Origin of the sequence: Pseudothauera rhizosphaerae (genome assembly GCF_004801305.1) — a bacterium.
In the GTDB taxonomy this organism is placed as follows: Bacteria; Pseudomonadota; Gammaproteobacteria; order Burkholderiales; family Rhodocyclaceae; genus Pseudothauera; species Pseudothauera rhizosphaerae.
In genome coordinates this window covers 56,754-147,459 of sequence record NZ_SSOD01000012.1, presented here as the reverse complement: position 1 = coordinate 147,459, position 90,706 = coordinate 56,754, and the positions used below count along the sequence as shown (strand labels likewise).

At 69.6% G+C, this 90,706-nt stretch carries 74 protein-coding genes (1 of these 74 running past the window's edge); 50 read left to right on the top strand and 24 right to left on the bottom strand.

The genetic code is table 11. The annotated features are described in order from the left end of the window. The coding region (locus tag E6O51_RS15120; protein WP_136385832.1) for an asparaginase at positions 1 to 662 on the bottom strand (662 nt) is incomplete at its 3' end. A gap of 11 nt (positions 663 to 673) precedes the next feature. Beyond that, positions 674 to 2,077, bottom strand: a complete 1,404-nt coding sequence (aspA, locus tag E6O51_RS15115) for an aspartate ammonia-lyase (RefSeq protein ID WP_136385831.1) — start codon at positions 2,075 to 2,077, stop codon at positions 674 to 676. 172 nt (positions 2,078 to 2,249) lie between these two features. On the opposite strand from aspA, the gene E6O51_RS15110 reads away from it, so the two are divergent. Next, on the top strand, positions 2,250 to 4,367 hold the full coding sequence (locus E6O51_RS15110) for a sensor domain-containing diguanylate cyclase (protein ID WP_168735291.1): 2,118 nt from the start codon (positions 2,250 to 2,252) through the stop codon (positions 4,365 to 4,367). On the opposite strand, the gene E6O51_RS15105 is transcribed toward E6O51_RS15110, so the two are convergent. From E6O51_RS15105 to E6O51_RS15095, 3 genes are read right to left on the bottom strand one after another with little or no spacing between them, the layout of a single operon-like run. After that, positions 4,364 to 6,178 (bottom strand): ABCB family ABC transporter ATP-binding protein/permease, encoded by a 1,815-nt coding sequence (locus E6O51_RS15105; RefSeq protein ID WP_136385829.1) that lies wholly within the window; start codon positions 6,176 to 6,178, stop codon positions 4,364 to 4,366. The genes E6O51_RS15110 and E6O51_RS15105 overlap by 4 nt on opposite strands. Positions 6,179 to 6,215: 37 nt before the next feature. After that, positions 6,216 to 7,136 carry an HDOD domain-containing protein gene (locus tag E6O51_RS15100; RefSeq protein ID WP_136385828.1) on the bottom strand — a complete coding sequence of 307 codons (921 nt, stop codon included), beginning with the start codon at positions 7,134 to 7,136 and terminating at the stop codon, positions 6,216 to 6,218. Then, on the bottom strand, positions 7,133 to 9,202 hold the full coding sequence (locus E6O51_RS15095) for a DUF1631 family protein (RefSeq protein ID WP_168735290.1): 2,070 nt from the start codon (positions 9,200 to 9,202) through the stop codon (positions 7,133 to 7,135). Before E6O51_RS15095 ends, E6O51_RS15100 begins: the two co-directional genes overlap by 4 nt. A gap of 424 nt (positions 9,203 to 9,626) precedes the next feature. On the opposite strand from E6O51_RS15095, the gene E6O51_RS15090 reads away from it, so the two are divergent. The 10 genes from E6O51_RS15090 (at position 9,627) to E6O51_RS15045 (ending at position 23,138) form a co-directional block, all read left to right on the top strand. Beyond that, complete coding sequence (locus E6O51_RS15090; RefSeq protein ID WP_136385826.1) at positions 9,627 to 10,325, top strand: TetR/AcrR family transcriptional regulator; 699 nt, start codon at positions 9,627 to 9,629, stop codon at positions 10,323 to 10,325. 79 nt (positions 10,326 to 10,404) lie between these two features. Next, a complete protein-coding gene (locus E6O51_RS15085) occupies positions 10,405 to 12,906 on the top strand; it encodes an acyl-CoA dehydrogenase (protein ID WP_136385825.1) in 2,502 nt (833 codons plus the stop codon). Further along, complete coding sequence (locus E6O51_RS15080) at positions 12,903 to 14,201, top strand: acetyl-CoA C-acetyltransferase (protein WP_136385824.1); 1,299 nt, start codon at positions 12,903 to 12,905, stop codon at positions 14,199 to 14,201. The genes E6O51_RS15085 and E6O51_RS15080 overlap by 4 nt, the downstream gene beginning before the upstream one ends. Then, a complete protein-coding gene (locus tag E6O51_RS15075; protein WP_136385823.1) occupies positions 14,198 to 16,171 on the top strand; it encodes a 3-hydroxyacyl-CoA dehydrogenase NAD-binding domain-containing protein in 1,974 nt (657 codons plus the stop codon). Before E6O51_RS15080 ends, E6O51_RS15075 begins: the two co-directional genes overlap by 4 nt. A gap of 19 nt (positions 16,172 to 16,190) precedes the next feature. Beyond that, the gene (locus tag E6O51_RS15070; RefSeq protein ID WP_136385822.1) at positions 16,191 to 16,607 is read left to right on the top strand and encodes an acyl-CoA thioesterase; all 417 of its coding nucleotides are present in this window, start codon (positions 16,191 to 16,193) and stop codon (positions 16,605 to 16,607) included. A 71-nt stretch (positions 16,608 to 16,678) separates the two neighbouring features. Beyond that, entirely contained in the window at positions 16,679 to 17,929 is a 1,251-nt protein-coding gene (locus tag E6O51_RS15065) for an OmpP1/FadL family transporter (protein WP_136385821.1), read from the top strand. A 60-nt stretch (positions 17,930 to 17,989) separates the two neighbouring features. Beyond that, the gene (locus E6O51_RS15060; RefSeq protein WP_136385820.1) at positions 17,990 to 20,371 is read left to right on the top strand and encodes a 3-hydroxyacyl-CoA dehydrogenase/enoyl-CoA hydratase family protein; all 2,382 of its coding nucleotides are present in this window, start codon (positions 17,990 to 17,992) and stop codon (positions 20,369 to 20,371) included. Positions 20,372 to 20,512: 141 nt separating this feature from the next. Beyond that, positions 20,513 to 21,712, top strand: a complete 1,200-nt coding sequence (locus tag E6O51_RS15055) for an acetyl-CoA C-acyltransferase (protein WP_136385819.1) — start codon at positions 20,513 to 20,515, stop codon at positions 21,710 to 21,712. Between the two features lie 10 nt (positions 21,713 to 21,722). Further along, positions 21,723 to 22,235 (top strand): DUF4442 domain-containing protein, encoded by a 513-nt coding sequence (locus E6O51_RS15050; protein WP_136385818.1) that lies wholly within the window; start codon positions 21,723 to 21,725, stop codon positions 22,233 to 22,235. A gap of 102 nt (positions 22,236 to 22,337) precedes the next feature. Then, positions 22,338 to 23,138: an enoyl-CoA hydratase/isomerase family protein gene (locus tag E6O51_RS15045; RefSeq protein ID WP_136385817.1), complete on the top strand. Its 801-nt coding sequence runs from the start codon at positions 22,338 to 22,340 to the stop codon at positions 23,136 to 23,138. Here E6O51_RS15045 and E6O51_RS15040 read toward each other — a convergent pair whose 3' ends face one another. Continuing rightward, a complete protein-coding gene (locus tag E6O51_RS15040; RefSeq protein ID WP_136385816.1) occupies positions 23,139 to 23,912 on the bottom strand; it encodes a YdcF family protein in 774 nt (257 codons plus the stop codon). A gap of 87 nt (positions 23,913 to 23,999) precedes the next feature. On the opposite strand from E6O51_RS15040, the gene E6O51_RS15035 reads away from it, so the two are divergent. The 11 genes from E6O51_RS15035 to ubiD all read left to right on the top strand — a co-directional run bounded on the left by E6O51_RS15035 (position 24,000) and on the right by ubiD (position 33,812). Next, a complete protein-coding gene (locus E6O51_RS15035) occupies positions 24,000 to 25,286 on the top strand; it encodes an O-acetylhomoserine aminocarboxypropyltransferase/cysteine synthase family protein (RefSeq protein ID WP_136385815.1) in 1,287 nt (428 codons plus the stop codon). A 4-nt stretch (positions 25,287 to 25,290) separates the two neighbouring features. Further along, entirely contained in the window at positions 25,291 to 25,827 is a 537-nt protein-coding gene (locus E6O51_RS15030) for a DUF2802 domain-containing protein (protein WP_136385814.1), read from the top strand. Continuing rightward, positions 25,824 to 26,525, top strand: coding sequence for an SPOR domain-containing protein (locus E6O51_RS15025; protein WP_136385813.1), 702 nt, complete (start codon positions 25,824 to 25,826; stop codon positions 26,523 to 26,525). The genes E6O51_RS15030 and E6O51_RS15025 overlap by 4 nt, the downstream gene beginning before the upstream one ends. A 77-nt stretch (positions 26,526 to 26,602) precedes the next feature. Then, positions 26,603 to 27,043, top strand: a complete 441-nt coding sequence (fliW, locus tag E6O51_RS15020) for a flagellar assembly protein FliW (protein ID WP_136385812.1) — start codon at positions 26,603 to 26,605, stop codon at positions 27,041 to 27,043. A gap of 76 nt (positions 27,044 to 27,119) precedes the next feature. Beyond that, on the top strand, positions 27,120 to 27,500 hold the full coding sequence (locus E6O51_RS15015; RefSeq protein ID WP_136385811.1) for a RidA family protein: 381 nt from the start codon (positions 27,120 to 27,122) through the stop codon (positions 27,498 to 27,500). Positions 27,501 to 27,520: 20 nt separating this feature from the next. Further along, positions 27,521 to 29,599: an ATP-dependent DNA helicase RecG gene (recG, locus tag E6O51_RS15010; protein ID WP_136385810.1), complete on the top strand. Its 2,079-nt coding sequence runs from the start codon at positions 27,521 to 27,523 to the stop codon at positions 29,597 to 29,599. Positions 29,600 to 29,659: 60 nt separating this feature from the next. Beyond that, positions 29,660 to 30,226 (top strand): chorismate--pyruvate lyase family protein, encoded by a 567-nt coding sequence (locus E6O51_RS15005; RefSeq protein ID WP_136385809.1) that lies wholly within the window; start codon positions 29,660 to 29,662, stop codon positions 30,224 to 30,226. After that, on the top strand, positions 30,223 to 31,089 hold the full coding sequence (ubiA, locus tag E6O51_RS15000; protein ID WP_136385808.1) for a 4-hydroxybenzoate octaprenyltransferase: 867 nt from the start codon (positions 30,223 to 30,225) through the stop codon (positions 31,087 to 31,089). The genes E6O51_RS15005 and ubiA overlap by 4 nt, the downstream gene beginning before the upstream one ends. A 68-nt stretch (positions 31,090 to 31,157) precedes the next feature. Then, the gene (locus E6O51_RS14995; RefSeq protein WP_136385807.1) at positions 31,158 to 31,403 is read left to right on the top strand and encodes a hypothetical protein; all 246 of its coding nucleotides are present in this window, start codon (positions 31,158 to 31,160) and stop codon (positions 31,401 to 31,403) included. Positions 31,404 to 31,498: 95 nt separating this feature from the next. Beyond that, positions 31,499 to 32,311, top strand: a complete 813-nt coding sequence (pyrF, locus tag E6O51_RS14990) for an orotidine-5'-phosphate decarboxylase (RefSeq protein ID WP_136385806.1) — start codon at positions 31,499 to 31,501, stop codon at positions 32,309 to 32,311. A gap of 10 nt (positions 32,312 to 32,321) precedes the next feature. Continuing rightward, positions 32,322 to 33,812 carry a 4-hydroxy-3-polyprenylbenzoate decarboxylase gene (gene ubiD / locus E6O51_RS14985; RefSeq protein WP_136385805.1) on the top strand — a complete coding sequence of 497 codons (1,491 nt, stop codon included), beginning with the start codon at positions 32,322 to 32,324 and terminating at the stop codon, positions 33,810 to 33,812. 4 nt (positions 33,813 to 33,816) lie between these two features. Here the strand turns inward: ubiD and dacB are convergent, their stop codons facing one another. Beyond that, positions 33,817 to 35,253 (bottom strand): D-alanyl-D-alanine carboxypeptidase/D-alanyl-D-alanine endopeptidase, encoded by a 1,437-nt coding sequence (gene dacB, locus E6O51_RS14980; protein ID WP_136385804.1) that lies wholly within the window; start codon positions 35,251 to 35,253, stop codon positions 33,817 to 33,819. A 108-nt stretch (positions 35,254 to 35,361) separates the two neighbouring features. Here dacB and rfbB point away from each other — a divergent pair, with 108 nt between their 5' ends. From rfbB to E6O51_RS14965, 3 genes are read left to right on the top strand one after another with little or no spacing between them, the layout of a single operon-like run. After that, the gene (gene rfbB / locus E6O51_RS14975) at positions 35,362 to 36,432 is read left to right on the top strand and encodes a dTDP-glucose 4,6-dehydratase (protein WP_136385803.1); all 1,071 of its coding nucleotides are present in this window, start codon (positions 35,362 to 35,364) and stop codon (positions 36,430 to 36,432) included. Then, positions 36,429 to 37,325, top strand: a complete 897-nt coding sequence (gene rfbD, locus E6O51_RS14970) for a dTDP-4-dehydrorhamnose reductase (protein ID WP_136385802.1) — start codon at positions 36,429 to 36,431, stop codon at positions 37,323 to 37,325. Before rfbB ends, rfbD begins: the two co-directional genes overlap by 4 nt. Positions 37,326 to 37,352: 27 nt before the next feature. Further along, positions 37,353 to 37,697, top strand: coding sequence for a hypothetical protein (locus E6O51_RS14965; RefSeq protein WP_136385801.1), 345 nt, complete (start codon positions 37,353 to 37,355; stop codon positions 37,695 to 37,697). A 12-nt stretch (positions 37,698 to 37,709) separates the two neighbouring features. On the opposite strand, the gene lysA is transcribed toward E6O51_RS14965, so the two are convergent. Both lysA and lptM read right to left on the bottom strand, forming a co-directional pair. Further along, complete coding sequence (gene lysA, locus E6O51_RS14960) at positions 37,710 to 39,002, bottom strand: diaminopimelate decarboxylase (RefSeq protein WP_136385800.1); 1,293 nt, start codon at positions 39,000 to 39,002, stop codon at positions 37,710 to 37,712. Beyond that, positions 38,999 to 39,154, bottom strand: a complete 156-nt coding sequence (gene lptM / locus E6O51_RS14955; RefSeq protein WP_136385799.1) for an LPS translocon maturation chaperone LptM — start codon at positions 39,152 to 39,154, stop codon at positions 38,999 to 39,001. The genes lysA and lptM overlap by 4 nt, the downstream gene beginning before the upstream one ends. 53 nt (positions 39,155 to 39,207) lie before the next feature. On the opposite strand from lptM, the gene cyaY reads away from it, so the two are divergent. Next, a complete protein-coding gene (gene cyaY, locus E6O51_RS14950; RefSeq protein ID WP_136385798.1) occupies positions 39,208 to 39,534 on the top strand; it encodes an iron donor protein CyaY in 327 nt (108 codons plus the stop codon). A 4-nt stretch (positions 39,535 to 39,538) separates the two neighbouring features. On the opposite strand, the gene E6O51_RS14945 is transcribed toward cyaY, so the two are convergent. Next, positions 39,539 to 41,920: a penicillin-binding protein 1A gene (locus E6O51_RS14945; RefSeq protein WP_136385797.1), complete on the bottom strand. Its 2,382-nt coding sequence runs from the start codon at positions 41,918 to 41,920 to the stop codon at positions 39,539 to 39,541. A 168-nt stretch (positions 41,921 to 42,088) separates the two neighbouring features. Here E6O51_RS14945 and E6O51_RS14940 point away from each other — a divergent pair, with 168 nt between their 5' ends. The 10 genes from E6O51_RS14940 (at position 42,089) to E6O51_RS14895 (ending at position 56,310) form a co-directional block, all read left to right on the top strand. Then, the gene (locus tag E6O51_RS14940; RefSeq protein ID WP_408003416.1) at positions 42,089 to 43,165 is read left to right on the top strand and encodes a pilus assembly protein PilM; all 1,077 of its coding nucleotides are present in this window, start codon (positions 42,089 to 42,091) and stop codon (positions 43,163 to 43,165) included. Continuing rightward, positions 43,162 to 43,743: a PilN domain-containing protein gene (locus E6O51_RS14935; protein WP_136385796.1), complete on the top strand. Its 582-nt coding sequence runs from the start codon at positions 43,162 to 43,164 to the stop codon at positions 43,741 to 43,743. The genes E6O51_RS14940 and E6O51_RS14935 overlap by 4 nt, the downstream gene beginning before the upstream one ends. Continuing rightward, positions 43,740 to 44,417 (top strand): type IV pilus inner membrane component PilO, encoded by a 678-nt coding sequence (locus E6O51_RS14930; protein ID WP_136385795.1) that lies wholly within the window; start codon positions 43,740 to 43,742, stop codon positions 44,415 to 44,417. Before E6O51_RS14935 ends, E6O51_RS14930 begins: the two co-directional genes overlap by 4 nt. Before the next feature lie 8 nt (positions 44,418 to 44,425). Continuing rightward, positions 44,426 to 44,962 (top strand): pilus assembly protein PilP, encoded by a 537-nt coding sequence (locus E6O51_RS14925; RefSeq protein ID WP_136385794.1) that lies wholly within the window; start codon positions 44,426 to 44,428, stop codon positions 44,960 to 44,962. Continuing rightward, positions 44,959 to 47,121, top strand: a complete 2,163-nt coding sequence (gene pilQ, locus E6O51_RS14920; RefSeq protein ID WP_136385793.1) for a type IV pilus secretin PilQ — start codon at positions 44,959 to 44,961, stop codon at positions 47,119 to 47,121. Before E6O51_RS14925 ends, pilQ begins: the two co-directional genes overlap by 4 nt. Positions 47,122 to 47,203: 82 nt before the next feature. Then, positions 47,204 to 47,722 (top strand): shikimate kinase, encoded by a 519-nt coding sequence (locus E6O51_RS14915; protein WP_136385841.1) that lies wholly within the window; start codon positions 47,204 to 47,206, stop codon positions 47,720 to 47,722. Next, the gene (aroB, locus tag E6O51_RS14910) at positions 47,722 to 48,804 is read left to right on the top strand and encodes a 3-dehydroquinate synthase (protein ID WP_136385792.1); all 1,083 of its coding nucleotides are present in this window, start codon (positions 47,722 to 47,724) and stop codon (positions 48,802 to 48,804) included. Before E6O51_RS14915 ends, aroB begins: the two co-directional genes overlap by 1 nt. Next, positions 48,801 to 49,925 (top strand): deoxyguanosinetriphosphate triphosphohydrolase, encoded by a 1,125-nt coding sequence (locus E6O51_RS14905; RefSeq protein ID WP_136385791.1) that lies wholly within the window; start codon positions 48,801 to 48,803, stop codon positions 49,923 to 49,925. Before aroB ends, E6O51_RS14905 begins: the two co-directional genes overlap by 4 nt. Before the next feature lie 245 nt (positions 49,926 to 50,170). Then, positions 50,171 to 54,844 (top strand): glutamate synthase-related protein, encoded by a 4,674-nt coding sequence (locus E6O51_RS14900; RefSeq protein WP_136385790.1) that lies wholly within the window; start codon positions 50,171 to 50,173, stop codon positions 54,842 to 54,844. A gap of 2 nt (positions 54,845 to 54,846) precedes the next feature. Then, the gene (locus E6O51_RS14895) at positions 54,847 to 56,310 is read left to right on the top strand and encodes a glutamate synthase subunit beta (protein WP_136385789.1); all 1,464 of its coding nucleotides are present in this window, start codon (positions 54,847 to 54,849) and stop codon (positions 56,308 to 56,310) included. Positions 56,311 to 56,457: 147 nt separating this feature from the next. On the opposite strand, the gene E6O51_RS14890 is transcribed toward E6O51_RS14895, so the two are convergent. Together E6O51_RS14890 and E6O51_RS14885 are read right to left on the bottom strand one after the other, a co-directional pair. Further along, a complete protein-coding gene (locus E6O51_RS14890; RefSeq protein WP_136385788.1) occupies positions 56,458 to 57,642 on the bottom strand; it encodes an acetate/propionate family kinase in 1,185 nt (394 codons plus the stop codon). Continuing rightward, complete coding sequence (locus E6O51_RS14885; protein WP_136385787.1) at positions 57,639 to 59,051, bottom strand: bifunctional enoyl-CoA hydratase/phosphate acetyltransferase; 1,413 nt, start codon at positions 59,049 to 59,051, stop codon at positions 57,639 to 57,641. The genes E6O51_RS14890 and E6O51_RS14885 overlap by 4 nt, the downstream gene beginning before the upstream one ends. A 189-nt stretch (positions 59,052 to 59,240) precedes the next feature. On the opposite strand from E6O51_RS14885, the gene glmU reads away from it, so the two are divergent. From glmU to E6O51_RS14860, 5 genes are all read left to right on the top strand, one after another. After that, complete coding sequence (gene glmU, locus E6O51_RS14880) at positions 59,241 to 60,608, top strand: bifunctional UDP-N-acetylglucosamine diphosphorylase/glucosamine-1-phosphate N-acetyltransferase GlmU (RefSeq protein WP_136385786.1); 1,368 nt, start codon at positions 59,241 to 59,243, stop codon at positions 60,606 to 60,608. Between the two features lie 2 nt (positions 60,609 to 60,610). Further along, entirely contained in the window at positions 60,611 to 62,440 is a 1,830-nt protein-coding gene (glmS, locus tag E6O51_RS14875; RefSeq protein ID WP_136385785.1) for a glutamine--fructose-6-phosphate transaminase (isomerizing), read from the top strand. 182 nt (positions 62,441 to 62,622) lie between these two features. Then, positions 62,623 to 63,303 carry a CsgG/HfaB family protein gene (locus tag E6O51_RS14870; RefSeq protein ID WP_136385784.1) on the top strand — a complete coding sequence of 227 codons (681 nt, stop codon included), beginning with the start codon at positions 62,623 to 62,625 and terminating at the stop codon, positions 63,301 to 63,303. A 23-nt stretch (positions 63,304 to 63,326) separates the two neighbouring features. Beyond that, positions 63,327 to 63,689, top strand: coding sequence for a DUF4810 domain-containing protein (locus tag E6O51_RS14865; RefSeq protein ID WP_136385783.1), 363 nt, complete (start codon positions 63,327 to 63,329; stop codon positions 63,687 to 63,689). 18 nt (positions 63,690 to 63,707) lie between these two features. Beyond that, the gene (locus E6O51_RS14860; protein WP_136385782.1) at positions 63,708 to 64,394 is read left to right on the top strand and encodes a DUF799 domain-containing protein; all 687 of its coding nucleotides are present in this window, start codon (positions 63,708 to 63,710) and stop codon (positions 64,392 to 64,394) included. 73 nt (positions 64,395 to 64,467) lie between these two features. Here E6O51_RS14860 and E6O51_RS14855 read toward each other — a convergent pair whose 3' ends face one another. From E6O51_RS14855 to E6O51_RS14810, 10 genes are all read right to left on the bottom strand, one after another. Then, the gene (locus E6O51_RS14855) at positions 64,468 to 66,462 is read right to left on the bottom strand and encodes a sigma-54-dependent Fis family transcriptional regulator (protein ID WP_136385781.1); all 1,995 of its coding nucleotides are present in this window, start codon (positions 66,460 to 66,462) and stop codon (positions 64,468 to 64,470) included. 314 nt (positions 66,463 to 66,776) lie between these two features. After that, positions 66,777 to 68,762 carry an AMP-binding protein gene (locus E6O51_RS14850; RefSeq protein ID WP_136385780.1) on the bottom strand — a complete coding sequence of 662 codons (1,986 nt, stop codon included), beginning with the start codon at positions 68,760 to 68,762 and terminating at the stop codon, positions 66,777 to 66,779. Between the two features lie 104 nt (positions 68,763 to 68,866). After that, complete coding sequence (locus E6O51_RS14845) at positions 68,867 to 69,373, bottom strand: acetone carboxylase subunit gamma (protein ID WP_136385779.1); 507 nt, start codon at positions 69,371 to 69,373, stop codon at positions 68,867 to 68,869. Between the two features lie 71 nt (positions 69,374 to 69,444). Beyond that, positions 69,445 to 71,769: a hydantoinase B/oxoprolinase family protein gene (locus tag E6O51_RS14840; protein WP_136385778.1), complete on the bottom strand. Its 2,325-nt coding sequence runs from the start codon at positions 71,767 to 71,769 to the stop codon at positions 69,445 to 69,447. A 10-nt stretch (positions 71,770 to 71,779) separates the two neighbouring features. Next, complete coding sequence (locus E6O51_RS14835) at positions 71,780 to 73,930, bottom strand: hydantoinase/oxoprolinase family protein (protein ID WP_136385777.1); 2,151 nt, start codon at positions 73,928 to 73,930, stop codon at positions 71,780 to 71,782. Between the two features lie 224 nt (positions 73,931 to 74,154). Continuing rightward, a complete protein-coding gene (locus E6O51_RS14830; RefSeq protein WP_136385776.1) occupies positions 74,155 to 75,807 on the bottom strand; it encodes an isovaleryl-CoA dehydrogenase in 1,653 nt (550 codons plus the stop codon). Between the two features lie 25 nt (positions 75,808 to 75,832). After that, entirely contained in the window at positions 75,833 to 76,951 is a 1,119-nt protein-coding gene (locus E6O51_RS14825) for a WD40/YVTN/BNR-like repeat-containing protein (protein ID WP_136385775.1), read from the bottom strand. Positions 76,952 to 76,978: 27 nt separating this feature from the next. Continuing rightward, on the bottom strand, positions 76,979 to 77,248 hold the full coding sequence (locus E6O51_RS14820) for a ubiquitin family protein (RefSeq protein ID WP_136385774.1): 270 nt from the start codon (positions 77,246 to 77,248) through the stop codon (positions 76,979 to 76,981). 86 nt (positions 77,249 to 77,334) lie between these two features. Continuing rightward, a complete protein-coding gene (locus E6O51_RS14815; RefSeq protein WP_136385773.1) occupies positions 77,335 to 77,556 on the bottom strand; it encodes a DUF924 family protein in 222 nt (73 codons plus the stop codon). A 63-nt stretch (positions 77,557 to 77,619) separates the two neighbouring features. Continuing rightward, positions 77,620 to 78,486: a DNA ligase gene (locus E6O51_RS14810; protein ID WP_211091425.1), complete on the bottom strand. Its 867-nt coding sequence runs from the start codon at positions 78,484 to 78,486 to the stop codon at positions 77,620 to 77,622. A 231-nt stretch (positions 78,487 to 78,717) separates the two neighbouring features. On the opposite strand from E6O51_RS14810, the gene E6O51_RS14805 reads away from it, so the two are divergent. Next, entirely contained in the window at positions 78,718 to 79,512 is a 795-nt protein-coding gene (locus E6O51_RS14805; RefSeq protein WP_211091424.1) for a type IV pili methyl-accepting chemotaxis transducer N-terminal domain-containing protein, read from the top strand. Positions 79,513 to 79,532: 20 nt separating this feature from the next. Here E6O51_RS14805 and E6O51_RS14800 read toward each other — a convergent pair whose 3' ends face one another. Continuing rightward, positions 79,533 to 80,183, bottom strand: coding sequence for a pyridoxamine 5'-phosphate oxidase family protein (locus E6O51_RS14800; protein ID WP_136385772.1), 651 nt, complete (start codon positions 80,181 to 80,183; stop codon positions 79,533 to 79,535). 111 nt (positions 80,184 to 80,294) lie between these two features. Between E6O51_RS14800 and pdxR the strand changes: the two genes are divergently transcribed. The 3 genes from pdxR (at position 80,295) to E6O51_RS14785 (ending at position 84,693) form a co-directional block, all read left to right on the top strand. Then, positions 80,295 to 81,794 (top strand): MocR-like pyridoxine biosynthesis transcription factor PdxR, encoded by a 1,500-nt coding sequence (pdxR, locus tag E6O51_RS14795; protein ID WP_136385771.1) that lies wholly within the window; start codon positions 80,295 to 80,297, stop codon positions 81,792 to 81,794. Between the two features lie 125 nt (positions 81,795 to 81,919). Next, the gene (locus E6O51_RS14790) at positions 81,920 to 83,194 is read left to right on the top strand and encodes an RNA polymerase sigma factor (protein WP_136385770.1); all 1,275 of its coding nucleotides are present in this window, start codon (positions 81,920 to 81,922) and stop codon (positions 83,192 to 83,194) included. A 50-nt stretch (positions 83,195 to 83,244) separates the two neighbouring features. Next, on the top strand, positions 83,245 to 84,693 hold the full coding sequence (locus tag E6O51_RS14785; protein WP_136385769.1) for a C13 family peptidase: 1,449 nt from the start codon (positions 83,245 to 83,247) through the stop codon (positions 84,691 to 84,693). A 15-nt stretch (positions 84,694 to 84,708) separates the two neighbouring features. Here E6O51_RS14785 and leuA read toward each other — a convergent pair whose 3' ends face one another. Then, positions 84,709 to 86,406, bottom strand: a complete 1,698-nt coding sequence (leuA, locus tag E6O51_RS14780; protein ID WP_136385768.1) for a 2-isopropylmalate synthase — start codon at positions 86,404 to 86,406, stop codon at positions 84,709 to 84,711. A 174-nt stretch (positions 86,407 to 86,580) separates the two neighbouring features. On the opposite strand from leuA, the gene E6O51_RS14775 reads away from it, so the two are divergent. The 5 genes from E6O51_RS14775 to E6O51_RS14755 form a co-directional block, all read left to right on the top strand. After that, a complete protein-coding gene (locus E6O51_RS14775; protein WP_136385838.1) occupies positions 86,581 to 87,057 on the top strand; it encodes an Lrp/AsnC family transcriptional regulator in 477 nt (158 codons plus the stop codon). A 22-nt stretch (positions 87,058 to 87,079) separates the two neighbouring features. Beyond that, a complete protein-coding gene (locus tag E6O51_RS14770) occupies positions 87,080 to 87,904 on the top strand; it encodes an AraC family transcriptional regulator (RefSeq protein ID WP_136385767.1) in 825 nt (274 codons plus the stop codon). A 63-nt stretch (positions 87,905 to 87,967) separates the two neighbouring features. Then, positions 87,968 to 88,969: a DMT family transporter gene (locus tag E6O51_RS14765; RefSeq protein WP_136385766.1), complete on the top strand. Its 1,002-nt coding sequence runs from the start codon at positions 87,968 to 87,970 to the stop codon at positions 88,967 to 88,969. A gap of 287 nt (positions 88,970 to 89,256) precedes the next feature. Continuing rightward, entirely contained in the window at positions 89,257 to 89,763 is a 507-nt protein-coding gene (locus E6O51_RS14760; RefSeq protein WP_136385765.1) for a sigma-70 family RNA polymerase sigma factor, read from the top strand. A 4-nt stretch (positions 89,764 to 89,767) separates the two neighbouring features. Beyond that, a protein-coding gene (locus E6O51_RS14755; RefSeq protein ID WP_136385764.1) for a FecR domain-containing protein crosses the window boundary here: on the top strand, positions 89,768 to 90,706 show its 5' portion. The gene runs 33 nt beyond the window's last position; only the first 939 of its 972 coding nucleotides appear in the window; it begins with the start codon at positions 89,768 to 89,770; its stop codon lies beyond the right edge, outside the window.

Sequence of the window (90,706 nt, the reverse complement as noted above, 5' to 3'; positions counted from 1 at the left end):
ACTTCCACCCAGGGCAGCGTGTCGAGGCTGTCGAGCGCGCCGCGGGGGAGCAGGGCGGCGGCGGAACGGGCCGGGGCGCGCAGGCGCTGGGGCGGCGAGGCGAGGCCCAGCGGCCCGGCGTGGCGGGCGGCGAAGGCGGCCGGGCGCACCGTGTGGCCCTTGGCGAAATCCTCGGCGGAGAAAACTTCGCCGGCAAAGGCGATCAGCACGCCGGGGCCGCGGAATTCGGTGCTGGCCGCCACGCCCACCGCTTCCCACAGATTCATCGGTCCGTCGGCGGAGAGCGCGGTGGCCGGGCGCATGGCGGCGGTCAGCACCACCGGCTTGTCACCGTGCAGGGCAAGGTGCAGGAAGAAGGCGGTTTCTTCCAGCGTGTCGGTGCCGTGGGTGATTACCACGCCGTCGATGGCGGGGTCGTCCAGCAGCGCCTGGACGCGGCGCGTGAGGGCCAGCCAGTGGGTCGGGCCCATGTCCTTGCTGTCGAGATTGAAGAGCTGTTCGGCGCGCAGTTCGGCCACGGTGCCGAGCTGGGGCACGGCATCCAGCAGGTCGGCAGCCGTTAGGCTGCCGGCGGTGTAGCCGGTGGTGTCGGTGGCCGAGGCGGCGGCGCCGGCGATGGTGCCGCCGGTGGCGACCAGCGCGATGAGGGGGCGTTGGGACATGGTGGATGGTTTCATTCGCGCCGCGGCGCGGTGAGGACTTCGGGGCGCAGCACGCGTTCGAGGGCTTCCTTGTCCATCAGGCCCTTCTCCAGCACCAGTTCGGCCACGCTGCGCCCGGTGCGTAGCGCCTCGCGGGCGGCCCAGGTGGAGTTTTCGTAGCCGATGTGGGGGTTCAGGGCGGTGGCCAGGCCCGCCGAGGTGCGCACCCGCTCGGCGAGCAGATCCCGGTTGGCGGTGATGCCGCGCACGCAGTTGTCGGTGAGGGTGCGGCAGCCGGCTTCCAGGTGCTCGATGCTCTTGAAGAGCGAGTGCCCGATGATGGGCTCGAAGGCGTTCAACTGCAGTTGCCCGCTTTCGGAGGCCATGGTGATGGTGACGTCGTTGCCGATGACTTCGAAGGCGATCTGGTTGACCACTTCCGGAATGATGGGATTGACCTTGCCCGGCATGATGCTGGAGCCGGCCGCGCGCTCGGGCAGGTTGATCTCGTTGAAGCCGGCCTGGGGGCCGGAGGAGAGCAGGCGCAGGTCGTTGCACACCTTGGAGAGCTTGCAGGCAATGCGCTTGAGCACGCCCGAGAGCTGCACGAAGGCGCCGGTGTCCTGGGTGGCCTCGATGAGGTTTTCCGCCGGCACCAGGCGCACGCCGGACAGTTCGGCGAGGAACTCGGTGGCCATTTTGGCGTAGCGGATGTCCGTGTTGATACCGGTGCCGATGGCCGTCGCTCCCAGGTTGATCTCCTGGATCAGGGCGATGGCCTCGCGCAGGCGGGCGATGTCCTCGCCCATCATCACTGCGTAGGTGGAGAACTCCTGCCCCAGCGTCATGGGCACCGCGTCCTGCAACTGGGTGCGGCCGATCTTGAGCACGTCGGCGAACTCTGCGGCCTTGGCGGCGAAGGCTTCGCGCAGCGCCTGCATGGCGTCGAGCAGGCCCTGGATGGCGAACACCACGGCGAGCTTGAGCGCGGTGGGGTACACGTCGTTGGTGCTCTGGCTCATGTTCACGTGGTTGATCGGGTGCAGCTCCTTGTAGTGGCCCTTGGGCCAGCCCAGCTTTTCCAGGGCGAGGTTGGCGACGACCTCGTTGGCGTTCATGTTGGTGGAGGTGCCGGCGCCGCCCTGGATCACATCCACGACGAACTGGTTGTGCAGGCGGCCCTCGGCGATGTCGATGCAGGCGTCCTCGATGGCGCGGTGGCGTCCGGCGTCGAGCTGGCCGAGCTTGTTGTTGGCGCGCGCGGCGGCCTGCTTGACCAGGGCCAGCGCCTTGACCAGTTCCGGGTAGCTGCCGATGGGCTTGCCGGTGATGGGGTAATTTTCCAGCGCGCGCAGCGTGTGGATGCCCCAGTAGGCGTCGGCGGGCACTTCGCGTTCGCCGAGCAGGTCGTGTTCCGGGCGGGTGGGTTGGGTCATGCTTCCGTCTCCTTGGCGCATGGCGGGCATGCTTGCCGACAGGGGCCGCGGGCGCGGCATTCCTGCAGGCAGTGTAGCGGATGGCGCAGTCGCCGGTGGAACCGCACAGCATGCGTCCAGGGGCATGCCTACAATGGCGTAACGCAACGCTTGCGGGGTGGAGATGCGCAATGTGACGCGCCAGTCTGCCGGGCTCACCGTGCTCCTGGTATTGGGGTTGACGGCAGCGGCGCTGGTGATCCTGGTCGGTTCCCTGGTGGGCGACAGCCTGCACGAACGCTGGCGTGCCGAGCGCATGGGCGAACTGGCGGGCATGCGCTCGCGCCTGGAAGGCAGCCTGAGCGGCGCGGCCAATCTCACCGCCGGGCTGATCGCCGAGGTCGCCGTGCGCGGCGGCATCAGCGAGGCGGACTTCGAACGCCACGCTCGCGAACTGATGGCCGAACGCACGCTGCTGCGCAACATCGCGCTGGCGCCCGACAACGTCGTCGCCTACGTCTATCCGCTGCAAAGCAACGAGGCCGTGCTGGGCCTGGACCTGCTCAATCATCCCACCCAGGGGGCGGCCACGCGCCTGATGCTGGCCAGCCGCCGGCCGGTGGTCGCCGGCCCGGTCGAACTCGCGCAGGGCGGCAATGCGCTGATCCACCGCGTGCCCATCTATCTCTCGCCGCCCGGTGCTCCGCCGCGCAGCGGGCCGTACTGGGGGATGATGAGCACGCCCATCGATTTCGACCGGCTGCTGCGGGAGATCGGCCTGAGCGATCCGCAATTCCCCTTTCGCATCGCGTTGCGCGGCGTGGACGGCCTGGGTGAGCGCGGCGCGGTGTTCTGGGGCGACGCCGCGCTGTTCGATGCCCCCGACGCCTTCCTGCTCGACGTGCGCGTGCTCGAAGGCAGTTGGCGCATGGCGGCGCTGCCGCGGGGCGCGCCGCCGGGGCACGCCGCGCTGATCTGGGGTTCGCGCGCGATCGCCCTGCTGCTCGCCCTGATGGCGGTGGCGCTGGTCGTGCCGCTGCAGCGGTTGCACCGCTGCCTGGCGGAATCCGAGCAACTGCACCGCGAAATGGCCGAGCAGTTGCAGGACGTGCTGTTCCGCACCGACGCGGGGCAGCGGGTGGCCTATCTGAGCCCGGCCTGGAGCCGGCTCTCCGGGCGCGCGCCGGACAGCGCCCTGGGCGTGCCGTGGAGCGATCTGCTGCACCCGGACGACCGCGCCCGCGCCTGGGTGCGCGGGCGGGAGTTCGTCGCTGCGGGCGGTGGTTCCTGGGACGAGGCCTTCCGCGTCATCGACGGCGACGGGCGGACACGCGACGTGAGGGTGCGCGCCACGTTGCACCGGGACGCCGGCGGCGACGTGAGCGGCATGGTCGGGGTGATGATGGACGTCACCGAACGCAAGCACCTGGAAGCCCGGCTGGAGGTCGCGGCGCGCATGTTCGAGCGCAGCGGCGAAGGCATCGTCGTGTTCGCGGCCGACGGCACGGTGCAGGCGGTGAACCCGGCCTTCAGCCGCATCACCGGCTACGGGGCGGCGGAGGTGGTCGGCTCTGCGCGCGACCCCTTCGCCGGCGAAGGGCTGCACGCGGAGGTGCTCGCCGGGCTGTGGCCGGTGCTGCGGGAGCGCGACTACTGGCAGGGGGAGCTGGAAGGCCTGCGCAAGGACGGCGGCTGCTACCCCATGGCCCTGTCGCTGACCGCGGTGCGCGACGAGGGCGGCGGCCTCAGCCAGTGCGTGGCGATCTTCTCCGACATCACCGAACGGCGCGCCCACGAAGAGCGCATCCAGCACCTGGCGCTGCACGACAGCCTGACCGGGCTGGCCAACCGCGTGCTGCTCGCCACCCGCTTCGAGCAGGGCGCGGCGCTGGCGCGGCGGGAAGGGCACGGCATGGCGCTGCTGTACTTCGACCTCGACGGCTTCAAGCCGCTCAACGACCTCCATGGCCACGAGGTGGGCGATCGCATGCTGCGCCACGTGGCCGAACGCTTGCTGCGGGAGGTGCGCCAGAGCGACACCGTGGCGCGCATGGGCGGCGACGAGTTCGCCATCCTGCTCGGCCGCACGGGCGCGCCGGACGATGCCGGGCGGGTGGCGGACAAGGTGCTGGACGCCCTGCGCGTGCCGCTGGAACCGGACGGCGAGCGACTGTGCATCGGCGCCAGCGTTGGCATCAGCCTGTATCCGCGGCACGGGGAGACGCTGGACGAGTTGATGCGCGTGGCCGACCGCAGCATGTACCAGGTGAAGGCGCGCGGCGCCGGCGGCTGGCAGGTGGCGTCGCCCTAAGCGCTGCCCTCGGCCCGTTCCGCCTCCTGCTGCTGCAGCGCCCACATACGCGCGTAGTGCTCGCCGTGGGCGAGCAGCGCGGCGTGGGTGCCGCGCTCCACGATGCGGCCCTGGTCGAGCACGATGATCTCGTCCGCGTTCATTACCGTGGACAGGCGGTGGGCGATGACCAGCGCGGTGCGCCCGGCGGCGGCGCGTTCCAGTTGCGCCTGGATGGCCTTTTCGGTCTTGGAGTCCAGGGCCGAGGTGGCTTCGTCGAAGATCAGGATCGCCGGGTCCTTGAGCAGCGCGCGGGCGATGGCCACGCGCTGCTTCTCGCCGCCGGAGAGCTTGAGCCCGCGCTCGCCCACGCGGGTGTCGAAGCCGGCCGGCAGGCGGGCGATGAAATCGCCGAGCTGGGCGGCCTCGGCGGCGGCCTCCACCTCCGCGCGGCCGGCCTCGGGGCGGCCATACAGGATGTTGTAGTACAGGGTGTCGTTGAACAGCACCGTGTCCTGCGGCACGATGCCGATGGCCGCGCGCAGGCTGGACTGGGTCAACTTGCGGATGTCCTCGCCATTCACGCGGATGGCGCCGCCCTGCACGTCGTAGAAGCGGTACAGCAGGCGCGCCAGCGTGGATTTGCCCGAGCCCGAATGGCCGACCACCGCCACCGTGGCCCCGGCCGGCACCTGGAAATCCACGTCGTGGAGGATGGGGCGGCGCGGATCGTAGGCGAAGCGCACCGCCTCGAAGCGCACCGAGGCGGGCCCCGGCGGCAACTCGCGGGCGTCGGGCGCGTCGGCCACGTCCTCGTTCACCGCGAGCAGGCCGAACATGCGTTCGATGTCGGTGAGCGCCTGGCGCAGTTCCCGGTACATCATGCCGAGGAAGTGGAGCGGGATGGAGAGCTGCAGCATGAAGGCGTTGACCAGCACGATGTCGCCTATGGTCATGCTGCCCGCGGCCACGCGGATCGCCGCCTGCCACATCATCACCGTCACGCCCACCGCGATGATGACCGCCTGGCCCAGGTTGAGCAGCGCCAGGGACTGCTGGTTCAGGGTCTGGGCGTGGATCCACTTCTGCAGTTGCTCGTCGTAGCGCGCGGCCTCGAAATCCTCGTTGTTGAAGTACTTGACCGTCTCGAAGTTGAGCAGGCTGTCGATGGCGCGCGCGTTGGCGGCGGAATCCAGCTCGTTGGCGCGCCGGCGCAGGGCGTTGCGCCAGTTGGTGACCTTGACCGTGAACACGATGTAGGCCCCCAGCGTGACGCCGGTGACGAGCGCGAAGATGCTGTCGTACTGCACCAGCAGGATGCCGATCACCAGGCCGATCTCCACCAGCGTGGGCAGGATGGAGTACAGGGTGTAGCCGATGAGGGTGTTGATGGAGCGCGTGCCGCGCTCGATGTCGCGCGTGAGGCCACCGGTCTGGCGCTCCAGGTGGAAGCGCAGGCTCAGTGCGTGCAGGTGGCGGAACACCTGCAGCGTGATCTGCCGCACCGCCTGCTGGGTGACGCGCACGAAGACGAATTCGCGCAGTTCGGTGAACAGCGCCGTGGAAAAGCGCAGCACGCCGTAGGCAAGCAGCAGCGCGGCCGGCACCACCACGTAGGCCTGCTCGGTGGTGAGGCCCAGGGTGTCGATCAGGTGCTTGAAGACGATGGGCACCGTGACGTTGGCACCCTTGGCCGCCACCAGACAGAGCAGGGCGAAAATCACCCGGCCCTTGTAGGCCCACAGGTAGGGAAAGAGGCTTTTCAGCGTGTGCCAGTCGCGGCGCTGGGCGGGCTCGTCGGCGGGCAGGGGGAGGGAGGCGGCGCGTCGCATGGCGGCGATTCTACTCCCGCCCCTGCGCGGCACGCCGTCAGCCGGCCGGCTTGGGCAGCGGCGGCAGGCCGGTCGTCTGCAGCCAATCACGCAGTTCGGTGAGCGCCTCGGCGGTCAGTTCGGCGACGTCCGCTTCGTCCAGTTCGAGCAGTGCAGCGCGCAGGTAGACGATGCCGCTGCCGCCCCCCTCCTCGGGCGGTGCCAGGGCTTCGGCCGCCAGTCCGGCGGCCAACTGCAGCACGCCGGCGAGCAGATAAGGGCGGGATTCCGGCGCGAAGCCGCCGCCTTCCGGGTCGCACTGCCAGTACACGATGTCGGCCAGCTCGGTGGGCACGCCCCAGTCGGCCAGCAGCACCGAGGAAAGTTCGTGGTGGTCGAAGCCGAAGGCCTGCTGTTCGAGCAATTCCAGCGGTGCGCCGTGGGCGGCCGCGCGTTCGAGCACCACGCTGTATTCCTCCGGCGCCGCGGTGGCGAAGGCCAGCCGGCCGACGCCGGCGAGCAGGCCCAGCACGAAGGCTTCGCCGGGGCGGAACTCGCGGTAGCGCCTGGCGAGGATGTCCATCAGCACCGCGGTGTACAGGGATTCGGTCCAGAAGCGGTTGTAATTGAAGCGCGGGCAGCGCAGCTTGTTGTTGTCGCGGATCATGGACATGGCCAGTGCATGGGCGCGCACCATCTGCATGCCGACGCGCACCACGGAGCGCTTGAGATCCAGCGTGCGTTCGATGCCGCCGAAGCGCGCGGCGTTGGCGGCGCGCACGACGAAGCCGGTGAGCGCGGGGTCGGTCTGGATGACCCGTACCGTCTCGTCGATGCTGGCGTTGGGATCGCGCGCCAGTTCGATCAGGCGTACCGCGGCGCCCTTGGGGCTGGGCAGGGATTCGGCGTCGAGGAGGAAGCGGCGGATCTGGCCGCGCGTCTCGTCCGGGTTGCGCAGCGGTCGGTTGGTCTGGTTCATTTTCCGTTCTCGTGGCTGTCGAGGGCATCGTCGACGATGCGGTCGAGCGAGTCGGTGCCGGCGGAGCAGGCTTCGCCGTCGTTGTAGCGGCGCACCAGTTCCTCGCGGGTCAGGGCGACCGCGCGCTGGCCCTGGCGGTTGGCGAACAGGTAGAGGGTGTGCGAGGGGCTGATCCAGGTCAGGCGCACGCGGCGCACGCTGCCGCCGGGTTCACGCAGTTCCACCCAGTCGCCGCGGCCCAGCATGTCCACCTCCAGCTCGCCGCCGAGATCGTCCTCGGGCTCGGCATCGCCGCGGTAGGCGATCTCCCTTGCCGGCCTGGATTCGTCGGCGGGCGGGGGCGCACTCATGCCGGATTTGACCGCGGCGGCATGGAGCCGCGTCAGTTCGGCCAGGAAGCGGTCGCGCGTGGCGGAATCGATGCCGGCGCGCTCCATGGCGGTGCGCAGCGCGGCGACCAGCGGCTTGAGCAGGCGCGCCAGGCGTTCGCGCTCGTCGGTGCCGTACTTGGGGCGCACGCTCCACGCCAGGTCCTGCAACACGGCCAGGGCCTCGCGCCATTCGGCGGAGGTGCTGCCGCCGTTGACGCGGGAGTGGACGAGCACCTGCACCCAGGTGGTGGTGGCGAACCGGTGCAGCGTCTCGGGCAGGATTTCGTCGCCGCACACTTCGGCCACGGCCTTTTCCGCCTCACGCCGCGACAGTTCGAAGCGTTCGCGTTGCAGGAGCTTCTCCGTGAGCGTGGCCGCGCGTTCGTCGGCGGCGCGCTCCTGTTCGTTGAGCCAGTTTTCGAAGGCATCGCGGCTGCGTGCGAACACCGCCGGATCGAGCGGCGATTCGGCTTCGATCTGCGCGATCAGGCGGATGGCGGTGCGGTGCAGCGCGCTGTCGGGGGTGATCTCGCCGTCCCAGGTGGCGCCCGCCAGCGCGAACAGGTTCAGCAGGCGCCGTGCCGCATGGCCGCGGTCGGCGAAGAAGTCGCGGTCCGCCAGCGCGAGGCGCAGGATGGGCAGTTGCAGCCGCGCGATCAGGAGCTTCATCGGCGCCGGGATGCTGGCGCTGCCCAACAGGTGGTCGAACAATGTGGCGACGACGTCGACGATGATGCGTTCCTCGTCCGCCAGGCTGTCGCCCAGTCCCTGGGCCAGCAGATCGCGCGCCAGGTTGGTGTGCGGTTCCTTCGTGCTGCGCAGGGCGAAGCTGCGCCCGCCCAGGGTCAGCGCCTGGGCGCCGGGGGCGAGGCTGGCGAGTGCGCCGGCGAGCGCCGGCCGGGGGTTGGCCGGGGCCGGTGCCTTGGTTTTCGCCCGGGGAGCGGGGGGCGGCGCTTCGGGTGCCGGTTGCGCCTTCCGCACCGCGGCCGCGGCTGGCGGAGGTTCGGCGGCGCCGGCCGGCGTGCGCAGCGGCGGCACGTTGAAGCGGGCGAGCTGGGCGCCCATTTCGGCGTACAGCGCAGGCAGGCCGTCCCGTACCGCGTCGGCCAGCATGCCTTTGATCAGCGTGCGGTTCTCCTCGGCGCCCGCCAGTTCGGCGCACAGTTCGAGGACGGCTTCACAGACGGCGACCGGGCCGAGGGGATCGGCGTCGTCGCTCAGGGTTTCGTGGCCGCACAGCCAGGCGACGCGCGGACGCAGGCCGGCCAGTTCGGCGGCGGCCGCTTCCTGCAGCGGGGCCGCCAGTTCGCGCGCCTCGGGGGCCACTGCGATCTGCGGTGCGGCGAAGAGCTTGAAGTCCGGCAGCAGACAGTCCTCCGCGCTCTGGGCGGCCGCGAGTGGGGCGCTTTCGGTGCGGCGGCGGAAGGCCGCTTCGTAGCTGCGCCGGAACTTGGTCGCCAGGCTGCGCCCCATCGCCCGCAACTGGTACTGGGCTTCCAGCAGGCTGAGGGATTCGGCCAGTTCGGCGGCGGTATGGCGGCGTTCCTGCAGTTCGGCATCGATGCGCCGAACCGCTTCCTCCAGCAGCGTGCCGATGCGCTGCAACTGGTACTCGCCGCAGGCGGCCAGCAGTTCGGCGTACGACGTGGGGCCGGGGGCGCTGTCTGACGGGAGAAGGGTATTCCGGTCGGTCACTGATGACTCCGCGAGCGGCAGGACCCCGTGAGGCTGCCGGCCGAAGATGCAAGCTTGTTCTGGAACCAGTGCCGTTCGGCTGGGCGGCGACCCGTCCACGCCGAGCCCTGCGGCCCGGCTTCGGACGGGCGTGCCGTGCCGGCCCACGCGCCGAACTCGACGCGGACGGCACCAACCGAACCGTACTGGGTTGAGCAGGCATATTGCCTGCGGCGGGTGTCCGCGTCCAGTGCCGGCGGCCCCCCGGCGCCTGCCCGGCGAGCCGCCGTGGCAGGCGATTGCGGCGCGGATTCTGTCCGCAACGGCCGCGTTCGCAAATGGGCTTGACGTAAGCGAATTTGAACGTACAATTCAAACAAACGTTTGAACGAATCTGCACCGTGCCGGACCGCAGGACGTTCAGCCAAGAACCCGGGGACAGCCAATGAGCACGCCGATCCGCCCACATCCGCCCGAAACGCGCAGCCGCATTCTCGATGCGGCCGAAGTGCTGTTCGTGGAGCACGGCTTCGAAGCCACCTCGATGCGCATGATCACCAGCCGCGCGGGCGTGAACCTGGCGGCGGTGAATTACCACTTCGGCAGCAAGGACGCGCTGATCCAGGAGATTTTCCGCCGCCGCCTCACCGAGCTGAACCGCCAGCGCCTGGCGGCGCTGGACAAGCTGGAGGCCGAGGCCGGCGGTGCGACGCTCAAGCCCAGCCACATCGTCGAGGCCTTCTTCGGCACCGCGCTCGCGCTGGCGGCCGACACCGAGCACGGCGGCCACACTTTCATGCGCCTGCTCGGTCGAACCTATACGGAACCCAACACCTTCGTGCGCCAGTTCCTCGCCGAGGAATACGCCGAGGTGCTGGAGCGCTTTCTCGGCGCCCTGTACCGCGCGCTGCCGGACGTACCGCGGGAGGAAATCCTGTGGCGCTTCCATTTCATGATGGGGGCCATGTCCTACGCCATCGCCGGCACCGACGCGCTGCAGCTCTTCGCCGGCAATTTCGACGACGCCGACCCCGCGCGCCTGATGCCGCGCCTGATGTCCTTCCTGCTCGGCGGCCTGCGCGCGCCGTTGCCGGATCATGCGGAGCTGGAGAAACAGCGCCGCGGCGGGCGCGAGGCGGCATGAGGACGTAGCAGTTTCCATTAACTGACCAGACGGCAGACCGCGGCGGCAAGACCGCGGGGCCGAGTAGAAGGAGACAGCAATGATCTGGTTGTTCATCGTTTCCCTCCCTCCCTTGGCAGGTGCGCTCGCCTACGGGCGAGCGCCATTTTTTGCCTGGGCAGGGGTTGGCCTCGCCTGGCTGGCGGGGCTGTGCTGGGCGGCGGCCCTGTCGCCCGTCGCCACGGTGGTGGTGCTCGGCCTGTGGGCGCTCTTCTCGGCGCTGTTCCTGATCCGCCCCCTGCGCCGCGCGCTGGTCACGGCGCCCGTCTTCCGCGCTTTCCGTGGTGCGCTCCCGGCCATGTCGCAGACCGAGAAGGACGCGCTGGAAGCCGGCACCGTGTGGTGGGAAGGCGAGCTGTTCGCCGGCCGGCCGGACTGGAAGAAACTGCTGGCCTATCCATGGCCCAGGCTCAGCGCCGAGGAGCAGGCCTTCCTGGACGAAGAGACCGCGGAACTGTGCCGCCTCACCGACGACTGGGCGAGCACGCAGCAGCAGGATCTGCCGCCGCAGGTCTGGCAGTACATCAAGGACAAGGGCTTCCTCGGCATGATCATTCCGAAGGAATACGGCGGCAAGGGCTTCTCCGCCTACGCCCACTCCCAGGTGATCACCAAGCTGTCCACGCGCTCGTCGGCTCCGGCCGTCACGGTCATGGTGCCCAATTCCCTGGGCCCGGCCGAACTGCTGCTGCACTACGGCACGCCGGAGCAGAAAGCCCACTACCTGCCGCGCCTCGCCCGTGGCGAGGAGATTCCCGCCTTCGCGCTGACCAGCCCGTGGGCCGGGTCGGACGCGGCCTCGATCCCCGATGCCGGCGTGGTGTGCAAGGGGCAGTGGCAGGGCAAGGAAGTGCTGGGCATGCGGGTGAGCTTCGACAAGCGCTACATCACCCTCGCGCCGGTGTGCACGGTGTTCGGCCTGGCCTTCCGCCTCTACGATCCGGACCGCCTGCTGGGCGAGACCGAGGACCTGGGCATCACCTGCGCGCTGGTGCCCCACGACCATCCGGGCGTGGACATCGGCCGCCGCCACCTGCCGCTCAACGCGGTGTGGATGAACGGCCCGATCCGCGGTCGCGACGTGTTCATGCCGCTGGAGTTCATCATCGGCGGACCGCAGATGGCCGGGCAGGGCTGGCGCATGCTGATGGAGTGCCTGGCCGCCGGGCGCAGCATTTCGCTGCCCGGCTCCAACACCGGCATGCAGAAGCTCACCGCCCGCGCGGTGGGGGCCTACGCCCGCGTGCGCTACCAGTTCAAGACCGCCATCGGCCGCTTCGAGGGCGTGGAGGAGGCGCTGACCCGCATCGGCGCCAACACCTATCTGTCGGACGCCGCGCGCATCATGACCGCGGGCGCCGTGGATCTGGGCGAGAAGCCTTCGGTGGTGTCGGCCATCGTCAAATACCACGTCACCGAGCGCGCCCGCCAGACCGTCAACGACGGCATGGACGTGATCGGCGGCAAGGGCATCTGCCTGGGGCCGCAGAACTTCCTCGGCCGCGCCTACCAGCAGATTCCGGTGGGCATCACCGTGGAAGGCGCCAACATCCTCACCCGCAGCCTGATCCTGTTCGGCCAGGGTGCGATCCGCTGTCATCCCTACGTGCTGGCGGAGATGCATGCGGCGCAGAACGGCGACCTCGCCGCCTTCGACGACGCGTTCTGGGGCCACATCGGCTACACCGTGTCCAACGCCGCGCGCGCGCTGGTGATGGGCCTGACGGGCTCCCACTTCGTCGCCGTGCCCGCCGATGTCGCGCCGGAAACGCGCCGCTACTACCAGCAGCTCACCCGCTTCTCGGCCGCCTTCGCCTTCCTCGCCGACCTCTCCATGGGCACCATGGGCGGCGCGCTCAAGCGCAAGGAAAAGCTCTCCGCGCGCCTGGGCGACATCCTGTCGCTGATGTATCTGGCCAGCGCCACGCTGCGCCGCTACGAGGCCGAAGGCCGCCAGGCCGCCGATGCGCCGCTGATGCACTGGGCGATCTGGGACTGCATGTTCCGCGCCCAGAACGCCTTCGAGGGCGTGATCGCCAACTTCCCCAACCGCCTGTTCGCCACCGTGCTGCGCCGCCTGGCGGTCTTTCCCCTCGGTCGGCCCTACGTGGTGCCGTCCGACCGCCTCGGGCACGAGGTGGCGCGCCTGCTGATAGCACCGTCCGCCACCCGCGACCGCCTGACCGCAGGCACCTATCTCCCCGCAGACCCGGAAGAACCGCTGGGTGCGCTGGAGGCGGCGCTGGCCGCCACCATCGCGGCCGAACCCGTCGAGGCCAAGCTGAAGCAGGCGCAGAAGGACGGCCGCTTCCGTCCCGGCGTCATCGTCGGCGGCGGACCGGATGTCGTCTGGACGAAGGCCCTGGAGGCCGGCGTGATCGACGCCGGGGAGTACGCCCTGATCGAGTGCCGCAACCGCCTGCGCGACAAGGTCATCCGCGTGGACGACTTCCCCTACGACTTCGGCCTGCGCGCCGCGCTGGCCGAACTGCCGGAGGACGCCGGCGAGAAGCCGCGCAAGCAGCAAAAGGTGGCCGCATGAGCGATTCGGTCTACATCGTCGATGGCGCGCGCACGCCCTTCCTGAAGGCGAAGAACGCGCCGGGGCCGTTCGCCGCCGCCGACCTCGCCACCGCCGCGGGCAGCGCCTTGCTGGCGCGCCAGCGCTTCGCCCCGGACCAGCTCGACGAGGTCATCCTGGGCTGCGCCAGCCCCTCGCCGGACGAGGTCAACATCGGCCGCGTGGTGGCGCTGCGCATGGGCTGCGGGCAGAAGGTGCCGGGGTGGACGGTGATGCGCAATTGCGCCAGCGGCATGCAGGCGCTGGATTCGGCCATCGCCAACATCCGCGCCGGGCGCTCGCAACTGGTGCTGGCGGGCGGCGTGGATGCCCTGTCCCGGGCGCCGCTGCTGTTCTCCGACGCCATGGTGCGCTGGCTTTCCGGCTGGTACGCGGCGAAGACCGCCGGGCACAAGCTCGCCGCCCTGCGCCGCTTCCGGCTGGGCCACCTGGCGCCGGTGATCGGCATCATGAAGGGACTCACCGACCCCATCGTCGGCCAGATGATGGGCCAGACCGCCGAGAACCTGGCCCACCGCTTCGGCATCTCCCGCGTGGAGATGGACGAGTACGCGCTGGCCAGCCACCGCCGCGTGGCCGCGGCCCAGGATGCCGGGCATTTCGACGCCGAGATCGTGCCCCTGATAGACCGGGACGGCACCGTTTACCGCCACGACGACGGCCTGCGCCGCGACGCCTCGCTGGAAGGGCTGGCCAAGCTCAAGCCCTTCTTCGACAAGCGCTACGGCCGCGTGACCGCCGGTAACAGTTCGCAGATCACCGACGGTGCGGCCTGGCTGGTGCTGGCTTCCGAAGAGGCGGTGGAGCGCCACGGCCTGGAACCCCTGGGGCGCATCGCCGACAGCCAGTGGGCCGGGCTGGACCCGGCGCAGATGGGCCTGGGGCCGGTGCATGCGGCCGTGCCCCTCCTGCAGCGCCACGGGCTGACGCCCAACGATGTGGACGCCTGGGAAATCAACGAAGCCTTTGCCGCCCAGGTCATCGCCTGCCAGCGTGCCTTTGCCGACGCCGACTGGTGCCGTGCCGAACTGGGACTGGCGGATGCCCCCGGCGCCATCGCCGGGGAGCGCCTGAACGCCGACGGCGGCGCGGTGGCCCAGGGCCATCCGGTGGGGGCGAGCGGCGCGCGCATCGTGCTCCACCTGCTGCAGCGCCTGCGCCGCACGGGCGGGCGGCGCGGCATCGCGGCGATCTGCATCGGCGGCGGCCTGGGTGGCGCGATGCTGGTGGAATCCATCGCGGGAGCGCGGGGATGAGCGTGACCTACAAGCACTGGTACATCGAACGGGACGCGGACGGCCTGGCCTGGCTGTGGTTCGACCGCGCGGAATCGGCCGCCAACACCCTGTCGGCGGAAGCCCTGGACGAACTGGCGCGCATCCTCGCCGCCTTCGAGGCCGCCCCGCCCGCCGGGCTGATCGTCGCCTCGGCCAAGTCCGCCGGCTTCATCGCCGGCGCCGACATCCACGAGTTCTCCGCCCTGGACAGCCCCGCCGCCGCCCGCGCCTTGATCGCCCGCGGCTGGAACACCTTCGAGCGCCTCGCCGCGGCGCGCTACCCGACGCTGGCCCTGGTGCGCGGCCACTGCCTGGGGGGCGGGCTGGAACTGGCGCTGGCCTGCCGCTACCGGGTGGTGGTGGACGAGCCCGCCACCCGCCTGGCCCTGCCCGAGGTCATGCTGGGCATCGTGCCCGGCTGGGGCGGCATGAAGCGCCTGCCGGCGCTCATCGGCCCGGCCCCGGCCCTGGACCTGATGCTGACCGGCAAGGGTGTGGACGCCCGGCGCGCGAAGCGCATCGGGCTGGCCGACGAATGCGTGCCGGAGCGGGTCATGGAGAACGCAGCGCGCATGCTGGTCCTCTCCGGCCGTCCGGCGCATCGCCTGCCGCTCCTGCTGCGCCTGCTCAACGGCCCCCTCAAGGCCGTGGTGGCCCGCCAGGCGCGCAAGCAGGTGGCCCGCCGTGCGCGCCCGCAGCACTACCCGGCGCCCTACGCCATCCTCGACATCTGGGCTCGCCACGGCGGCAACGCGCTGGCCGCCGAGCGGGAGATGGCCACCATCCTGGGTTCGCCCACGGCGCAGAACCTGGTGCGCGTGTTCTTCCTGCAGGAACGGCTGAAAGGCTTCGGCAAGGACGGCGGCTTCGCCCCGCGCCGCGTGCACGTGGTCGGCGCAGGCGTCATGGGCGGCGACATCGCCGCCTGGTGCGCCCTGCGCGGCATGACCGTGACCCTGCAGGACCAGTCCGTGGAGCGCATCGCGCCGGCCATCGCGCGGGCGACGAAACTTTACGACCGGAAACTGCGTGGCGACGCCCGGCAGGTGCGCTTCGCCCTCGACCGCCTGATCCCCGACCCCCAGGGCCACGGCGCGGCCCGCGCCGACGTGATCGTCGAGGCCATCTTCGAGAACCTGGAGGCCAAGCGCGAACTCTTCCAAACTCTGGAAGCGCGGGCGAAACCCGACGCCGTGCTCGCCACCAACACCTCCAGCCTGCGCCTGGAGGACATCGCCAACGCGCTGAAGAGCCCGTCCCGCCTGGTGGGCATCCACTTCTTCAACCCGGTGGCGATGATGCCCCTGGTGGAGGTGGTGGAAGGTGCCGAATCCGACGCCGGGGCGCTCTCCCGTGCGGCCGCCTTCGTGCGCGCCCTGGACAAGCTGCCGCTGCCGGTGAAGTCCGCCCCCGGCTTCCTGGTCAACGCGGTGCTCGGCCCCTACATGCTGGAAGCCCTGCGCTGCGTGGAGGAAGGCATCGCGCCGGAAACCGTGGACGAGGCGCTGGTCGCCTTCGGCATGCCCATGGGGCCGATCGAGCTGGTGGACACCGTGGGCCTGGACATCGCCGTGGCGGCCGGCAAGGCGCTGGCGGGCGAGGCGGCCGAGCCGCCGAAGAAACTGCTCGATCTGGTCGCCGCCGGCCATCTGGGCAGGAAGAGCGGGCAGGGCTATTACCGCTGGGTGGCTGGCCGCGCGCAGAAAGGCCGCGCCGGCACGCCGCCGGAGGGTCTGGCCGAACGCATCGTCACGCCGCTGCTGCAGGCCGCGCAGCGTTGCGTGCGGGACGGGGTAGTCCCCGATGCCGATCTGGCCGATGCCGGCGTTATATTCGGCACGGGCTTCGCGCCATTCACCGGCGGGCCGCTGCACTTCCTGCGCCAGGGCGGCTTCGCCCGGCCCGGCGGGGCGGCGGTGCCGGCCGCGGTGGAGGCGGCGAGCCACTGACCATTGCGGAGAACGCCCCATGCCCGAAAGCCACGAAAACCCGGAAACCCCCGCCCAACTGCCCGAAGGCAAGCAGCCCGCGCTGCGGGTGATGCCCATGCCGGCCGATCTCAACCCCGCCGGCGACGTGTTCGGCGGCTGGATCATGGCCATGGTGGACATCGCCGGCGCCATCCCCGCCCGCCGCCGGGCCAAGTGCCGGGTGGCGACCATCGCGGTGAATTCCTTCCTGTTCAAGCAGCCGGTGTCGGTGGGCGATCTGGTGAGCTTCTATGCTGAGGTTGTATCGGTGGGGCACACCTCGGTCACCGTGGACGTGGAGGTGTTCGCCGAGCGTGACCCGGAGAACCCGGTGGTGGTCCGGGTTACCGAGGCCAAGCTGACCTATGTGGCTGTGGACGACAAGGGCAGGAAGAGGCCGCTGCCGCCCGAATGAGGCGGGTGTCCACAAGAAATGCTGTGCGCCGGGGCGGGCGCTTCCGCCCAACATAAAAAGGAGGAGACGATATGAAACTGAGGAAGCTGGCGGTATGGGTACCGCTCGTGGTCGGTGGGGCGTTTGCGTCGGGGCAGGCGATGGCTGCCGGCTTCGCGCTGCAGAACCAGAACGGGGCCGGCACCGGCAATGCGTTCGCCGGCGCGGCCGCCGCCGCCGAGGACGCCTCGACGGTATTCTTCAACCCCGCGGGCATGCTGCTGCTGCCCCAGGGGCACAACCTCACCGTGGGCCTGACCGTGATCGACCGCCAAGTGGATTTCAGCGACCGCGGCACCGCCGCGGTGCCGACCTTCGCGCTGGGCAGGGACGGCGGCGACGGGGGCGGCGCGGCGGTGGTCCCGGTGGGTTACTGGAGCTATTCGATCAGCCCCACGCTGGCGGTCGGCATCGGCGTCGGCCCGACCTTCGGCAACAAGACCGAGTTCGACAAGGATTTCGTCGGCCGTTTCTCGGGTTATTTCGCCGAGATCAAGCAGATCAACGTCAATCCGTCGATCGCCTACCGGGTCAATGAGACGGTGTCGCTGGGCTTCGGCATCAACGTCGCCAAGAACGAGACGGAGTTCCGCCAGATGGCCATCCTCGGCGCCGGAACGGAGCGCGAAGCGCATCTGAAGGGCGACGACGTGGGCATCGGCTGGAACGCGGGCGCGCTGTTCCAGATCGATCCGGCCACCCGCATCGGCCTGACCTACCGTTCCAAGATCAAGTTCGACCTGGAAGGCAAGCAGACCATCCCCGGGGTGCTCAACGCCAAGATCGAGGCCGAACTGGAGACCCCCGACACCGCTTCGCTGGCGCTGCACCGCCAGGTGAACGAGCGCTGGGAACTGCTGGCGGACCTGACCTGGACCGGCTGGAGTTCGATCGAGGAGATCCGCGTGGAGGGCGGCACGGCCCCGGTGCTCGACTACAATTTCAAGGACACCTGGCGCGTCGGCCTGGGCGCCGGATACCGCGTGAACGACAAGTGGAAGCTGCGTTTCGGCGTGGCCTGGGACGAAGCGCCGGTGCGCAGTGCCGCCGACCGCACCATGACCCTGCCGGATTCGGACCGCACCTGGCTGGCGGTGGGCGCGCGCTACACCCTGAACCGGAATGCCTCGGTGGATCTGGGCTACGCGCACATCTTCTTCAAGGATGCGCCGACCGAGCGCGTGGCGGCGATTCCTACTGCCCTGGGCGGCACCCAGACCATCCACGGCAAGTTCGAGGTCAGCGCCGATCTGTTCTCGGTGCAGTACAACCACAACTTCTGAACCCCGCTGGAAGGGCATGGCGCCCGGCCGGGCGCCATGCCGCAGCAACAGGAGAGCAGCGTGAGCAACTTCATCATCCGCAAGGTCGCCGTGCTCGGCGCCGGCGTCATGGGCGCGCAGATCGCCGCCCATTGCGCCAGCGCCGACGTGCCGGTGGTGCTTTTCGATCTTCCCGCGCCGGACGGCAAGCCGAATGCGGTCGTCGACAAGGCGCTCGCCGGGCTGAAGAAGCTGGACCCGGCGCCGCTGGCCACCAAGGATCGCCTGGCCTTCATCGACGCCGCCAACTACGGCAGCGACCTGGAGCAACTGCGCGAGTGCGACCTGATCATCGAGGCCATCGCCGAGAAGATGGAATGGAAGCTGGACCTCTACGCCAAGGTCGCGCCTCATGTGCGGCCGGACGCGGTCTTCGCCTCCAACACCTCCGGCCTGGCTATCGGCCGCCTCGCCGAGGGCATGCCGGCCAGCCTGCGCGGGCGCTTCTGCGGCATCCACTTCTTCAACCCGCCGCGCTACATGCACCTGGTGGAGCTGATCGCCACCCGCGACACGGAACCCGCGATGCTGGACGGGCTGGAAAGCTGGCTCACCACCCGGCTGGGCAAGGGCATCGTGCGCGCCAGGGACACGCCCAACTTCGTCGCCAACCGGGTCGGCGTGTTCTCCATCCTCGCGGTCATGCACCACACCGCCCGCCTGGGCCTGGGCTTCGACGAGGTGGACGCGCTCACCGGCCCGCGCATCGGCCGCCCCAAGAGCGCCACCTACCGCACCGCCGACGTGGTCGGCCTGGACACCCTGGCCCACGTGGTCGGCACCATGCAGGCCACGCTGGCGGACGATCCCTGGCACGCCCACTTCCGCACCCCCGAGTGGCTCGCGGCGCTGATCGCCAAGGGCGCGCTGGGGCAGAAGACGCGGGCCGGCATCTATCGCAAGGAGGGCAAATCCATCCTGGTGCTGGACCTCGCCCGCCAGGACTACCGCCCCAGCGGCGGCGAGGTGGCACCCGAAGTCGACGAGATTCTTCAACTCCGCGACCCCAGGGAGAAGTTCGCCCGACTGGCCGCCTGCCCCCATCCCCAGGCCCAGTTCCTGTGGTCCATCTTCCGCGACGTGTTCCACTACTGCGCGGTGCATCTGGCCGGCATCGCCGACAATGCCCGCGACCTGGATCTCGCCATGCGCTGGGGCTTCGGCTGGGCGCAGGGGCCCTTCGAGACCTGGCAGGCCGCCGGCTGGCGCGAGGTGGCGGAGAAGGTGCGCGAGGACATCGAGCACGGCCGCGCGCTGGCCGCCGCGCCGCTGCCGGCCTGGGTGTTCGAGCGCAGCGGCGTGCATGAGCCGGCCGGCTCGTACAGTGCGGCCGAAAACGCCCTGAAGCCGCGCTCCCCGCTGCCGGTGTACGGCCGCCAGCTCTACCCCGAGCAGGTGCTGGGCGAAGCGCCGTCGGCGCGCGGCGAAACCCTGTGGGAGAACGAAGGCGTCCGGCTGTGGACCCGCCCCGACCAGGACGCCCGCATCGGCATCCTGTCCTTCAAATCCAAGATGCACACCATCGGCGACGAGGTGCTGGACGGCCTGCTCGAAGCGGTGGCGCGCGCGGAGCGCGATCTGGACGGCGTGGTGCTGTGGCACGAGGCGCCCTTTGCCGTGGGCGCCAACCTGCAGCAGGTGGCCGCGGCCTGCGCGGCGGGGCAGTTCGAGCGGCTGGAGAAGACGGTGGCCAAGTTCCAGCAGGCCTCCATGACCCTCAAGCACGCCCAGGTGCCGGTGGTGGCCGCGGTGCAGGGCATGGCCCTGGGCGGCGGCTGCGAGTTCGCCATGCATGCGGCGCACCGGGTGCTGGCGCTGGAAAGCTACGTCGGCCTGGTGGAAGCGGGCGTGGGCCTGATCCCGGCCGGCGGCGGCAGCAAGGAATTCGCCCTCCAGGCCCACCGCCTGGCCCAGCGTGCCGCGGGCGGCGACGTGTTCCCCTACGTGCAGACCGCCTTCCAGACCATTGCCATGGCCACCGTCGCCAAGAGTGCGCCGGAAGCGGTGCAGCTCGGCTTCGCGCAGGCTTCGGACGACTTGCTGTTCAACGCCCACGAACTGCTCTACGTGGCCATCCGCCGCGCCCGCGCGCTGGCCGAGGCCGGCTGGCGCCCGCCGCTGGTGGAGCGCCAGGTGATGGTGGCCGGGCGCAACGGCATCGCCACCTGCGAGCTGATGCTGGTGAACATGCGGGAAGGCGGCTTCATTTCGGCCCACGACTACCGCGTCGCCAAGGCCGCGGCCACGGCCCTGTGCGGCGGCGAGGTGGACACCAACGCGCGGGTGAGCGAGCAGTGGATCCTGGACGTGGAGCGCGCCCAGTTCGTGGACCTGCTGAAGACCGCCGAGACCCGGCAACGCATCGTCCACATGCTGGAAACCGGCAAGCCGCTGCGTAATTGAGTCCCTCCCCCTTCAAGGGGGAGGTTAGGAGGGGGATGGGTTTCGGTCAGCACGGCGATAAACCCATCCCCACCCCAGCCCTCCCCTTGCAGGGGAGGGAGCAGGCCACGCCAAGTCCGACCGAACAAGGAGCACCCGAAAATGAGCAAGCAAATCCAGGACGCCTACATCGTCGCCGCCGTGCGCACGCCGGTCGCCCGGCGCAACGGGCTGTTCCGCCACGTGCGCCCGGACGACATGCTGGCCCACGTGCTGCGCGCGGTCGTGGACCAGGTGCCGGGGCTGGACGCCGGCGGGATCGGCGACGTGATCGTCGGCTGCGCCATGCCGGAAGCCGAGCAGGGCATGAACGTGGCGCGCATCGGCCTCTTGCTGGCCGGCCTGCCGGACCGGGTGCCGGGCGTCACCATCAACCGCTTCTGCGCCTCCGGCCTGCAGGCGGTGGCGGACTCAGCCAGCCGCATCCGCCTGGGCGAGGCGGATGTGATGATCGCTGCCGGCACCGAGTCCATGAGCGCCATGCCGCAGATCATGGGCAACAAGGTCAGCCTCAACCCGGCCATCTTCGCGCAGAAGGAGAACATCGGCATCGCCTACGGCATGGGCCTGACCGCCGAGAAGGTGGCGGCGAAATACGGCGTCAGCCGCGAGGACCAGGACGCCTTCGCGCTCCAGTCCCACCAGCGCGCCAATGCCGCCATCGAAGCCGGGCATTTCCGCGCCGAGATCGCGCCCTACGCCGTGCGCACCCACCTGCCCGGCGAGGGCGGCACCGTGCGTGTGGCCGAACGTCTGGTGGACACCGACGAAGGCCCGCGCGCCGATGCCAGCGCCGAGGGCCTGGCGAAGCTCAAGCCCGTGTTCGCCGCGCGCGGCTCGGTGACCGCCGGCAACAGCTCGCAGATGTCCGACGGCGCCGGCGCGGTGCTGCTGATGAGCGAGGCCGCATTGAAACGCTACGGCGTGCGGCCGGTGGCGCGCTTCGCCTCCTTCGCGGTGGCCGGCGTGCCGCCGGAGATCATGGGCATCGGCCCGGTGGAGGCCATCCCGCGGGCACTTGCCGCAGCCGGCGTCACGCTCGCCGACGTGGGCTGGACCGAACTCAACGAAGCCTTCGCCGCCCAGGCCCTGGCGGTGATGCGCCAGCTCGGCATGGACCCGGCGCGGGTCAACCCCCTTGGCGGGGCCATCGCCCTGGGCCACCCGCTGGGCGCCACCGGGGCGATCCGTACCGCCACCCTGGTCTCCGCCATGCAGCGCGACCCCGGCCTGCGCTTCGGCATGATCAGCATGTGCATCGGCACCGGCATGGGCGCGGCCGGCGTGTTCGAGCGCGTCTGAGCGGGCCGCGATGCGCCCCAGGCTGCTGGACCGGGTGCCGCCGCGCCTGCGGCCGGCCGTGCTGCGCCTGGGCTTCAATTTCTACCCCTCCTACCGCGCCACCGGCGGGCGGGTCATCCACGTCTCGGCCGACCTGCGCACCATCCGCGTCGTGCTGCGCCACTCGTGGCGCACCGTGAACCCGGCCGGCGCCCTGTTCGGTGGCGCCTTGTACGCCGCCGCCGACCCCATGTTCGCCATGCTGCTCGCCTTGCAATTGGGCGACGGGGTGGTGGTGTGGGACAAGGCCGGCCGCATCCGCTACCGCCGGCCGGGCCGTTCCCACCTGTACGCCGATTTCCACGTGGACGCGGCCACCGTGGAAGCGGTGCGCCGCGAACTGGCCGAGCGCGGCGAGGCCGAGCGCAGCTTCCATGTGGCGCTGCGTGACCGCCACGGGCAGGTGCACGTGGAACTGGAGAAGACCGTGTACTGCGCCACCAAGGCGCACTACCGGACCAAGCTCGCCCGCGCGGCGGACTGAGCGGGCCGCCTTGCGCGGGTGCCGGGCGGGGTTTATGTTGCAGGCTCCCCGCGGCGAGTGCTTCCCAGACGCGCCGCTGCGCCCAGACCGCTGGAGGAGCCCATGACCGACACCGTACTGCTCGACGTCGCCGACGAAGTCGCCACGCTCACCCTCAACCGCCCCGCGGCGCTCAATGCCCTGTCGGTGGAGATGATGCAGGATCTCTCCGCCGCGGTGCGCGAGCTGTCCGCCACGCCTCGCGTCGGCGCGGTGGTCGTCACCGGCGCAGGGGATCATTTCATGGCCGGCGGCGACCTCAAGGACTTCGCGCGCAATCTGCATCTGGCGCCGGAGGCGCGGCTCGCCACCTTCCGCGCCATGATCGCCCAGTACATCAACCCCACCGTGGAAATGCTGCAGGCGCTGCCGCAGCCGGTGGTGGCCAAGGTGCGCGGCGCCTGCGCGGGTTTCGGCCTGTCGCTGATGCTGGGCTGCGACCTGGCCGTGTGCGCGGACAGCGCGGTGTTCACCACCGCCTATTCGGCCATCGCCCTGTCCGGCGACGGCGGTGCCTCCTACTTCCTGCCGCGTCTGGTGGGGCGGCGCAAGGCGGCCGAGCTGCTGCTGCTCGCCGACCGTTTCGACGCCCGGGAGGCGCAGCGTCTGGCCCTGGTCAGCAGGGTCGTGCCCGCCGCCGAACTGGACGCCGAGACCACCCGCCTGGTGGATCGCCTGCTGCGCGGCCCGCGCCATGCCCATGCGGAGATCAAGCGCCTGCTCGCCGCCTCCCACGACAACCAGCTCGAAGCCCAGTTGCAGAGCGAGGCCGAGGCCTTCGCCCGCTGTGCGGCGACCGGCGATTTCGGCGAAGGGGTCACCGCCTTCCTGGAAAAGCGCAAGCCGGCTTTCGGCGGTGCCTGATCAGCGGCTGAAGCGGTAGGCGAGCCGCCCCACCCATTCGTGCACCGCATACCAGCCCGCGTAGGCGGAACTGGCACCGGGCAGGAAATCGAATACCAGCTCGTTCGCACCCCGTCCGCCCAGCCAGGCGGTGGGCGCCGGGATCACCTCCAGTCCGGCGGCCTCGAACTCCGCCCGGCTGCGCGGCATGTGCGCCGCGTGGGTGACCAGCGCGATGCGGCGCACGCCGGCCGCCTGCAGGTGCACCGCCGAGTAGCGCGCGTTGTCCCGCGTGTCCAGGGAGGCGCGCTCCACCCAGCGCACCGGCACGCCGAACTCCCGTTCCAGCACGTCCCGCATCAGGTTCGCCTCGGGCGTCGTGCCCGTGGGCGCTCCGCCCGACACCAGCACCGGCAGGCCGCTGCGCCGCGCCAGCACGGCGGCGTAGCGCAGGCGTTCCAGGGCGAGGCGGTTGAGGGTCTCGCCGCCGTATTCGGGGGCGTGGATGCGCTTGCCGGCGCCGACGACGACGATGGCCTCGGCGCGGGCGAGCTGCTCGTCCGTCACCGGCGGCGTGTCCTCCAGCGGCCGCAGCAGCAGGCCCACGCTGGCCGGGGTGACCAGCAGCAGGTTCAGCACCAGCCCACCCCAGGCCAGGGCCTTGCCCAGGCGCGGGCGGCGGCGCAGCAGGGCGAGACCGAGTGCGATCACCAGCAGGGGGCCGAGGGGCGGCACGATGGCCGCGGCGACGATCTTCTTGCACCAGAACAGCACGAGGGAAAGGTCGAAACTCATCTGCATTGTCCTTGGCGGAGGGCGCCAGTATTATCCGTGCAATTCATTTTCGCGGGCCGTGCACGCGCGTCCCGCCGGACACCTTCCATGCCCGACCACCGTTTCGGTTTCGAATCCCTCTGCCTGCACGCCGGCCAGCAGCCCGACCCGGTGACCGGCTCCCGCGCGGTGCCCATCCACCAGACCACCTCTTTCGTCTTCGATTCGCCCGAGCACGCCGCGTCGCTCTTCAACCTGCAGACCTTCGGCAACGTCTACACGCGCATCTCCAACCCCACCGTGGCGGTGTTCGAGGAACGCATGGCGGCGCTGGAAGGCGGGCGCGCGGCGCTCGCCACCTCGTCCGGGCTGGCCGCGCAGATGACCGCCTTCCTCACCCTGTGCCAGTCCGGCGACGAGATCGTCGCCGCGCGCACGCTGTACGGCGGCAGCTATTCCCAGCTCGACGTCAGCCTGCGCCGGCTGGGCATCGTCACGCGCTTCGTGGACCCCTCCGATCCGGCCAACTTCCGTGCCGCCATCAACGAGCGCACCAAGGCGGTGTACGGCGAGACCATCGGCAACCCCAGCCTCAACGTGTTCGACATCGCCGGCGTGGCCGAGGTGTGCCGCGAGGCCGGCGTGCCGCTGGTGATCGACAACACGCTGGCTTCCCCCTACCTGTGCCGGCCCATGGAGCACGGCGCGGACATCGTCGTGCATTCGGCCACCAAGTTCATCGGCGGCCACGGCACCACGCTGGGCGGGGTGATGATCGAATCGGGCCGTTTCCCGTGGGACAACGGGCGCTTCCCGCACATGACCGAGCCGTCCGACGGCTACCACGGCGTGCGCTTCTACGAGACCTTCGGCAACTTCGGCTTCAGCATGAAGGCGCGCATGGAGACCCTGCGCACCTTCGGCCAGACCCTGTCGCCGTTTTCCGCCTTCATGCTGCTGCAGGGCCTGGAAACCCTGCACGTGCGCATGGACCGCCACGTCTCCAACTCGCTGGCGGTGGCCGAATTCCTCGCCGAGCACCCCGGCGTGGCCTGGGTGAACTACCCCGGCCTCGCCGACAGCCCGGACCACCTGCTGGCGCGCCGCTACCTGCCCAAGGGCGCGGGCGCGGTGCTGTCCTTCGGCATCCGCGGCGGCCAGGCGGCGGGCGAACGCTTCATCGCCGCACTGCAGATGTTCAGCCATCTGGCCAACATCGGCGATGCGCGCAGCCTGGTGATCCACCCGGCCTCCACCACGCACCGCCAGTTGTCGGAGGAAGAGCAGCACGCCGCGGGCGTACCGCCGGACATGGTGCGCCTGTCCATCGGCATCGAGAGCCTGGAAGACATCTTCTGGGATCTCGACCAGGCGCTGCTCAAGGCGGCGGGGTGACCCCATGACCCTGCGCACGCTGCTCCTGCTGGCCATCATCGCGCTGGCGATCTATGCAGCGTGGCAGTTGTGGCGGGCCTTCGCGGCGCGGCGCCGGGCCGATGGTGAAACGCGCATCCCGGGCGAGGAAGCGGACGAGAGCGACGACGAGGTCGACGAGTCCGCCTTCGCCTACGCGCCGCTGCCGGCCGCAGAGGCGAAGGCGGAGAGTGCGCCGGCGCCCCAGTCCGACCTTTTCCAGCAGGAGCTGGAAACCCAGCAGTTGCGCCGCGACATCGCACGCCTGCAGGCGCAGCATGCGGTACAGCAAGGCGAGATCGCCGAACTCCGGGACGGCCTGCGTGTCCTGCGCGAACAGCTCGAAGCCGGTCTGGCCGGGCAGGGCGTGTCGCCCGAGTACGACGAAGCGCTGGTGTTCGCCCGCCGTGGGCTGGAGGCCGACGCGATCGCCGAACGCTGCGGCATCTCGGTGGCGGAAGCCGAACTGGTGCGTTCCATGACCCGCCGCGGTGGAACGGAAGAACAGGACGAACAGCCATGAACGAAGCGGGCGGGCAGGATGGAACGGGCACCGCCGACGCAGCGCTGCGGCGCGCCCTGATCGCCGCCGTCCTTGCCGCGGCCCTGGGGGTGGTGCTGTGGCTGACCGGCGCCGGCGAGCCGGAGACCGCCATTGCCCCGGCGCCGGCGGACAGCGCGGCTCCGGCTCCCGCCCTGCCGTCCGCGCCGGCGGTCGATGTGGACACCCCGCCGGTCGCACCGGTGCAGGGGGCCGATCTCGCGCCACCCCCCGTCGCAGCCGTTCAGGCGGAAACCCCGCCGCCCGCGCCCGTGGCACTTCCCGAAGCGGTGGCAGTGGCGCCACCGCCAGGCCCCGTCGTCCAGCTCGGCGTGTTCGGCGCCCGGGCCAATGCCGAGCGCCTGCGCGACGATCTGGCGCAGGCAGGCTTCCCCGCGCGCATCGAGAGCCGGGTCGTGCTCGGACCTTTCCCCGATCGTGCTGCCGCCCAGGCGGCGCAGGCCGGACTGCCGGCGGGCTACGCCGTTCAGCTCGGCGTGTTCGGTGCCTGGGACGAGGCCGAGCGTCTGCGGGACGAACTGACCAGAGCAGGGAGCCCGGCGCGTATCGAAAACCGAGTCGTCCTTGGCCCCTTCCCCGACCGTGCCGTCGCCGAGGCGGCGCAGGCCGGGCTGAAGCGCGCCGGGCGGAGCGCCGGCATCGTCGTGCCGCCGCGCTGAAACCGGCCCGTCCGCCGCGCCGGGCGTGCGCTGCGTTATAGTGCCGCATCATTTCACGAGGACAGGAAGGAGCAGGCATGAAGGTCGAAAGCACGCTGTTCGGCAGCTTCGAGGTCGCCGAAGACAAGATCATCGAGTTTCCTGCCGGGCTGCCGGGTTTCGAGGGGTACAGGCGTTTTGCGCTCGTGCACGAGGAAGGTGCCGAGGCCACGGTGCAGTTCCTGCAGAGCCTGGACGATGCGGAGGTGGCCTTCCCCCTCGCCGACCCGGTGAGTTTCGGCATCCATTACGAATTCGTGCTGAGCGACGAGGAACAGGCCCTGCTCGGCCTGAGCGCGCCGGAACAGGCCCTGGTCGCGGTCATCGTGCGCAAGGAAACCGGGGCGGGCCTGCCCGACAGCGCCGGCCTGCGCGCCAATTTCATGGCCCCGCTGGTCATCAACGCCGAGGCCCGGCGCGGCCTGCAGAAGGTCATGAACAAGGTGGAATGCGACATCACGATGCGCGCCCGCGACTGAACGTCCGCCGCAAGCCGTGAAACGAACGGGAACAGGCCCTAGAATTCAGGGCTGTTCCTTCAGCGAGAGGCCGTCCATGACCCGCAAGATCATCTCCACCCCCAACGCCCCGGCCGCCATCGGTACCTACTCCCAGGCCGTGCGCGCCGGCGACACCGTGTACCTGTCCGGGCAGATCGGCCTGGACCCCGCCAGCATGCAACTCGCCGACGGTTTCGAGGCCCAGACCGTGCGCGTGTTCGACAACCTCAAGGCCGTGGCCGAGGCTGCCGGCGGCACGCTGGCCGACGTGGTCAAGCTCAACATCTACCTCACCGACCTCGCCAACTTCGCCAAGGTCAACGAGATCATGGGGCGCTACTTCAGCGAACCCTACCCGGCCCGCGCCGCAGTGGGCGTGAAGGAACTGCCGCGCGGCGCGCTGGTGGAAGCCGACGCGGTGCTGGTGCTCGGCTGAGCGCCGGCGGCTGAACTCCGATGGCGCGCGCCAGCACCGCGCCGCGGGGGGATGCGCCCGCGGCCGGTTGGCCGGGCGTGGGTGCCGCCCTCGCCGGCCGGCTCGCCAAACTGGACATCCGCAGCCCGCGCGACCTGCTGCTGCACCTGCCGCTGCGCTACGAGGATGAAACCCGCCTGACGCCCATCGCCGCCGCCCGTGCGGGCTTCCCCGCCCAGGTGGAAGGCGAGGTGACGAGCTGCGAAGTCACCCTGCGCCCGCGCCGCCAGCTCGTGGCGCGCATCCGCGACGATTCCGGCACGCTGGTGGCGCGCTGGCTGCACTTCTACCCTTCCCAGCAGAAACTGCTCGCCCCGGGCCGCCGCGTGCGCCTGTTCGGCGAGGTGCGCGGCGGCTTCTTCGGCGACGAGATGGTGCACCCCCGCGTGCACCCGGTGGCCGAAGGCGAGGCCCTGCCCGAGGCGCTGACCCCCGTCTACCCCACCACCGCCGGCCTCGGCCAGGCCACGCTGCGCCGCTTGATCGACCAGGCCCTGAAAAGCGAACCCCTGGACGACTGGCTGCCCGAGGCGGTGCGCCGCCGCCTGGACCTGCCCGGCTTCGCCGACGCCCTGCGCCTGCTGCACCACCCGCCGCCGGAGGTGCCGGCCAGCGTGCTGGAAGACCGCCAGCACCCGGCCTGGCGTCGCATCAAGTTCGAGGAACTGCTCGCCCAGCAGATTTCCCTGCGCCGCGCCTACCTCGCCCGCCGCGCCAAGACCGCGCCGGTGCTCGCAGGCAGCGGCCGCCTCGCCCAGGCCCTGCTCGCCGGGCTGCCCTTCGCCCTCACCGGCGCCCAGCGCCGCGTGGTAGCCGAGATCGGCGCCGACCTGGCCCAACCGCATCCCATGCAGCGTCTGCTGATGGGCGACGTGGGCAGCGGCAAGACCATCGTCGCGGCGCTGGCCATGCTGCAGGCGGTGGACGCCGGCTACCAGGCCGCGCTGATGGCGCCCACCGAGATCCTCGCCGAACAGCACTGGCAGAAGCTCTCCGCCTGGCTCGCGCCCCTGGGCGTGGAAGTGGCCTGGCTCGCCGGCAGCCGCGGCAAGCGCGCGCGGGAGGCGGAACTCGCCCGCCTGGCGAGCGGCGAGGTGCCGCTGGCGGTGGGTACCCATGCCCTGATCGAAGACCCGGTGGCCCTGCCGCGCCTGGGGCTGGCGGTGGTGGACGAGCAGCACCGCTTCGGCGTGCGCCAGCGCCTCGCCCTGCGCGAGAAGGGCGCGGCGGGTACGCTGAGCCCGCACCTGCTGATGATGTCCGCCACCCCCATCCCGCGCACGCTGGCCATGAGCCACTATGCGGACCTGGACGTCTCGGTGCTGGACGAACTGCCCCCCGGCCGCACGCCCGTGCTCACCAAGCTGGTGTCCGACGCCCGCCGCGAGGAAGTCGTCGCCCGCGTGCGCGACGGCTGCCTCGCCGGCCGCCAGGCCTACTGGGTGTGCCCGCTGATCGAGGAGTCCGAGGCCCTGCAGTTGCAGACCGCGCAGGACACCTACGCCACCCTGTGCGAGGCGCTGCCCGAGTTGCGCATCGGCCTCGTGCACGGCCGGCTGAAACCTGCGGAGAAATCCGCCACCATGGCGGCCTTCGCCGCCGGCGAACTGCACCTGCTGGTGGCCACCACGGTCATCGAAGTGGGCGTGGACGTGCCCAACGCCAGCCTGATGGTCATCGAGCACGCGGAGCGCTTCGGCCTCGCCCAACTGCACCAGTTGCGCGGCCGGGTCGGGCGCGGCAGCGCGGAATCCGTGTGCATCCTGCTCTACGCCCAGCCCCTGTCCCAGACCGGGCGGGCGCGGCTGAAGGTGATCTTCGAGAACGCCGACGGCTTCGCCATCGCCCGCGAGGACCTGCGCATCCGCGGCCCCGGGGAGTTCGTCGGCGCGCGCCAGAGCGGCCTGCCCCTGCTGCGCTACGCCGACCTGGAGGTGGATGCGGACCTGCTGGAAGCCGCCCGCGCCCTGGGCGAGACCCTGCTGCGGGACGAGCCCCAGGCCGCCGCGGCGCTGATGGCGCGCTGGCTGGGCGGACGGGAAGGGCTGCTGCGCGCCTGACCGGCGGCGCCGGATTCGCAGGGCGCTGGTATCATGCGCCCGGCCTCGACCCCAATTCCCATGTACACCCGACTGCACCGCGAAACCTGGCTCTCCCGTCCGCCGCGCGCCACCGTGCCGGCCGCGCTGCGCCCCTGGCTCACCGATCCCGGTTCCCTCACCGCGCGCATCCGCGCGCGCTGCATGGATTTCCGCGTGGACGTGGTGTCCCAGCGGCTGAAACGGCCCAACCGGGACGAGGCCTGGCTACTCGGCCTGCGTGCCGGGGAACTGGCCTGGGTGCGGGAGGTGCTGCTGGTGGCCGACGGCCGTCCCGTGGTGTTCGCCCGCTCGGTACTGCCGCGCCACAACGTGCGCGGCGCCTGGAACCTGTTCCACGGCATCGGCACGCGCCCGCTGGGCGCGGCGCTGTTCGCGGACCCGCGCGTGGAGCGCCAGCCCCTGGCCTGCATCGGCCTGGACCGGCGCGATGCGCGCTATCATCGCATCGCCGCGGCCCTCGCCGGCCAGCGCCTGCCGGCCCGCGTGTGGGCGCGCCGCTCGGTGTTCCTGCTGCGCGGCCGCGCGCTGCTGGTCAGCGAAGCCTTCGCGCCGGCCATCCTGGACCTGCCCGCCCGACCGCTATGACGCTCACCCAACGCTTTCCCCTCTACCTGCGGCTGATGCGCCTGGACAAGCCCATCGGCATCCTGCTGCTGCTGTGGCCCACGCTGTGGGCGCTGTGGGTCGCGGCCGGCGGCTTTCCGCCCGTGCACGTGCTCGCCATCTTCCTCGTCGGCACCGTGTTGATGCGCTCGGCCGGCTGCGTCATCAACGACTACGCCGACCGGGATTTCGACGGCCACGTGGAACGTACCCGCAACCGGCCGCTTGCCATCGGCGCGGTGGGCACGGGCGAGGCCCTGGGGCTGGCCGCCGGACTGTCCCTGCTGGCCTTCGTGCTGATCCTGCCCCTGCCGGCGCTGGTGCTGTGGCTGTCGCTGCCGGCGCTCTTCCTCGCCGTGAGCTATCCGTACACCAAGCGCTTCTTCGCCATCCCCCAGGCCTACCTGGGCGTGGCCTTCGGTTTCGGCATCCCCATGGGCTTCGCAGCCCTGCAGGGCACGGTGCCGGCGGAAGGCTGGCTCATGCTGGCGGCCAACGTGTTCTGGGCCGTGGCCTACGACACCGAATACGCCATGGTGGACCGGCCCGACGACCTGAAGATCGGCATCCGTACCTCGGCCATCACCTTCGGCCGTTTCGACGTGCTGGCGGTCATGCTGTGCTACGGGGCGGCCTTCGCGCTGCTGGCCGCGGTGGGGCTCATGGCCGGGCGCGGCCTGCCCTTCTTCGCCGGCCTGGCGGTGGCGGCCGGCATCGCCGCCTACCACTACACGCTGATCCGCGGCCGCGAGCGCGCCCCCTGCTTCAAGGCTTTCCTGCACAACAACTGGGTGGGTGCGGCGATCTTCGCCGGACTGGCCGCCGACTACCTGCTGCGCGGCTGAGAACCCGGAATTCGGGCGGCCGGTCCAAAGGCTGCGGGCATCAACCCGCTCCCCGAGGAGAGAACAGCATGAAGAAGATACGTGTACTCATCGGCGCAGCGCTGCTGGCGCTGGCCGCGCCCGTCCTTGCCTTCCACTGTCCCGTGGACATGAAGAAGATCGACGAGGCGATGGCGAACAATCCGCCGCTTACCAGCGCGCAACTGGAGGAAGTGAAGAAGCTGCGGGCCGAGGGCGAGCAGCTCCACAACGCCGGCCGCCACCAGGAATCGGTGGATACGCTGGCCAGGGCGATGAAAATCCTGGGCCTTTGAAGCGTCGCAGGCATCGAGGACGGGGCCGCGCAAGCGGCCCCGGGCCGTTTACCGGCGCGCTATCATTCGCCCCGGACCAACAAGGACACGCTCCGATGCATTTCATGACCGCCCTGAAGGCCGCCTGGCGGCAGCGCGACAGCCTGCTGTGCGTGGGCCTCGATCCCGATCCGGCCAAGTTCCCCGCCCACCTGGCCGGCCGGCCGCAGGCCATCTTCGAGTTCTGCCGCGACATCGTGGACGCCACCGCCGACCTGGTGTGCGCCTTCAAGCCCCAGATCGCCTACTTCGCTGCCCACCGGGCGGAAGACCAGCTCGAAGCGCTGATCGACCACATCCACGAACGCCATCCGGGCACCCCGGTCATCCTGGACGCCAAGCGCGGCGACATCGGCAGCACCGCCGAACAGTACGCAGTGGAGGCCTTCGAGCGCTTCCGGGCCGATGCGATCACGGTCAATCCCTACATGGGGCGCGATTCCGTGGAGCCCTATCTGGCGTACGGCGACAAGGGCGTGATCCTGCTGTGCCGCACCTCCAACCCGGGCGGCTCCGACCTGCAGTTCCTGGACGTGGGCGGTGAAAAGCTCTACGAGCGCGTCGCCCGCCTGGTGGCGGAGGAATGGAACGCCAGCGGCAACTGTGGCCTGGTAGTCGGCGCCACCTTCCCGGCGGAGATCGCCCGCGTGCGGGAGATCGTGGGTGAAGTGCCGCTGCTGGTGCCGGGCATCGGCGCCCAGGGCGGCGACATCGCAGCTACCGTGGCCGCCGGGTGCACGGCCGACGGCACCGGGCTGATGATCAACTCCTCGCGCGCCATCCTGTATGCCGGCAAAAACGAAGATTTCGCCGCCGCCGCACGCAGCGTCGCGCAGGACACGCGCGCCGCCATCAACGCCCACCGCTGAGGCCGCGCCCATGAGATACCGTGACCTGCGCGACTTCATCGCCCAGCTCGAAGCCCGCGGCGAACTGAAGCGCATCGCCGTGCCGGTGGACACCCACCTGGAGATGACCGAGATCGCCGACCGCGTGCTGCGTGCCGGCGGCCCGGCGCTGCTGTTCGAAAAGCCGGTCACGAAAGGCGTGCCCCAGGCGATTCCCGTGCTCGCCAACCTGTTCGGCACGCCCCAGCGGGTGGCGATGGGCATGGGGGAGGACGTGGCCGACGGCGACTGGGCCACGCCCCTGCGCGAGGTCGGCCGCCTGCTCGCCTTCCTGAAGGAACCCGAGCCGCCCAAGGGGCTGAAGGACGCCTGGGAGAAGTGGCCGGTGCTGAAGCAGGTGCTCCACATGGCGCCCGCCGTGCAGCGCTCCGCGCCCTGCCAGGAGGTGGTGTGGGAGGGCGCCGACGTGGCTCTGGCGAAGCTGCCCATCCAGCACTGCTGGCCGGGCGACGCGGCGCCGCTGATCACCTGGGGCCTGGTAGTGACCCGCGGGCCGCACAAGAAGCGCCAGAACCTGGGCATCTACCGCCAGCAGGTGCTGGGCCCCAACCGCGTGATCATGCGCTGGCTGGCCCACCGCGGCGGCGCGCTGGATTTCCGCGACCACCAGCAGGCGCACCCCGGCGAGCCCTTCCCGGTGGCCGTGGTGCTGGGCTGCGATCCGGCCACCATCCTGGGGGCGGTGACGCCGGTGCCGGACACCCTGTCCGAGTACCAGTTCGCCGGCCTGCTGCGCGGCGCCAAGACCGAGCTGGTGCAATGCATCGGTTCGGACCTGCAGGTGCCGGCCTCCGCCGAAATCGTGCTGGAAGGCGTGATCCACCCGGACGACACGGCCGCGGAAGGCCCCTACGGCGACCACACCGGCTACTACAACGAAGTCGCCGAATTCCCGGTGTTCACCATCGAGCGCATCACCCTGCGCCGCGACCCCATCTACCATTCCACCTACACCGGCAAGCCGCCCGACGAGCCGGCCATGCTGGGCCTGGCGCTGAACGAGGTCTTCGTGCCGCTGCTGCAGAAGCAGTTCCCGGAGATCGCCGACTTCTACCTGCCGCCGGAAGGCTGCTCCTACCGCCTGGCGGTGGTCAGCATCCGCAAGCAGTACCCGGGCCACGCCAAGCGGGTGATGTTCGGCATCTGGAGCTTCCTGCGCCAGTTCATGTACACCAAGTTCATCATCGTCGTGGACGACGACGTGGCCATCCGCGAGTGGAAGGAAGTGATCTGGGCGCTGACCACGCGGGTGGATGCCAGCCGTGACACCCTGCTCGCCGACAACACGCCCATCGACTACCTGGACTTCGCCAGCCCGGTGGCCGGCCTGGGCTCCAAGATGGGCATCGACGCCACCAACAAGTGGCCGGGCGAGACCAGCCGCGAGTGGGGCCGGCCCATCGTCATGGATGCGGCGGTGAAGGCGAAGGTGGATGCGATGTGGGGCGAACTCGGGTTGTAGAGCGTCAGCGGTCCGCCCACACCCACTCGATCAGCGCGTCCTGTGCCGCCTGGCTGGCGGCCGCCTGGGGGTGGTTGACCATCATCACCACCGCGTGGCGGCGGCCGTGGCGGTCCAGCACGTAGCCGGCCATGGCGCGCACGCCGTCCAGCGTGCCGGTCTTGATGTGGGCCTGGCCGCTGGCCGGGCTGCCGTTCAGGCGGCGGCGGGCGGTGCCGTCCACACCGGCCAGCGGCAGCGCGGCGACGAATTCCGGCATCCACGGGCGTTGCCAGGCGGCCAGCAGCAACTGGCCCAGGGCGTCGGCGCGGATGCGCTCGATGCGTGACAGCCCGGCGCCGTTCTCGATCACCAGCCCGGTGGTGTCGATGCCGGCGGCCGCGAGCTGGGCCCGCGCCACCCAGGTGCCGCCGCTCACCATGTCCGGCGCGTCGACGGCCGAGGCGCCCAGCGTGGCGAGCAACTGGCGGGCGATGACGTTGCTCGACCATTTGTTCATGTTGCGCACCACGTCGCCCAGCGGTTCGGAGTCGTCGGCCAGCAGCGTGGCGGCCTCGGCCGGCGCCAGCCCGGTGCGCACCCGGCCGTCCAGTTGGCCGCCCACCTCCCGCCACAGGGCGGCCACCAGCGCCACGCCATAGGCTTCGGCCGGCAGCGGGGCGGCGCTCCAGTCGCGCCGCCCGCAACTGGCCGGCAGCCGCCCCTCGAGTTCCAGGCGCAGGCCGGCGGGAGTTTCGGCCAGGCGCGCTTCCAGCGCCTGGTGCCACACGCCGCAGCCGCCGGGCGCGGTGACGATGCGGTTGGCGATGGTCAGGCCGGCGAGCGGCGGATCGGCCGCGAGCTGCACCGGATCGCCGGCGTGGGCGCCCGGCACCAGGGTCAGGCGCACGGTGTTGTAGTGCAGCAGCAGGCCGTGGGGTCCGCTGTTGTAGGGGCGCAGCCCGCGCCCGTCGAAGGCGGCCGGGTCGTGGGGCGGCAGGGCGAGCGCGGAGCCGTCCAGCACGATGTCGCCCGCGATGCGCTCCACGCCCAGTGCGCGCAACTGGCGCAGCAGCTTCCACAGCCGTTCGTAGCTCAGCATGGGGTCGGCGCCGCCGACCAGGTACAGGTCGCCGGCCAGTACGCCCTTGTGCGGAGTCGCTTCGCTCGCGGCGCGCGTGGTCCAGGTGTAGGCGGGGCCGAGGCGTTCGAGGGCGGCGAAGGCGGTCACCAGCTTCATGACCGAGGCGGGGTTCATCGCCCGTTCGGCGTTCAGCGTCAGCGTGGGCGCATGGGCATCCACGGGCTGCACCCAGATCGCCGCATCGGCAAGGGGAATTCCGGCCTGGTCGAGAGCGGTCCGGACTTCGTAAGGCAGGCCGGCCGCGCGGGCGCCGGCCGGGGCGAGCAGCACCAGCGCGCACAGCAGCAGGGCGAGGAGGCGGAAGCGATAGGCAGGCATCGCGGGGCGCACGGTAAGCGGGAAGGGTAGAATCCCGGCTTTGCGCACCGGGCGTAGATGAATTTTACGCGCTTGCCCGGGCTCCATCCCTGCAACGGAAGCTCCGCCATGATCCTGGTCACAGGCGGCGCCGGTTTCATCGGTGCCAATTTCGTACTCGACTGGCTGGCCGCCAGCGACGAGCCGGTCCTCAACCTCGACGCTCTCACCTACGCCGGCAACCTGGAGAACCTTGCCCGCCTGCAGGGCGATGCACGCCACGTCTTCGTGCATGGAGACATCTGCGACCGCGCGCTGGTGGACCGCCTGCTCGCCGAATACCGCCCGCGCGCCATCGTGCATTTTGCAGCGGAAAGCCACGTGGACCGCTCCATCCATGGCCCGGCGGCCTTCGTGCGCACCAACGTGGAAGGCAGCTTCACCCTGCTCGAGGCCGCCCGCGCGTACTGGAGCGCGCTGGAAGGCGAGGCGCGGGAGGGTTTCCGCTTCCTGCACGTGTCCACCGACGAGGTGTACGGTTCCCTCGGCCCCGCGGACCCGCCCTTCGCCGAAACCAAGGCCTACGAGCCCAACAGTCCGTACTCCGCCAGCAAGGCGGCCTCCGATCACCTGGTGCGCGCCTGGCATCACACCTACGGGCTGCCGGTGCTGACCACGAACTGCTCGAACAACTACGGCCCCTGCCAGTTCCCGGAAAAGCTCATCCCGCTGGTGATCGCCAACGCGCTGGCGGGCAGGCCGCTGCCGATCTACGGCGACGGCATGAACGTGCGCGACTGGCTGTACGTGGGCGACCACTGCGCGGCGGTGCGGGAAGTGCTCGCCAGCGGCCGGCCGGGGGAGACCTACAACGTGGGTGGCTGGAACGAGATGCCCAACATCGAGATCGTACGCACCATCTGCGCGCTGCTCGACGAGCTGCGCCCCGACCCGGCCGGCGCCCACGAACGCCTGATCACCTTCGTCGCCGACCGCCCCGGGCACGACCGCCGCTACGCCATCGACGCGCGCAAGATCGAGCGCGAACTGGGCTGGCGCCCGGCGGAGACCTTCGCCACCGGCATCCGCCGCACCGTGGCCTGGTATCTGGACCACCAGGACTGGGTGGCCCACGTGCAGAGCGGCGCCTACCGGGACTGGATCGCCGCCAACTACGCGGGCCGGGGGGCAGGGGCGTGAGGATCCTGCTCACCGGCGCCAGCGGCCAGGTCGGCCGGGAGCTGGCGCGCAGCCTGATGCCCCTGGGCGACATCGTGGCGCCGGGGCGGGCGGACTGCGATCTGGCCCGCCCGCAGACGCTGGCCGCGCTGGTCGCGCGCTTGGCGCCGGACGTCATCGTCAATGCCGCGGCCTACACCGCGGTGGATCGCGCGGAAGGTGAAGAGGAACTCGCCACGCGCATCAATGCCGAGGCGGTGGGTGAGTTGGCGCACGCCGCGGGCGGCGTTGGCGCGCTGCTGGTGCATTACTCCACCGACTACGTGTTCGACGGTGCCAAGGATGGCCCCTACCGGGAGGACGACGCGGTGGCGCCGTTGAACGCTTACGGGCGCAGCAAGCTCGCCGGCGAACGGGCGGTGGCCGAGTCCGGCTGCGACCACCTGGTGTTCCGCACCACCTGGGTGTATGCCGCCCGCGGCGCCAACTTCCTGCTCACCATGCTGCGCCTGGGGGCGGAGCGGGAGAGCCTGCGCGTGGTGGCCGACCAGATCGGCGCGCCGACCTGGGCACGCAACATTGCCGACGCCACTGCCCTGGCGATCGCCCAGGCCCGGCGTGAGCGGGCCGAGGGGCGCTTCGCCTCCGGGCTGTTCCATCTCGTCGGCGGTGGCGAAACGAGCTGGCACGGCTTCGCCGAGGCGATCTTCACGCTCGCGCGGGAGAAGCTGCCGGAACGGGCGCTGCGGGTGGCCGAGGTGCAGGCCATCGCCAGCGCGGACTATCCGACCCCCGCCGCGCGGCCGCACAACTCCCGCCTGGACCAGCAGGCCCTGGCCGCACGCTTCGGCCTGCGCCTGCCGCACTGGCAAGAGGCGCTGGCGCGCTGCATCGAGGATCTCGGCGCGCGTTGAGCAACCGCCAGCCACGGAGACGGAAAGATGAGCGGCTTCGGCCACTTTGCCCAGGATGCGGAGGAACTCGAGCGGGAGATCGTCCGGCGCGGCATCGCGCTCGGCATCGACTGGAGCGACCAGGCCGCGGTGCGCGTGCTGGCGCGTGAGGCGCTGAGCTGCGGCCCGGCCTCCAGCCTGGAGGCGCTGCGCTCGCCGGATCGTCAGCGCCGGGCGCGTGCCGAGCTGTTCGCGCTGGCGGAGCTGATGCTGCGCACCATGGCGCAGAGCGCCGAGTTCGGCGTCCACACCCATGGCGGTCCGGTGTGGAAGGCTTTCGGCGCCGCGCTGATCGAGGAAGCCGCCGCCATGAAGGGGGGAGGCGCTTCCTGAGCGGGCGCCCTCTCAGGCGAGCGGACGCTCGCCGGCGAAGAGCTGCTCGACGCGTTCCCGTTCGCGTACCAGATGGACGCGCTCCCCGTCCACGATGACCTCGGCGGCACGGGGGCGGGTATTGTAGTTGGAGCTCATGGTCATGCCGTAGGCGCCGGCCGACAGCAGCGCGACGAGATCGTCCTCGGCGAGCGCCAGTTCCCGGTCGTGGGCGAGGAAGTCGCCGCTCTCGCAGATGGGGCCGACGACTTCATAGCGCGCGGCGGCCGTGCCGGGGCGCGGCGCCACCGCCACGGCGTCGTGCCAGGCGTCGTAGAGGGCGGGGCGGGCGAGGTCATTCATGGCCGCGTCCACCACGGCGAAGTTCTTCTCCACCCCCGGCTTCAGGTATTCGACGCGGGTCAGCAGCAGACCGGCGTTGCCGACCAGCGAGCGGCCGGGTTCGAACAGCAGTTCCTCGCGCCGGCCGTCGAACAGGGCCAGCAGCGGGGCGAGGTAGTCGCGCACGGTGGGCGGCGTTTCGTCCCGGTAGCGGATGCCCAGCCCACCGCCCAGGTCGATGTGCTCCAGCACGATGCCTTCGGCCGCCAGGCGGTCCACCAGGCCGAGCACCTTTTCGGCCGCTTCGACCACCGGCGCGCCGTCCAGCAGTTGCGAGCCGATGTGGCAACCGATGCCGGCCACGTGCAGGCCGGGCAGCGTGGCGGCGCGGCGGTAGAGGGCGAAGGCCTCGTCGAAGGCCACGCCGAACTTGTTGCTGCGCAGCCCGGTGGAGATGTAGGGATGGGTCTTGGGATCCACGTCCGGATTGACCCGCAGCGCGATCGGTGCGACCTTGCCCATCCCGCTCGCCACCGCAGACAGGCGGTCCAGCTCGGCGGCCGATTCCACGTTGAAGCAGCGGATGCCGGCGGCCAGTGCCTGGCGCATCTCGGCCACGCTCTTGCCCACGCCCGAGAACACCACGCGGGAAGCCTCGCCGCCCGCGGCCAGCACGCGTGCCAACTCGCCGCCGGAAACGATGTCGAACCCTGCACCGAGCCGCGCGAAGGCCGAGAGTACGCCCAGGTTGGAGTTGGCCTTGACCGCATAGCACACCAGCACGCGCCGTCCGGCCAGCGCGTCGCGGTAGGCGTTGAAGGCGGCGCGCAGCGCGGCGAGCGAATAGACGTAGGTGGGCGTGCCGTGGGCCGCGGCGACGTCGGCCAGCGCGACGCCTTCGAGGACCAGGCCGCGGGCGCTGCGGGTCAGCGTCGGCAGCGGGAATTCGGTCGGCGTTGCGGTGGAGCGGATGGCGGTGCTCATTGCGGTTGGGTCTCGGGCGTGTCGTTCTTGCTATGATCGGCGCCCGCGGCGGGTGCGGCCGGGCGTTCGGGCAGGTAGAGCGACCCCTTGATGCCGCAGGCGGACAGGAACAGCGCGCCGGCGAGTGCGGCGGTGAGAAGCTTGTAGGGCATGGCGCGGGGCCGTCGGGTGGATAAGGACGGAAATGCTATCAGAAGGAGGCGGCATGGAAGAATCGGCGTTCAACGCGCTGGCGGAAGCCGAACTGGCGCGCATCGAGGCGGCGCTGGAAGACTGCGGCGCGGACCTGGACATCGAGGCCAAGCCCGGCGGCATCCTCGAGGTGGAATTCGACGACGGCAGCAAGATGATCATCAATCGCCACAGCGCCGCGCGCGAGATCTGGGTGGCCGCCCGCTCGGGCGGCTTCCATTTCCGGCCGCAGGACGGCGCCTGGATCGCGGCCCGCGACGGGGCCGAGCTCTACGCCCTGCTTTCCCGCCTGGTGAGCGAGCAGGGCGGCCAGCCGGTCAGCCTGCGCCCGGCCGGCTAGGAGTTCAGGAATTGCCCGCGCCGAAGGAGCGCTCGATCACCGGCGCCGGGGCGGGCGGGGCGCTCGGCAGCGGAGCCGGCGGTACGGGCGGCAAGGCCTCGTCGGGCGCCTCGGTGGCCGGCGCGAAGTCGAAAACCGGCAGCGACGAGTACTCCGGCGGCGGCTCGGGCGGCATGTTCTCGCGGTAGATGAACTCGGCGCGCGTGCTGTCGGCCAGGTGGATTTCCAGCAGGCCGTCGGGGCGCACGCGCGGCTCTTCCGGGAGGTCCTTGAGGGCCGTGCGCATGTAATCGACCCAGATCGGCAGGGCCGCGGAGGCGCCCGTCTCTCCGCGCCCGAGGTTGCGCGCCTTGCCGTGGCCCACCCAGGCCACCGCGACCAGGTCCGGGTTGTAGCCGCAGAACCAGGCATCCACGTACTCGTTGGTGGTGCCGGTCTTGCCGGCGACATCGTTGCGCTTGAGCGTGCGCGCGCGCGTGGCGGTGCCCCGCTGCACCACGTCCTGCAGCATGGAATCGACCAGCCAGGCGTTGCGCGGATCGATCACGCGCGGCGCGCTCTGGCCGGCCACCGGCGGGTCCACCTGGGCGACGACCTTGCCTTCGCCGTCGATGATCTGGGAGACCACGTAGGGCTCCACGCGGTAGCCGCCGTTGGCGAACACGGCGTAGGCGGAGGCCATCTGCCACGGCGTGGCGCTGCCCGCGCCGAGGGCCATGGTCAGGAAGGGCGGATGGCGTTCGGCGTCGAAGCCGAAGCGGGTGACGTAGTCCTGCGCGTACTGGGGCGTGATGGACTGCAGCAGGCGGATCGACACCATGTTCTTGGAGCGTGCCAGCGCGTCGCGCAGGGTCATCAGGCCGTCGAACTTGCCGTCGTAATTGCGCGGCGTCCATTCCTGTGAACCGGTGATGCCGGCCGGGAAGTGCAGCGGTTCGTCCTCCACCAGGCTGCTCGGCGCGTAGCCGCGCTCCAGCGCGGCCGAGTAGATGAAGGGTTTGAAGCTGGAACCGGGCTGGCGCAGGGCCTGGGTGACGTGGTTGAACTTGTTGCGGTCGAAGTCGAAGCCGCCCACCAGCGCGCGCACCGCGCCGGTGTGCGCGTCGATCGACACCAGCGCGGCCTGGACTTCGGGCACCTGGAGAATCTCCCACTCGCGTTCGCCGGTCTGGCGGATGCGCACGATGGCTCCCGGGCGGATGCGCCGCGCCTGCGGGGCGTTGGCCGCCAGCATGGGTGCGGCGAAGCGCAGGCCGCTGCCCTTGATGGTCAGCGTCTCGCCGCGCCTATAGACCTTCACCTCTTTCGGCGAGGCGTGGAGCACCAGGGCCGCGAGCAGGTCGCCCACGTCATCCGTGTCGGCGAGCAGGTCGTCGAGGTGCTCGGTCTTGGTGGGATCGACGCCGGTGAGATCGACGAAGCCCTCGGGGCCGCGGTAGCCGTGCCGCCTGTCGTAGGCAAGCACGCCGTCCTGCAGCGCGCGCCGCGCGGCGAGCTGGTCGGCGCGCGTCACCGTGGTGATGATGCGGATGCCCAACTGGTAGGCTTCCTCGCCGAACTGTTCGACGGCGATCTGGCGGGCCATCTCGGCCACGTAATCGCCCTTCGCCACCACGTCGTCCCGTTGCGGCGAGGCGGTCAGGACGGGGGCGTCAACCGCGGCGCGATAGGCCGTCTCGTCGATGAAGCCGGCTTCCAGCATGCGGCGCAGCACATACTGCTTGCGCGCCGCTGCGCGCCCCGGATTGACGATGGGGTTGTAGGCCGATGGCGCCTTCGGCAGGCCGGCCAGCACGGCCGCGTCGGCGAGCGTGATCTGTTCCAGCGGCTTGCCGAAGTACGTCCGCGCGGCCATCGAGAAACCGTAGGCGCGCTGGCCGAGGTAGATCTGGTTGAGGTAGAGCTCGAGGATCTGATCCTTGCTCAGGTTCTGCTCGATCTTGAGGGCGAGCAGGATTTCATAGAGCTTGCGGTTGTAGGTCTTTTCGCGGGTGAGGAAGAAGTTTCGCGCCACCTGCATGGTGATGGTGGACGCGCCCTGGCCGCGGCCGCCGCTGGAGAGGTTGGCCAGCGCGGCCCGTGCGATGCCGATGGGATCGATGCCGGGGTGCTCGTAGAAGCGCTCGTCCTCGGCTGCGAGGATGGCCTGCTTGAGTACTGGAGGGACGTCGCCGATACGTACCACGGAGCGGCGCTCCTCGCCGAACTCGCCGAGCAGGTAGCCATCCGCCGTGTATACTCGCAGCGGAATGCGAGGGCGATAATCAGTCAGGGTTTCCAGCGAGGGCAGGTTGGGCCAGGCCAGCGTCGCCGCCGCGACCAGCGTGGCGAGGCCGATGACGATCAGTACGACGATGAAGGCCAGCGGGTAGAGGACCCAGCGCATTGACGGTTCGTCCGGAAGTTGGAGGCCGCGATTATACGAGCGCCCACCTTGGGTCTCCACTCCGGTTTGTCAAGGGATGTTGCTTTACACTTTGTGAGGTTGTTGTTAGGATTTCAGACGCTTATTCAGGAAATAAGCATAACGTCAAGAAATTTAAGGGCTTTCGTTGTGATCGACTTCGCGATGTTCAGTCCAAAAGCACGCCAGTTGGTCGGTTTGGATATCTCATCTTCATCGGTCAAGCTGGTCGAGCTGTCGGGCTCCGAAAAGGATGGGCTTCGGGTCGAGCGCTATGCGATCGAGCCGATGCCCCGGGATGCGGTTGTCGATGGCAACATCGCCAACCTCGATGCGGTCAGCGAGTCGATCCGGCGCGCGTTGCGGCGCATGGGCTCGGGACTGAAGAATGCAGCGGCTGCCCTGCCCGCCGCGGCGGTCATTACCAAGAAGATCATCCTGCCGGCCGGGTTGCGCGAGCAGGAAATGGAAGTCCAGGTCGAGTCCGAGGCGAACCAGTACATTCCGTTCGCGCTCGACGAAGTCAACCTCGACTTTCAGGTGATCGGCCCGCTGCACGACAATCCGGACGAGGTGGAGGTCCTGATCGCCGCCTCGCGCAAGGAGAAGGTCGAGGACCGCGTAGCCGCCGTCGAGGCCGCGGGACTCAAGGCCGTCATCATGGATGTCGATTCGCTCGCTGCGCAGTCGGCCTTCGAATTGATCAGCCGGCGCCTGCCCGACGAGGGGCGCGACAAGATCATCGCGCTGATCAACATCGGCGCCAGCGTCACCACGGTGACGGTGCTGCGCAACGGCCAGCAGATCTACAGTCGCGAACAGTCCTTCGGCGGCAACCAGCTCACCCAGGACATCGCCCGCCAGTACGGCATGAGCGTCGAGGAAGCCGAAACGGCCAAGCGCAGTGGCGGTCTGCCGCAGGATTACGAGCGTGATCTGCTGCGCCCGTTCATGGACAGCCTGGCCCTCGAAGTCTCGCGCGCCCTGCAGTTCTTCTTCACCTCCACGCAGTACAACCAGGTCGACCACATCGTGCTGGCCGGCGGTTGTGCGGTGTTGCCGGGGCTGGCGGAGATGGTCGGCGGGCGGACCCAGATTCCCACCGTCGTCGCCAATCCGTTCGAAGGCATGACGCTTTCGTCCCAGGTTCGTCCCAAAGCCCTGCTGGCCGACGCGCCGGCGATGATCGTGGCATGCGGCCTGGCCATGCGGAGGTTTGACACATGATCCGGATCAATCTGCTGCCACACCGCGAGATCAAGCGGCGCGAGCGCCGCCAGCAGTTCTACGTTGTGTCGGTCCTGATGATCGCCCTGGGTCTGGTGATCGCGTTGCTGGTGCATACCGTGATCGCCGGCTATGTGGAGCGCCAGGAACGCAAGAACAACTTTTTCAAGGCGGAGATCAAGAAACTCGACGAGGAAATCGCCGAGATCAAGCGTCTGCGCGAACAGATCGATGCCCTGCTCGCACGCAAGCAGGTCATCGAGGCGCTGCAGAGCAACCGGGCCGAGACGGTCCATCTGCTCAACGAGACGACCAAGCGCATGCCCGAAGGCATCTACCTGAGGTCGATCAAACAGTCCGGCAAGCGTGTCACCCTGGTCGGCTACGCCCAGTCGAATGCGCGGGTGTCCCATCTGATGCGTGCGCTTGACGATTCCGAGTATCTCACCCAGCCGCAACTGGTGGAAATCAAGGCAGCCACCGTCGACGGCCGCCGTGTTGGCGAATTCACCCTCAACGTCGCCATCGAACAGCCGAAGACGGAAGAAAAGGCCAGTGACAAGGGGGCGCGGCGATGAAACTCAATCAAGCCCGCGACAAGGTGAAGGGCATCGATTTCGAACGCCTGGCGAGGGATTTCAAGGGGCTGGATCCCAACGATCCGGGAATATGGCCCACCGCGCCCAAGATCGCGGTGTTCATCGGCCTGTTCGTCGCGACCGTAGCCGCGGCGTGGTGGTTTGACTGGCGCGAGCAGATCGACACGCTGACCCAGCGCGAGGCAGAGGAGGTGACGCTGCGCGAACAGTGGGTGTCGAAGAAGCGGCAGGCGGTGAACCTCGATGAGCACAAGCGGCAACTCGAGGAGATCGATCGCCAGTTTGGTGCCCTGCTGAGCCAGTTGCCGAACCGTGCCGAAATGGATTCGCTGCTTGCCGAGATCAACCAGGCCGGTTTGGGGCGTGGGCTGCAGTTCGAACTCTTCAAGCCTGGGGCTGACGTCATCAAGGATTTTTACGCCGAGATGCCCATCGCTATCCGGGTCATCGGTGGTTACCACGATCTGGGCGCCTTTGCCGGGGATGTGGCGAAGATGTCGCGCATCGTTACGCTCAACAACATTGCCATCGATGGGACTAAGGACGGCAAGTTGAAGCTCGAGGCAAGTGCCGTGACCTATCGCTACCTTGATGAGCAGGAGCTCGCAAGGAAGCGTCAGGCGGCGCAGAAGAAGCCCGGAGGCCGGAAATGAGGTGGCCCATGAAACTTTCGCCCTCGGCGGTGCCGGTTCTGGTGGCTGCCCTGCTGCTCGGCGGCTGTGCGAGCGACGAAGAGAACATCCAGGCCTGGATGGCTGAGGAGGCCAAGGGCATGCGTGGTACCGTCAAGCCGCTGCCCGAGATCAAACCCTTCCCTATCGTCGAATACGATGCCGAGTCTTTGCCGAGTCCGTTCAGCACCGAACGCTTGGTGCCCGAACAGCGTACTGCCGCCAGCAGCGGTAGCGGTCTCAAGCCCGACATGGACCGCCGTAAAGAGCCGCTCGAAAGCTATCCGCTCGAATCGCTGACCATGGTCGGTGCATTGCTCGGCAAGCAGACCGAAGCCCTGATCCGCGTCGGCGGCACGATACACACGGTGCGGGTGGGAAATTATATGGGACAGGACTTCGGCCTGGTGACTGCCGTGACCGAGACCGAAGTCAAGTTGCGCGAGCTCGTCGAGGACGTTAACGGCGAATGGACCGAACGCAGCAGTTCGTTGTTGTTGCAAGAGCAGCAGGAGAACAAAAGATGAAAACCCGGATCGCGACGCTGCTGCTCGCAGCTCTCATCGTGGCCCCCGCCCCTTGGGTCGTCGCTCAAGCCCAGGAGGCCGGCCAGCAGGCGCAGGCGCCCAATCGTATCGAAAATCTGGAGGTCGCCGAACAGGGCGGCTCGGTATACATCAAGCTCACTCTGAAGACACCGCTGGCGGCCGTGCCGGCGAGCTTCAGCGTGGCCAATCCTGCCCGTATCGCATTCGATCTGCCGGCAACGACGAACGCTCTCGGGCGCAGCAGCCAGAACATCAATGCCGGGGATCTGCGCAGTGCGAACGTCGTGCAAGCTGGCGACCGTACCCGACTAGTACTGAACCTGACCCGGATGTCCCCGTACGAAGCGCGGCTCGACGGCAATGCGTTGATCATCACACTCACTCCGCTCGGTCAGGAAGCCATCGTCACTTCGTCCGCGGAGCAACCGATCGTCAACTTTGCCGCGTCGTCGGGCGAGGCTGCAGCAGCCAACAAGAGCATTCGCGACGTCAACTTCCGCCGAGGCAAAGATGGTGAAGGGCGTGTCGTGGTCGAATTGTCAAACCCGGATACCGCGATCGACATCCGTAAACAGGGCGCCAACCTCGTCGTCGAGTTCGTCCAGGCATCCCTGCCCGAACACCTGCGCCGGCGTTCTGACGTGACCGACTTCGGTACACCGGTGACAGCGATGGTCACGCAGCAGCAGGGCGACAACGTGCGTCTGGTAGTCACGCCCCATGGCCTGTGGGAGCACAATGCCTACCAAAGCGACAACCAGTTCGTGCTCGAGGTCAAGCGCGTTGTCGAAGATCCGAACAAGCTCGTGCAGGGCACGCCGCGTGGGCAGTACGGCGGCGAGCGGCTGTCCCTCAACTTCCAGAACGTGGATGTGCGGGCCGTACTGCAGGTGATCGCGGACTTCACCGACTTCAACATCATCACCAGTGACTCCGTGCGCGGCAACCTCACCCTGCGCCTGAAGGACGTGCCCTGGGATCAGGCCCTCGACATCATCCTGCAGGCCAAGGGCCTGGACATGCGCAAGAACGGCAACGTCATCTGGATAGCGCCGGGTGACGAATTGGCGACGCGCGAGAAGCTCCAGCTTGAAGCCTTGGCCCAGATCGGCGATCTGGAGCCGCTGCAGACGGAGAGCTTCCAGATCAACTACCACCGCGCCAAGGAGATCTTTGATTTCCTCAAGAGCAAGGACCAGACGGTTCTTTCCAAGCGCGGGAGCGTGGTGGTGGATGACCGCAGCAACAAGCTCTTCGTCACCGACGTCGCAAGCCGACTCGATGACCTGCGCCGCCTGATCGGCGAGATCGACATTGCGCCGCGCCAGGTGCTGATCGAAGCGCGTATCGTCGAGGCCAGCAAGGACTTTTCGCGCGATCTCGGCGTACGGCTGGGCTATGGCGACCGCAAAGCGCTTGAGATCGGCGACGGCGCCCGCATCGGTTTTGGAAAGTCTGAGTTTGCGTCCGTCAATCCGACGACCGGCGCGGTCAACACTGGGGCAAACGCTGTAATCAACGGCATCGTCCACAGGGTGGGTGAATCCGCGACCAGTGGTAATGGTTTCTTGCCCACCGGGTTCGGTTCGCTCAACCTGACCCTGTTCAACAGCAGCCTCACCCGATTCCTGAATATGGAACTTCAGGCGCTGGAAGCGGATGGGCGCGGCCGGATCATCTCGAGCCCGCGGGTGATGACTGCCAACCAAGTCGAGGCAACGATCGAGCAAGGGACCGAGGTTGCGTACCGCAAGGAAACCAGTTCGGGGGCTACCAGCGTCGAGTTCAAGAAAGCCGTCTTGTCGCTCAAGGTAAAACCGCTGATCACGCCGGACGGCAGGCTGCAGTTGCAGGTGGAAGTTAACAAGGACCGTCCGGTCTTCCCGGCGGGCTTTACGGAGCCTGCCATCGACACCAAGAATGTGAAGACAGAAGTGCTGGTCGAGAACGGCGGTACGGTGGTGATCGGCGGTATTTACGAAGAAGAGGAGACCGAGAACGTAACGCGGGTTCCGCTTCTTGGCGAAATTCCCGTTCTCGGTGCGCTGTTCCGTACTACCTCAAAAGGTGCCAGTCGCAACGAACTGCTGGTGTTCATCACCCCACGCATCATCTCGGAAGCCCTATCGGTTCGCTGAACGCGTCCGGAACAGTTTGTGATGCACACGGAAGCTCCATATCCTTGGGGCTTCTTTTTTTGCCGCGATTACCGCTTTGCTCGTGGAACGATTGATACTGGTAGGAATGATGGGGGCCGGCAAGACCACCATCGGGCGTGAACTGGCGAAACGATGCGGTATGCGCTTCGTCGATTGCGACCATGAAATCGAGGCGCGTACCGGCGTGAAGATTCCGACCATCTTCGAAATCGAAGGCGAGGAAGGTTTCCGTCGCCGCGAGACCCAGGTGATCGACGAACTCACTCGCATCGACGGGTTGGTCATCGCCACCGGAGGTGGCGCGGTCATGAGGGCGGAGAACCGCGCCATGTTGGCCGAACGGGGCGTGGTCATCTACCTCAACGTCCCGCCCCAGGTGTTGTGGGAGCGTACCCGGCGCGACCGCAACCGCCCCCTGCTGCAGGTTTCCAATCCGCGCGAGCGCATCTTCAGCCTGCATCAGCAGCGCGATCCGCTGTACCGGGAGATCGCCGACATCGTTGTCGATGGCGGGCGGGGCAATCCAGGCGGTACCATAAGGCAGATACAGAAAGCCTTGGAAACCTGCAGGAAAGCCTGATGCATACCCTTGATGTCGCGCTGGGCGAGCGCAGCTACCCCATCCATATCGGCCGCGGCCTGCTCGACGATCCCTCGCTGATCCTCGCCCGCCTGAAGACGCCGCGGGTGGCCATCGTCACCAACGACCGCGTCGGACCGCTCTACCGGGAACGTGTGCAGCGCGGCCTGGAGGCCAACGGCGTGCGCGTCACGGCGGTGGTGCTGCCGGACGGGGAAGCCTATAAGGACTGGCAGACGCTCAACCTGATCTTCGACACGCTGCTGGCCGAGCGCTGCGAGCGTTCGACCATGCTCATCGCCCTCGGCGGCGGGGTGGTCGGCGACATGGCCGGCTTCGCTGCCGCCACCTATCAGCGCGGCATGCCCTTCATGCAGATTCCCACGACCCTTTTGGCGCAGGTGGATTCCTCGGTAGGCGGCAAGACCGCCATCAATCATCCGCTGGGCAAGAACATGATCGGCGCCTTTTACCAGCCGCGGCTGGTGATCGCCGACACCGCGACGCTCGACACGCTGCCGGATCGGGAACTGAAGGCCGGCATCGCCGAGGTCATCAAATACGGCCTGATTCGCGATCTGGACTTCTTCGTCTGGCTGGAAGGGAATCTTGAGCGCCTGCTGGAACGCAACCCTGCAGCCATCGCCTACGCCATCGAACGTTCGTGCCGCAACAAGGCGGAGGTGGTGGCCGCCGACGAGACCGAGCAAGGCGAGCGGGCGCTCCTCAACCTCGGCCACACCTTCGGCCATGCCATCGAGACCGGGCTCGGCTACGGTGAGTGGCTGCACGGCGAGGCGGTGGCGGCGGGTACGGTGATGGCCGCCCGTCTGTCGCACGCTCTCGGCTGGCTCGGCGAGAAGGACCTGGAACGTGCCGTAGCACTATTCCGCCGCGCCGGCCTGCCCGTCAGCGGTCCGGCGCTGGGCGCCGAACGCTACCTCGAACTGATGGCTCACGACAAGAAGGTCGAAGCCGGCCGCATGCGCCTGGTCCTGCTCAAGGCCATCGGCCGTGCGGTGGTCAGCGACACCGCCACGCCGGAGCAGATCGCCGCGGCCATCGAGGCCTGCTGCCCGTGAGCGCGCTCGCGCCCTATGCCGCGGACGAGCGCCAGTCGCGCGGGCGCATGCATGCCGAGCCGCCGCCGGCCGAGCGCAGCGAATTCCAGCGCGACCGCGACCGCATCGTGCATTCCACGGCCTTTCGCCGCCTGGAGTACAAGACCCAGGTTTTCGTCAACCACGAGGGCGACCTGTTCCGCACCCGCCTCACCCACAGCATCGAGGTCGCGCAGATATCCCGCAGCATCGCGCGCATCCTCGGCTTGAACGAGGATCTGGCCGAATCCATCGCGCTGGCCCACGACCTGGGCCACACCCCCTTCGGCCACGCCGGGCAGGAAGCCCTCAACGCCTGCATGAAGGCGTATGGCGGCTTCGAGCATAACCTGCAGTCGCTGCGCACTGTGGACCTGCTGGAAGAGCACTACGCCGCCTTCGACGGGCTGAACCTCACCTACGAGACGCGGGAGGGCATCCTCAAACACTGCTCGCGGGCCAACGCCGAACGCCTGGGCGAACTGGGCCGGCGCTTCCTCGACGGCACCCAGCCCTCTTTGGAGGCCCAGTTGGCCAACCTGGCCGACGAGATCGCTTACAACAACCACGACGTGGACGACGGCCTGCGCTCCGGCCTGATCACGCTGGAGCAGCTCGACGCGGTACCGGTATTCGCCGACAACCGGCGCGAGGTCGAGCGCATCTGGCCCGGTCTCGCGGGGCGCAAACTGATCCACGAGACAGTCCGCCGCATGATCAACCAGATGGTGCTCGACCTCACCGCACGTACCCGCGCCAACATTGCCGCGGCCGGCGTGGCCACCCTGGCCGACGTGCGCGCCGCGCCGCGCCTGGTGGCCTACTCCGACGGCCTGCTGCCCCGCCTGCGCGAGCTGAAGCACTTCCTGCGCGACAGCCTGTACCACCATTACCAGGTGCTGCGCATGACCAACAAGGCACGCCGCATCGTCACCGACCTCTTTGGCGCCTTCATGGCCGAACCGCAACTGCTGCCCCCGCAGTACCAGGCCCGCGCCCACGACGACAAGGCGCGGGCGATCGCCGACTACATCGCCGGCATGACCGACCGCTACGCCATCAGGGAACATCGCCGTCTCTTCGCCGTCGGCGAAATCCACTGAGCGATCATAGGCTTGCCGCAGCGCAAAAAAACTTGAACGATTCCGCCCCGGGGGGGTATATTCGTCGACCGCTCTCCAATCCAAGCAAAATGCGGGCGCCGTGTGCGCGTAAAAAGACAGCCGGTGCCTGTGGGCCGGCGTTTTTTTGGCCGCAGAATTCATGCTCAGGGCATTTTGCGCGGGTGGCAGTCGCCTGAATCGTGCCGGACCAGTCCGGTGAACGCGTTGTTTCGAGGAAGAACGAGATGGATCTCCCCCAGAAGCAGGGTCTGTACGACCCGGCAAACGAACACGACGCCTGTGGCGTGGGTTTCATCGCCCACATCAAGGGCAAGAAGTCCCACGACATCGTCCTGCAGGGCCTGGAGATCCTGAAAAACCTGGATCACCGCGGTGCGGTGGGCGCCGACCCGCTGCAGGGCGACGGTGCCGGCATCCTGATCCAGATCCCCGACGCGCTCTACCGCGAGGACATGGCCGCGCACGGCGTGCAGTTGCCGGCCGCCGGCGAATACGGCGTGGGCATGGTGTTCATGCCCAAGGAGGCCGCTTCGCGCCTGGCCTGTGAAGAAGAGATCGAGCGTGCTGTGCGCGCCGAAGGGCAGGTGGTGCTGGGCTGGCGCGACGTGCCGGTCAACCACGACATGCCCATGAGCCCGGCGGTGAAGGCCAAGGAGCCGGTGATCCGCCAGATCTTCGTCGGCCGCGGCCCGGACGTCATGGTCACCGAGGCGCTGGAGCGCAAGCTCTACGTCGCCCGCCGCCGCGCGGCCAACGCCATCAACGCGCTGCAGCTCAAGCACGGGCAGGAGTTCTACACGGTCTCCATGTCCGCGCGCACGGTGAACTACAAGGGCCTGCTGCTCGCCGGGCAGGTGGGCGAGTACTACCGCGACCTGGTGGACCCGCGCGCCGTGTCCGCGCTCGCCCTGGTGCACCAGCGCTTCTCCACCAACACTTTCCCGAAGTGGAACTTGGCCCACCCGTTCCGCTACATCGCCCACAACGGCGAGATCAACACCCTGCGCGGCAACTACAACTGGATGCGCGCGCGGGAGAAGGGCGTGCATTCGCCGCTGCTGGGGGCGGACCTGGAAAAGCTGTGGCCGCTGATCTACCCCGGCCAGTCCGACTCGGCCGCCTTCGACAACGCCCTCGAACTGCTGGTGATGAGCGGCTATTCCATGGCCCACGCGGTGATGATGCTGATCCCCGAGGCCTGGGAATCGCACACCCACATGGACGAGCGCCGCCGCGCCTTCTACGAGTACCACGCCGCGATGATGGAGCCGTGGGACGGCCCGGCCGCGGTGGCCTTCACCGACGGCCGCCAGATCGGCGCCACGCTGGACCGCAACGGCCTGCGTCCGGCGCGTTACCTGGTCACCGACGACGACATCGTGGTGATGGCCTCCGAATCCGGCGTGCTGCCGATTCCCGACGGCAAGATCGTCAAGAAGTGGCGTCTGCAGCCCGGCAAGATGTTCCTGATCGACATGGAGCAGGGCCGCATCATCGACGACAAGGAGATCAAGGAGTCGCTGGCCAGCGCGCGCCCGTACGCCGAGTGGCTGTCCCGCATCAACATCAAGCTCGACGGCGTGGAAGCGCCCGCCAAGGCGGTGCCGCCGGAGAGCGCGGCCGCGCTGCTGGACCGCCAGCAGGCCTTCGGCTACACACAGGAAGACATCAAGTTCATCCTCGAACCCATGGGCAAGGCCGGCGAGGAAGCCACCGGCTCCATGGGCAACGATTCCCCGCTGGCGGTGCTGTCGGGCAAGGAAAAGCCGCTCTACAACTACTTCCGCCAGCTCTTCGCGCAGGTCACCAACCCGCCCATCGACCCGATCCGCGAGCAACTGGTGATGTCGCTGGTGTCCTTCATCGGCCCGCGTCCGAACCTGCTCGAGATCAACGAGATCAACCCGCCCTTCCGCCTGGAAGTGTCGCAGCCGGTGCTGGACTTCGCCGACATGGCCAAGATCCGCAACATCGCGCGCTACACCCACAACAAGTTCCGCTCGGCCGAGCTGGACGTCTGTTATCCGGCCGCCTGGGGCAAGGAAGGCGTCGAGGCGCGCCTCGCGTCCCTGTGTGCGGAAGCCGAAGACGCGGTGCTGCAAGGCTACAACATCCTGGTGGTGTCCGACCGCAAGGTGGACGCCGACAACGTCGCCATCCCCGCCCTGCTGGCGCTCTCCGCCATCCACCAGCACCTGGTCACCAAGGGCCTGCGCACGCGCGCCGGCCTGGTGGTGGAAACCGGCACCGCGCGCGAGGTACACCACTTCGCCGTGCTCGCCGGCTACGGCGCGGAAGCGGTGCACCCCTACCTCGCGCTGGAAACCCTGCAGAGCCTCGCGGGTGACGCGGAGACCGCCGACAAGTACGTCAAGCACTTCGTCAAGGCCATCGGCAAGGGCCTGATGAAGGTGATGTCCAAGATGGGCATCTCCACCTACATGTCCTACACCGGGGCGCAGATCTTCGAAGCGGTCGGCCTGCAGCAGGCGCTGCTGGACCGCTACTTCACCGGCACCACCAGCCAGGTGGAAGGCATGGGCGTGTTCGAAGTCATGGAAGAGGCCATCCGCCTGCACAGGAAGGCCTTCAGCCCGGACCCGGTGCTCGCCAACATGCTGGATGCGGGCGGCGACTACGCCTTTCGCGTGCGCGGCGACGAGCACATGTGGACGCCGGACGCCATCGCCAAGCTGCAGCACGCCACCCGTTCCGGCAAGGCGGACACCTACAAGGAATACGCGCGGATCATCAACGACCAGAGCAAGCGCCACATGACGCTGCGCGGCCTGTTCGAGATCAAGCCCGCCGCGCCCCCGGTGGCGCTGGACGAGGTCGAGCCGGCCAAGGAGATCGTCAAGCGCTTCGCCACCGGCGCCATGTCCCTGGGTTCCATCTCCACCGAGGCCCACACTACGCTGGCCGTCGCCATGAACCGCATCGGCGGCAAGTCCAACACCGGCGAGGGCGGCGAGGACCCGATGCGCTTCAAGCCCATCACCCAGGCCATGAAGCTGTCGCAGATCATCGGCAAGGGCCGCATCGAGCGCGACCTGGAGCTGTCCGCCGGCGATTCCCTGCGCTCGGCGATCAAGCAGGTCGCCTCGGGCCGCTTCGGCGTCACCGCGGAGTACCTGGTCAATGCGGACCAGATCCAGATCAAGATGGCCCAGGGCGCCAAGCCCGGCGAAGGCGGGCAACTGCCCGGCCACAAGGTCAGCGAGTACATCGGCTTCCTGCGCCACTCGGTGCCGGGCGTTGGCCTGATCTCGCCGCCGCCCCACCATGACATCTACTCCATCGAGGATCTGGCCCAGCTCATCCATGACCTGAAGAACGTGAACCCGGCGGCCAGCATCTCCGTGAAGCTGGTATCCGAGATCGGTGTGGGTACCGTGGCGGCGGGCGTGGCCAAGGCCAAGGCCGACCACATCGTCATCGCCGGCCACGACGGCGGCACCGGCGCTTCGCCCTGGTCCTCCATCAAGCACGCGGGTTCGCCGTGGGAACTGGGCCTCGCCGAGACCCAGCAGACTCTGGTGCTGAATCGCCTGCGCTCCCGCGTGCGGGTGCAGGTGGACGGCCAGATGAAGACTGGCCGCGACGTGGTCATCGGCGCGCTGCTGGGTGCGGACGAATTCGGCTTCGCCACCGCTCCGCTGGTCGTGGAAGGCTGCATCATGATGCGCAAGTGCCACCTCAACACGTGTCCGGTGGGTGTCGCCACCCAGGACCCGGTGCTGCGCGCGCGCTTCTCCGGCCAGCCCGAGCACGTGGTGAACTACTTCTTCTTCGTCGCCGAGGAAGTGCGCGAACTGATGGCCCAGCTGGGCATCCGCAAGTTCGACGAGCTGATCGGCCGCGCCGACCTGCTCGACATGAAGAAGGGCATCGCGCACTGGAAGGCGAGGGGCCTCGACTACTCGCGCATCTTCTACCGTCCCAACGTGCCGGCCAGCGTGCCGCGCCTGCACACCGAGAACCAGGACCACGGCCTGGTCAAGGCGCTGGACAACCAGCTCATCGAACTGGCGAAGCCGGCCCTGGAAAAGGGCGAGAAGGTGCGCATCGAACTGCCGGTGCGCAACATCAACCGCACCGTGGGTGCCATGCTGTCCGGCCGCGTGGCGCAGAAGTACGGCCACGCCGGCCTGCCGGCCGACACCCTCCACGTCACCCTGACCGGCACCGCCGGCCAGGCCTTCGGCGCCTTCCTGGCGCGGGGCGTGACCATGGAGCTGGTGGGCGAGGGCAATGACTACGTGGGCAAGGGCCTGTCCGGCGGCCGCATCGTCGTGCGTCCGCAGGCCGAGTTCCGCGGCGCCACCACCGACAACATCATCGTCGGCAACACCGTGCTCTACGGCGCCACCGAGGGCGAGGTGTATTTCGCCGGCGTGGGCGGCGAGCGTTTCGCGGTGCGCAACTCCGGTGCCACCGCGGTGGTGGAAGGCGTGGGCGACCACGGCTGCGAATACATGACCGGCGGCACCGTGGTCGTGCTCGGCCCCACCGGGCGCAACTTCGCCGCGGGCATGTCCGGCGGCGTGGCCTACGTGCTGGACGAGGACGGCAGCTTCGAGCAGCGCTGCAACATGGCGCAGGTCGCCCTGGAGCCGCTGCCCGAGGAACTGGATGCGCGCAAGGGCTCGGAATCCGGCGACGAGCTGGAGTCCCACGGCCGGGTGGACATCGACCACCTGACCATGGGCGACGAGCTGATCCTGAAGGGCCTGATCGAGCGCCACGCGCGCTTCACCGGCAGCGCGCGCGCGCGCCAGATACTGAACGACTGGGCCACCTCGCGCAGCCGCTTCGTCAAGGTGTTCCCGCACGAGTACCGTCGCGCGCTGGCCGAGATGGCCGCGCAAAAGCAACAGCAACTGGAGGCCGCTTGAGAATGGGCAAGCCAACCGGATTCCTCGAATACCAGCGCCTGTCCGAGGCCTACAAGCCGGCCGGCGAGCGCATCAGGGACTACCGCGAATTCACCGTCCGCCTCGCCGACGATCAGGCAGCGGTGCAGGGTGCGCGCTGCATGGATTGCGGCATCCCGTTCTGCAACAACGGCTGCCCGGTGAACAACATCATCCCGGACTGGAACGACCTGGTGTACCGCGGTGCCTGGCAGGAAGCCATCCAGGTGTTGCACTCCACCAACAATTTCCCGGAATTCACCGGCCGCATCTGCCCGGCGCCCTGTGAAGCGGCGTGTACCCTCGGCATCAACGCCGATCCCGTGGGCATCAAGTCCATCGAGCGCGCGATCATCGACAAGGCCTGGGAGCAGGGCTGGGTGCCGCCGCAGCCGCCGGCCACCAGGACCGGCAAGAGGGTCGCCGTGGTCGGCTCCGGCCCCGCGGGCCTCGCCGCTGCGCAGCAACTGGCGCGCGCCGGCCACGACGTGACCGTGTTCGAGAAGAACGACCGTGCCGGCGGCCTGCTGCGCTACGGCATCCCCGACTTCAAGATGGAAAAGAGCCTGATCGACCGCCGCGTCGAGCAGATGAAGGCTGAAGGCGTGAGCTTCCGCACCGGCGTGCTGGTCGGTGCCAAGGCTGTGCCGGCCGGCATCGTCAGCGACGCCAAGGAAACGATCTCCGCCGACGAACTGAAGAAGTCCTTCGACGCGGTCATCCTGGCCGGCGGTTCCGAAGTGCCGCGCGACCTGCCCGTGCCGGGGCGCGAGCTGGACGGCGTCCATTTCGCGCTCGAATTCCTGATCCCGCAGAACAAGGAGGTGGCGGGTGACCGTCCCAACCCGATCTCCGCCAAGGGCAAGCACGTGGTGGTGATCGGCGGTGGCGACACCGGTTCCGACTGCGTGGGCACCTCCAACCGCCACGGTGCGCTGTCGGTGACCCAGCTCGAACTGATGCCGCAGCCGCCCGCGCAGGAGAACAAGCCGCTGACCTGGCCCTACTGGCCGACCAAGCTGCGCACCTCCACTTCCCATGAGGAAGGCTGCGAGCGCGACTTTGCCGTGGGCACCAAGGAGTTCATCGGCGAGAACGGCAAGGTCAAGGCGCTCAAGGTCGTCCGCCTGCAGTGGAAGGACGGCAAGATGAGCGAAGTGCCCGGCTCCGAGTTCGAGCTCAAGGCCGACCTGGTGCTGTTCGCGATGGGCTTCACCAACCCGGTGGGCGGCGTGCTGGAAGGCTTCGGCGTGGACAAGGACGCGCGCGGCAACGCCAAGGCCACCACCGACGGCGCGGGCTGCTACGCTACCAACGTGCCCGGCGTGTATGCGGCCGGCGACATGCGGCGCGGCCAGTCGCTGGTGGTGTGGGCGATTCGCGAGGGCCGCCAGTGCGCCCGCGAGGTCGATGCCTTCCTGATGGGCGAGAGCGTGCTGCCGCGCTGAACAAGGCGGCATCCGAAAGAAAAGGGCGACCCGCGGGTCGCCCTTTTTGTCCGTCTGCTGCGATTGTAGGAGCGGCCTTGGCCGCGATACGGCCTACGAGAAAACCACCGCCGCATCGCGGCCAAGGCCGCTCCTACGGGGCCGATCTCAACCGCCGAGCAACTCCACGGTGTAGCGCGCGATCATGCCCTCCTCGTTGGTGGGCATCACTGCCACGGCAACCTTGCTGTCCGCACTGTCGATGCGCGTGGTGTGGGCGGCGTTGGCCGCGGGGTCGATCTTCACCCCCAGCCAGGCGGACAGTTCCGCGACCTTCTCGCGTACCGGCGCGGCGTGCTCGCCGATGCCGCCGGTGAACACCAGTGCGTCCAGGCCGCCGGCCGCGGCGGCGAGGGAGCCGAGCTCGCGCGCGATGCGGTAGCAGTACAGGTCCACCGCTTCCCTGGCTTCGGGCGCCGCCGAAGCCAACAGGGTGCGCATGTCCTGGCTGATGCCCGACACGCCCAGCAGGCCGGATTCCTTGTACACCAGGCGGGTCAGCGCCTTGGCGTCCATGCCCTTCTGATCCATCAGGTAGAGCAGCACGCCGGGGTCCAGGCTGCCGCTGCGGGTACCCATCACCAGGCCCTCCACGGCGGTGAAGCCCATCGTGGTGGCCACGCTCTTGCCGTCGCGCAGCGCGCACATGGATGAACCGTTGCCCAGGTGGGCGATCACCACCGCGCCGTGCGCCCGTTCGCCGATCACTCCCGGCAGGCTGCGCGCCACGTAATCGTAGGACAGGCCGTGGAAGCCGTAGCGCTTGACGCCTTCGGCACTCAAGGCGCGCGGCAATGCGAAGGCCTGGGCGAGCGGCGGCTGGGTGCGGTGGAAGGCGGTATCGAAGCAGCCCACCTGGGGAATTTCCGGCAGCAGCGCGGCCACTGCGCGCACCGCGCGCAGATTGTGCGGCTGATGCAGCGGAGCGAGCGGTACGAAATGGTCAAGTTCCTGCAGTACGGCCTCGGTGAGGCGCACCGGCGCGCTGTAGCGCTCGCCGCCGTGCACGACGCGGTGGCCGGCGGCGACGATCTCCAGGTCCGGGTTGTGGGCGGTGAGCCAGCGGAACAGGTGGGTCAGCGAGTCGCGATGCTGCTCCGTCTGCCCGCCGGCGGTGGTCACCGGCTCCTGGAAGCGTTCGCCCGAGGCGTCGCGCGCGGTCAGTTCGGGGGTGGCACCGATGCCCTCCACCTGGCCCGACAGCGCCGGCGTGTCGGCCAGTTGCGGTTCGGCGGCGAACAGCGCGAACTTCAGGCTGGACGAGCCGGCGTTGAGGACGAGTACGGCCTTCATGCGAGCAGCGCCTCGCGCTTCCTGTGGGCCATCAATTGCACGATGGCGCAGGACGCGGCGCGGGTTTCGGCGGTGTCGGCGCGGCTGGTCAGCACGATGGGCACGCGCGCGCCCAGCACCACGCCGGCCATCAGCGCGTCGGCCAGGTATTCGAGCTGTTTGGCGACCATGTTGCCGGATTCGAGATCCGGCACCACCAGGATGTCGGCATTGCCGGCCACCGCCGAGCGGATGCCCTTGGTCTTGGCGGCGACCAGCGACACCGCGTTGTCGAAGGCGAGCGGGCCGTCCAGCAGCCCGCCCTTGATCTGGCCGCGATCGGCCATCTTGCACAGGGCGGCGGCGTCGATGGTGGAGCGGATCTTCGGGGTGACGGTTTCCACCGCCGACAGGATGGCCACCTTGGGTTCCTTCAGGCCCAGGATGTGGGCGAGGTCGATGGCGTTCTGGATGATGTCGACCTTGACCTCCAGCGAGGGCTCGATGTTGATCGCCGCATCGGTGATCATCAGCGGGTGCGGGTAGGTCGGCACGTCGGCAAGGAAGACGTGGCTGATGCGGCGCGCGGTGCGCAGGCCACCTTCCTTGGACACCACCGCGCTCATCAGTTCGTCGGTGTGCAGCGACCCCTTCATCAGCGCCTCGGCGCCGCCGTCGCGGCACAGTGTGACGGCGGCCTCGGCCGCCGCATGGCTGTGCGGTACGTCGAGGATGCGCAGGCCGCGAATGTCGATGTCGTACTCCTCGGCGACGGCGCGGATCCTGGCCTCGGGGCCCACCAGGATGGGGTCCACCAGCCCGGCCTTGGCCGCCTGTACCGGGCCGCGCAGGGACTCGGCGTCGCAGGGATGGGCGACCGCGATGGGGATCGGGGCCAGCCCGGCGCTGATCGACAGCAGATGGGTGTAGCGCAGCTCGCGGTCGGAGATCGTGACCTCCGGCAGATTGACCCGCGTGCGCTTGATCTTCTCGGTGGGCGCGGCCACTTCGGCCGTGCCGTCGATGACCTTGAGGCCGTCCTGGTTGACCGCCAGGCAGTCGAACACGATGTGGTGGTTGTGCTCGAACTTCTCGCGGCAGGTCACGGTGATGGTCAGCGTGTCGCCGATGGTGATCGGACGCCAGAAGTTCAGCCCCTGCGACACGTACACGGTGCCGGGGCCGGGGAATTCGGTGCCGAGCACGGTGGAGATCAGCGTGCTGCCCCACATGCTGTGCCCGACCACCTCGCGGAACTGGCTGGAGCGGGCGAACTCCGGGTCCACATGGGTGGGGTTGACGTCGCCGGACATGACCGCGAACAGGTGGATGTCCTCGGGCTTCAGCGTACGCACCAACTGGGAGAAGTCGCCGACCTGGATCTCGTCGAAGGTGCGGTTCTGGATGAATTGCTGGACTGCGTGCTCCATGGGCGGTCTTGCTCCGTAGATATATGCGTTGCAACAGGTTGATTCTAGCTGCGAACAATTACCACTGTCAGATCATGGTCGACTTTTGTGTGCGATGCAGCATGAACGCGGTGTAACACCTGCCACACCGGGCGTTGCAGGGCTGCATGATAAAATCGCGCGCTATTCCGACGTTCTCCCGGAGCTTTCATGGAAGTGGTCGTACTCGCCGCCGGCCAGGGCAAGCGCATGCGTTCGGCACTGCCCAAGGTGCTGCAGCCCCTCGCCGGCCGGCCGCTGCTGGCGCACGTGCTGGACACCGCCCGCCGCCTGCAGCCCGCGTGCATCTGCGTGGTCCACGGTCATGGCGGCGAGGCGGTGCGCGAGCGTTTCCCCGACGCCGATCTCGCCTGGGCACTGCAGGCCGAGCAGCACGGCACCGGGCACGCCGTGCTGCAGGCCCTGCCCCGTTTGAGCGACGACGAACGCGCGCTGGTGCTGTACGGCGACGTGCCGCTGATCGGCGCGGCCACGCTGCAGCGCCTGGCCGCGGCGGCCGGCGACAGCCGTCTGGCGCTGCTCACGGTGGAACTGGACGACCCCGCCGGCTACGGGCGCATCCTGCGCGACGGTGCCGGGCGCGTGCTCCGCATCGTCGAGGAGAAGGACGCCAGCCCGGACGAACGCCGGGTACGCGAGATCAACACCGGCATCCTGGTCGCCCCGGTGGCGCGCCTGCGCGATTGGCTCTCCCGCATCGGCAACGACAACGCGCAGGGCGAGTACTATCTGACCGACATCATCGGCCTGGCCGTGGCCGACGGCGTCGAGGTAGTCACCGAAAGTCCGGATGCGGTGTGGGAAACCCTGGGCGTCAACAGCAAGCCCCAACTCGCGGAACTGGAACGCATCCACCAGCGCAACATCGCGCAGCGGCTGATGGACGAGGGCGTCACCCTGATCGACCCGGTTCGCATCGACGTGCGCGGTGAACTGGTGTGCGGGCGCGACGTGGAGATCGACGTCAATTGCGTCTTCGAAGGCCGGGTGGAGCTGGCCGACGGCGTGCGCGTGGGCGCCCACTGCGTGCTTCGCGACGCGGTCATCGGCGCAGGCAGCCGCATCGCGCCCTTCTCCCACGTGGAAGCCACGCGCACCGGCGAGTCCTGCGTGATCGGCCCCTACGCGCGCACCCGTCCCGGCACCGAGCTGGGCACCGACGTCCACCTGGGCAACTTCGTCGAAGTGAAGAACAGCCGCATCGCCGACCATTCCAAGGCCAACCACCTGGCCTATGTGGGCGACGCGGAGATCGGCAGCCGGGTCAACATCGGCGCCGGCACCATCACCTGCAACTACGACGGCGCCAACAAGCACCTCACGGTGATCGAGGACGACGCCTTCATCGGTTCCGACACCCAACTCGTCGCGCCCGTGCGCGTCGGCCGCGGCGCCACGCTGGGCGCCGGCACCACGCTCACCAAGGATGCGCCGGCCGGCCAGCTCACCGTGTCGCGCGCCCGCCAGGTGAGCCTCGCGGGCTGGCAGCGGCCGGTCAAGAACAAGCAAGGAGCCTGACCATGTGCGGCATCGTCACCGCTATTTCCACTTCCGACATCGTGCCGGTCCTGCTCGAAGGCCTGCGCAAGCTCGAATACCGCGGCTACGATTCCGCCGGCCTGGCGGTGGTGGCCGACGGGCGCCTGCGCCGCGTGCGCTCGGCGGGCCGGGTAGCCGATCTGGCTGCGCTGGCCGCCCGCGAAGGCGCCAGCGCGCGTGTCGGCATCGCCCACACGCGCTGGGCCACCCACGGCGTGCCCTCGGAGCGCAACGCCCACCCGCACGTCTCCGGCGGCCTCGCCGTGGTGCACAACGGCATCATCGAGAACTTCGAGGCCATCAAGAGCGCGCTGGAGAATCGCGGCTACGTGTTCGAGTCCGACACCGACACCGAGGCCATCGCCCACCTCATCCACAGCAAGCTCGCCGCCGGCGCCGATCTCTTCGACGCGGTGCGCCAGGCCACCGTCGAACTCACCGGCGCCTACGCCATCGGTGTCCTCAGCGAAGCCGATCCGGCGCGCGCGGTGGTGGCGCGCAGCGGCGCCCCGCTGCTGCTGGGCGTGGGCGAGGGCGGCATGTATGCCGCCTCCGACACCGCCGCGCTGCTGCAGGTCACGCGCAACGTCGTTTACCTGGAAGACGGCGACGTGGCCGAACTGTGCGTCGGCGGTTACCGCATCGTGCGCGCAGACGGCAGCCCGGTGGAACGGCCGGTCCATCTGTCCAGCCTGTCGGCCGACGCCGTGGAACTGGGCCAGTTCCGCCACTACATGCAGAAGGAAATCTTCGAACAGCCCCAGGCCCTGGCGCAAACGCTGGAGATCATCGCCGGCGGCGGTTCGGTCACGCCCCAGCTCTTCGGCGCGCGCGCCCCCGAGGTGCTCGACGGCGTCAGGCGCGTGCTCGTGCTCGCCTGCGGCACCAGCTACCACGCCGGCCTGGTGGCGCGCTACTGGCTGGAATCGGTGGCGAAGCTGCCGTGCACGGTGGAGATCGCCAGCGAATACCGCTACCGCGACTCCGTGCCCGACCCCGACACCTTGGTGGTGGTCATCTCCCAGTCCGGCGAAACCGCCGATACGCTCGCCGCGCTCAAGCACGCCCTCGCCCAAGGCATGCAGCGCACGCTGGCGATCTGCAACGTGCCGGAATCGGCCATCGTGCGCGAGGCGAGCCTGCGCTTCATCACCCGCGCCGGCCCCGAGATCGGCGTGGCCTCCACCAAGGCCTTCACCACCCAGCTCGCCGCCCTGGCGCTGCTCACGCTCACCCTCGCCAAGCTCGGCGGCCGGCTGCCGGCCGAAGACGAGGCGCACCACCTGCAGAATCTCCGCCACCTGCCGGTGGCGGTGCAGAAGGTGCTGGAACTGGAACCCGCCATCGAACGCTGGGCGCAGCGCTTCGCCGGCAAGCAGCACGCCCTCTTCCTCGGCCGCGGCAGCCACTGGCCCATCGCCATGGAAGGCGCGCTGAAGCTCAAGGAAATCTCCTACATCCACGCCGAAGCCTACGCCGCCGGCGAACTCAAGCACGGCCCGCTGGCGCTGGTGGACAAGAACATGCCGGTGATCGCCGTCGCACCGGCCAACAGGCTGCTGGAAAAGCTCAAGTCCAACCTGCAGGAAGTGCGCGCGCGCGGCGGCGAACTCTACGTCTTCGCCGATGCCGGCAGCGAGATCGCCGAATCCGAGGGCGTGCACATCCTGCAACTGCCCGAGCACTACGGCATGCTCTCGCCGGTGCTGCACGTCGTCCCGCTGCAACTGCTCTCCTACCACGCCGCGCTGGTCAAGGGCACGGACGTGGACAAGCCGCGCAACCTGGCGAAGAGCGTCACCGTCGAGTGAGCAGCGACCCGGCAGCCGGGTACCGTCCGGAGCTGGAAAATCTGCGAAGCCCGGCACGGCATGCCGGGCTTTTTCTCGCCTTGCCTTGACATGTGCATTTGTCGATGGCATCTTCCTGCGCTTTCCGGCGAAACGGCATACGCGCCAATAACCAACTGAAGAAGGCCCATCGAATGATTCGAATGTCCGCTCTTGGGAAAGTCCTCGCCGCTTGCGCCGTCATGGGAGGCGCGGCGCTGCTCTCCGGATGTGCGACCGAGCAGTCGCGCACCCTGGAAGTGGCGAAAACCGCCTCCGCAGGCGTTTCCTACCATGGCGCCCGCAGTCAGATCGCGGTCGGAAAGTTCGACAACCGTTCGAGCTTCATGCGCGGAATCTTCACCGACGGCGTGGATCGCCTGGGCAGCCAGGCCAAGACGATCCTGATCACCCATCTGCAGCAGACGGGGCGCTTCAACGTCCTGGACCGCGACAACATGCCCGAGATCGCGCAGGAGGCGGCGCTTGCCAAGAGGGCGCAGAAACTCAAGGGCGCGTCCTATGTGATTACCGGCGACGTCACCGAATTCGGCCGCAAGGAAACCGGCGACCGGCAGCTCTTCGGCATCCTGGGGCGCGGCAAGTCGCAGGTCGCCTACGCCAAGGTCAACCTGAACGTCGTCGAGGTGGAAACCTCGGAAGTCGTGTTCTCCGCCCAGGGGGCGGGGGAATACAGCCTGGACAACCGCGAGGTCATCGGCTTCGGCGGTACCGCGAGCTACGACTCGACCCTGAACGGCAAGGTGCTGGATCTGGCCATGCGCCAGGCCGTCGACAATCTGGTCGCAGGCATCGAGTCCGGTGCATGGCAGCCGGCGCAATGATCGCTTCGAAGGGAGATCGATCCATGGGGCTGCTTGATTCCTGCCCTCTCCGGGCCCTGTCCCTGGCGGGCGTGCTCATGCTGTCGGGTTGTGCCGCGACGGGTCCCGGCCCGCTGTACTACTGGGGCGGATATCAGCCCCAGGTATATGGCCATTTGACCGGTGAGAAAGGGCCGGATGAACAGATCGCCGCCCTGGAGGCAGGGATAGAGGAGGCGCGTGCGACCGGAAAACCGCTCCCTCCCGGATATCAGGCCCATCTCGGCATCCTGTATGCCGAAAAGGAGCAGGGTGATCGGATGGCCCAATACTTCGAGGCCGAGAAGGCCCAGTATCCGGAAGGTGCCGCCTACATCGACTTCCTGATGCGCTCGAAGACCAGGTAGCAACCGGACGGGTTCGACATGCAAGCATTCAAAGCCATTTTCGCCAGGTACGGCACCCTTTCCCTGTTCGCAGTCCTGCTGGCTTCCGGCTGCGCGACGCAGCCGCAGCAGTACGACTACGCGGCCTTCAAGGAAAGCCGTCCTGCCTCCATCCTGGTCCTGCCGCCGCTGAACTCCTCGCTCGACGTGTCGGCCACCAACAGCATGCTGTCCCAGGTGACGCTGCCGCTGGCCGAATCGGGGTACTACGTCTTCCCGGTCACGCTGGTCAACGAGACCTTCCGCCAGAACGGGCTCCACAACTCCGCCGAAATGCACGAAGTCGGGCTGCGGAAGCTGCGCGAGATATTCGGTGCCGACGCCGTGCTCTACATCGACATCAAGCAGTACGGCACGACCTACGCGGTTCTCTCCAGCGAAAGCCGGGTGACGGCCGAAGCGCGTCTGGTGGACCTGAGGACGGAACGGGTCCTGTGGGAAGGGGCGGCGACGGCTTCCAGCGCCGAAGGCCGCAGTTCGGGCGGCGGTCTGGTGGGCATGCTGGTTTCGGCGCTGGTCAATCAGATCGTCGAAAGCTCGACCGACCGTTCCCATCCGATCGCCGGCATCACCAGCGGCCGCCTGCTGTTCGCCGGCCGCCCCAACGGCATTCTGTACGGCCCCCGCTCACCGAAGTATCAGACGGACGGCAGCGCCCAGCACTAGCCGATCCGCCCACCAGGTCCGCGGAATGCCGTCAGCACGGTCTGGGGCGTCCGGCAGTCTTTTCCCGCCAGCGCTAGCGGCCGCAGCCCAGCCGCTGGCCGCGTTGTAGCGATACTTCCTCGTACAGCCCGTAATCCTTGAGTTTCTGATACAGCGTACTCTTGGCAATGGCCAGGCGGTCGGCTGCACGGGTCAGGTTGCCGCCCGTGGCGGCGATGGTGCGGCGGATCAGGTCGGCCTCGACTTCGCTGATCCGCTGGCCTGCTGCCGGTGCGGCGGTGCCCGGGATCATCGGGGAGGCGGCGTCCTCCAGCTCCGGCGGCAGTATGTCCAGGGTGAGACGATCGCCGTCGCAGACCAGCAGCATGTTCTCCACCACGTTGCGCAATTCGCGCACGTTGCCCGGCCAGGCATAGGCGACGAGCCGTTCGAGCACCGCGTCGTCGACCGCAGGCAGCGGCCGGCCGTGGCGTTCGGCGAAATGGGCGAGGAAGTGCCGGACCAGCAGCGCGATGTCGCCCGGGCGGTCGCGCAGGGCGGGGAGGCGGATCGAGGTCACCGCGACGCGGTAGTACAGGTCCATGCGGAAACGGCCGGCGGCCACGTCCTGGCGCAGATCCCGGTTGGTGGCGGCCACCAGGCGGAAGTCGGTCCTGCGCGGCGCGTTCTCGCCCAGGCGGTAGATTTCTCCATGCTCCAGCACGCGCAGCAGATGCGGCTGCAGATCCATGGACATCTCGCCGATCTCGTCGAGGAACAGGGTGCCGCCGTTGGCCGCCTCGATCTTGCCGATCAGGCCGCCGCGCCGGGCGCCCGTGAAGGCGCCGTCCACGTAGCCGAAGAGTTCACTGGCGAGCAGTTCCCGCGACAGGCCGCCGCAGTTGAGCGGCACGAAGGGGCCGTCGGCGAAGGGGCTGGCGCGGTGGAGGCCCTGGGCGAACTCCTCCTTGCCCACGCCCGTCTCGCCCAACAGCAGCACCGGCACGGGCGAACCGGCGAGCTGCCCGGCCTTCCTGACCACGGCCCGCAGCCCCGGGTCGCCGGTGACGATGTGCTCGAAGCCGCCCGGCGGGCGTTCGGCGGCTTCGGGGGCCGGCTTGCGCGTACGGGCGAGGGAGGGCAGCGACAGGATCAGCAGGGTGCCGATGCGCTCGCCCCCCTCGGTCACGGGGGCGAGCCACTCCGGACGCAGCCAGGGCGGCAGATCGGCCATGTCGCCATCGAGGGCCAGCGCCGGCATGCGGCGCGGCCGGCTGAGGTCCAGATCGGCGCCGAGCGCGGCGAGCACCGCCTGGGCGTTGCCGTTGGCCTTGATGGGGTAGCCGCGGCGGTCGAACAGCACCACGCTGTCGGTCGCCGACGACCAGTAGGGCAGGGCGGCTTCCAGGAGCTGCAGGCGCAGTTCGGTCTCGCGCATCGCGAGCCGGCTCTCGATGCGGTTGGCGGTGGTGACGACGAGGGCGAGGCTCTGCCGGTTGTAGGTTTCCGACAGCCCCGAGACGTCCACCACGCCGAGGATCTCGCCGTCGCTGGGGTGGCGGATCACCGTGGCCGAACAGGTCCAGCGCTTGATGCCCGCGCAGTAATGCTCGGCGGAATGGATCTGCACCGGTTCGCCCACCGCCAGCGCGGTGCCGATGGCATTGGTGCCGCACACGCGTTCGCTCCACGCCACGCCCGGCAGCAGGTGGATGTTCTCCGCCGCGCCCAGGGTGCGGGTGTCGCCCTCCATGCTGAGGATGGTGCAGCGGGTGTCGGCAAGCGCCATGACCGTGCCGGTCTCGGCGAGGAAATCGCGCGCACAGGCCATCACGGGCGCGCTCGCATCCACCAGTTCGGCGTGGGTGTTGCGCAGGGATTCGAGCCGCGATTCCGCCACCGGCGGCGGTGCGCTGCGCTTGTCCGGGTCCACGTTGTGTTCGCGGCAGCGCAGCCAGGAACCTTCCACCAGGCTGCGCAGCGCATCGTCGGGCCGGCCGCTGCCGTCGAGGAAGCGTTCCCAGGCGGCCATCACCGCCGAGTCGTTGCCGGGCTCGGAAAAACGTTGCCCGTCAGATGTCCACGTCATCCGTTCGGTCTCCTCCTTGGCGGAAGCGGCGGCCCGGCTGCTCTGGCGGCAACGGGCGATCGGCGGTGCCGTCGCGCATGGCGCACTGCTTCGTGACGTTTGCCCGCTGCGACGGCGTGCGTTTGCTGCCAGCCGAACGGGCGTTTGTAGCTTAGCAAAGGAAATGCCAGCCCGCCGGCCGCGAGCGGGCTGCGCGGGAACGGCGTCCGTGCGTCCGTTTGCGGAACGGGCGTGCGAAGGCTCATTTATGGATGGTGTGGCGCGTTCGATTTCCGGACGTTGGATCGACGCCGAACGTCCGGAAATCGAACGCTTCAGGCCATTGCCGCGAAGGCCTCGCGGCAGCGCCGCAGGGCGTCGAGCGCCTCGGGGTTCTCGAGCGAACCGAGGTCGCCCGTCTCCTTGCCGAGCCATACCGCGCGCACCACGCGGCGCAGGATCTTGCCGTTGCGGGTGCGGGGCAGGGCCCCCACGCGATGCACCCGCGCCGGGGCGAGCGGCTTGCCCAACTGGGCGGCCACGTGGGCGACGAGTTCCGCCTCCAGCGCGGTCCAGTCCTGCGCCGCGCCGCGGGCGGATGGGGCAATGGTCACGAAGCAGGTCGCCACCTCGCCCTTCACCGGGTCGGGTACGCCGATGGCCACCGCCTCCGCCACCAGCGGATGGGCCACCAGCGCGGATTCGTATTCGGCCGGCCCGACGCGCTTGCCCGCGATCTTGAGGGTGTCGTCGCTGCGCCCCTGGATGAACCAGTGGCCGTCGCCGTCCACCCGCGCCCAGTCGCCATGCATCCACAGGCCCGGGAAGCGCGCCCAGTAGGTTTCCAGGTAGCGCGCGTCGTCCTGCCAGAAGCCGTGGGCCATGCCCGGCCAGGGCGCGCGCAGCACGAGTTCGCCCACCTCGTCCGTGCCGCCGCCTCCGGGGAGGGAGCGGCCCGCCGTATCCACCACGTCGGCTTGCATCCCGGGGATCGGCCCGTGGAAGCCGCAGGGTTTCTGCGGCAGGCCCGCGAAGCAGGCGAGGATGCCGCCGCCGATCTCGGTGCCGCCCGAATAGTTGATGATGGGGCAGCGCCCCTGGCCCACGGTGTCGAACAGCCAGTGCCAGGGGGCGTCGTTCCACGGTTCGCCGGTGGAGCCGAAGACGCGCAGGCTTTCGGGCAGGCCCGGCCGCGGCAGGCCGGCCTCGCCCGCGGCCATCAGCAGGCGCACCAGGGTGGGCGAGAGGCCGAGATGGGTGAGCCGGTGGCGCGCCGCGAGCTGCCAGATGCGGTCGGGTGCGGGATGGTCGGGCGTGCCTTCGAAGAACACCAGCGTCGCGCCCCGCAGCAGGCCGCCGAACACCAGCCACGGGCCCATCATCCAGCCCATGTCGGTGATCCACATCAGGCGGTCGCCGGGGCCGAGGTCGAAGGCCATGAGCATGTCCTGGGCGGCCTTGAGGGGGAAGCCCGCATGGGTATGCACCACGCCCTTGGGCCGCCCGGTGGTGCCCGAGGTGTAGAGGATCAGCAGCGGCGCGTCGGCCGGATGGGGGGCCGCGCCGCCGGCCGGTTCGCAGGCCGCGAGCAGGACGCCGTAGTCCCATTCGCGCCAGCCGCCGCCCGGCGTCGGCGCCGCAAAGGTGCCGAGCCGTGGCACCACCAGCAGGTGTGCCAGGCCCGCGGCGGTCGCAGCGGCACGGGCTTCGGCCAGCATGTCCACGCGCCGGCCGCGCCGCAGGTAGCCGTCGGCGCACACCATCACGGCCGCGCCGCTGTCGGCGAGCCGGTTCGCCACCGCGTCGGCGCCGTAGCCGGAGAAGAGCGGCAGCACGATGGCGCCCAGGCGCGCGGCGGCGAGGAACACCACCGCGGTCTCGGGCACCATGGGCAGGTACATGGCGATGCGCGCGCCGGGCGCGACGCCCAGCCGCTCGAAGGCCGCCGCCAGCCGCCGTGCCTCCCGGTCGAGTTCGGCGTAGCTGAAGCGGCGGGTCGCGCCGTCGTCCCCTTCCCAGACCAGCGCGGGCCGGGCGGGGTCCTCGTGGGCGATGCGGCCGACCAGGTTGTCGAACAGGTCGAGTTCGCCGTCCACGAACCAGCGCGGCCACATGGGGCCGGCGGAGAGGTCGCACACCGTGCGGTAGCGCCGCGTCCAGCGCAGGCCGACGGCGTCCTCCACCTCGGCCCAGAAGCGCACGGGTTCTTCCCGGGCGCAGGCGTGCAGGGCGCCCAGGTCGGCATGGCCGTAGTCGTGCAGGAAGCGGTAGAGCGCGGTGTCCGCGAAGGGCGTGCCGTGCGCAAGACGGGTTTCCGTCATCGGATCGTCTCCATGGGGCTCGCCCGTGCGGCGAGCACTCGGGGGAAAAACCGGCGGGCACCGGCCGGCGCCCGCCGGGAACGGGGGAGGAAAACGGCGGGCTCTCAGGCGGCCTTTTCCGGCACCGGCAGGCCGACCCATTCCTCGTAGAAGGCTTCGATGTCGGGCTCGAAGTCGTGGATCACGGGATACCAGGGGGTCGGCGCCTCCACGTCGTGCAGGGTGCCGCAGGCGGGGCAGTAGTACTCGCGATACACCTGCCAGGTGGTGTCCGGCGCCATCAGGCGTGGATAGACCTCCGCCATGGCCTCCTCGGTGTCGCGCACGTAGATGGCGGCGTTGAGCTTCCAGTTTTCGCGGTAGTCGCCGAACTCGTGGCCGCACTCGCACTTGGTCACCCACTGCTTCGTCTGCGCCGACTGGGCGATGTGGAGGTGGGGCCCCAGCGGCAGCACGATCCTGTCCGGCCAGCTCACCTTCTTCTGCAGCGCCTCGAGGTAGAGCGCGAAGCGTTCCTTGTCCTTGGGCATGGCGAGCATGCGCAGCGTGGTGTCCCAGTCGAGCTTGCCGTCGACGAGCTTGCTGACCTGTTCCTTGGTGTAGGTCGTCATGATGTGTCTCCTGATTTCGTGTGGGCCGCCGGCCGTGGCCGGCGGCGTGTGTCACGGGTGGATGGCGGGGCTCACTCCTCGACGAGCACGACGGTTTTCACGTCGGGCATCTTCGAGAGGTCCATGCGGTACCGGGAGCCGTAGGACGGCACGTCGAGTTCGTCCTCGGGCAGCGACCAGTCCTGGGGCAGGTTCCAGAAGGCCTTGAACTCGGCGAGGAATTTCTGCGACAGGCCGAAGCTGGTGGCGAACATGTGCTTCACTGGCGCGCTGGCGTGCTTGGTGAGGATGCGTTCGCGTTCCTCGTGCATCCACTCGCGGGTCGGCACTGCGCGGGCGAGGCGTTCCCTGCGCACCTCGGTGCGGCGCTTCGCGGTGGCCGCGGCGTCCACGCTCCACACCCCCTTGTCGTCCTGGCTGATCATCGCGCCATAGACCTTCTCGGCGTACTCGGGCAGCAGCCAGGCGTTGTTGAGGTCGCGGGCGATGGCCTCGGGCTCCCGGTCGAGCGGGTCGCCGAAGCCGGGGCCGCCGCGCAGGTAGTTGAGGTAGAGGTCGTAGTTCTCGTAGCAATCCTCGGTGGTCATGCACTGGTGGTCGCGCTTGATCCGCGCGCCGGCGTCGATGTGGTGCTCGTAGTCGGGCGCGTCCGGGTTGGCGTCGGGGCCCAGCGGCAGGCTGTCGCCGATGGCGATGCGCTCCTTGAGGCCGGTCTTGTGGGCCTCGAAGCGGTAGCCGGTGGCGGACGGATACCCGCCCATCAGGCCCCAGTCGCTGTTCATGAAGCCGTTGCCCATGAAGAACATGGTCCAGTCCTGGGCCTTCCACACCATGCGCAGGGTCTCGAAACCGCAGCCGCCGCGGTACTTGCCGTAGCCGCCGGAATTGGCCTTGGCGTTGCGCCCGAGGTAGATGAGCGGTTCGGCCATCTCCCAGATCTCGATGTCGCCCATGTCGCCTTCCGGGTTCCAGATCGCCGCGGCGTGGTTGAGGCCGTCCTTGATGGCGCCCGCGCCGGTGCCGCAGGCGCTGGCCTCGAAGGAGTTCACCGCGTGGATGTCCCCGTCCTGGTTGATGCCGCCGCCCTGCAGCCAGTTGGAGGTGTTGGCGTTGCCGGCGTTGACCTCTTCCAGATAGCCGCGGCTGAAGTAGGCCTGGGAGAGGCCGCGCCACAGCGCGCTCCAGCCCGAGACCAGGAAGTGCCAGGCGTAGGCGTGGCCGGTGCGGCGGTCGTCCGGGTTCATCCACGCGCCCTTGGGCAGGCGGAACTCGGTGCCGTAGTAGGCGCCGTCGTTGATGCGCTGGGTGGGCACCAGGGTCTGGGTCATCATCACCCAGATGCCGCTGGTGAAGGCGACCTGGTGGGCGTTGTAGCTGTGCCAGCCCCAGCGGCTCGCGCCTTCGAAGTCCAGGCGCCAGGTGCCGTCCCGGCGGATCTCCATCTCCACCGGGGAGTGCATGATGGAATCGAGCTTGGCGAAGGCCGAGGAGGTCTGCACGTCCGGGTGGGCGTAGGGCACGTCCACGAAGGCCACCTTGCGGTACTTGCCCGGCAGGGTCATGGCCTTCAGCCGCGTGGCCAGCCCCCGGCGGCCTTCCTCGATGACTTCGAAGGCGAACTTCTCGTAGGCCTCCAGGCCCTCCTCGGCAATCACTTCCTCCACCAGGCTGCGGATCATGTGGCAGCCGGCGATGCGCGTCTTCTCGTCGAGGATCCAGTACTTGGGCGTGCGCACCGAGCGCTGGCTCTCGTGCAGCCAGTCGCGCAGGGGCTGGTCGTTCACCCCCGTCTTGCGGCAGGTGATCATGTAGCCGTCGCCGAAACGCTGCACCTGGCCCGTGGACATGGAGCCCGGCGTCACCGCGCCGGTGTCGATCACGTGGGTCACCCCGCCCACCCAGCCGATCAGCTTGCCGTGGGCGAAGATCGGCACGATGGTGGCGATGTCGCAGGGGTGCACGTTGCCGATGGAGCAATCGTTGTTGGTGAACATGTCGCCGGGATCGATGCCGGGGTTGGTCTCCCAGTTGTTCTCGATCATGTACTTGATCGCCGCCCCCATGGTGCCCACGTGGATGATGATGCCGGTGGAGGTCAGCACACAGTCGCCCGCGGCGTTGTAGAGGGTGAAGCACAGTTCGCCCTCCTGCTCCACGATGGGGCTGGCGGCGATCTTCTTGGCGGTTTCCCGCGCATGCACGAGGCCGCCGCGCAGCTTGGAGAACAGCTTCTCGTAGCGGATCGGGTCCGATTCGCGCAGGTCGAGCCGCGTGAGGCCGTTGTAGTGGCCGGTGGCGTGGGTGCGTTCGAGGATCGCGTCGCGGTACTGCTTGAGGGTCTGGCCGTTGCCGAGCAGGTCGGCGAAGCCGGTTTCCTTGTTGCTCATCATGTTCATGTCGGTCTCCTCACTTCACTTCTTTGAGGTGGAAAAGGCGGTGCTTGTCGAGCCGCGTGGCGAAGCCGTCGGGCACGACGAAGGTGGTGGCATCGGATTCGATGATGGCCGGGCCGGTGATCTCGTTGCCGGGCCTGAGCGCTTCCATCTTCCACAGCACCGCGTCCACCCACCTGCCGTTGCGGTAGAAGGGGCGCGTGCCCAGGCGGGCCGCATCGGGCGGCACGGGGCCGTCTTCCGGGTCTTCGGGCAGGGCGGGTTTCTGCACCGTCACCAGGCCGCGCATGATCGCGCCGGTGACCGAGAAGCCCAGCTCGGGCGAACGCGCGGAACTCGCGTAGACCCGCGAGTAGGTGTCCTCGAAGGCGTCCACCATGCGGTCCCAGTCGGCCGCGGTGGCGGCGCCGGTGATCGGCGAATCGATCTCCAGGTCGTTCAACTGCCCCATGTACTGCATGCGGTAGCCCGGGCGCAGGATCACGTCCTCCGGCTTGAAGCCGTTGATGACGAATTCCTCCACCACCTTGGCGGCCAGTTCCTGCCAGGCGGCCTGGACGGTCCCGCAGGCGGTGGTCTTCTCGGCACTGCTGCCGTGCTGCGCCACGGCGATGTCCACGCTCTTGTCGTAGCGGTACTCGAAATCCGCGCAGGCGCAGCCGAAGGCGGAAAAGCCCGCCGCCCAGGCCGGCACGATGACGTCCCTGAAGCCCGCGCCCTCGGTGTAGCCGTAGGTGTGCACGGGGCCGGCGCCGCCGTAGGAAAAGCACACGAAATCGGCCGCGTTGTAGCCCTTGGCGCTGATGTTGGCGCGCAGGTAGTCGCGCAGTTGCAGGTCGAGCAGCTCGATGACGCCGGCCGCCGCGTCTTCCACCGAGAGGCCCAGCGGGTCGGCGACCTGCGCCTGGATGTGGTCGCGGGCGCGCTGCACGTCCAGCTTGATGGCGCCGCCGAGGAAGTTGTCCGGGTTGAGGTAGCCCAGCACCACGTGGCAGTCGGATACCGACACCGTGTCCAGCCCGCTTTCCGGCCAGCAGGTGCCGACCCGGTAGCCCGCGGAATCCGGCCCCAGCTTGATGCCGCCGCTGTAGGGGTCGATGCGCACGAAGCTGCCCGCGCCGGCGCCCACGGAATCCATCGCCACCAGTGGCAGGGACAGCACCAGGCGCGCCATGTCCGGGTCGGAGGCGATGGAGAAGCTGCCCTTGGTGATCAGCGCCATGTCGAAGGAGGTGCCGCCGATGTCGGAGCAGGCGATGTTCTCGTAGCCCAGGGCCTCGCCCAGCAGGCGGGAGCCGATGACCCCGCCGATGGGGCCGGAGACGATGGTGCGCGCGAGTTCCTTGGCCTTCCACGAGATGGTGCCGCCGTGGGTCGCCATCACGCGCAGGTCGAACTTGGCGCCTTGCTTCCTGAAGCGGTCGCTGACCTTCTGCAGGGTCTGCCGCGAGGGCTCGGCGGCATAGGCTTCGAGCACCGTGGTGTTGATGCGGTGGCTTTCCTTGCGCGAGGGGTAGTAGTCCACCGAGGCGAACACGGGGATGTCCACGCCCAGCGTGGCCAGTTCCTCGCGGCACACGTCGCGCGCGCGCTTCTCGCTGGTCTCGTTCTTGTGGGACTGCAAGAGGCAGATGACGATGGCCCTGGCGCCGGCCTCCACCAGCTCACGGGTGGCCTGGCGCACCTCGTCCTCCCGCAGCGGGATCACGATCTCGCCCTGCACGTCGGTGCGTTCGGTCACGCCGCGGGTGCGGGACAGGGGCACCAGCGGCTCGTCGTAGCGGTGGGTGTTGAGATGGATGCGGTCTTCCAGCGCATAGCCCAGGTAGCTCTGGATCGCCCGGCCCATGGAGTGCACCTGCTCGAAGCCGCGGTTCACGATCAGGCCTACGTCCAGGCCCTTCCTCTGCACCACCCGGTTGAGCATGGCGGTGCCGGAATACACGCAGGTGACCAGTTCCGGATAGACCTGGTCCACGTCGCGGCCCCAGTGCGCCAGCGCGTCCTGGGAGGAATTGAATATGGCGAGCGATTCGTCCGCCGGGTTGCTCTGCGCCTTGCCGACCACGAAGCGGCCGTCTTCGCGCACGAAGAAGGTGTCGGTCATCGTGCCGCCGGCATCGATGCCCATCACCTCCACGCGGGATGCGGTATGGACTTCCATGAGTGTCTCCGTTCCTTGTTGTGGATGGCGGTGCCGGGGGGCGCCGCGCCGCCTGGGCAATCGCAATCCACGTGCCTGAACGGAGATGGTGCGATGCCGCACCATCAGGAGTCCCGCGTGCCGGAATGATGAAGGCGATGCCTGTCGCGGCGCAGCAGAACGGACTCGCGCCCGGCAGCGATCAGAAAGACGATGAACGTCCGGAAAGCGAACGGCCGTTTGCGTCAATCCACCCAGGCGCGCTCGATCAGCGTCCGGGCAGTCTCCGCATCCGGCAGCAGCCCCGCCACCTGGCCGGCGGGGTGTTCGAAGCGGCTGGCGATGAAGGTGTCGGCCACGGCGGGCGGGGCGTGCCGGCGCAGCAGGGTGGCCTGCACCAGCAGCACCAGTTGCGTGGCGATGGAGCGGGCCTGCCACTCGCTGTCGCCGGGGCTGTTGAGTTGGGTGGTGAGGGCGTGCAGGGGGCGCAGCAGGCGCGGCTCGGCGGCGCAGCCCTGGGCCAGGTCGTGGAACAGCAGCGCGGCGGCGTCCGGATCGCGGGCGATGGCGCGCAGCACGTCCAGGCACATCACGTTGCCCGAGCCTTCCCAGATCGAGTTCACCGGCGCCTCCCGCAGCAGGCGCGGCATGGGGCCGTCCTCCACGTAGCCGTTGCCGCCCCACGTTTCCATGCATTCCGCGGTGAAGGCGGCGGCGCGCTTGCACACCCAGAACTTGGCCGCCGGGGTCAGGATGCGGCGCCGGGCGCGGGCCAATGCGGCCTGTTCGCCGCCGCCGTGCTCGGCATCGACGGCGGCGGCCAGATGCAGGGCGAGCGCGAGGGCGGCTTCGCTTTCCAGTGCCAGGTCGGCCAGCACGTTGCGCATCAGGTCCTGCTCGATGAGCGGACGGCCGAAGGCGCTGCGGTGGCGGGCGTGGTGCAGCGCTTCCACCAGCGCGCGGCGCATCAGCGCGGCGCTGCCCAGCACGCAGTCGAGCCGGGTCTGGGCCGCCATCTCGATCAGGGTGGGGATGCCGCGCCCGGGTTCGCCCACCAGGATGCCCAGGGCGTCGTGGAATTCCACTTCGCCGGAGGCGTTGGAGCGGTTGCCGAGCTTGTCCTTGAGGCGCTGGATGCGTACCCCGTTGCGTTCGCCGTCCGGCCCCCAGCGCGGCACGTAGAAGCAGGACAGGGCCTCGTCGTCCCGCGCCAGCACCAGGTGGGCGTCACAGGCCGGGGCGGAGTAGAACCACTTGTGGCCGACCAGGGCGTACTCGGCGCCGCGCCCGCCGCCGGCCAGCGCGCGGGCGGTGGTGGTGTTGCCGCGCAGGTCGGAGCCGCCCTGCTTCTCGGTGAGGCCCATGCCCAGCGTGGCGCTGCCCTTGTCGGCCAGCGGCAGGTCGCGCGGATCGTAGTCGCGCGAGGCGAACTTGCCGGCCAGCAGCGCCCACAATGCCGGCTCGCGGCGCAGCAGGGGCAGGGCGGCGAAGGTCATGGTGACCGGGCACAGGCTGCCGGCTTCCACCTGGCCGTGCAGGTAGAAGGCCGCGGCGCGGGCGACGTGGGCGCCGGGCTGCGCATCCAGCCAGGCGGCGGCGTGCACGCCGTGGGCGTGGAGCAGGGCCGTGAGGCGGTGCCAGGCGGGGTGGACGTCCACCCGGTCCACCCGCCGGCCCTGGGCGTCGTGGGTGGCGAGCTGGGGCGGGTGGCGGTTGGCGGCGTCGCCCAGGGCCAGCGTCTCGGCGCGTCCGAGTTCCTCGCCCCAGGCGTGCAGGACGGCGGCGTGGGCGCCGGCCCCTTCGCGGGCGAGCGCCTCCTGCAGCGCAGTGTCCCGGGCGTAGAGGTTGTAGTCCGCGAGGGGCGGCACTTGGTTGGACACTTCATGGGTGGTCCACATGCGTCCTCCCCGGGATGCGGCGCGCTCAGCCGAAGCGCAGCGCGTGGATGGGCGGCAGGTGGGTGGTGAGGCACTGCCAGTGCTCGCCGCCGTTTTCCGAGAGCCACAGGCTGCCGGTGGTCGAACCCATCGCCAGGCGGCTGCCGCCGGCGTCCACCGCCAGGCCGTGGCGATACACCAGGTCGTAGGCCGGCGCCCGCGGCAGGCCGTGGTCGAAGGCTTCGAAGCTTGCGCCGCCGTCGCGCGTGCGGGTGACCACCAGGCGGCCGTCCACCGGGATGCGGCATTCGTCCTTCACCGCGGGCACGAACCAGGCGGTGTCCGGGTCGGACGGGTGCGCCGCCACCGCGAAGCCGAAGCTCGACGGTTGGGCATGCAGGCGCTGCCAGTGCAGGCCACTGTCGGTGGAGCGGAAGATGCCGTTGTGGTGCTGTACCCACAACACCTCCGGCTGTGCGGCGCATTGGGCGAGGCGGTGCGGGTCCTGCGCCACCGGGTCCTCGCGCCGTTCGGGCGGCATGTAGTCGGCCACCATGCCGGCGGCCGAACAGGTCCAGGTGTCGCCGTCGTCGGCGCTCTGCCACACGCCGCCGCAGGAGACCGCCAGCGTGAGGTGGCGGCTGTCGCGGGGATCGATGCAGATGGAGTGGATGCCCGGGTGGTCGTAGCCGCCGCCGAACCACTGGGTGCGCTCCGGGCGGTCCCACAGGCTGCGCACCAGCGTCCAGTTCTCGCCACCGTCGGAGGAGCGGAACAGCCCGCCGGGGATGGTGCCGGCCCACAGCACGCCCGGCCGGTCGCCGCCGCCGGCTTCCAGCGCCCAGATCTGCTGCAGCGACCAGGGGGCGGGCGGCGGTTGGTCGGGGGCGGGCGGTGGTGGCGGCTCGGCGGCTTCCGGCTGGGGCGGGTACACGGGCACCGCGCAGGCTTCCCAGTGCGCGCCCCCGTCCCGGCTGCGCCACAGCTTGGCGCCGAAATGGCCGAGGTTGAGCGCGGCATACAGCGTGCCGTCGCGCGGGTCGGCCAGCGCCACGCTGACCGGTTCGCCGGCGAAATGGGGCGGGGCCTGCTGCCACAGGCCGGCGCCGTTGCGCAGCAGGATGAACAGGCCCTTGCGGGTGGCGATGAGCAGCCGGTCGTTCATGGGGCCTCCTGTCCTCGTCGGGGGGCTTCAGCCGCCGGACAGCGCCTGCACCACGTATACCTCGCTGGCGGGGCCGAGCGCATCACCCAGCCGGCGCCGGTCGCGCAGCGCGGCGCCATCCACGAATACCGCCACATGGCGGCGCAGCGTGCCCTGGTCGTCCAGGATGTAGCCACGCAGCATGGGCTGACTGCCGAATGCTGCTTCCAGCGCTTCGTGTACGGTGGTGGCGACAACTTCCTGCGGCGGGATGGGCAGATGGCGCTGGATCGCGGGAGCGAAGACGATGCGGGGCATGGCGGGCAGCGGGGCGACCGCCCCGGGCGGCGGAACCGGTCCTGATAATCTAGACCGGCGCACCGCGCTTCGCCATGCGCGTCCCCTCAGAAGGAAGAGTCGGGTTGCTGCAGGAAGACGGCTTCGTCGGCCGTGGCGAGCCACCCGTCCAGTTCGCCGGCCGCCGTGCGGCCGACCAGGGCGGCGAAGCGGCGGTGGATTTCCGCGTCGGCCTCCGCGCGCTTGCCCCACCACAGCGCGGACTGGTGGGCGCTCGCGTCGCCGTCGGAACCGAACCAGAAGGCGTGGATCGTGTCGGCGGTTTCCATGCAGGGCTCCGCTACGCTGGGCGTCGCTTGCAGCTTAGCGCAGGACGCGGCGCGTGGGGCGCCTCAAGGCAGGTCGCGCGGGCGCAGGAAACGGGGAAAGCGCGGCAGGCCGGAGGGGGTGAGGTCGCGGTAGCGGTAGGTGACCAGGGTGCCGAGGGGCGGCGGGTCGCGCCGCAGGGCGTCGGTGAGGCCGCTGCCCAGGCGGAAGCGGCGGCCGTCCGGGGTTTCCACCAGCAGGGAGCCGGTCATGCCCCGTAGCCGGCCCTTGCCCGGCAGATGGGCGAGCACGCGCGCCTCGGCGTCCTGCCAGGGGGTGAGCTTGAGCAGCGCGCTGCTGCGCCCCGGCATCCACTGCGCATCGGCCCGGTGCAGCATCAGGCCCTCGCCGCCGCCGCGCACCGTTTCCTCGAACCGGCGCTGCAGGGCGCTGTGGTTGGCCACCCGGTGCTGCGGCACCGCCTGCAGCCAGGCCGCGCCGCGGCCATCCACGATCCGGCGCAGGCGGGCCAGGCGGGCGCTGAAATCGCCGGCTGCGCCGGGCAGGTCGAAGATCATGTAGCGCACCTCCCGCCACGCGGGGTCGTCCGGCGCATTGCGGCGGATCAGGCCGGACAGGCGGTCGAAGCTGCGCCGGCCCATCCACAGTTCGCCGTCCAGGGGTTCGGGCGGCAGGGCGGCGACAAACCAGGCCGGCGCAGCGATGGCCGCGCCGCTGCGCAGGCGCAGGCCGTGGCCGTCCCAGATCGCGCGCACGCCGTCGAGCTTCTCGCTGACCCAGTAGGCGGCGGGGTCGATGTCCGTGCGGTAGCGTTCGGCCAGCATGACCGCCGGCGCGGGCGCCTCCGCCACGACGGAGGACGGCCAGCCGGCGGCCAGCAGCAGGGCCAGTACGATGGAGCGGAAGTGCGGCGGCATTCTGTCAATCTCCATGGAATATGCTTCAGTGATTCTATGGGGATTGCCGTCTGCGGGCCAGTGCCTCCGCGAAAGATCGCCGGCCCGCGCCGCACCCGCCCCGGCCGTCCAGACCGGCATACCCGATTTGATTGAAATCATAAAAAAATACCGTGCTGCCGCCCTAGACTCCTCCCCGCGCGCGGACATACCCCGTTCGCCGCCCGGCAGGCCCGCGCCCGCCGGCCTCGCGTACGGAGACCCACGATGTCCCTCATCCGCCTCACCCGATGCCTGCTGCCGATGCTGGCAGCGTGCGCGCTGCTCGTCATCCCCGCCGGCGCGCAGGCCCAGATCACCGACCTGAATACCGCCATCAACAAGGCCGGCCGGGAACGCATGCTGTCCCAGCGCATGGCCAAGGCCTATCTGCAGATCGGCCTGCAGGTGGATGTGCCCCGCTCCCGGCGCGTCCTCGAACAGTCCATGGCGCTGTTCGACCGGCAACTGGTGGAACTGAAGAATTTTGCCCCGACCGGCGAGATCCGCGACACCTGCCTGCAGCTCGAAGCGCGCTGGCTGGCCTACAAGGATGCGCTGATCGGCAAGCCGCCGAGCCGCGAGGGCGCCGCCACGGTATTGCGGCTGTCCGACGACGTGCTGGCGCTGGCCGACCAGGCCACTCGCCTGCTGGAAAAGCACGCGGGCAGCACCGCGGGCCATCTCGTCAACCTGTCCGGGCGCCAGCGCATGCTGTCGCAGCGCATGGCGAAGCTGTATCACGCCCAGTCGTGGCAGGTTGCGGAGCCGGACCTCGCCGGCAAACTGAACACCGCGCGCAAGGAATTCACCGCGGCGCTGCGCGAACTCAACGCGGCGTCCAGCAATACCGACAACCTGCGCCGCGAACTGCAACTGGTCGAGCAGCAATGGCTGTTCTTCAGGGATGCGCTGGACCAGCGGGAAGAGAGCACCGCGAAGCGGTCCCTCAATGTGGCCACCACCAGCGAGCGCATCCTGGAAAGCATGGAAGTCGTCGTCGGGCTCTACGAGAGCCTGTAACGGGATGGCGCCGGTCCGCTTCAGGCCGGGACGGCAGGGGCCGCGCCCACCACGCTCGCCGGGTCGGTCTGCGGCGGGCCGGTGACCACGTCCAGCGGCACCACGCCGGCCCAGACCGGCCAGTCCATGTCCTCGGCATCGTCCTTGACGCCCCAGTCGCGGATCTTGACCGAGGCTTCCGCGAGCGGCAGGCGCAGCACGGTGGTGGCGTGGACTTCCTTGGCGCTCACCGGGCGCAACTGCGTCCACCGCCCCGGCGCCAGGCGTTCGATGAAGGCGCGCAGGGCGGCCTCCTTGGCCGCCGCGTCCTCGACCGCCTCGAAGCGGCCGTAGATCACCGCGGAACGGTAGTTCATGGAATGGTGAAAGGCCGAGCGGGCGAACACCAGCCCGTCCACCCGCGCCACGCTGACGCAGCATTCGTCCTGCACCAGCGCCTGCAGCATGCGCGAGGCGCGCGCGCCGTGGATGTAGAGGTGGTCGCCGTCGCGCCAGTGCGCGGTGGGCAGCGCATGCACCGAGCCGTTCCAGGCGAAGGCGATGGTGCATAGGCGGGATGCGTCGACCACCGCCGCGACGGTGTCGAAGTCGTAGTGCGCGCGGTCCGGCAGGCGGCGCACGCGGGTGCGGGAGGAGGGGGCAAGGGAGGGGGACGGGCGGGGGTGCGTCATGGGCAGGCTCCGTGGGCGAAAGGGCCGCACGCTCGGCGGCCGTGGTCGCAAGACTAGAATCTGCGTGGCACCATCCATAGTTCCACCGGACCCTCAGATCATGGAGCCACCATGCCGACCCCGCCCCGCCAGCCTCTCCCGCCGGCCGCCAGTGCGGCAGGCGGTTTCCACTGGCTGCTGGCCGAGCCCGTGCCGGCCGGCCTGCCGCGCCAGCAACTGATCTACCAGCGCCTGCGCGCGGCCATCGTGGACGGCCGGCTGGCGCCCGGCATCCGCCTGCCGGCGAGCCGCAGCCTGGCGGCAGAGTTGAACATTGCGCGCAACACCGTGCTGTACGCTTACGAGCAACTGGCGGCGGAAGGCTGCCTGGCCGCCGGCCGCCATGGCACCCGGGTGGCACAACTGGCCGCGCCGCCGCCCCGCACCGAGGCGCGCGCGGCCGTCCTGCCCGGCCTCTCCCGCCGGGCCGCCGCGGCGCTGCGGCCCGAGGCCGGGGCGGAGGGCGAGACCCTGCTGCTCGCCCCCGGCCTGCCGGATTTCGGCCTGTTCCCCTTCCGCGCCTGGCGGGCCTGCCTGGAGCGCGCCTGGCGCGCCGCCACCCCGCACCGCCTCGGTTACGCGCCCCACGGCGGCGAGGAAGGGTTGCGTGCGGCGCTGGCGGAACACCTGTGCGCGGAGCGCGGTTTCGCGGTACGCGCCGATCAGATCGTGATCACCGGCGGCACCCAGGCCGGGCTGGACCTGGGTGCCCGCCTGCTGGCGGACGCGGGCGACACCGCGTGGGTGGAGAACCCCGGCTATCCGGCCGCGCGCACGGTGCTCGGCCTGGCCGGGCTGCGCCTGCACCCACTGGCCGTGGACGCGGCCGGCGCCGCGCCGGCCGCGGCGGACTGGCAGGCGCACCGCCCGCGCCTGATCCTGCTCACCCCCTCCCACCAGTATCCGACCGGCCGGGTGATGAGCCTGGCGCGCCGCCTGGCGCTGCTCGACGGCGCGCGGGCGGCGGGCGCCTGGATCGTGGAAGACGACTACGACAGCGAGTTCCGCCGCGGCGCCCCGGCGCTGCCGGCGCTCTTCGGCCTGCAGCCGGACGCGCCGGTGGTGTATGCCGGCACCTTCAGCAAGACGCTCTATCCGGGCCTGCGCATGGGCTACCTGGTGGTGCCGCAGGCGCTGGCTGCAGACTTCGTGCGCGCCGCCGTCCAGGCCACCCGCCCCGGCCATGCCATTGAGCAGGCGGCACTGGCGGATTTCATCCGCCGCGGCCACTACACCGCCCACCTGCGCCGCACCCGCCGCCACTACGAACGCCGCCAGGCCGCGCTGCGCGAGGCGCTGGTGCGCCGGCCCGGTCCGGAGCTGGCCGTCACCGGCGGCGAGGCGGGGCTGCATCTCACCCTGTGGTTGCCGCCGGACCTGCCCGACGGCGAGATCGCCCGCCGCGCCGCCGCCCTGGGCCTGGGCGTGCGGCCGCTGTCGCGCTACGCCTTGCCGCCGCTCGCCTGCAACGGCCTGGTACTGGGCTACGGCAACCTGGACGAGCGCCAGGCGACGGAGGCGGTGCGGCGGCTGCGGATGGCGATGGGGCTCCAGGACATCGCGCGCCGCTGAAGCGGACGGATCGGCAGGCCGGCAGGGAAAATGCCGTACAAACCCTATTTCTTTCGGCGAAACGCCGCGGGTATCCTACGATGAAGCAACGGATTGGATTGGGGGCCCCGAGGCCCGGATGAATCATGGGAGAGTACACAGCCGGACCGCTGCAGGCGGCCATCGAGGGCATCTGCCGGGCCGAGGCGCGCTGGGTGAAGGCGACGCTGATCCGTCTGCTGGGGGATTTCGATCTCGCCGAGGCGGCGCTCCGCGAAGCCTTCCTCGCCGCCGCGCGCCAATGGCCGTGCGACGGCCTGCCGTCCAGCCCGCGGGCCTGGCTGGTATGCGCCGGGCGCTCGCGCGCACTCGGCCGGCTGCGCGAGCGCGCTCACCTTGAACCCGCGCTGGCGAAGCTCGCCCGGCACATCGAAACGGGCGCCCGCGAGCCGGAGGTGGACGCGGATGCGGAATTCCCGGCCGAAGACCGTCTGCGTCTGATCTTCCTGTGCTGCCACCCGGCCTTGCCGGCGCAGGCGCGCGTGGCGCTGACCCTGCGCGAGGCATGCGGGCTGAGCACGGCGGAAGTGGCCGCCGCCTTCCTGACCCCGGCGTCCACCATGGCGCAGCGCATCGCGCGGGCCAGAAAGCGCATCCGCGCGCTGGGTCTGCCCTACGAGCTGCCGCCGCCCGGCGAACTGGCGGGGCGCCTGGAACTGGTGCTGCAGGTCATCCACCAGATGTTCGACGCGGGTTGCCTCGCGTCGGCCGCCACCGCGCCGGCCAGCGCCGACCTGGCGATCGAGGCCATCGGCCTGGGGCGGGAACTGGCCGAACTGCTCCCGGAGGCGGAGGTGCGCGGCCTGCTCGCGCTGATGCTGCTCACCGAGGCGCACCGCCCGGCGCGCACTACGCCCCAGGGCGAAGCGGTACCCTTGGCCGAGCAGGACCGCAGCCGCTGGGATGCGCTGCTGATCGCCGAAGCCTGCGTGCTGGTGGATGAAGCGCTGGGCAGCCGCGGCTGCGGCCGGTATACGCTGCAGGCGGCCATCGTCGCCGTACATGCGGAGGCCGCCTGCGCGGCCGATACCGACTGGGCGCAGATCGTGGACCTCTACGATGCCTTGCTGCGCCTGGCGCCGTCGCCGGTGGTGGAACTGAACCGGGCGGTGGCGGTGGCGATGCGCGACGGCAGCGGCGCCGGGCTGGCGCTGCTCGACGCGCTGCTCGGGCACGGGGAAGCGGGGGCCTACGGCCCGGCCCAGGCCGCCCAGGCCGAGTTGTGCCGGCGGCTCGGCCGCATCGAGGAAGCCTGCGCCGCCTATCGCCGTGCGCTGGACCTGTCGCGCCACGCCGCCGAGCGCCGTTTCCTGGCGCGCCGCCTGCAGGCGCTGGAAAGCGCCGGCCCCGTGAACGACTAGGCATTCATGTTTGATGCATAATCCCGGCCTTCTGCCGGGAGACGGAACCCATGGATCGAACGACGACGACAGAGTCGGGCGCGACGCCCGCCACGGTGCGGGACGGCTTGGCCATCCAGGCGCTGTACTGGCTGCGCGAGGGCGTGCGCACGGGCGTATTGCGGCGCCCGCGCTGGGAGGGGCTCGTTGCCGGCCCCGCGGTCATGCTCGTCCTGTTCGCCATCAGCGTGGGCGCTGCGGTCGGGCTGCAGCGCCTGTGGGTGGTGGGGCCGGCGGACTTCAATCTGCGCACGCTGCTCTTCGGCTGGCTGAGCACCCTGCTGGCGGCCTGGCTGTGCTATGCGCTGTACCTGCGCCGCACCGGCGACCCTGCGATCCGCGCACCCGGCGCGGCACACCTGTTCTGCCTGCTGCTGGCCCAGGGCTGCTTCCTCGCGGTCGTCTTCCTGCCGCTGGGCGCCCTGGCGGTGCGGGTGCCGCAGGAGGTGGTTCCACCCATGGTGTGGTGGGGCGCATGGATCGCCGCCTTGGGCGTGATGGGCCTGGCCCACTGGCTGGTGCTGATGCGCGGCACCGGGCGCCGGGTGCTGGCCGCCGGGGCGGCGGTGCTGGTGCTGGGCATGAATGTATTCGAGGGCAGCCAGAACGGGGAAGCCCTATGGGTGGCCCGGGAGTCCGACAGCGAGTCGTCCGACAAGCGCGAATGGCTGCGCCTGACTCAAGGCTTGATGGAACGCCAGCCCAAGCTGCTCGCCGAGCGCCTGCAGGAGCTGGAAGGCCAGCGCCCCGGCGAGGTGGAGCTGTACGCGCTGACCTTCGCGCCCTACGGCTACGAGGACGTGTTCCGCCGCGAAAGCGCCATGGTGGCCGAGGTCATGCAGCAGCGCTTCGGCGCCGGCCGCCACACCCTGCAACTGGTCAACAGCGTGGACACGCTGGAGCAGTGGCCGTGGGCGACGCCGCTGAACCTGGAGCGGGCCATCCACCACGTGGCGCACCTGATGGACAGGGAGGAGGACATCCTGTTCCTGCACCTGACCTCCCACGGCGCGGCGGATGGCGAACTGGCGGCGAGCTTCTGGCCCATGACGGTGGAGGCGATCACTCCGGAGATTCTCAAGCAGTGGCTGGACCAGGCGGGCATCCGCAACCGGGTCATCTCCGTGTCGGCCTGCTATTCGGGGAACTGGATCGAGCCGCTGGCCGACGAGCACACGCTGGTGATGACCGCAGCGGACGCAGAGAACACCTCCTACGGCTGCGGGCGCCGCTCCGAGCTGACCTACTTCGGCCGCGCCGTGTTCGACGAGCAGTTGCGCAGCCACACCCGTTCCTTCGCCGAAGCCCACGCCGCGGCGCGCCCGCTGATCGAGCAGCGGGAGAAGGAGGCGGGCAAGGACGACGGCTACTCCAACCCGCAGATCCGCGTGGGCAGCGCCATCGAGGAACGCCTGCGCTTGCTGGAACGCCGGCTCGGGGACGCGCCGGCGCGCCCCTGAACCCTTTCGTCCCGCTCAGGCCGCCAGCGTGCGTGGCGTGCCGGCGGCTTCCACGCCGAGGCGGTTCACACCGCTCACGAGCGCCCGGATGGACGCGGTGACGATGTTGCCGTCCAGCCCCACGCCGTAGCGGTCGCCGCGGCCGTCCGCGGTGAGTTCCAGGAAGGCGCAGGCGCGCGCTTCGCCGGCGTCGTGGCTGGGGGCCAGCGAGCGTTCCTCGTAGCTGCGTACGGTGGCGTGGATGCCGGCGCCCTGCAGCGCATGCACCGCGGCGTCGATGGGGCCGTTGCCCTCGCCCTTGAGCAGGTGCCGCGTGCCGGCGATCTCCACCACCAGGCGGATGCCCTGCATCTGCCCGTGCTCGAAGAGGTGGTGCTCCACGTAGCGCACGGGTTCAGCCGTGGCGAGATAGGTGGCGCTGAAGAGCTCCCAGATCGCCGCGGCGCTCATCTCGGTGCCGGTGGCATCCGTCACCTTCTGCACCTCGCGGGAGAACTCCACCTGCAGGCGGCGCGGCATGGCGATGCCGTACTCGGTCTCCAGCAGGTAGGCGATGCCGCCCTTGCCGGACTGGCTGTTCACGCGGATCACCGAGTCGTAGCTGCGGCCCAGGTCGGCGGGGTCGATGGGCAGGTAGGGCACGTTCCACGGGGCGTCCGCCTTTTGGGCGGCGAATCCCTTCCTGATGGCGTCCTGGTGGGAGCCGGAGAAGGCCGTGAACACGAGATCCCCCACATAGGGGTGGCGTGGGTGGATGGGCAACTGGTTGCAGTACTCGACGGTGCGCGCAACCGCGTTGATGTCGGAGAAGTCGAGCCCGGGCGAGACGCCCTGGGTGTAGAGGTTGAGCGCCAGGGTGACGATGTCCACGTTGCCGGTGCGCTCCCCGTTGCCGAAGAGGCAGCCCTCCACCCGGTCGGCGCCGGCCATCATGCCCAGTTCGGCGGCGGCCACGCCCGTGCCGCGGTCATTGTGGGGGTGGAGCGAGAGGATCACGCTGTCGCGGCGGGCGAGGTGGCGGTGCATCCATTCCACCTGGTCGGCGTAGACGTTGGGGGTGGCGACCTCCACCGTGGCGGGGAGGTTGAGGATGACCTTGTTCGCCGGCGTCGCGCCCCATTCCGCGGTCACCGCGTCGCACACCTCCCTGGCGAATTCCAGTTCCGTGGCCGAGAAGGTCTCCGGGCTGTACTGCAGCACGATCTCGGTGTCCGGCATGCTGGCGGCGGTCTCCTTGATGAGCCGCACCGCGGAGACGGCCAGGGCGACCACCTCGGGCTTCTCCATACCGAACACGATCTCCCGGAAGGCCGGCGAGGTGGCGTTGTAGACGTGCACGATGGCCCGGCGCGCCCCGCGGATGGATGCCATGGTGCGGCGGATGAGGTCTTCGCGGGCCTGGGTGAGTACCTCGATGGTCACGTCCGCCGGCACGTGGCCGCCTTCGATCAGGTGGCGGACGAAGTCGAAGTCGGTTTGCGACGCCGACGGAAAGCCCACCTCGATCTCCTTGAAGCCCACCGCGCACACGGTGCGGAACATGCGCATCTTGCGTTCCACGTTCATGGGCTCGAACAGGGCCTGGTTGCCGTCGCGCAGGTCGGTGCTCATCCAGATGGGGGCCTTGTCGATGACCCGGTTGGGCCATTGGCGGTCGGCGAGGCGGATGGGGGCGAAGGGGCGGTACTTGGCGGCAGGGTCCTGCAACATCATGGCGGCGCTCCAGGGGTTCTGATTACGGCTCGGGGATGGAGCAATGTTACGCAGGGCGGGGCGGTGATTGATTGCGTTGTTGCGGTGCGACAGGGGTATTTCAGGCAGATTCGTGCAGGTATGATATAAATCGTGCAATTTTCATCCGAACGGTGATGTTCCATGGCCAGCAGCATGCATCTCGACCGCTACGACCGCCACATCCTCGAACTGCTGCAGCGCGATGGCCGCATCAGCAACCAGGATCTGGCCGACCGCGTCGCCCTGTCCCCCTCGTCCTGCCTGCGCCGGGTGCGCGCGCTGGAGGAATCCGGCCTCATCACCGGCTACCGGGCCCTGCTGGACGCGAAGAGGCTGGGTCTGGCGCTGATGGCGCTCATTCACATCTCCATGGACCGCCACACGCCGGAGCGCTTCGAGCGCTTCGAGGCCGACGTGGCCGCGATCCCCGAAGTGCAGGAATGCCTGCTGATCACCGGCCAGGATGCGGACTACCAGCTGAAGGTGGTGGTGGCCGACATGGACGCCTACCAGGAACTGCTGCTCCAGCGCATCACCCGCATTCCCGGCGTCACCGGCGTGCATTCCAGCTTCGTGCTGCGCCGGGTGGTGGACCACAGCGCGCTGCCGGTGGGCCGCGGCGGCGCCTGATCCGGCGTGCTATGGTGCCCTCATGGAAGGCGTGCCCCAGTTCTTCGATGATCCCCGCGATGCGGCCCGTTACCGCCGCCCGGCCCACCTGCCGGGGGTGGAGTGCTACCGTGCCCACATCGTGCGCCACGCCTTCGAGCCCCACAGCCACGACGGCTTCGGCCTGGGGGCCATCGAAACCGGCGCGGAGCGCTTCCGCTACCGGGGCGCCGAGCACCTGGCCTCGTCCGGCGCCCTGCTGCTGATGAACCCCGGGGAACTGCATACCGGCCGGGCGGAAACCGACGGCGGCTGGCGCTACCGCATGCTCTACGTGGACCCGGATTTGGCGGAGCGGGTCACCGGCGAGCGGGGCTGGCATTTCCGCGACGCGGTGCGGCAGAACCCCGCCGCGGCCCGGCGCGCCACCGCCCTGCTCGACGCCCTGTGGGCGGCGCGCGAGTCCCTCGCCTTCGACAGCCTGCTGGCCGAACTGCTGGCGCTCTTCCGTCCCCATGCGACCGTGGGGCGCGGTGCGCACGGTGGCGCCGCGCCGCGCTTCGGTCCAGTGCTCGACTACCTGCACGCCCGTATCGCCGAACGCCTGACGCTGGACGATCTGGCCACGGTGGCGGGCCTGAGCCCCTGGCACTTCCTGCGCAGCTTCCGCGCCCAGTACCACGTCAGCCCGCAGCAGATGCTGATGGCGCTGCGCCTGGCCGAAGCCAAGCGCCTGCTCGCCGCCGGCGTGCGCCCGGCGCAGGTCGCGGCGGCGGCCGGTCTCGCCGATCAGGCTCATCTCACCCGCGCCTTCGCCTGCCGCTACGGCGTGACCCCGGCGCGCTACCAGCGCCAGTTGCGCGCCTGACGCGGCACGGACCGCAATCCGGTACAAGACTGCCGTCGCGCCCGCTGCCACACTGGCGCGACCATGTGGATCGGAACCCTCTACGCGCTGGCCGCCGGGCTGATGTGGGGCCTGGTGTTCGTCGGCCCGCTGCTGTTGCCGGACTACCCGGCCACCCTGCAGACCGTCGGGCGCTACCTCGCCTTCGGCCTGATCGCCTTGCCGCTGGCCTGGGCGGACCGCCGCGCGCTGGCGCTGCTCACCCGCGCCGACTGGATCGAGGCGCTCAAGCTCGCCGCCATCGGCAACCTGCTCTACTACCTCTTCCTCGCCAGTGCCATCCAGCGTGCCGGCGGGCCGCTGCCGACCATGATCATCGGCACCCTGCCGGTGGTCATCGCCGTGTGCGCCAACCTGCGCAACGGCGCCCGCGATGGCCGCCTGCCGTGGCGGCGGCTGGCCTTGCCATTGCTCTTCATCGCCGCCGGCATCGCCTGCGTGAACCAAGCCGAGTTTGCAGCCTTGCGGGCGGACGCCGCGGCCGACGTGGGCCGCTACGCCCTCGGCGCCCTGCTCGCGGTGGGGGCGGTGGCGTGCTGGACCTGGTATCCGCTGCGCAACGCGGACTGGCTGCGCGCCCACCCGGAGCGCAGCCCCCGCGCCTGGGCCACGGCCCAGGGCGTGGCCACGCTGCCGCTGGCGCTGACCGGCTACGGGCTGCTGTGGGGTGGCATGGCGCTGGGCGAGGCGGAGTTCTCCATGCCCTTCGGCCCGCGTCCGGCCTTCTTCATCGGCCTGATGTTCGCTATCGGCCTGTTCGCCTCCTGGCTCGGCACCCTGTGCTGGAACCAGGCCAGCCAGCGCCTGCCCACGGCGCTGGTGGGCCAGTTGATCGTGTTCGAGACCCTCTCCGCGTTCGCCTACGCCTTCATCCTGCGCGGCCAGTGGCCGGTGCTGCTCATTCTGGCCGGCATCGCGCTGCTGGTGGCCGGCGTGATCGCCGCGCTGCGGGTGAAACCGCAGTCTCCGCCGGAAGTCGCTGGAGCTGGGCAAAGGCCCGCTCCAGATGATCCACCAGCGCCTTGACCCGCGCCGGCTGGCGCCGCCCCAGGTGGGGTAGGCGGCGTACAGCGACACCGGCTCGTATCCGGCTTCCGGGAACAGCTCGATCAGGCGGCCGGCTTCCAGGTCGGCGCGGATGTCCAGGCGCGACTTGTAGGCGATGCCCACGCCCTGCAGCGCCCACTGATGCACCGGCGCGCCGCCGCTGGTCCTGGCTTGCCGTTTTCCCTGCGAGGTATTTAGAATAAGAACAATTCTCATCTGAACCAAGGCCGTTCCTTCCGTCGGCCGCTAGGAACAGGAAGGGTATCGTGGCCGCCACCGAATCCGCGCTTCATCAGCAAGTCGAAACCCTGTACGCCGGTCATCACAACTGGCTGCGCGGCTGGCTGCTCAAACGGCTGGGCGATTCCTGCACGGCCGCCGACCTGGCCCACGACACCTTCGTCCGCCTGCTCACCCGGCAAGAGGCGGTCGCCATCGAGGAGCCGCGCGCCTACCTCACCTGCATCGCCAACGGCCTGGTCATCAACCTGCGCCAGCGCCGGGCGCTGGAACGGGCCTACCTGGAAGTGCTGGCCGGGCTGCCCGAGCCCATGGCGCCCTCGGCGGAACAGCGCCAGATCGCCATCGACGCGCTGATGCGCATCGACCGCCTGCTCGACGGGCTGCCGGCGCGGGTGCGCGAAGCCTTCCTGCTGTCGCAGCTCGACGGCCTCAAGTACGCCGAGATCGCCCTGCAACTGAACGTGGACCTGCGCAGCGTCAAACGCTACATGGCCAAGGCCTTCGCCGCCTGCCTGCTTGGTCTGGACTGAAGCCATGTCCGCCTCCGTCCCCGCCGGCGCGATCCGCCCCGAAATCCTGCATGAAGCCGCCGAATGGCTGGTCCGGCTGCACGACGACGTCGTGGACGACGCCGACCGCCGCGCCTGGCGGAAATGGCTGGCGAGCAGCGACGAGCACGCGCGCGCCTGGCAGCGCGCCGAGCAACTGGCCAGCCTGGTCGGCGGCGTGCCCGGCGCCGTCGGCGCGGCGCCGCTGCGGCGCATGCGGCGCCATGGCCGCCGCGCCGCGCTGGGCGCCTTCGCCGGCCTACTGGCCGGGGTGCCGCTGGCGTGGCTGGCCTGGCGGCGCGAACCGTGGCAGTACGCCGTGGCCGACTACCGCAGCGCCGTCGGCGAGCAGCGCCAGGTCCGCCTGGACGACGGCAGCCTGCTCTACCTGAACACCGACACCCGCGTGGACCTGCGCCACGGCCCCCATGAGCGCCTGCTCGTGCTGCTGCGCGGCGAAGTGCTGGTGCACACCGCCCCCGACCCGCAGGTGCCGGCGCGCCCCTTCCTGGTCGACACCCGGCACGGCCGCTTGCAGGCGCTGGGCACCCGGTTCGCGGTGCGCCAGTTCGACGGATATAGCCGGCTGGCGGTGGAAGAGGGCGCGGTGCGGGTGTCGCCGGCCGCCGCCGCCGAGGCCGCCCGCATCGTGACGGCGGGCGGGCAGGCCATGTTCGACGGCGCCGGCGTCGCGCCCGCCGCGGCCCTGAGCCGGCACATGGTGGACTGGACCGGCGGCATCCTGCATGCCGAATCCATGCCGCTGGGCGACGTGGTGGCCGAACTGGCGCGCTACCGCGGCGGCATCGTGCGCTGCGACCCGGCCGTGGCCGCCCTGCCGGTTTCCGGCGTGTTCCAGCTCGCCGACACCGACAAGGCGCTGCGCCTGCTGCAGGACACCTTTCCGGTGCGCGTCCATTACCGC

What these genes read in the sequence shown, in the direction of transcription:
- lysA (WP_136385800.1), bottom strand. Translation starts at nt 39,002, where the DNA reads ATGAGCACCGCCATCCGCTCCACCGCAACGCCGACCGAATTCCCGCTG.
- E6O51_RS15045 (WP_136385817.1), top strand. Translation starts at nt 22,338, where the DNA reads ATGACCGACACCGTACTGCTCGACGTCGCCGACGAAGTCGCCACGCTC.
- glmU (WP_136385786.1), top strand. Translation starts at nt 59,241, where the DNA reads ATGGAAGTGGTCGTACTCGCCGCCGGCCAGGGCAAGCGCATGCGTTCG.
- E6O51_RS15015 (WP_136385811.1), top strand. Translation starts at nt 27,120, where the DNA reads ATGACCCGCAAGATCATCTCCACCCCCAACGCCCCGGCCGCCATCGGT.
- E6O51_RS14895 (WP_136385789.1), top strand. Translation starts at nt 54,847, where the DNA reads ATGGGCAAGCCAACCGGATTCCTCGAATACCAGCGCCTGTCCGAGGCC.
- E6O51_RS14805 (WP_211091424.1), top strand. Translation starts at nt 78,718, where the DNA reads ATGTCCCTCATCCGCCTCACCCGATGCCTGCTGCCGATGCTGGCAGCG.
- glmS (WP_136385785.1), top strand. Translation starts at nt 60,611, where the DNA reads ATGTGCGGCATCGTCACCGCTATTTCCACTTCCGACATCGTGCCGGTC.
- cyaY (WP_136385798.1), top strand. Translation starts at nt 39,208, where the DNA reads ATGGAAGAATCGGCGTTCAACGCGCTGGCGGAAGCCGAACTGGCGCGC.
- E6O51_RS14770 (WP_136385767.1), top strand. Translation starts at nt 87,080, where the DNA reads ATGGAAGGCGTGCCCCAGTTCTTCGATGATCCCCGCGATGCGGCCCGT.
- E6O51_RS15040 (WP_136385816.1), bottom strand. Translation starts at nt 23,912, where the DNA reads ATGAGTTTCGACCTTTCCCTCGTGCTGTTCTGGTGCAAGAAGATCGTC.
- E6O51_RS15035 (WP_136385815.1), top strand. Translation starts at nt 24,000, where the DNA reads ATGCCCGACCACCGTTTCGGTTTCGAATCCCTCTGCCTGCACGCCGGC.
- E6O51_RS14835 (WP_136385777.1), bottom strand. Translation starts at nt 73,930, where the DNA reads ATGGAAGTCCATACCGCATCCCGCGTGGAGGTGATGGGCATCGATGCC.
- E6O51_RS14845 (WP_136385779.1), bottom strand. Translation starts at nt 69,373, where the DNA reads ATGACGACCTACACCAAGGAACAGGTCAGCAAGCTCGTCGACGGCAAG.
- E6O51_RS14965 (WP_136385801.1), top strand. Translation starts at nt 37,353, where the DNA reads ATGAGCGGCTTCGGCCACTTTGCCCAGGATGCGGAGGAACTCGAGCGG.
- E6O51_RS15100 (WP_136385828.1), bottom strand. Translation starts at nt 7,136, where the DNA reads ATGAACCAGACCAACCGACCGCTGCGCAACCCGGACGAGACGCGCGGC.
- E6O51_RS14930 (WP_136385795.1), top strand. Translation starts at nt 43,740, where the DNA reads ATGAAACTCAATCAAGCCCGCGACAAGGTGAAGGGCATCGATTTCGAA.
- lptM (WP_136385799.1), bottom strand. Translation starts at nt 39,154, where the DNA reads ATGCCCTACAAGCTTCTCACCGCCGCACTCGCCGGCGCGCTGTTCCTG.
- E6O51_RS15070 (WP_136385822.1), top strand. Translation starts at nt 16,191, where the DNA reads ATGCCCGAAAGCCACGAAAACCCGGAAACCCCCGCCCAACTGCCCGAA.
- E6O51_RS14855 (WP_136385781.1), bottom strand. Translation starts at nt 66,462, where the DNA reads ATGACGTGGACATCTGACGGGCAACGTTTTTCCGAGCCCGGCAACGAC.
- E6O51_RS14850 (WP_136385780.1), bottom strand. Translation starts at nt 68,762, where the DNA reads ATGACGGAAACCCGTCTTGCGCACGGCACGCCCTTCGCGGACACCGCG.
- E6O51_RS14885 (WP_136385787.1), bottom strand. Translation starts at nt 59,051, where the DNA reads ATGGAGCACGCAGTCCAGCAATTCATCCAGAACCGCACCTTCGACGAG.
- E6O51_RS15005 (WP_136385809.1), top strand. Translation starts at nt 29,660, where the DNA reads ATGTACACCCGACTGCACCGCGAAACCTGGCTCTCCCGTCCGCCGCGC.
- pdxR (WP_136385771.1), top strand. Translation starts at nt 80,295, where the DNA reads ATGCCGACCCCGCCCCGCCAGCCTCTCCCGCCGGCCGCCAGTGCGGCA.
- E6O51_RS15105 (WP_136385829.1), bottom strand. Translation starts at nt 6,178, where the DNA reads ATGCGACGCGCCGCCTCCCTCCCCCTGCCCGCCGACGAGCCCGCCCAG.
- pilQ (WP_136385793.1), top strand. Translation starts at nt 44,959, where the DNA reads ATGAAAACCCGGATCGCGACGCTGCTGCTCGCAGCTCTCATCGTGGCC.
- dacB (WP_136385804.1), bottom strand. Translation starts at nt 35,253, where the DNA reads ATGCCTGCCTATCGCTTCCGCCTCCTCGCCCTGCTGCTGTGCGCGCTG.
- E6O51_RS14790 (WP_136385770.1), top strand. Translation starts at nt 81,920, where the DNA reads ATGGGAGAGTACACAGCCGGACCGCTGCAGGCGGCCATCGAGGGCATC.
- E6O51_RS14785 (WP_136385769.1), top strand. Translation starts at nt 83,245, where the DNA reads ATGGATCGAACGACGACGACAGAGTCGGGCGCGACGCCCGCCACGGTG.
- E6O51_RS14830 (WP_136385776.1), bottom strand. Translation starts at nt 75,807, where the DNA reads ATGTGGACCACCCATGAAGTGTCCAACCAAGTGCCGCCCCTCGCGGAC.
- aroB (WP_136385792.1), top strand. Translation starts at nt 47,722, where the DNA reads ATGCATACCCTTGATGTCGCGCTGGGCGAGCGCAGCTACCCCATCCAT.
- E6O51_RS15090 (WP_136385826.1), top strand. Translation starts at nt 9,627, where the DNA reads ATGAGCACGCCGATCCGCCCACATCCGCCCGAAACGCGCAGCCGCATT.
- E6O51_RS14815 (WP_136385773.1), bottom strand. Translation starts at nt 77,556, where the DNA reads ATGGAAACCGCCGACACGATCCACGCCTTCTGGTTCGGTTCCGACGGC.
- E6O51_RS15055 (WP_136385819.1), top strand. Translation starts at nt 20,513, where the DNA reads ATGAGCAAGCAAATCCAGGACGCCTACATCGTCGCCGCCGTGCGCACG.
- E6O51_RS15080 (WP_136385824.1), top strand. Translation starts at nt 12,903, where the DNA reads ATGAGCGATTCGGTCTACATCGTCGATGGCGCGCGCACGCCCTTCCTG.
- E6O51_RS14900 (WP_136385790.1), top strand. Translation starts at nt 50,171, where the DNA reads ATGGATCTCCCCCAGAAGCAGGGTCTGTACGACCCGGCAAACGAACAC.
- E6O51_RS15065 (WP_136385821.1), top strand. Translation starts at nt 16,679, where the DNA reads ATGAAACTGAGGAAGCTGGCGGTATGGGTACCGCTCGTGGTCGGTGGG.
- E6O51_RS15025 (WP_136385813.1), top strand. Translation starts at nt 25,824, where the DNA reads ATGAACGAAGCGGGCGGGCAGGATGGAACGGGCACCGCCGACGCAGCG.
- aspA (WP_136385831.1), bottom strand. Translation starts at nt 2,077, where the DNA reads ATGACCCAACCCACCCGCCCGGAACACGACCTGCTCGGCGAACGCGAA.
- E6O51_RS14825 (WP_136385775.1), bottom strand. Translation starts at nt 76,951, where the DNA reads ATGAACGACCGGCTGCTCATCGCCACCCGCAAGGGCCTGTTCATCCTG.
- E6O51_RS14820 (WP_136385774.1), bottom strand. Translation starts at nt 77,248, where the DNA reads ATGCCCCGCATCGTCTTCGCTCCCGCGATCCAGCGCCATCTGCCCATC.
- E6O51_RS14860 (WP_136385782.1), top strand. Translation starts at nt 63,708, where the DNA reads ATGCAAGCATTCAAAGCCATTTTCGCCAGGTACGGCACCCTTTCCCTG.
- E6O51_RS15075 (WP_136385823.1), top strand. Translation starts at nt 14,198, where the DNA reads ATGAGCGTGACCTACAAGCACTGGTACATCGAACGGGACGCGGACGGC.
- fliW (WP_136385812.1), top strand. Translation starts at nt 26,603, where the DNA reads ATGAAGGTCGAAAGCACGCTGTTCGGCAGCTTCGAGGTCGCCGAAGAC.
- E6O51_RS15050 (WP_136385818.1), top strand. Translation starts at nt 21,723, where the DNA reads ATGCGCCCCAGGCTGCTGGACCGGGTGCCGCCGCGCCTGCGGCCGGCC.
- E6O51_RS14995 (WP_136385807.1), top strand. Translation starts at nt 31,158, where the DNA reads ATGAAGAAGATACGTGTACTCATCGGCGCAGCGCTGCTGGCGCTGGCC.
- recG (WP_136385810.1), top strand. Translation starts at nt 27,521, where the DNA reads ATGGCGCGCGCCAGCACCGCGCCGCGGGGGGATGCGCCCGCGGCCGGT.
- E6O51_RS14870 (WP_136385784.1), top strand. Translation starts at nt 62,623, where the DNA reads ATGTCCGCTCTTGGGAAAGTCCTCGCCGCTTGCGCCGTCATGGGAGGC.
- leuA (WP_136385768.1), bottom strand. Translation starts at nt 86,406, where the DNA reads ATGATGTTGCAGGACCCTGCCGCCAAGTACCGCCCCTTCGCCCCCATC.
- ubiA (WP_136385808.1), top strand. Translation starts at nt 30,223, where the DNA reads ATGACGCTCACCCAACGCTTTCCCCTCTACCTGCGGCTGATGCGCCTG.
- rfbB (WP_136385803.1), top strand. Translation starts at nt 35,362, where the DNA reads ATGATCCTGGTCACAGGCGGCGCCGGTTTCATCGGTGCCAATTTCGTA.
- pyrF (WP_136385806.1), top strand. Translation starts at nt 31,499, where the DNA reads ATGCATTTCATGACCGCCCTGAAGGCCGCCTGGCGGCAGCGCGACAGC.
- E6O51_RS14935 (WP_136385796.1), top strand. Translation starts at nt 43,162, where the DNA reads ATGATCCGGATCAATCTGCTGCCACACCGCGAGATCAAGCGGCGCGAG.
- E6O51_RS14775 (WP_136385838.1), top strand. Translation starts at nt 86,581, where the DNA reads ATGCATCTCGACCGCTACGACCGCCACATCCTCGAACTGCTGCAGCGC.
- E6O51_RS14865 (WP_136385783.1), top strand. Translation starts at nt 63,327, where the DNA reads ATGGGGCTGCTTGATTCCTGCCCTCTCCGGGCCCTGTCCCTGGCGGGC.
- E6O51_RS14765 (WP_136385766.1), top strand. Translation starts at nt 87,968, where the DNA reads ATGTGGATCGGAACCCTCTACGCGCTGGCCGCCGGGCTGATGTGGGGC.
- E6O51_RS14890 (WP_136385788.1), bottom strand. Translation starts at nt 57,642, where the DNA reads ATGAAGGCCGTACTCGTCCTCAACGCCGGCTCGTCCAGCCTGAAGTTC.
- E6O51_RS15085 (WP_136385825.1), top strand. Translation starts at nt 10,405, where the DNA reads ATGATCTGGTTGTTCATCGTTTCCCTCCCTCCCTTGGCAGGTGCGCTC.
- ubiD (WP_136385805.1), top strand. Translation starts at nt 32,322, where the DNA reads ATGAGATACCGTGACCTGCGCGACTTCATCGCCCAGCTCGAAGCCCGC.
- E6O51_RS14840 (WP_136385778.1), bottom strand. Translation starts at nt 71,769, where the DNA reads ATGAACATGATGAGCAACAAGGAAACCGGCTTCGCCGACCTGCTCGGC.
- E6O51_RS14800 (WP_136385772.1), bottom strand. Translation starts at nt 80,183, where the DNA reads ATGACGCACCCCCGCCCGTCCCCCTCCCTTGCCCCCTCCTCCCGCACC.
- E6O51_RS14945 (WP_136385797.1), bottom strand. Translation starts at nt 41,920, where the DNA reads ATGCGCTGGGTCCTCTACCCGCTGGCCTTCATCGTCGTACTGATCGTC.
- E6O51_RS14925 (WP_136385794.1), top strand. Translation starts at nt 44,426, where the DNA reads ATGAAACTTTCGCCCTCGGCGGTGCCGGTTCTGGTGGCTGCCCTGCTG.
- E6O51_RS14810 (WP_211091425.1), bottom strand. Translation starts at nt 78,486, where the DNA reads ATGGAGATTGACAGAATGCCGCCGCACTTCCGCTCCATCGTACTGGCC.
- E6O51_RS15030 (WP_136385814.1), top strand. Translation starts at nt 25,291, where the DNA reads ATGACCCTGCGCACGCTGCTCCTGCTGGCCATCATCGCGCTGGCGATC.